103 protein-coding genes and 2 pseudogenes (2 of these 105 running past the window's edge) are annotated in these 115,343 nt (G+C 50.9%); 24 read left to right on the forward strand and 81 right to left on the reverse strand.

Annotated elements, in window-relative coordinates:
- The 4 genes from QU597_RS17855 to QU597_RS17870 form a co-directional block, all read right to left on the reverse strand.
- Positions 1–2,134, reverse strand: partial view of a diguanylate cyclase gene (locus QU597_RS17855; protein ID WP_310829204.1) — the 5' portion only. Its footprint begins 3,290 nt before the window's first position; only the first 2,134 of its 5,424 coding nucleotides appear in the window; it begins with the start codon at positions 2,132–2,134; the stop codon falls past the left edge of the window.
- A gap of 13 nt (positions 2,135–2,147) precedes the next feature.
- The gene (locus tag QU597_RS17860; RefSeq protein WP_310829205.1) at positions 2,148–3,314 is read right to left on the reverse strand and encodes a small-conductance mechanosensitive channel; all 1,167 of its coding nucleotides are present in this window, start codon (positions 3,312–3,314) and stop codon (positions 2,148–2,150) included.
- Positions 3,315–3,527: 213 nt separating this feature from the next.
- Positions 3,528–4,001, reverse strand: a complete 474-nt coding sequence (locus QU597_RS17865; RefSeq protein ID WP_310829206.1) for a heme-degrading domain-containing protein — start codon at positions 3,999–4,001, stop codon at positions 3,528–3,530.
- A gap of 31 nt (positions 4,002–4,032) precedes the next feature.
- Positions 4,033–5,130: a winged helix DNA-binding domain-containing protein gene (locus QU597_RS17870; protein WP_310829207.1), complete on the reverse strand. Its 1,098-nt coding sequence runs from the start codon at positions 5,128–5,130 to the stop codon at positions 4,033–4,035.
- A gap of 171 nt (positions 5,131–5,301) precedes the next feature.
- Between QU597_RS17870 and QU597_RS17875 the strand changes: the two genes are divergently transcribed.
- Positions 5,302–6,186, forward strand: a complete 885-nt coding sequence (locus QU597_RS17875; RefSeq protein ID WP_310829208.1) for a sugar phosphate isomerase/epimerase — start codon at positions 5,302–5,304, stop codon at positions 6,184–6,186.
- Positions 6,187–6,188: 2 nt separating this feature from the next.
- Here the strand turns inward: QU597_RS17875 and QU597_RS17880 are convergent, their stop codons facing one another.
- Positions 6,189–7,037, reverse strand: coding sequence for a hypothetical protein (locus tag QU597_RS17880; RefSeq protein WP_310829209.1), 849 nt, complete (start codon positions 7,035–7,037; stop codon positions 6,189–6,191).
- 135 nt (positions 7,038–7,172) lie between these two features.
- Between QU597_RS17880 and QU597_RS17885 the strand changes: the two genes are divergently transcribed.
- Together QU597_RS17885 and QU597_RS17890 are read left to right on the forward strand one after the other, a co-directional pair.
- Positions 7,173–7,601, forward strand: a complete 429-nt coding sequence (locus QU597_RS17885) for a VOC family protein (protein ID WP_310829210.1) — start codon at positions 7,173–7,175, stop codon at positions 7,599–7,601.
- Between the two features lie 190 nt (positions 7,602–7,791).
- Entirely contained in the window at positions 7,792–8,196 is a 405-nt protein-coding gene (locus QU597_RS17890) for a CBS domain-containing protein (RefSeq protein ID WP_310829211.1), read from the forward strand.
- 123 nt (positions 8,197–8,319) lie between these two features.
- Here QU597_RS17890 and map read toward each other — a convergent pair whose 3' ends face one another.
- On the reverse strand, positions 8,320–9,066 hold the full coding sequence (gene map / locus QU597_RS17895) for a type I methionyl aminopeptidase (protein ID WP_310829212.1): 747 nt from the start codon (positions 9,064–9,066) through the stop codon (positions 8,320–8,322).
- 297 nt (positions 9,067–9,363) lie between these two features.
- Here map and QU597_RS17900 point away from each other — a divergent pair, with 297 nt between their 5' ends.
- Positions 9,364–10,323, forward strand: coding sequence for a glycosyltransferase family protein (locus QU597_RS17900; RefSeq protein ID WP_310829213.1), 960 nt, complete (start codon positions 9,364–9,366; stop codon positions 10,321–10,323).
- Between the two features lie 57 nt (positions 10,324–10,380).
- Positions 10,381–11,460, forward strand: coding sequence for a glycosyltransferase WbsX family protein (locus QU597_RS17905; protein WP_310829214.1), 1,080 nt, complete (start codon positions 10,381–10,383; stop codon positions 11,458–11,460).
- On the opposite strand, the gene QU597_RS17910 is transcribed toward QU597_RS17905, so the two are convergent.
- The 4 genes from QU597_RS17910 to lspA form a co-directional block, all read right to left on the reverse strand.
- Positions 11,461–11,868, reverse strand: a complete 408-nt coding sequence (locus QU597_RS17910; protein ID WP_310833349.1) for a hypothetical protein — start codon at positions 11,866–11,868, stop codon at positions 11,461–11,463.
- 145 nt (positions 11,869–12,013) lie between these two features.
- Positions 12,014–13,738: an assimilatory sulfite reductase (NADPH) hemoprotein subunit gene (gene cysI, locus QU597_RS17915; protein WP_310829215.1), complete on the reverse strand. Its 1,725-nt coding sequence runs from the start codon at positions 13,736–13,738 to the stop codon at positions 12,014–12,016.
- 35 nt (positions 13,739–13,773) lie between these two features.
- Positions 13,774–15,639: an assimilatory sulfite reductase (NADPH) flavoprotein subunit gene (locus QU597_RS17920; protein ID WP_310833350.1), complete on the reverse strand. Its 1,866-nt coding sequence runs from the start codon at positions 15,637–15,639 to the stop codon at positions 13,774–13,776.
- 277 nt (positions 15,640–15,916) lie between these two features.
- Positions 15,917–16,393 (reverse strand): signal peptidase II, encoded by a 477-nt coding sequence (gene lspA / locus QU597_RS17925; RefSeq protein ID WP_310829216.1) that lies wholly within the window; start codon positions 16,391–16,393, stop codon positions 15,917–15,919.
- Between the two features lie 201 nt (positions 16,394–16,594).
- Here lspA and QU597_RS17930 point away from each other — a divergent pair, with 201 nt between their 5' ends.
- On the forward strand, positions 16,595–17,278 hold the full coding sequence (locus tag QU597_RS17930) for a DUF421 domain-containing protein (protein WP_310829217.1): 684 nt from the start codon (positions 16,595–16,597) through the stop codon (positions 17,276–17,278).
- 104 nt (positions 17,279–17,382) lie between these two features.
- Here the strand turns inward: QU597_RS17930 and QU597_RS17935 are convergent, their stop codons facing one another.
- The 5 genes from QU597_RS17935 to QU597_RS17955 all read right to left on the reverse strand — a co-directional run bounded on the left by QU597_RS17935 (position 17,383) and on the right by QU597_RS17955 (position 25,610).
- On the reverse strand, positions 17,383–18,357 hold the full coding sequence (locus QU597_RS17935) for an aldo/keto reductase (RefSeq protein ID WP_310829218.1): 975 nt from the start codon (positions 18,355–18,357) through the stop codon (positions 17,383–17,385).
- 201 nt (positions 18,358–18,558) lie between these two features.
- Positions 18,559–20,034, reverse strand: a complete 1,476-nt coding sequence (locus QU597_RS17940) for a protein adenylyltransferase SelO (RefSeq protein WP_310829219.1) — start codon at positions 20,032–20,034, stop codon at positions 18,559–18,561.
- 271 nt (positions 20,035–20,305) lie between these two features.
- Positions 20,306–23,551, reverse strand: coding sequence for an ATP-binding protein (locus tag QU597_RS17945; protein ID WP_310829220.1), 3,246 nt, complete (start codon positions 23,549–23,551; stop codon positions 20,306–20,308).
- Position 23,552: 1 nt separating this feature from the next.
- Entirely contained in the window at positions 23,553–23,933 is a 381-nt protein-coding gene (locus tag QU597_RS17950; protein WP_310829221.1) for a response regulator, read from the reverse strand.
- Between the two features lie 42 nt (positions 23,934–23,975).
- Positions 23,976–25,610: a GGDEF domain-containing response regulator gene (locus tag QU597_RS17955; protein WP_310829222.1), complete on the reverse strand. Its 1,635-nt coding sequence runs from the start codon at positions 25,608–25,610 to the stop codon at positions 23,976–23,978.
- A 220-nt stretch (positions 25,611–25,830) separates the two neighbouring features.
- Between QU597_RS17955 and QU597_RS17960 the strand changes: the two genes are divergently transcribed.
- On the forward strand, positions 25,831–26,100 hold the full coding sequence (locus tag QU597_RS17960) for an ACT domain-containing protein (RefSeq protein ID WP_054941253.1): 270 nt from the start codon (positions 25,831–25,833) through the stop codon (positions 26,098–26,100).
- 24 nt (positions 26,101–26,124) lie between these two features.
- On the forward strand, positions 26,125–27,480 hold the full coding sequence (locus QU597_RS17965; protein WP_310833351.1) for a PFL family protein: 1,356 nt from the start codon (positions 26,125–26,127) through the stop codon (positions 27,478–27,480).
- Positions 27,481–27,544: 64 nt separating this feature from the next.
- On the opposite strand, the gene QU597_RS17970 is transcribed toward QU597_RS17965, so the two are convergent.
- The 3 genes from QU597_RS17970 to QU597_RS17980 all read right to left on the reverse strand — a co-directional run bounded on the left by QU597_RS17970 (position 27,545) and on the right by QU597_RS17980 (position 30,510).
- A complete protein-coding gene (locus QU597_RS17970; protein ID WP_310829223.1) occupies positions 27,545–28,492 on the reverse strand; it encodes a sigma-70 family RNA polymerase sigma factor in 948 nt (315 codons plus the stop codon).
- A gap of 24 nt (positions 28,493–28,516) precedes the next feature.
- The gene (locus tag QU597_RS17975) at positions 28,517–28,963 is read right to left on the reverse strand and encodes a carboxymuconolactone decarboxylase family protein (RefSeq protein ID WP_310829224.1); all 447 of its coding nucleotides are present in this window, start codon (positions 28,961–28,963) and stop codon (positions 28,517–28,519) included.
- 92 nt (positions 28,964–29,055) lie between these two features.
- Complete coding sequence (locus QU597_RS17980) at positions 29,056–30,510, reverse strand: MFS transporter (protein ID WP_310829225.1); 1,455 nt, start codon at positions 30,508–30,510, stop codon at positions 29,056–29,058.
- A 158-nt stretch (positions 30,511–30,668) separates the two neighbouring features.
- Here QU597_RS17980 and QU597_RS17985 point away from each other — a divergent pair, with 158 nt between their 5' ends.
- On the forward strand, positions 30,669–31,094 hold the full coding sequence (locus QU597_RS17985; RefSeq protein WP_054941258.1) for a MarR family winged helix-turn-helix transcriptional regulator: 426 nt from the start codon (positions 30,669–30,671) through the stop codon (positions 31,092–31,094).
- 102 nt (positions 31,095–31,196) lie between these two features.
- Here the strand turns inward: QU597_RS17985 and QU597_RS17990 are convergent, their stop codons facing one another.
- A complete protein-coding gene (locus tag QU597_RS17990) occupies positions 31,197–31,727 on the reverse strand; it encodes a DUF1796 family putative cysteine peptidase (protein ID WP_310829226.1) in 531 nt (176 codons plus the stop codon).
- A gap of 206 nt (positions 31,728–31,933) precedes the next feature.
- Here QU597_RS17990 and QU597_RS17995 point away from each other — a divergent pair, with 206 nt between their 5' ends.
- Positions 31,934–32,440, forward strand: a complete 507-nt coding sequence (locus QU597_RS17995; protein ID WP_310829227.1) for a YbaK/EbsC family protein — start codon at positions 31,934–31,936, stop codon at positions 32,438–32,440.
- Between the two features lie 154 nt (positions 32,441–32,594).
- Here the strand turns inward: QU597_RS17995 and QU597_RS18000 are convergent, their stop codons facing one another.
- The 18 genes from QU597_RS18000 to QU597_RS18085 all read right to left on the reverse strand — a co-directional run bounded on the left by QU597_RS18000 (position 32,595) and on the right by QU597_RS18085 (position 54,075).
- Positions 32,595–34,268, reverse strand: coding sequence for an extracellular solute-binding protein (locus tag QU597_RS18000; protein ID WP_310829228.1), 1,674 nt, complete (start codon positions 34,266–34,268; stop codon positions 32,595–32,597).
- Positions 34,269–35,672, reverse strand: a complete 1,404-nt coding sequence (locus QU597_RS18005; RefSeq protein ID WP_310829229.1) for a response regulator transcription factor — start codon at positions 35,670–35,672, stop codon at positions 34,269–34,271.
- Positions 35,665–37,413 carry a sensor histidine kinase gene (locus QU597_RS18010; RefSeq protein WP_310829230.1) on the reverse strand — a complete coding sequence of 583 codons (1,749 nt, stop codon included), beginning with the start codon at positions 37,411–37,413 and terminating at the stop codon, positions 35,665–35,667. Before QU597_RS18010 ends, QU597_RS18005 begins: the two co-directional genes overlap by 8 nt.
- A 133-nt stretch (positions 37,414–37,546) precedes the next feature.
- Positions 37,547–39,382: a type 2 periplasmic-binding domain-containing protein gene (locus tag QU597_RS18015; protein WP_310829231.1), complete on the reverse strand. Its 1,836-nt coding sequence runs from the start codon at positions 39,380–39,382 to the stop codon at positions 37,547–37,549.
- 156 nt (positions 39,383–39,538) lie between these two features.
- Entirely contained in the window at positions 39,539–40,462 is a 924-nt protein-coding gene (locus QU597_RS18020; RefSeq protein WP_310829232.1) for a carbohydrate ABC transporter permease, read from the reverse strand.
- Positions 40,446–41,405, reverse strand: a complete 960-nt coding sequence (locus QU597_RS18025; protein ID WP_310829233.1) for an ABC transporter permease — start codon at positions 41,403–41,405, stop codon at positions 40,446–40,448. The genes QU597_RS18020 and QU597_RS18025 overlap by 17 nt, the downstream gene beginning before the upstream one ends.
- 198 nt (positions 41,406–41,603) lie before the next feature.
- On the reverse strand, positions 41,604–42,488 hold the full coding sequence (locus QU597_RS18030) for an SMP-30/gluconolactonase/LRE family protein (protein ID WP_310829234.1): 885 nt from the start codon (positions 42,486–42,488) through the stop codon (positions 41,604–41,606).
- A 95-nt stretch (positions 42,489–42,583) separates the two neighbouring features.
- Entirely contained in the window at positions 42,584–44,122 is a 1,539-nt protein-coding gene (locus tag QU597_RS18035; RefSeq protein WP_310829235.1) for an MFS transporter, read from the reverse strand.
- Positions 44,123–44,152: 30 nt separating this feature from the next.
- Positions 44,153–44,827, reverse strand: coding sequence for a hypothetical protein (locus QU597_RS18040; RefSeq protein WP_310829236.1), 675 nt, complete (start codon positions 44,825–44,827; stop codon positions 44,153–44,155).
- On the reverse strand, positions 44,820–45,506 hold the full coding sequence (locus QU597_RS18045) for a hypothetical protein (protein ID WP_310829237.1): 687 nt from the start codon (positions 45,504–45,506) through the stop codon (positions 44,820–44,822). Before QU597_RS18045 ends, QU597_RS18040 begins: the two co-directional genes overlap by 8 nt.
- A 33-nt stretch (positions 45,507–45,539) precedes the next feature.
- Entirely contained in the window at positions 45,540–46,175 is a 636-nt protein-coding gene (locus tag QU597_RS18050; protein ID WP_310829238.1) for a YhbD family protein, read from the reverse strand.
- A 282-nt stretch (positions 46,176–46,457) separates the two neighbouring features.
- Positions 46,458–47,081, reverse strand: a complete 624-nt coding sequence (locus QU597_RS18055) for a 50S ribosomal protein L25 (protein ID WP_236331454.1) — start codon at positions 47,079–47,081, stop codon at positions 46,458–46,460.
- 169 nt (positions 47,082–47,250) lie between these two features.
- Positions 47,251–48,216, reverse strand: a complete 966-nt coding sequence (locus QU597_RS18060; protein WP_310829239.1) for an ABC transporter ATP-binding protein — start codon at positions 48,214–48,216, stop codon at positions 47,251–47,253.
- Entirely contained in the window at positions 48,209–49,192 is a 984-nt protein-coding gene (locus QU597_RS18065; RefSeq protein ID WP_310829240.1) for an ABC transporter ATP-binding protein, read from the reverse strand. Before QU597_RS18065 ends, QU597_RS18060 begins: the two co-directional genes overlap by 8 nt.
- Positions 49,193–49,205: 13 nt before the next feature.
- Positions 49,206–50,129, reverse strand: coding sequence for an oligopeptide ABC transporter permease (gene opp4C / locus QU597_RS18070; RefSeq protein WP_310829241.1), 924 nt, complete (start codon positions 50,127–50,129; stop codon positions 49,206–49,208).
- A 16-nt stretch (positions 50,130–50,145) separates the two neighbouring features.
- Positions 50,146–51,099 (reverse strand): ABC transporter permease, encoded by a 954-nt coding sequence (locus QU597_RS18075; RefSeq protein ID WP_310829242.1) that lies wholly within the window; start codon positions 51,097–51,099, stop codon positions 50,146–50,148.
- 61 nt (positions 51,100–51,160) lie between these two features.
- Positions 51,161–52,924 carry an ABC transporter substrate-binding protein gene (locus QU597_RS18080; protein WP_310829243.1) on the reverse strand — a complete coding sequence of 588 codons (1,764 nt, stop codon included), beginning with the start codon at positions 52,922–52,924 and terminating at the stop codon, positions 51,161–51,163.
- A 248-nt stretch (positions 52,925–53,172) separates the two neighbouring features.
- Positions 53,173–54,075: an ArsR/SmtB family transcription factor gene (locus tag QU597_RS18085; RefSeq protein WP_370656195.1), complete on the reverse strand. Its 903-nt coding sequence runs from the start codon at positions 54,073–54,075 to the stop codon at positions 53,173–53,175.
- A gap of 211 nt (positions 54,076–54,286) precedes the next feature.
- Between QU597_RS18085 and QU597_RS18090 the strand changes: the two genes are divergently transcribed.
- The 3 genes from QU597_RS18090 to QU597_RS18100 all read left to right on the forward strand — a co-directional run bounded on the left by QU597_RS18090 (position 54,287) and on the right by QU597_RS18100 (position 56,799).
- Positions 54,287–54,580 (forward strand): GNAT family N-acetyltransferase, encoded by a 294-nt coding sequence (locus tag QU597_RS18090; RefSeq protein WP_310829245.1) that lies wholly within the window; start codon positions 54,287–54,289, stop codon positions 54,578–54,580.
- A 68-nt stretch (positions 54,581–54,648) separates the two neighbouring features.
- Positions 54,649–55,500, forward strand: coding sequence for a GNAT family N-acetyltransferase (locus tag QU597_RS18095; protein WP_310829246.1), 852 nt, complete (start codon positions 54,649–54,651; stop codon positions 55,498–55,500).
- Positions 55,501–55,728: 228 nt separating this feature from the next.
- Positions 55,729–56,799, forward strand: coding sequence for an SDR family oxidoreductase (locus QU597_RS18100; protein ID WP_310829247.1), 1,071 nt, complete (start codon positions 55,729–55,731; stop codon positions 56,797–56,799).
- 48 nt (positions 56,800–56,847) lie between these two features.
- Here QU597_RS18100 and QU597_RS18105 read toward each other — a convergent pair whose 3' ends face one another.
- The 5 genes from QU597_RS18105 to QU597_RS18125 all read right to left on the reverse strand — a co-directional run bounded on the left by QU597_RS18105 (position 56,848) and on the right by QU597_RS18125 (position 60,057).
- A complete protein-coding gene (locus tag QU597_RS18105) occupies positions 56,848–57,231 on the reverse strand; it encodes a winged helix-turn-helix transcriptional regulator (protein WP_310829248.1) in 384 nt (127 codons plus the stop codon).
- 67 nt (positions 57,232–57,298) lie between these two features.
- Complete coding sequence (locus tag QU597_RS18110) at positions 57,299–58,078, reverse strand: hypothetical protein (RefSeq protein ID WP_310829249.1); 780 nt, start codon at positions 58,076–58,078, stop codon at positions 57,299–57,301.
- A 2-nt stretch (positions 58,079–58,080) separates the two neighbouring features.
- Complete coding sequence (locus QU597_RS18115) at positions 58,081–58,533, reverse strand: flavodoxin (protein ID WP_310829250.1); 453 nt, start codon at positions 58,531–58,533, stop codon at positions 58,081–58,083.
- 195 nt (positions 58,534–58,728) lie between these two features.
- Positions 58,729–59,094, reverse strand: coding sequence for a VOC family protein (locus QU597_RS18120; RefSeq protein ID WP_310829251.1), 366 nt, complete (start codon positions 59,092–59,094; stop codon positions 58,729–58,731).
- Between the two features lie 99 nt (positions 59,095–59,193).
- Complete coding sequence (locus QU597_RS18125; protein ID WP_310833352.1) at positions 59,194–60,057, reverse strand: helix-turn-helix domain-containing protein; 864 nt, start codon at positions 60,055–60,057, stop codon at positions 59,194–59,196.
- A gap of 242 nt (positions 60,058–60,299) precedes the next feature.
- Between QU597_RS18125 and QU597_RS18130 the strand changes: the two genes are divergently transcribed.
- Positions 60,300–61,163: a class I SAM-dependent methyltransferase gene (locus QU597_RS18130; RefSeq protein ID WP_310829252.1), complete on the forward strand. Its 864-nt coding sequence runs from the start codon at positions 60,300–60,302 to the stop codon at positions 61,161–61,163.
- Positions 61,164–61,166: 3 nt separating this feature from the next.
- A complete protein-coding gene (locus QU597_RS18135) occupies positions 61,167–61,913 on the forward strand; it encodes an RluA family pseudouridine synthase (RefSeq protein WP_310829253.1) in 747 nt (248 codons plus the stop codon).
- A gap of 58 nt (positions 61,914–61,971) precedes the next feature.
- Here the strand turns inward: QU597_RS18135 and QU597_RS18140 are convergent, their stop codons facing one another.
- The 6 genes from QU597_RS18140 to QU597_RS18165 all read right to left on the reverse strand — a co-directional run bounded on the left by QU597_RS18140 (position 61,972) and on the right by QU597_RS18165 (position 70,415).
- The gene (locus QU597_RS18140; RefSeq protein ID WP_206100763.1) at positions 61,972–62,403 is read right to left on the reverse strand and encodes a MarR family winged helix-turn-helix transcriptional regulator; all 432 of its coding nucleotides are present in this window, start codon (positions 62,401–62,403) and stop codon (positions 61,972–61,974) included.
- 218 nt (positions 62,404–62,621) lie between these two features.
- A complete protein-coding gene (gene gyrA, locus QU597_RS18145) occupies positions 62,622–65,063 on the reverse strand; it encodes a DNA gyrase subunit A (RefSeq protein WP_206100764.1) in 2,442 nt (813 codons plus the stop codon).
- 339 nt (positions 65,064–65,402) lie between these two features.
- Positions 65,403–67,385, reverse strand: a complete 1,983-nt coding sequence (gene parE / locus QU597_RS18150) for a DNA topoisomerase IV subunit B (RefSeq protein ID WP_206100765.1) — start codon at positions 67,383–67,385, stop codon at positions 65,403–65,405.
- Positions 67,386–67,454: 69 nt separating this feature from the next.
- Entirely contained in the window at positions 67,455–68,444 is a 990-nt protein-coding gene (locus QU597_RS18155; RefSeq protein WP_054941281.1) for an ABC transporter permease, read from the reverse strand.
- The gene (locus QU597_RS18160; protein WP_236331490.1) at positions 68,437–69,417 is read right to left on the reverse strand and encodes an ABC transporter ATP-binding protein; all 981 of its coding nucleotides are present in this window, start codon (positions 69,415–69,417) and stop codon (positions 68,437–68,439) included. The genes QU597_RS18155 and QU597_RS18160 overlap by 8 nt, the downstream gene beginning before the upstream one ends.
- Before the next feature lie 53 nt (positions 69,418–69,470).
- The gene (locus QU597_RS18165; RefSeq protein ID WP_310829254.1) at positions 69,471–70,415 is read right to left on the reverse strand and encodes a GDSL-type esterase/lipase family protein; all 945 of its coding nucleotides are present in this window, start codon (positions 70,413–70,415) and stop codon (positions 69,471–69,473) included.
- A gap of 392 nt (positions 70,416–70,807) precedes the next feature.
- Here QU597_RS18165 and QU597_RS18170 point away from each other — a divergent pair, with 392 nt between their 5' ends.
- Positions 70,808–71,788 carry a zinc dependent phospholipase C family protein gene (locus QU597_RS18170; RefSeq protein WP_310829255.1) on the forward strand — a complete coding sequence of 327 codons (981 nt, stop codon included), beginning with the start codon at positions 70,808–70,810 and terminating at the stop codon, positions 71,786–71,788.
- 129 nt (positions 71,789–71,917) lie between these two features.
- Here QU597_RS18170 and QU597_RS18175 read toward each other — a convergent pair whose 3' ends face one another.
- A complete protein-coding gene (locus QU597_RS18175) occupies positions 71,918–72,742 on the reverse strand; it encodes a CAP domain-containing protein (protein WP_310829256.1) in 825 nt (274 codons plus the stop codon).
- Between the two features lie 286 nt (positions 72,743–73,028).
- Positions 73,029–74,990 (reverse strand): WG repeat-containing protein, encoded by a 1,962-nt coding sequence (locus QU597_RS18180; protein WP_310829257.1) that lies wholly within the window; start codon positions 74,988–74,990, stop codon positions 73,029–73,031.
- 85 nt (positions 74,991–75,075) lie between these two features.
- On the opposite strand from QU597_RS18180, the gene QU597_RS18185 reads away from it, so the two are divergent.
- Positions 75,076–75,246 carry a hypothetical protein gene (locus tag QU597_RS18185; RefSeq protein ID WP_310829258.1) on the forward strand — a complete coding sequence of 57 codons (171 nt, stop codon included), beginning with the start codon at positions 75,076–75,078 and terminating at the stop codon, positions 75,244–75,246.
- Positions 75,247–75,471: 225 nt separating this feature from the next.
- A complete protein-coding gene (locus QU597_RS18190) occupies positions 75,472–76,050 on the forward strand; it encodes a hypothetical protein (RefSeq protein WP_310829259.1) in 579 nt (192 codons plus the stop codon).
- 128 nt (positions 76,051–76,178) lie between these two features.
- Here the strand turns inward: QU597_RS18190 and QU597_RS18195 are convergent, their stop codons facing one another.
- The 6 genes and pseudogenes from QU597_RS18195 to QU597_RS18220 all read right to left on the reverse strand — a co-directional run.
- Entirely contained in the window at positions 76,179–76,949 is a 771-nt protein-coding gene (locus QU597_RS18195) for an ABC transporter permease (protein WP_310829260.1), read from the reverse strand.
- Positions 76,949–77,707, reverse strand: a complete 759-nt coding sequence (locus QU597_RS18200; protein WP_310829261.1) for an ABC transporter ATP-binding protein — start codon at positions 77,705–77,707, stop codon at positions 76,949–76,951. The genes QU597_RS18195 and QU597_RS18200 overlap by 1 nt, the downstream gene beginning before the upstream one ends.
- Positions 77,708–77,721: 14 nt before the next feature.
- A complete protein-coding gene (locus QU597_RS18205) occupies positions 77,722–78,072 on the reverse strand; it encodes a DUF1048 domain-containing protein (RefSeq protein ID WP_310829262.1) in 351 nt (116 codons plus the stop codon).
- A 13-nt stretch (positions 78,073–78,085) separates the two neighbouring features.
- Complete coding sequence (locus QU597_RS18210) at positions 78,086–78,433, reverse strand: DUF1048 domain-containing protein (protein ID WP_310829264.1); 348 nt, start codon at positions 78,431–78,433, stop codon at positions 78,086–78,088.
- Positions 78,430–78,738, reverse strand: a complete 309-nt coding sequence (locus tag QU597_RS18215; RefSeq protein ID WP_310833353.1) for a PadR family transcriptional regulator — start codon at positions 78,736–78,738, stop codon at positions 78,430–78,432. Before QU597_RS18215 ends, QU597_RS18210 begins: the two co-directional genes overlap by 4 nt.
- 144 nt (positions 78,739–78,882) lie before the next feature.
- Positions 78,883–79,035, reverse strand: a pseudogene (locus QU597_RS18220) (VOC family protein); the annotation flags it as partial.
- Between the two features lie 102 nt (positions 79,036–79,137).
- Between QU597_RS18220 and QU597_RS18225 the strand changes: the two are divergent.
- Positions 79,138–79,551 carry a VOC family protein gene (locus QU597_RS18225; RefSeq protein WP_310829265.1) on the forward strand — a complete coding sequence of 138 codons (414 nt, stop codon included), beginning with the start codon at positions 79,138–79,140 and terminating at the stop codon, positions 79,549–79,551.
- Between the two features lie 500 nt (positions 79,552–80,051).
- Here QU597_RS18225 and QU597_RS18230 read toward each other — a convergent pair whose 3' ends face one another.
- The 17 genes and pseudogenes from QU597_RS18230 to QU597_RS18310 all read right to left on the reverse strand — a co-directional run bounded on the left by QU597_RS18230 (position 80,052) and on the right by QU597_RS18310 (position 99,941).
- Complete coding sequence (locus tag QU597_RS18230) at positions 80,052–81,290, reverse strand: ATP-binding protein (RefSeq protein WP_310829266.1); 1,239 nt, start codon at positions 81,288–81,290, stop codon at positions 80,052–80,054.
- 232 nt (positions 81,291–81,522) lie between these two features.
- Positions 81,523–81,972, reverse strand: a complete 450-nt coding sequence (locus QU597_RS18235) for an SRPBCC family protein (RefSeq protein ID WP_310829267.1) — start codon at positions 81,970–81,972, stop codon at positions 81,523–81,525.
- A 52-nt stretch (positions 81,973–82,024) separates the two neighbouring features.
- Positions 82,025–82,213, reverse strand: a complete 189-nt coding sequence (locus QU597_RS18240) for a leucine-rich repeat domain-containing protein (RefSeq protein WP_310829268.1) — start codon at positions 82,211–82,213, stop codon at positions 82,025–82,027.
- 30 nt (positions 82,214–82,243) lie between these two features.
- The gene (locus QU597_RS18245; RefSeq protein ID WP_310829269.1) at positions 82,244–82,786 is read right to left on the reverse strand and encodes a leucine-rich repeat domain-containing protein; all 543 of its coding nucleotides are present in this window, start codon (positions 82,784–82,786) and stop codon (positions 82,244–82,246) included.
- 26 nt (positions 82,787–82,812) lie between these two features.
- Positions 82,813–83,472, reverse strand: coding sequence for a suppressor of fused domain protein (locus tag QU597_RS18250; RefSeq protein ID WP_310829270.1), 660 nt, complete (start codon positions 83,470–83,472; stop codon positions 82,813–82,815).
- A 114-nt stretch (positions 83,473–83,586) separates the two neighbouring features.
- Entirely contained in the window at positions 83,587–83,889 is a 303-nt protein-coding gene (locus QU597_RS18255) for a YiaA/YiaB family inner membrane protein (protein ID WP_370656274.1), read from the reverse strand.
- Positions 83,881–84,063: pseudogene (locus tag QU597_RS18260) on the reverse strand (YiaA/YiaB family inner membrane protein); the annotation flags it as partial. The gene QU597_RS18255 and the pseudogene QU597_RS18260, both read right to left, overlap by 9 nt.
- 483 nt (positions 84,064–84,546) lie before the next feature.
- The gene (locus QU597_RS18265) at positions 84,547–85,005 is read right to left on the reverse strand and encodes a GNAT family N-acetyltransferase (protein ID WP_310829271.1); all 459 of its coding nucleotides are present in this window, start codon (positions 85,003–85,005) and stop codon (positions 84,547–84,549) included.
- A gap of 683 nt (positions 85,006–85,688) precedes the next feature.
- On the reverse strand, positions 85,689–86,696 hold the full coding sequence (gene mglC, locus QU597_RS18270; RefSeq protein ID WP_206100782.1) for a galactose/methyl galactoside ABC transporter permease MglC: 1,008 nt from the start codon (positions 86,694–86,696) through the stop codon (positions 85,689–85,691).
- Between the two features lie 110 nt (positions 86,697–86,806).
- Positions 86,807–88,318: a sugar ABC transporter ATP-binding protein gene (locus QU597_RS18275; protein ID WP_206100783.1), complete on the reverse strand. Its 1,512-nt coding sequence runs from the start codon at positions 88,316–88,318 to the stop codon at positions 86,807–86,809.
- Positions 88,319–88,466: 148 nt separating this feature from the next.
- Positions 88,467–89,552 carry a galactose ABC transporter substrate-binding protein gene (locus QU597_RS18280; protein WP_370656275.1) on the reverse strand — a complete coding sequence of 362 codons (1,086 nt, stop codon included), beginning with the start codon at positions 89,550–89,552 and terminating at the stop codon, positions 88,467–88,469.
- A gap of 136 nt (positions 89,553–89,688) precedes the next feature.
- Positions 89,689–90,714 carry a substrate-binding domain-containing protein gene (locus tag QU597_RS18285; protein WP_310829272.1) on the reverse strand — a complete coding sequence of 342 codons (1,026 nt, stop codon included), beginning with the start codon at positions 90,712–90,714 and terminating at the stop codon, positions 89,689–89,691.
- Positions 90,711–92,537: a sensor histidine kinase gene (locus tag QU597_RS18290; RefSeq protein ID WP_310829273.1), complete on the reverse strand. Its 1,827-nt coding sequence runs from the start codon at positions 92,535–92,537 to the stop codon at positions 90,711–90,713. The genes QU597_RS18285 and QU597_RS18290 overlap by 4 nt, the downstream gene beginning before the upstream one ends.
- 2 nt (positions 92,538–92,539) lie before the next feature.
- Positions 92,540–94,189, reverse strand: a complete 1,650-nt coding sequence (locus tag QU597_RS18295; protein ID WP_310829274.1) for a response regulator — start codon at positions 94,187–94,189, stop codon at positions 92,540–92,542.
- 299 nt (positions 94,190–94,488) lie between these two features.
- The gene (locus tag QU597_RS18300; RefSeq protein ID WP_206100788.1) at positions 94,489–94,953 is read right to left on the reverse strand and encodes a GNAT family N-acetyltransferase; all 465 of its coding nucleotides are present in this window, start codon (positions 94,951–94,953) and stop codon (positions 94,489–94,491) included.
- Positions 94,943–96,133 (reverse strand): formate-dependent phosphoribosylglycinamide formyltransferase, encoded by a 1,191-nt coding sequence (gene purT / locus QU597_RS18305; protein ID WP_310833355.1) that lies wholly within the window; start codon positions 96,131–96,133, stop codon positions 94,943–94,945. Before purT ends, QU597_RS18300 begins: the two co-directional genes overlap by 11 nt.
- Before the next feature lie 148 nt (positions 96,134–96,281).
- Positions 96,282–99,941, reverse strand: a complete 3,660-nt coding sequence (locus tag QU597_RS18310) for a dynamin family protein (protein WP_310829275.1) — start codon at positions 99,939–99,941, stop codon at positions 96,282–96,284.
- 363 nt (positions 99,942–100,304) lie between these two features.
- Between QU597_RS18310 and QU597_RS18315 the strand changes: the two genes are divergently transcribed.
- Both QU597_RS18315 and QU597_RS18320 read left to right on the forward strand, forming a co-directional pair.
- Positions 100,305–100,658, forward strand: a complete 354-nt coding sequence (locus QU597_RS18315) for a PadR family transcriptional regulator (protein WP_310829276.1) — start codon at positions 100,305–100,307, stop codon at positions 100,656–100,658.
- Entirely contained in the window at positions 100,645–101,199 is a 555-nt protein-coding gene (locus QU597_RS18320) for a DUF2812 domain-containing protein (RefSeq protein ID WP_310829277.1), read from the forward strand. The genes QU597_RS18315 and QU597_RS18320 overlap by 14 nt, the downstream gene beginning before the upstream one ends.
- Positions 101,200–101,296: 97 nt before the next feature.
- On the opposite strand, the gene QU597_RS18325 is transcribed toward QU597_RS18320, so the two are convergent.
- The 8 genes from QU597_RS18325 to leuC form a co-directional block, all read right to left on the reverse strand.
- On the reverse strand, positions 101,297–101,563 hold the full coding sequence (locus QU597_RS18325) for a hypothetical protein (RefSeq protein WP_054941305.1): 267 nt from the start codon (positions 101,561–101,563) through the stop codon (positions 101,297–101,299).
- 2 nt (positions 101,564–101,565) lie between these two features.
- Positions 101,566–102,276 carry an endonuclease III gene (gene nth, locus QU597_RS18330; protein ID WP_310829278.1) on the reverse strand — a complete coding sequence of 237 codons (711 nt, stop codon included), beginning with the start codon at positions 102,274–102,276 and terminating at the stop codon, positions 101,566–101,568.
- A gap of 227 nt (positions 102,277–102,503) precedes the next feature.
- Positions 102,504–105,257 carry an S-layer homology domain-containing protein gene (locus QU597_RS18335; RefSeq protein WP_310829279.1) on the reverse strand — a complete coding sequence of 918 codons (2,754 nt, stop codon included), beginning with the start codon at positions 105,255–105,257 and terminating at the stop codon, positions 102,504–102,506.
- A gap of 80 nt (positions 105,258–105,337) precedes the next feature.
- Positions 105,338–105,982 carry a GerMN domain-containing protein gene (locus tag QU597_RS18340; RefSeq protein ID WP_310829280.1) on the reverse strand — a complete coding sequence of 215 codons (645 nt, stop codon included), beginning with the start codon at positions 105,980–105,982 and terminating at the stop codon, positions 105,338–105,340.
- Positions 105,983–106,089: 107 nt separating this feature from the next.
- Complete coding sequence (locus tag QU597_RS18345; RefSeq protein WP_310829281.1) at positions 106,090–107,532, reverse strand: N-acetylmuramoyl-L-alanine amidase; 1,443 nt, start codon at positions 107,530–107,532, stop codon at positions 106,090–106,092.
- Between the two features lie 165 nt (positions 107,533–107,697).
- On the reverse strand, positions 107,698–109,296 hold the full coding sequence (locus QU597_RS18350; protein ID WP_310829282.1) for an N-acetylmuramoyl-L-alanine amidase family protein: 1,599 nt from the start codon (positions 109,294–109,296) through the stop codon (positions 107,698–107,700).
- Between the two features lie 191 nt (positions 109,297–109,487).
- Positions 109,488–110,090 carry a 3-isopropylmalate dehydratase small subunit gene (leuD, locus tag QU597_RS18355; RefSeq protein ID WP_310829283.1) on the reverse strand — a complete coding sequence of 201 codons (603 nt, stop codon included), beginning with the start codon at positions 110,088–110,090 and terminating at the stop codon, positions 109,488–109,490.
- Between the two features lie 33 nt (positions 110,091–110,123).
- A complete protein-coding gene (gene leuC, locus QU597_RS18360) occupies positions 110,124–111,548 on the reverse strand; it encodes a 3-isopropylmalate dehydratase large subunit (RefSeq protein ID WP_310829284.1) in 1,425 nt (474 codons plus the stop codon).
- A gap of 239 nt (positions 111,549–111,787) precedes the next feature.
- Here leuC and QU597_RS18365 point away from each other — a divergent pair, with 239 nt between their 5' ends.
- From QU597_RS18365 to QU597_RS18375, 3 genes are all read left to right on the forward strand, one after another.
- A complete protein-coding gene (locus QU597_RS18365) occupies positions 111,788–112,699 on the forward strand; it encodes a LysR family transcriptional regulator (protein ID WP_310829285.1) in 912 nt (303 codons plus the stop codon).
- 363 nt (positions 112,700–113,062) lie between these two features.
- On the forward strand, positions 113,063–114,166 hold the full coding sequence (gene proB / locus QU597_RS18370) for a glutamate 5-kinase (protein WP_310829286.1): 1,104 nt from the start codon (positions 113,063–113,065) through the stop codon (positions 114,164–114,166).
- Positions 114,167–114,188: 22 nt separating this feature from the next.
- A protein-coding gene (locus QU597_RS18375) for a glutamate-5-semialdehyde dehydrogenase (protein WP_310829287.1) crosses the window boundary here: on the forward strand, positions 114,189–115,343 show its 5' portion. The gene runs 93 nt beyond the window's last position; 1,155 of the gene's 1,248 nt are visible here — the first part of the coding sequence; the start codon lies at positions 114,189–114,191; its stop codon lies off the right edge, out of view.

The raw sequence follows: 115,343 nt of genomic DNA on the forward strand, positions 1-115,343 counted from the left end.
GCCGGCCGATGCTAAGATGCAGTTCTTTCATTGTATCTGTGTCAATCATCTGGTAGAACGATTGCTGGATCCGGTCATGGGCAAACCGGAAAGAGACTGCCGCCTGCAGCAGAGGCTCATTATCCTTCTCGTCCAAATAACCGGAGAACAGGGCATAGCCCGAATCTGCCGGAACAATGAGCTCCTCCTCAACCGCAGCAGCAATAGCCCGGGTGACAAAGCTCTGCGGCTCTTCGCTGATCAGTTTCAGCATTCCGAAATTAAACACATTCCCGATGGCAGCGCTCAGCATCAGAATCGAACGGACCTCTTCAGGTAAACTGTTCAGCTTCATCATCAGGAACTCGACCACATTGTCATTGACCGGTAATTTTAGAATCTGGTCCAGCTGCCAGCTCCAGATCCCCTGTCTCTCGTCAAAATGTAAAAGCCCGTTACGATATAGCTCTTTGAGCAGCTCGCTTACAAAAAACGAATTGCCCTTAGTCCTTTTGTAGATGACTTCCGCAAGCATATTCACCCGCTCCGGCGGACTGTAAAGAGTATCGGCAATCAGGCTCTGCACATCATGGGTAGCCAGCGGCTCCAGAGCGATGACGCCTACATCCCGGCTTTTCTCAATTTTGGCTATGGAGGTAAACAGCGGGTGCCCCTCATGAATCTCATTTGCCCGGTAAGAACAGACAATGAACAGTCTGCACAGGTGAGGATCAAGCATTAAGCGTTCAACAAGCTGCACACTCGAGAAATCAGCCCACTGCAAATCATCCAGAAACAGGACCAGCGGACGTTCATTCAAGGTTATCCCTTCGATAAATTTGGCAAAGGTTATAAAGAACCTGTTAGTTTCCTCTGCAGGATTAAGCGGCTCCATCTCACGCTGTTTACCAATCCATCCGTCCAGCTCTGGAATCAGTCCGGCTATGACCCTTCCGTTCCCGTCCAGGGATTGCGCTAAAGATTGCCTAATCTGCTGCTTGTATTCCTTGTCAGGGGTTTCCAGCAGTTGGCTGATCAAACGGCGGAAGGCCTGAATAATCGCACTGTACGGAATATTGCGGTTATACTGGTCAAATTTCCCTTCGGCAAACAAGCCCTTTTCCTCACTGATTGACTTATGGAGCTCATGCACCAGAGCCGTTTTACCCATCCCGGCCTCACCGGTTACCAGCATGAGCTGCGACTGGCCCCGGACACTATGCCGGAAAGCATGCACGAGCCTTGTCAGCTCCTGATCACGGCCGTAGATTTTTTGCGGAATCCTGAATATATTGAGCCGGTCTTCGGCCCCGATCACAAAATCCGTATTACCATCCAGCACCTTCTTCAAATCAGCCTTGATCCCATAGGCGCTGCGGTACCTTTCTTCGGACGATTTGGCCATCAGCTTCATGATGATACCTGACAGCCCGTTGGAAACCTTGCCGCCGGTTAACTGATGGGGCGGAATTGCTTCCTTGGCAATAATGGAATAGATCTGCTCCAGCATTTCCTGCTTTACAAAGGGTCTGCTACCGGTCATGAGCTCGTAGAGAACGACGCCCAGCGAGTAATAATCGCTCCGGTAATCAATATTGCGGTTCATCCGGCCGGTCTGCTCGGGCGATATGTACTGAATGCTCCCCTCCAGCACCCCGCTATTCTGAAATTCCCGCTTCTCTTTGGGCAGCTTCACGGCCAGATCGAAATCGATCAGCCGCACTACGTCCTGCTCCCTGTTCCAGATGATATTGGAAGGTTTAATATCCTTGTGAATAACATTCTGTTCATGCACCGCACCGAGTATGTCCACTATCCGGATGGCCAGCTTCACAAGAGCTGCCTGATCCGGCGGATCCTCTTCCATAATCTGCTTGAGGGACCGCCCGTGGATATCCTCCAGCACCATAATATAATAGCCGTTTTTTTCTTCAAGCTTACGGGGTTTGATTACGCCTTCGATATGTTCACTGAGCTCCTTCAGCAGCCTGTATTCCTGCTTAAACCGCATAACCGCCTCAGGCCCGGTAAATTCGGATTTCAGTACTTTTAAAATTACCGTTTCCTCTGATATCGTATCTCCGCATCTGTATACCGATTTCGTATAATTGTCGGAAATGGTCTCCAGAATTAGATAGTTGTCTAACGTAATCATACCCATTCCACCTTTAGCGAGTGTCTCCCGTTAATTCAAAATCAGCATCAAATTTAAACACATAAGCGGCAATGAGCCACACAATCCAGCAGTTCACGCCAAAAAAGAGATATCCGTAATAGCCCAAAATCGGCATCTCCGAGAAAATATGAATTTTGTCCAGATAGGGTACAGAATATTTCCAGTAATTGGGGTTGGTGGGCAAGGAGTCATGGAACCACTCACTGCCAAAGTTCCAAAACTCCCAGAAAAATCCGTTACACAGGGTGGCTAATGCGATCAGGATAATCCTGGACCAGTCACCAATCCTGATCGGTGTAAAAGGAGTCCAGTAACCGCAAAGCGCCATCGCAGCCGAGAGCATAGGCACAAGTGCTACCCATAGCACCCAGAACAGCAGATACGGATAATAGCCCATACCAAAAGCCAGAAACATTCCAATGATAAAGTAAATAATCAGCAGCGTTCTGCTGACGTTTATTTTAGGACCGTTCCTGTACCGCTCACTAAGCGTTTTGAATGTCTTCAGCAGCAGATACCACTCAACGATCGCCGGAAGAACAGTAGTATAAGATAAGGAAAACCAGAACACATTGCCAAAGTTAGAGAAGACATTTTCATTCGGATAATACCAGTTCTCCATCACAAAAAAATTAAGGTATTCAAAGGCAAACCAGCTGAAGCAGGACACAACGGCGAGCAGCTGCATTAAATGTGGTTTACGGGAAATGATGGAGTTCCCGCCTGTCCGCTTGAAGACCAGTCCGTCCAATATCAGTATAAAGGACCACCATAGCGGGACAAAGGTATAATTCTCCAGCGGCACAAATAATCTGATCCGTGCCCACATCAAAAACCAGCTGACCGCAAGAACAGGCAGGCTCCACCAGAACCACACAGGAAAAGCTGCTCTAGCCGGCTGGGGCTGCGGCTCCTGCGGAAGCTTCCTAAAACCGAATATACGCGGAATAACGAGCACCAGCGTGATGAACACGGCGACTATACAAGCGAGTGTAAAATAAAGCAGGCTGAATCCGGGATCCGCTTCAACCTGTTGCGCAGGGAAAACACCATAACCGGGTGGAAGGCCTCCCCATTTAGTCAAACTGCCGAATAAGGGCAACAGGAAAATCAAAACAAACGTTGTGATTAAGAATAATGGCTTATGTTCTTTTTTCATGAAATCCCCTTTGATAAGTAAATTAAAAGTCGAATTTTGTTGATTCCGCTATCTATTCGATACGGCTCCAGATTATTCCTGCTTATATTTTCCTGTGTTTCTGCAAAAAAGTCCCCGCGAAGGCAAATGAAATAAGCAAAATGTCCCGGAAGCCAAAAAGAGGGCTACCGGGACACATTAAAACTTCGAGCAGAGCGATCCTGTACGTGATAATTATTCAGATTTCAAAAATTGCTCCAGCACAGCCACGATCATCTCATGGTCTTCTTCACCGGATAATCCGGAGACGGAGATTGTCCCGACCGGCCCGACATTCCGGATCAACACCGGGAAGCATCCGCCCTCTGCCGCATATTCCATCGGATCAACGAACGCGTTGTCCTGAATAGTGGTGTTCCACGATTTATACAACACATTCATATAATAAGAGCAGTGCCCGAAATGGTTGACGACGTTGATCTTGCGGGCGATCCAGCGGTCATTGTTCAGTCCTGTTTCATCCATTTTGGCATGGAACAGCACCTGCCCGTTTTTTCGGATATCCACTACAATCAGTTTCCCCAGCTTGTGTGCTCTTTCCAGAATGGCATTGCCCAGCTCTATGGCCGTCTGGTTTGTAAATTTTGTGAACTGAAAATCCTGCTCCTGCTGGAGAATCTGTTCCAATAACGAGCTGTAATCTTCCAAATTGCAGCACTCCCTTTGGTTATTTAAAGATTCATAACAAGTGAATCTCCTGATACTCAAGCTTGATTAACGGCAGCCCCAGAAATGCGGCATATGCTTCAGCAGCGGAGAGGAGCTCTGCCCGGCTGTATTCTTGCAAAGGTTCAAAAGGAATAAGCAGCAGTTCGGCGCCCTTCTTCTTAATATTCCGTTTCCAGGTGCCAACCACTTGTCCTTCTGACACAATCACAGGCAAAAACATTCCGTTGTTGCCCGGCACGATCCGCGGTGCGAGCTCCGGCTCAAGCACGGCGCTGCGGTCCTTATAGCCAAGGATATATTCATCGAAGCCGGGTAGCAGATGGACACCTGCAGGATGTCTACCGGCAGCGGACGGTATGTCCGGCATCCAGTATTCGCTGCCTCTGATCACCTCGGATGCCAGCCCAGCCCTTACCGCCTCCAGCCCGGCTCTGGCCTCCGTAACCGTGAGTCCGGCCCACCAGGCAAAATCATGCACAGTAGCAGGTCCCCGGGTGGTAAAGTAGCGCAGCGCCAGCTCAGCCAGCGATTCCTCATAGGACAATTCCCGCGACTGCGGCACCCATTCGTCCAGCAGTACAAAGGTCTGCTGCTTGCCCGCTATAGGGCCAAAACAGATTAGTCCGTTAAACGCGCTATGCCACAGGATATGATAACCACGCTGGCCTGCAGTGCTGATTCCCTGTTCCTCAAGCAGGTTTAGCAGTTCAAGCCTGGTGAGGCATTTACCGCCCTTTAATGCATGATAGATTAGTTTCCTGCAGCGGCCTAGTATTTTGTCATCCAGTTCAAGCTGCGCCAGCCGGCGTCCGGCTTGTCTAAGCAGCCGCGGTGCACTCAGCTGAATCATCCATTTCACGTCTTCCGGCGGTGCAAAATGAAGGGTTCCCCGCAGGCTCCAGGTTAGCAGAAGATGCCTGCCGGCAATCGCCTGCTCCACACCGGCCAGCCCTGCGGCAGGCGTACGCAGCCCGATGGCCCAGGCGGCCTGCATATAATCCTGCGCCTGCAACGCGCCAAGCGCGCGGACAACCTGCCCAGGCTCCAAAATGGCAGAGCTGGTAATATGCTGGTTCAACAGCCGGAGTCCGGCAATCTCCCTGTTCATTTCGGCTCCCCTCCTCTGCTGATCCCTGTAAGCTGCAATAGTTCCGCCAGCTATGATCAATGGTACTTTCCTCCAGTATATTGAACAAGTCTGCTGATTGTCTATCAGGAATCCCCATAGTATGATTTACAATATCTTACTTTAAGCGAGGTGCTTCTCCTGCAGCAGTTTATGATCGGACAATATGGAGGCTTTGATGAGAAGAAATATCTTAAAGATTTCCGGAACGGATTTTATGGTATCGAAGCATGTTTATTTGCCTCCCGGGAGGATGCCGGGCTGTTAATCGAAGCAGCCCGGAGCAGAGGGTTTCAGATTGGCGTTCATTTTCCGTTTCGGGCCAATACTGAAAGACTGCGCGATCCGCTGGTTCTCGCCGGTGATGACAAGGTGCGCTATGAAGCTTTTCAGCATATCCAGGAGGAGCTTGAATATCTTACCTCAGTTCAGCCGGAGTACGTGCTGTTCCATTACCCGAAACCTGTAATTCTGGATGAGCGGGTGAACTGGGCGGGTTGGCGGTTCGGAGACAGCCGGGAATTCATTCATGAACATGAAATTACAGCTGAGGAGTTGACCATACGCACGGCCCAGCTGTTCGAATGGCTTGACAGGCAGAGCCGCAAGTATCAATTCATGCCAGTCCTGGAGTTCGACGCCATTAGCAGATTGATCTACGAGCATGATTTCTTGGAGCAGCTATTGATTCAGTATCCACGGATCAGGTTGTGCCTGGATACCGCCCGACTGTTTCTGCAGGACAAGCTGGACCCCTTTTTTGACGCCACAAAAATACTCGGCACCTACTCGAAATATGCAACATTGATTCATTTATCCAACGTACAGATTACGGATACCGTGCAGAACAGCCATTATCCGGTGCTGCCGGAATTAAGTGTCGATCAGGGCTGGGCACCGGTTGAGGAATACTTGCGGATCATCCGTGCAGAAAACCCTAATGTCAAAATCATGTTTGAGCACCGCTCTGATCTGATTACCCCGGAGCAGCTGGAGTGCTGTTATACATGGGTTGACGGAATTCTGAATGGTCCCTGAGATCAGCCCGGCTCATTTCCCTGTTTACACATTCGTACAACCAGTCCTTCAAGCGAACGCAGCCTCCATTCCTGTTCTGTGGCAAATTCCGGCTGCGTATGCTCACCGCTCTCCAGCTTGTATTTACGGATGCAGTATGCCATCTCGATGCAGGCCATTACAGCGTCCCTGGCATGAAGATTGGCTTTTCCATGATGATCCAGCGTGGCTTTTGCCGCTTCTGCGGTAATATAAACTTCAAACCCGCTGTCTATGAGCGTCTTGAAGCTGGTATGTAACTTGTCAAAGGCCTCCGGATCGCTGCTCTTCAATTTCAGCGCTTTCCAGCCGTATCCGGGATATACCTCATACAGACGCGAGGAAGTCTCTTTATAGGGCTCGAAGGGATAGACCGAAGCAGCCCCCCGCAAATTGTACAGCAGCTTACGACCGCCGTAGAGCATCGCATGCATGGCTATGGGAGTCGAGGATACAGGGCTTTTGGCATCTACCGCGGTGTCCGTCTCCCGGAGATCCCGGCTGTTTTTACCGCTATGTATTTGACCAAACCGCTGTTTAAATTGTTCTCTTGTATCCTCATATGCCCCTTGAATGAACCTGTCCCAGGAAGAAGCATATTGGCGCTCTAAATAATACTTTGGTACAGAAAAGGGAAAATCCATCCCCCACGGGGCTCTGCTCGTTTGGATATAATGGTATAAATCGAGCCTGTCCTCGCAGCTGTACACCTGATTAACCGTGAAGCTCCCGGCGGCCAGACTGCCGGAGGCGATGAATATCTTCCCTTCCGGATTCTTCGCCCCGCTGAAATCGCAGCCGTAAACCGTCAGTGACTGCCCCTGCTCATTCATCTAATCCCTCCTGTTTAAGAAGTTTACATAATTGAATATTCTATCAAAAGAGAGAATATTTATCTTTGGACAAGGCCATGATACAATATGGAAATCAAGTGCCTTCCTTAATTTAGCATATGAGGAGTGAAGCGTGTGTCAGTTGATGTTTATATGAATTTCAATGGGAACTGCCGCGAAGCTGTTGAGTTTTATGCAAAGGTATTTGAAACTGGAGCTCCCCAAATCATGACCTTTGGCGAAGCGCCGCCGAATCCTGATTATCCGCTGCCGGAAGAAGCCAAATCTTTGGTGATGCATGCCAGACTGAACATTGACGGCAGCAATGTGATGTTCTCCGATGTATTTCCCGGAATGCCTTTTACCGTAGGTAATAATATCAGCCTTACTCTAGTCACTCCTGATGAAGCAAAAGTCAGAACCTGGTTCGATCAGCTGAAAGAAGGCGGTTCGGTTACCATGGAGCTGCAGGAGACCTTCTGGAGCAAAAGCTACGGCAGCCTGAAAGACAAATTCGGCATTGATTGGCAGATCAGCCTGGATAACGGAGAAAACGGAATGTAAGCAGCTTAGCTTGAAAACATATTTTCAAATACAGAGGATACAGCAATCTTGGCAGGGATACGATCACTGTCCAATGAATCTATATCCTCTTTTGTGCATGTTGGTATAGATTAAGTAATGCGCTTTCAGTGCGAATTGTGGTTTAATAAGTGTACACTGCTAACCAATTCCACTGTAAAGGAGACTAGTCATGGAAATATCCGCTTTCCTGCTGCCTAAAGACCAGGTCGCATTCATCACTTCCTCGATCTCTATGCTTGAGGCGATGCAGCAATTGGAACAGCATTATTATTCGGCCATTCCAATTATTGATGAAAACAATAAATACGTTGGAACCTTGGCTGAGGGAGACCTGCTATGGAAACTCAAGAATACAGAGGGGCTCAGCTTTGAGAATATGGGTCAGGTTAAAGTAAGTGACATTCAGCGCCATGTGCATAATGAGAGCGTAGAAATCAACGCTCAAATGGAGGATATGCTGACGCTCGCCGCAGACCAGAATTTCGTACCGGTCGTCGATAGCACGGGTGTCTTTCTAGGAATTATCCGCCGCAAAGATATTATTGAATATTACACACGGAATATAACGGACTAACCGCCACGATAGGAACAAGGCCCTCCCTGCAGCCAGCAGAAGGAGGGCCTTATTTGTAACTCAGAATCCGTGCTGTCCATAAAATTGCAAACTATAGAACCCAGCAGAACGCTGGATTGATATTTACAGTTCCGTCAGGATAATCGTTCCCTGCGGCGTAATTGCCAGAGTGTGTTCATACTGAGCAGAGAGACCGCCGTCAATGGTCCGGGCTGTCCACCCGTCTGCATCCACCTTTGTCCGGTAGCTGCCGGTATTCAGCATCGGCTCGATGGTGAACACCATGCCTTCTTTCAGGCGCGGACCTTTGCCTGCGGGTCCATAATGCGGCACCTCAGGCCCTTCATGCATCTCTGAACCGATGCCATGGCCGATAAAATCGCGGACCACGGAGAAACCGTTCGATTCGGCATACACCTGAATTGCATGAGCAACATCACCGATCCGGTTACCGGCGACTGCCTGCTCAATGCCCTTGAATAAGGACTCCTTGGTCGTTTCCAGCAATTTACTGGCCTGCTCACTGATTGTCCCGACAGCATAGGACCAGGCGGAATCCGCCAGCCAGCCGTTCAGGTTGACGACCATATCGATCGTTACAATATCTCCATCTTTCAGCGGCTCTTTTTTGGGGAAGCCATGACAAATTACATCATTCACAGAAGCACAGGTGGCATAGGGATACCCGTGGTATCCTTTTTGCTCCGGCGTCGCCCCATGAGACAGGATGAATTTTTCAGCGAACTCGTCAATTTCCCACGTTGTGATTCCGGGCTGTATAATTCCGGCAATCTGCCGGTGGCATTCGGCAAGAATTTTACCGGCCGCGCGCATCTTTTCAATCTCTTCCATCGTTTTCATGATGATCATTTCATTCGCCTCTTCTGTACAGAACACATTACTCACTATAATGGCTCTTGAATATGTTTTTTTGGTGCTCCTCTATATTATGTAAGAAAACTGCCGGAAATCCAAATTCATTCTGTGTTTATTATCAATTTCCCCGGTTTTGCATAAAATAAGACAGTGCAGGGATGTAAGGAGGGATTTCAGAATTTCATGACCAGGAAGAAGAAACACCGCCCCAGAAACTCCGGAATAACCGTTCGGCTGCATCCTAAAACCCGAATACTTCTTGCTAAAACGGTAGTAAGCGCGCTCCGAAAGATGAATACCACGCAGCCTGAAGCCCGCAGAGAACTTCCGTCGATTTCAGGATTCGTTGATCATAAACAAATACGGATTCTGATGGTATCCTCCCTGACCGGAGAATCCATGTGGCAGGTGGAACAAATGATTGCCGAGCAGTTCCGGCTTCTGGCGAAAGAACTAATTTCCATCAAAGCTTTTCAGAGCTTCTCTTCAGCGCTTGTCCAGCTTAACCCGGATCTGCTGCTGGTTGTAGGGAATGAAGAATCTTTCTCCGGTACAGATCTGGAGATCATCGCCAAGGCTCCTTTGAAGAAAGCGATCTGGCTCTCCGATGGAGCGTTTACCAGTGAATCCACCGCCCGGCTGGTTGCATTATTCGATTACGTCTTTACCCAGAACACCCTTCATATTCCCTTTTATCAGCATTCCGGCTGCAAGGAAGTCCGCTACCTCCCTTTTGCCGCCGACCGCAGCCTGTTCTCTCCGAGATCCGTGAATGCGGAGTACAGATCCTATTTACTTCTGCTTGGTGACGCCAGGGGAGCCGGTAAAGAATACGCGGAGAAGATAAAGCACTTGTTCGCTATAAAAAAAGTAGCTGCTGCCGGTATAGGCTGGGAGGAGTATCCAGGACTAAAGGTGCTGGCACCTGATGCTGAGCTGCAGGATTACTACAACGGTGCGGAACTCGTCATCCATTGGGGCGGTCTTACCGCTAAGGTCTTTGATATCGCTGCCTGCGGGGTTTTTCAGCTGGCTGAAGGCCATCCCAATATTTATGAAAATATGAATCCAGGTGAGGATATTGTCATCTTTCATACTGCCGATGAACTGCTGGAGAAGCTGCACTATTATTCCAATCATGCGGATGCCAAAAGAGCGATTGCCAGCCGGGCCTTATGGAAGAGCACGTATGATTACTCTTTTCTGCAAATGGCTACAAAGCTCCTTCATACCATATTTAACTATTCATAAAGCATTCCTGGGCAAGATTAGCTGGCCTGGAACTTCGCCATGCAGGAGGTATGTAAGTTGAAGCTCATCGCTTTTTTATTGCCGCAATTTCACCGCATTCCCGAGAATGACCAGTGGTGGGGTGAAGGCTTTACGGAATGGACGAATACTAAAAAGGCGGTCCCGCTTTATCCCGGCCACCTGCAGCCCAAGGAGCCGTTTGAGCAGTATTACTATGATTTGACGGATAGGGCAGCGAGGAATTGGCAGGCAGAGGTAGCGAAAGCCTATGGTATTTACGGGTTCTGCTATTATCACTACTGGTTCAAGGGTAAACCTCTGCTCGAACGTCCATTTAATCAGGTCTTAACCTCGGGTGAGCCGCAGTTTCCGTTCTGCCTGTCCTGGGCCAACGAATCCTGGACGCGTAAATGGGATGGCGGAGACAACGAACTTCTGATCAGACAGGAATACGGCGACGAAGAGGACTGGGAAATTCATTTTTACGAACTATTAAAGGCATTTCGTGATGAGCGGTATATCAGGATCGATAACAAGCCTGTGTTTATCATCTATAGACCGGGGAAAATCCCCCGGTGTGATGAAATGCTTAACCTGTGGAACCGGCTGGCAGTCAAGAATGGCCTGGACGGAATTTTTTTTGTCAGAACATTGGGAGGATTTGAAATTCCCAGCCAAAACGGGTTTGATGCGAGCGTTGAGTTTGAACCGCATTATACCTTTGCCCACGGAGACACACAACGTCTCTGGCATTACATGGATCTCGGCGGTAAAGAACATCTTGTATTTGATTATGATCAGGCATGGCTGTCGATCCTGAACCGCTCCCACCACAGAAACGGTGAAAAAATATTCCCAGGAGCCTACGTCAACTGGGATAATACACCTCGTCTCGGTGAACGGGGACAGAGCGCTATAGGAGCCTCTCCGCGCAAGTTCGGCTGGTACCTCACCAAGCAGATTGGGCGGGCGAAATCCCTCTATCAAAGCGATTATCTGTTTATCAACGCCTGGAACGAATGGGCAGAAGGCGCCTTTCTTGAGCCTGACCGCCGGTATCAGTTCCGCTATCTGGAGGAGGTCAAGAAGGCACTGGAGCAGGCAGGAGCTTTCCCTGCCGTGGATTCTGAAACTTAGTCAAGCCAGCTGGATGGCAAGACTGGGTGTGCCGCTGCTGACATCAATAAACAGCACATAATCAAGTCCATCCGTGCCTTTTAACATAAGCCCCGGCTGGGACACTGCACCAGTAGCATAGAATCTTATCTGCTGCAGGCTTGCGCCTCCGGCCGGCAGAACCGGCTGATTACTGGACCCTACACGATAGTTGGACCAGAGACTGCCTCCGGCATCTACATCTGCCCCTGTTACAAGACTATTAACGATAGTCTGATTGCCGTTAACCTGTAAATCGCCCTGTATCGTTTCACTGCCGTTAACGTTCAGGTGCTGCTGTACCGTCTCGTTTCCGTTAACTTGAAGATCCTGCTGTATTGTTTGGTTGCCAGTAACCAGTACATTGTCAAAGGTTGGCAAGGCTATCATCCCTTTCAATTGTGTTGCTATAGTATATGTATCTTCTGGAAGATGGCTATAGTACAACCATCCAAGTTTACATTTATGGGATAGGAAAAGACACAACAAAGAACCCGTCCTCCTCGTGGGAGAACAGGTTCTTTGTATTATAGGATTACTTGTGGAAATTCAGGCCTGAGGTAACAGCTTCTACGTATCCGCTGCGGATCACAAAATCCCCAAAATGCTCCCCGGTTCTGCGTTCCTTGGCATATCGCTGAATGATCGGCTCCAGCGTCTCCAGTATTTCCTGTTCACCGATATTCTCCTTATACAGCTTATTCAGCCGGTCGCCGGCAAAGCCGGCTCCCAGATACATATTGTATTTGCCCGGGGCTTTACCGATGAAGGAGATTTCACCGAGGGCCGGTCGTGCACAGCCATTCGGGCAGCCGGTCATCCGGATGACAATCTCCTCATCGCGCAGGCCTGCCTTGTCGATGATCAGCTCCAGCTTATCCAGCAGGACCGGAAGATACCGCTCTGCCTCTGCCATCGCGAGGCCGCAGGTCGGCAGGGCCACACAGGACATGGCACTGCGCCGCAGAGCAGAATGATGCGCCCCGTCCGTCAGGCCATATTGCTGCGCGAGCTCGGCAATCCTGCGTTTCTTGGCACTGCTCACACCACCGATGATCAGGTTCTGGTTCGGCGTAAGCCGGAAATCTCCGGTGTGAATCTTCGCAATCTCACGGAGCCCGGTCATCAGCGGATAACCTTCCTGATCCTGAATCCGGCCGCTCTGGATATAGAGGGTCAGATTCCATTTGCCGTCGTATCCTTTCACCCAGCCGTAACGGTCTCCGTTATGGTCGAAATGATACGCGCGTGCTGCTTCAAGCTCCCAGCCCAGCCGGTGATGCAGCTCGCCTCTGAACCAGTCCAGCCCGTGACGGTCAATTGTATATTTGAAGCGGGCATTCTTACGGACCGAGCGGTTGCCGTAGTCTCTCTGGATGGTCACGGTCTTCTCGGCCACATCAATCATCTGCTCCGGCCGGACGAAGCCGATTACCCGTCCAAGCTGAGGATATGTGTTCGTATCGCCATGTGTCATACCCATGCCTCCGCCTACGGAGACGTTGAAGCCGGCCAGCTTGCCGTCTTCCAGAATGGCGATGAAGCCCAGGTCCTGGGAGAATACATCGACATCGTTAGATGGCGGCACCGCCAGGCCAATCTTGAACTTACGGGGCAGGTAGACCGGTCCATAGATCGGCTCGACCTCTACATCTGCCTTGCTGTCCACAACCTTCTCTCCATCCAGCCAGATTTCGTGATAAGCCGGCGTCCGCGGGGCCAGGTGATCGCTAATTTTGCGGGCCCACTCATAGACCTCCGTATGAACCTCCGACTGATACGGATTGGGGGAGCTCATTACGTTACGGTTGACATCCCCGCAAGCTGCGAGTGTAGTCATGAGTGTATCGTTAATGGTCTTGATCGTTTTTTTCAGATTCCATTTCAGCACACCGTGCATTTGAAAAGCCTGTCTTGTCGTCAGACGAAGCGTCCCGTTTCCGTATTTATGAGCCAGCTCATCCATCACCAGCCATTGTGCAGCCGTTGCCACTCCGCCAGGAGCTACAACCCGCAACATAAACTGATATGCCGGCTCCAGCTTGGAACGTTCGCGTTCGCTGCGCAGGTCCCGGTCATCCTGCATGTAGCTGCCATGGAATTTCAGCAGACGGTTGTCGTCCTCCGGCAGTCCGCCTGTGATCGGATTGCGCAGGGTTGCTTCGAGCGCACCGCGCAGGTAGTTGCTCTCCTGCTTGATATGTTCAACATCGCTTGGCGGCCCGCCGATCGGCTTCACCGCTGATTCATTATTTGCCACGATTGATCGTCTCCTTCCGCTTCCATCCGCTGCCCTTAATATACATCGCGCTGATAGCGCTGTTCTTGTTGCATGTTATCCAGATAGGCTGCAGCGTCACTAGGGCTTAATCCGCCTTCTTCCTGAATAACGGTAACCAGTGCCGCGTGGACATCATGGGCCATATGCTTCTCATCACCGCATACATATACATGTGCGCCTTCCTTCAGCCAGGCATACAGCTCCTTGCTGTGCTCAAGGATACGGTGCTGCACATATACCTTCTCTTCCGTATCGCGGGAGAACGCCACATCCAGCTTGTTCAGCACGCCGTCCTTCAGCATCCGCTGCCAATCCGTCTGGTAGAGGAAGTCGGTCACGAAATGGCGGTCGCCATAGAACAGCCAAGTCTTGCCGCCAGCGCCCTGCTCTTCCCGTTCCTCCAGGAAGGAACGGAAAGGTGCAACCCCTGTTCCCGGCCCGATCATAATCACCGGAACATCGGGATTCGCCGGAAGCTTGAAATTCGGATTACTCTGAATGTACACCGGCAGTGTATCGCCAGGCTGTACCCGTTCTGCGCAGTGCACCGAGCAGACGCCGTATCGTTCACGGCCATGGGATTCATAACGTACCGCCCGAACCGCAAAATGAACCTCATCCGGATTGGCGTTAAAGCTGCTGGCAATCGAATACAGTCTTGCAGGCAGCTTGCGCAAAATGGTTACAAAGCTGCGGGCGGGAACCCCCCAAGGTGCAAAATCAACAATCAGATCAAGCAGGTCACGGCCATGGATATAGGCCTTCAGTTCTGCCGCAGCTTCCGGAACGAGCAAAGCATGCAGTCCTGCAGCAGCGGTCAGCTTCGCCGCCTGTTCCAGCAGCGGTTTCGTCAGTACGGTGATTTCGTAGTGGCGCAGCAGCGCTTCACGCAGCGTCCCCTCTTCACCTTTCTTATTTAACGGAACGGATTCGTCAGGATTCCACCCCATAGCGGCTATAATATCTGCCACCAGCTGCGGGTGGTTCTCAGGATAGACCCCAAGAGAATCGCCTGGTTCAAAGCTCAGATTGGAGCCGGCAAGCGACAGCTCGAGATGCCTTGTCTCGCGGTCGGAGCCGCGTCCGTTCAGATTCAGATTCTCCAGCACTTCTGCGTGGAAGGGATGATTGCGGGAGTATGGTGAAGCAGGTGCATCTGCTGTCTCAGCTGCCTCTACGGCTGCATCTGCGATCGCTGTCACATTCTGCGGGCCGTTCAGCGCGCTGATGACCTGCTCGAACCAGTCTGCAACCGCCTCATCATAATCCAGATCGCAATCGACACGCGGACTGAGCCGCTGGCCGCCCAGCTCTTCCAGCCGCTGATCGAAGTCTTTACCGGTCTGGCAGAAGAATTCATAGGAGGTGTCGCCCAGGGCAAGTACCGAGTAACGCAGCGATTCCAGCTGAGGCGCTCTTTTGCTGTACAGGAATTCATGGAAGGCCCGGGCATTGTCCGGCGGTTCACCTTCCCCATGGGTGCTGGCCAGGATAAGCAGATTCTCGACTTTTTTGAGTGTATTTGTTTTGAAGGCGTTCATCGCCGCCACGGTTACCTGGAAGCCTTGCTCCTCTAGCTTGCGGGACAGGCTGGACGCCAGCCGCTGGCAGTTTCCGGTCTGGGAGCCGAACAGTATGGTCACCTCACGGGATAATTGGGGTGCTACCGCTGCAGAAGCAGCTGCTGCATTCTGAGAGGCTGCCGCAAGCACCGGCTGCTCACCGGCTGCCGGGACCAGGTTTGTAGTTCCCCGCAGAGACATTGCGGATAAGTATCCGCCAAGCCAAATCTGCTGCGATTCCGTAAGTGTAGGCAGCAGCCGGTTCAGAAGTTCAACCTGGCTCTCGCTAAACGGGCTGTTCGTAACTTGTAGTTGCACCAATATCGACCTCTCCTTAGCAAAAAAATCTTCTACTCTATTAACATCATGAACTCAGGCTAACATAATTATAAGAAACCTTCAACGAGTTGCCGATTCACTAAATTATGGCATTATAGGTATTTAATGAAATAAAACGCAAAAAAGCCGCTTAAATCATAGTAAATAACTCCGATTTAAGCAGCTTCATTACATTTAATGATAACTTGCATTAGATAAAATGATATAAGAATTTTGTTGTTGACCTCTTTTTAAAGGGCACTCGCCTTGAAGGAGTTCAGTTTTGCTTGATTTGTTTTCTTTTGATCCTGCTGCTCTTCACTTGCCCGAGAATCAGATGAATGACAATCAGGATTCCACCGGCATTAATCGCCAGATCGGCCAGATTGAGAATGCCCCCGCCCTTCCCGAATACGAGAAAGTCCGTAACCTGATGAAACAATACACGGTCAATTCCGTTGCCGACAGCCCCTCCTACCAGAAAACCGCTGGCCGCTTCCAGGAGCGGACCCCGCAGCTCTCCTTTATGCCGGTAATAGAAGACCGCTGCGACAAATCCTGCGGCTACAATGGCAAAATATTGCCCGTACCCCTGAAAGGAGCTGAAGGCCGCTCCGCTGTTCTCATAATACGAAAATACCAGATGCCCTTCCCAGAAAGGAACAATCTCCCCAAGCCGCATATTCGACCGCACAATCCACTTGGCAGCCTGGTCCGCCGCAACGACCAATACGGATATCAGATAAAATAGCAAAACCAGCGCCCCCCTGTATTAAGTGCATTTAATCCTGCTGCAGACCCCTGCTTCCCCCAGCTTATCACAGACTGGTGCCCGTTAGCATCATCGTCCTATTTCAGTGCTTCTGCACTTCTGTAGAACAGTCAATATGTTACATCCAAAAGCTTACTGGTTAAACATTCTTAGATTACAAAGACCAACTGGAGGGGCTGCCGCATGGAATACGGACTTATAACAATCAAATTGATTGCAGGTTTTATCGGGCTGTGGGCGATGACACGTCTGCTCGGTAAAAAGGAAATATCCGCCCTTACGCCCTTTGACTTCATTTCGGCGGTAATTCTGGGTGATCTTGTTGGGGATACTATATATGAAAAAGAGCACTCCGTGCTGATGCTGATTTTTACGCTGGCTGTCTGGACGTTATTGTCCGTTACTTTTGAAAAAATCACCCTCCATCTTCCCAAGCTCCGCAAGCCGCTGGAGGGCGAGCCTGAAGTCTTAATCCGTGACGGGAAGATCGATCTGCGTAAGCTGCGTAAAAACAACCTGGATTTCGAACAGCTGCGGATGATGTTGCGGGCCAAGGATACGTTCTCTGTCAGCGAGGTCGCTTACGCGATTTATGAGACGAACGGCTCACTCAGCATTCTCAAAAAAGCACAGCATGAACCGGCGACCCGTGAGGATCTGCTTGTGCCGGTTCCGGAGTCCACCCTGCCGCTAAGCATTATCGAAGACGGCATTGTGCAGCGCCAGACCCTCAGTAACCTGGGTCAGGATGATGCCTGGCTGGCCGGTGAGCTGCGCAAGCAGGGCTATAACGGACCGCAGTCTGTAGCCTACGCCGAAATCACTGAAGAAGGTGAACTGGCCGTAATCTCATCTGTCTCGCACTAATATCCGGCTATTAATGGCATAAAAACAGAGCAGCGCCTCCCGTAATGGAAGGGCGCTGCTCTGCTGGTAATCATGCTTTATTCCGCCATAGCTTGCCGGGCAGATTACCAGGCGTAGGCTTCAGGAGCCGGACGGCCCGGTCCCGGGAAAATCTCGCTGAGCTTCTTCAGCGTCTCTTCGTCCAGAACAATCTCCGTTACCCGCAGCGAATCCTCGAACTGCTGCATCGTTCTCGGCCCGATAATCGGGGCCGTAACCGCCGGATTGGCCAGTACCCAGGCCAAAGCCACCTGATCCTCATGCTCGCCCAGTTCCTTGCACAGGGCAGAGAACTGCTCCAGCTGGCCGCGGTGCTGCTCCAGCTTAGCCGAGCGGGCGCTGCGCACGCCGGTCTTGGACAGCGCGTTGCGGCCCAGCAGCCCACCGGCAAGCGGACTCCATGGAATTACGCCGAGGCCCAGCTCCTGCGAAGCAGGCAGTACCTCAAGCTCCGGCGTCCGTTCAAGCAGGTTGTACAAATGCTGCTCGGAGACCAGGCCCAGGAAATGGCGGGCTTTCGCCTGTGCCTGGGCGGCAGCAATATGCCAGCCGGCAAAGTTGCTGGAACCGATATAACCCGCTTTGCCCTGAGCTACAGCAATCTCAAAAGCGCCCCACAGCTCATCCCAGGATACATTGCGGTCGACATGGTGCATTTGATAGAGCTCAACATGATCAGTCTGCAGGCGCTTTAGCGATCCCTCAAGATGACGTCTGATTTTATAAGCGGATAAGCCGGAACCGGAATTAGGCCCGTCATGCTCATCGAACATTTCGCCGTATACTTTGGTCGCAAGCACCACCTTCTCGCGCCGTCCGCCGCCCTGCTTAAACCAGCGGCCGATTATTTCTTCCGTCCAGCCGCGGCGCTCCTGGCCTCCGTAGACATTGGCTGTATCAAAAAAGTTAATTCCCGCATCCAGCGCGGCATCCATAATCCGGAAAGCTTCCTTCTCTTCGGTTTCCGGGCCAAAATTCATCGTGCCGAGACAGAGCTGGCTGACCTTGAGGCCTGATTTACCCAAATAACTGTACTTCACACTTGTTTCCTCCCTTTAATCCCTGAATGGTTGTCCGCAATTCATTTTCACTATACCCCTTAGAGTCCACTATAAGGCAAGATTTTTTTCAGGCTCACAACTGCCCGATATACGATAATCAAAAAAAAGCCGCCTCAATCGGTGATCAAGATCACCTGAGGAACGGCTGTTTTGTTCGTTTAGTTTCATCTGTTATCCAAATCAGGTACCGCAAAATGTCCGGTAAGGACTGGAGCAGCTCTCAGGCAGTGTCGAGTATTCCTCCTGTTCTGGAGTGTACGCATAAGGGTTCGAAAGAACACTAAGCAGCCGCTCCATTACACTATAGTCTTCCCGTTCTACCGCAGCCTCCAGGGCCTCTTCTACCCGGTGATTGCGCGGGATCAGTGCTGGATTGCTGCTGCGCATCAGCAGGCGGGAGGACGCTTGAGATTCTTCCTGTCTGCTCAGCCTCGCCTCCCATAACTCCTTCCACTTCGCAAAATCCTCATTCCCGAACAGGACCGTATCTTCCGGTCTGCCCAAAGTTAAGGCACGGAAAGTATTGGTGTAGTCCGCCCGGTTCTTCTGCATCATCCCGAGAAGTCCGTCAATAAGTGATTCGTCCTGCTGTTCTTCGTTAAAGATGCCCAGCTTCGCCCTCATTCCCGTGAGCCAAATCCGGAGAACCCTCTCTGTGAAATCTGAAAGGGCATCCTCGGCCAGTTTGACAGCCTGCGGCTCATTGTCATGAAGCAGCGGCAGAAGAGCCTCAGCAAATCTCGCGAGATTCCAGGCGGCAATACGTGGCTGATTGCCATAGGCATAGCGGCCCTGAAGATCAATGGAACTAAATACTGTCTCCGGATCATAGGTATCCAAAAAGGCGCATGGGCCATAATCTATGGTTTCTCCGCTGAGGGCCATGTTGTCGGTATTCATCACCCCGTGAACAAAGCCGACGAGCTGCCATCTGGCAATCAGCTCAGCCTGACGGTTAATCACTTCCTTGAGCAGGGAAAGATAACGGTCCACTCCACCCTCAGCTTCCGGGTAATGCCGTTGTAATGTGTAATCAGCCAGGGCTTGGAGATCTTGGGTATTCCCCCTTGCGGCGGCGTATTGAAAGGTACCGACACGAAGATGACTGGCAGCCACACGGGTAAGAACCGCACCTGGCTGCTCCGTTTCCCGGATGACGGATTCACCGGTTGTGACTACCGCCAAACTGCGGGTCGTCGGAATGCCAAGCGCATGCATGGCTTCGCTGATGATGTATTCGCGGAGCATCGGCCCCAGTGCCGCCCGGCCATCGCCCCTCCGGCTGTATGGTGTTCTGCCTGAGCCTTTGAGCTGAATGTCAACGCGCACACCCGGCGGCGTAATCTGTTCCCCGATCAATACTGCCCGGCCGTCACCTAACATGGTAAAATGCCCGAATTGATGCCCTGCATAAGCTTGAGCAAGAGGCACCGCACCTTCAGGAACCTCATTGCCTGCAAGAACCGCAACGCCGTCATTGCTTCGCAGTGCTGAATGGTTCAATCCCAGGGCTGCTGCTAAGTGCTCATTAAGAATGATCAGCTTCGGCAAGCGGACTGGGGTTGGCTTGAGCTTTGAAAAGAATGATTCCGGCAGGCTGGCATAACTATTGTCTAAATTCCACCCAGCATCCCTTATTTCTATTTTCTCCGTCATAAGGTCTCCTTTTTTTGCAACAGTTTTCCTTTTAGTGTATACTTCTGCTCCTGAATTATCCTCTTACCCGCTTACGGTGCCACGGGTTTGATTCATGAATGGCGTTAGTATAAGCACCTTTAATACATCCTTAACCCATAATCAACTGGTTCCAATCTCGGCTGCAGGCCACCGCGGAATCCGCCTGAAATCATTTGGATATGTTCCTATACGATAAAAAAACAAGCCCTGAAAACAGGACTTGTTAGTATAAGGCCATCGTTATTCCCCGTTATTCCTCGTTGTCCCAAGGACTGCTATCCGGAAAAAGCACTTCTCCGCTTCGCTGTCTAATTCCCACTATTTCCTGCAGAGTTCCCGTTAGCTCCCCGGGAGGATAAGGCTTGGTTAAATATTTCTGGACATTGTCCAGCATATTCTTGTCCGCCTTGTCCAGAGCAGAGGAAATAATAATCGGGACATGCTCTGTACGGACGTCATCCTTCAGCATACGGATCAGATCCCAGCCGTCCAGTTCTTCCCCCAGCATCAGGTCTACAACGATTGCCACAAAAGGCGTCTTCAGCGCCTGCTCATAGGCTTCCTGCGGATGGTAATGATGAGTTACGCGGAAGCCCTTGCCTTTCAGCTCCTCAGACAGCAGCAGTGACAGGCTGTAATCATCCTCCACAATCATTACGTTCGGTTTCTGGTCCTTGTCGGCACTTAATTTAATGGGCTCATCCTCATGCCGGTTGCCTGAAGCATTGCGAAGGGGAAGACTGAACCAGACCGTTGAGCCTTCGCCTTCTTCCGACTCAATGCCGATTGAACCTTTCTGCTTCTCAATAATCTCTTTACAGATAGCAAGTCCAAGTCCTGTTCCGCCGATCCGTTTGGAGGCGCTGTTGTCGACTCTTCTGAATTTCTGGAACAGCTGGCCGATCTGATTTTTGGGAATGCCCAGCCCGTGATCCTGAATCTCCACAACAACCCGCTCCGGTTCATTATGCAGCATTACCTTGATCTCGCTGGCGCCCGGCGAGAATTTGATCGCATTACTGAGCAGATTCGTCAGCACCTGGACGATCTTGTCTCTGTCCACGTCAACCTCGGCATTCTGCGCTTCATCTTCCAGCAGAATATGATGTGTCCCGCTAAGCTTGTATTGGTCTATCACTCCAAGGACAAGCTCACTAAGGTTAAGCGGCTCCGGATTATACTGCTGGGTTCCTGATTCCATACGCTGCAGATCAAGGAAATCATTGATCAGTTCGGTTAGTCGCTGAGCTTCCCTGTGGATGGTCTCCAGGTACTTCAGCTGCTTCTCCGGCTTCATCGTTTTGGACAGCAGCAGTTCTGTGAAGCCGAGGACGCTTGATAACGGGGTCCGCAGCTCATGGCTGACCGTGCTGACCAGATCCGATTTCATCAGATCCAGCTCATATTCGCGGGTAATATCGCGGTGGACGAACAGCGTCCCGAAGCGGGTCTCCCGCCGGTATACCGGTATAGCGTACATGTCGATATGCTTCAGCGATTCTTTGCCTAGCGAATACTTCATGGAGCTGGATTCGATGAAATGCTCGGACATTGCCTTCTGGTAGAACAGCTCAAGCTCATCCGATTCATTGGCTGTATGGATGAAATGCCCGCTCCAGCGTTCTTTTGGAATAAGATCACCTTCGGACCACTCATTATAGCCGAACATCTGGGCTAGAACCTGATTCATATGCAGCATGCTGCCGTCCATTTGCACAAATTGGATTCCTTCATTGACGTTGTTGACAATATCCTGGTTCAGTCTGCGGCCGTATTCAATTTCCTCATACATGAACAGCCTTTCTATGGCCAGCGCTACACGATTCATCATACCTTGGATTTCATTGATCTCATCTTCACTGAAGGAATGCCCAATCCGGGTGCCGCAGAATACAGCGAGGACATCATCTTGCGCATTCACAACTGTCGAGTAAAAGTCATACGAATCTGTACCTTCAGGTGCAATTCCCTGCTCTCTTAACGTAGACGGCCGCTTGGTGATATAGGATTTCTCCGTCCGCATGCGGTGCAGCATATTGCCGCTTTCACTGCCTAGATAACGCTCAACATTCTCCTGCGGCACACCTTTAACCGCGCTGATGTTGTCTTTGACAAGCAGGAAGAGACTGGAGTCAAAGGCATACTGTTTATTCATGAATTCGATGAATTTCTCGGCAAAATCCTGTTTGTCCAGCGTATATGTGATGTCATGATTCAGCTGGTTGCTGCGTTCCAGCATGATTTTGGTCTGCTCTGTATTCTTGAGCGTCTCCGCCAGCTCCTGCTGTACATTCTTCATAGAGGTAATATTGTTGGCAATCAGGATATACTGGTAAATCTCCCCGTCATCATTCAGATAAGGCATTATCGTCATGTGCAGCCAGACCGGAGTACCATTCTTCATGTTCATCCGGATTTCATCGCTCCACACCCCGCCGGTGCTCAGCTTGCGGATGATCTGCTGTGTCTGGGAGTCCGAGAGATTCTGCACATCAAACAATCGGAAGGTAGAGCCGGCCAGCTCTGCATTCTTATAGCCGGTATAGTCACTCAGGTTCTCGTTGGCATAGGTGAAGATCCCCTTCTGTGAAAGGATGGCAACTGCTGAGGACTGGTCCAGTGCCTTCATCATGTTCTCTATTTCGCTTAGCGAACGTTCAAGCTTGAACTGCTGATCCTGAAGCTCATCCTGCTGGGCATGCAGCTCTTCATTCTGCATCATCAGCTCTTCTTCTTTATCCTGTATACTATGGGTCATGTTGAGGAATGCCTCGTAGAGACGGCCGATTTCATCCTGCTTATGCAGCTTGCTCAGCAGCACAGCCTCCCCTGCGGCCAGCGAGTTCGTAGCTTGTTCCAGCTGAACGATCGGATCAATAACAATTTTGAGAATCCTCCAGATCATCAGCGTGAAAAGCAGCAGCAGCGCCATACTGAGGAGAAAAGCGAGAATCGTAAAATCATTCGCCTGTTTCAGGGATTGGTCGACCATATCGCTCAATTGCTGGTTAGAGCGTGTCTCATAATTCTTCGTATACGCCAGGAAATCATTAACGGCCTGCGTGACTCCGTCTTTGGCCAGTACGCGCAGCCCGGCATAGTCATCCTGCTCAACATAAGCGATGAATTTGGGCAGCGTCACATTCTGATACTGAACCACAAACGCTTCCAGATCTTCTCTGAAATCCGCCTCTTCCGGTGAAAGATTCAATTTGGAGTAGGCCCCGAGAACATTCTCCAGCTTATCCAGCGCTTCATAGGCCAGCTTCAGTTCATTGTCGCTTTTGAGCAGGGAATATCCTCTGACACGGAAGAATACCTCTTTCAGCGTTGCAGCCATTTCATTGATGGTTCCGGCCTTATGCTGCAGCACTTCCTGGTTATGGTTCAGCCGCTCTTGCTCTGCATTGATGTAGAAATACAAGCCGGCCCCCGTCAAGATCACCAGTATGATTAAGCCTGCAATAATACGGAAATATTTATGTTTGATACTCATATTACTGAGGCTTCTTCTTATCACTGAGAATGCCCTCCACGATCTGCAGAAGTTCCATTGGGCTAAACGGCTTCGGCATAAAATAACGGGCTCCCGCTTCTCTTGCTATGTTCCGGTCGGCATCCTGCGCTTTGGCAGTCAGCATTAAAATGGGTGTTGCAGCCTTCATCTCTTCATCCATCAAGCCCAGCACTTCAATCCCGGTCAATTCGGGCATCATGTAATCCAGTATCACCAGATCGAACTTGTACCGGGACAGCTTCGTCATCGCCTCACGCCCGTTCTCGGCGGTATGCAGCTCGACTTCCTCCAGATCCTCCAGCGTATCTTCGATCAGCATGCGTAAAACATCCTCATCATCTACAATCAACACTTTTTGCATCGTTCTCTCACCTTTCAAAATGCACCGCGGGCGCTGTATCTTTTAGAATAAAAATCTGTGTGCCAGCCGCTCAACCCTTGTCAGCATTTCCGGCAGATGAAACGGCTTTACAATATAATCATCGGCACCTAGCTGCAGCGCGTGAATAATATCCTGCTGATTATTTCGGCCGGTAAGCATAATAACGAGAATATTCACTTCCGGATACCTGCTGCGGAGCTGCTTGAGCACTTCCAGTCCATCCAGTTCAGGCATGATTCCGTCCAGGAGAATGATAAATTTATCTTCGGGTGAATACCATTCCGATTGCAGGAACTGTGCTCCGTTTTCGAAGCTGCTTACCTCCATCTTGAGATTATTTGCCGGCTCCCATTCCCTGAACTGCTGGACGACAATCCGGCGGATCAGCGCATCGTCATCGACAACGATCACTTTAAGCACCTGTTCCACTTTACCTGCCGGAAGATACTCGTTATAGAGGGTTGTCTGGTTTCTTCCGGCATGTTTGCTGGCATACAGGGCCTGATCCGCATCCTCAATCAGCTCCTCCGGATCATCCCGCCGGGCTCTGATCTCTGTGATTCCGCCTGAGAAGGTCACACGGAACTGCTGCTGCTTAGCCCAGAAATCCATGCCTGCGAACTGACTCTGGATTCGTTCTATGACAAGCAGTGCGGAAGCCGCATCCGTATTAGGCATGAATAGGGCAAACTCTTCCCCGCCATAACGGCAGAAGGTATCTTCGACACGGATGGAGCTGCGCACCAGCTCTGAAAAAGCCTGCAGCACCTCATCCCCGACCAGATGGCCGTAAGTATCATTTATATGTTTGAAATAATCCAGGTCGAGCAGCGCCAGTGAAAAAATCCGTTCGGTCCTTCTAAAATCGGATACCAGCTGCTTCATCGTCTGATTAAAGTATTTGCGGTTATAAGCACCGGTCAGCTCATCGATAATAATCGATTTCTGCCACTCCTTCTTCAGCTCAAAGCGGTTCTTGATCAGAACTAGAAACAGGTCGATGTCCACCGGCTTCGGCATGTAATCCATCACACCCAGTGAATATGCGTACAACTGGAGATCCTTGGAATGCTCGCCGCTCATGATAATAATCGGGATACGTTCTTTTTTGGCTTTTCCGATAATCTGGTGAAGGACATCAATTCCGCTCTGATCAGGCAGCAGAATGTCCAGCAGAATCAGATCCGGCCTGCTCTCATAAAACAGCTTCAGCCCGCGCTCCGCCGACATCGCGATATTCACATAATAAGATTGCTGCTCCAAAGATTCCCGCAAAAAAGCGACAAGCTCCACATCATCATCCACAAGCAGAATTTCATACTTCTGCTGCTTGGAGCCGGTAGAGAGGCTGATTTCCAGCACAGGGTCGGGCACGCTTCCGGAGGATTCTTCTCCGCTAAACAGGTCCAGTACAGGGTGTAAAACCTCGCGCCATTCCGCCTCCATCCAGACCTTATCACTATGATCCGAGAAATAGAGCAGCGTACTGCTGGCAAACCTCTCTACCCGGTCCAGGCCGACGGTTCCCGCAGTTCCTTTTAGATTATGCAGAAAACGGTAGATCTCCCTTTCCCCGACATACTGCTGGCCCGACCATTTCTCCAGAGTCTCCCTAGTCCGCTGTTCGACTAGCGCTTTATATTTTCTAGTTGTCATATTTACTCCTTAAACAAATATATCAATCTATAAGGACATCCTAATTTACACATTCAGTCAACTTATTCTAATGAATATAGGCTTGAAGATCAAATAGATAATCAGACTGACAAAAAACCTTTGGTTGCCGCCTGTGTCATCATTTGCAATAATGATTGAAACGGTTCATTCCGTTAATGCGGCGGATGAACAAAGAATAGACACATAGGAGGCTTTTTCATTGAAGGGGATTATTACTGTACTGGGAAAAGACAAAGTAGGGATTATTGCCAAAGTCTGTACATACCTTGCCGAACACAATCTGAACATACTTGATATCTCTCAGACGATTGTGCAGGACTATTTTAACATGATGATGATTGTAGATATTTCAGCGCCAAGCAAATCCTTTGAGGAGATTGTTCTGGATCTGCAGCATGTGGGCGAAGATATCGGCGTAGAAATCAAACTTCAGCATGAGGATATCTTCAATATTATGCACCGCATTTAGCAGCGAAAGGATGAGCGAACAATGATTTCACGTGGCGAAGTACAGGAAACCAATCAAATGATCTCTGAAATGAATCTGGATGTCCGCACGATAACGATGGGTATCAGTCTGATGGACTGCGCCCATACCGATCTGCGGGTGTTTAACCAGAATGTATATGATAAGATTACCCGCTCCGCCGAGAAGCTGGTGAAGACCGGTGAAGATCTGGAGCGTCAATTCGGTGTGCCGATTGTCAACAAACGGATTTCCGTCACCCCGATCTCCATTGCGGCTGGTGCCGTTCATACGGATTCTTATGTACCGGTTGCGCAAATTCTGGACAAGGCGGCGAAAGAGGTCGGTGTTAACTTTATCGGCGGATTCTCCGCACTTGTGCAGAAAGGCTGCACCAAAGGCGACCGGATTCTGATAGACAGCATCCCTGAAGCCCTGGCTGTAACCGAATGTGTATGCTCCTCTGTGAATGTCGGCTCCTCGCGCAGCGGAATTAACATGGATGCCGTGAAGCTGATGGGCGACATCATTATCCAGACTGCGGAGCGCACCAAAGACCGAGATTCCATCGGCTGCGCCAAGCTGGTTGTCTTCTGTAACGCGGTGGAGGACAACCCCTTCATGGCCGGAGCTTTTCACGGTGTAGGCGAGCGTGAACTCGTCATTAACGTCGGCGTCAGCGGTCCCGGTGTCATCAAGCGTGCGCTGGAGGAAGTGAAGGGCCAGGACTTCGAGACGCTCTGCGAGACGATCAAACGCACCGCCTTCAAAGTTACCCGGGTCGGCCAGCTGGTCGCCCAGGAAGCCTCCAAGCGGCTGGGTGTGCCATTCGGCATCATTGATCTGTCCCTCGCCCCGACTCCGCTGATCGGAGACTCGATCGCTGAGATTTTCCAGGTCATGGGCCTGGAGGAAGCCGGCGCTCCCGGCACTACTGCAGCGCTGGCCATTCTCAACGACAATGTTAAAAAAGGCGGCGTCATGGCCTCCTCCTATGTCGGCGGACTCAGCGGCGCCTTCATTCCGGTCAGCGAAGACCACGGGATGATTCAGGCGGTACAGCGCGGCGCACTGACCCTGGAGAAGCTGGAAGCAATGACCTGTGTCTGCTCGGTCGGACTCGACATGATCGCTATTCCGGGCAGCACCAGCAAAGAGACCATCTCCGGCATTATCGCAGATGAAGCTGCGATTGGTATGGTCAACAACAAAACGACTGCGGTACGCGTCATTCCGGTAATCGGCAAGGACGTCGGCGAGATGGTCGAATTCGGCGGCCTGCTCGGCTATGCGCCTGTGATGGCTGTGAATCCGTTCAACTGTGCCGGGTTCGTGAACCGCGGCGGACGGATTCCCGCACCGATCCACAGCTTCAAGAATTAAGTTTACGCAAAAGCGCCGCCCCCTGATTTCAGGCGGGCGGCGCTTTTGCGTACGTCTTAATCGGCTACCGGACGGCAGAAGGCCAGACATGACCCAGTTTCTCCGGTCCCATGATCAGGTAAACGCTCTGAATCTGCTCCCCGCTGGAGCTCAAGGCCAGGCATAGTACGGCCTTAACCTCGCCTTGATCTCTGTAGACCAGATTAGCTTCGCCATTAATGAGTTCTATCGAGGAAGTCCAGCTGCGCATCCGGACCAGTACCCTGCGCGAGGTGAGCAATGCCAGTACACCCTTGCGGCCCACCATCGGCCGGAGGATTGTATGTACTTCCTGCCCTCCTCCATCAGCAACGAGTACGGCTTGCTCTGTGAGGAGAGCGAGCATCCCGCTCACATCATGTGCGGCAAAGGCGGCGGTGAACCGCTGAAGCATTCCCGTACGAACCTGCTCCTCTGCAGGTGAAATCGCTTCGCCGGCCGGATCAGCCTGAAGAGTCCGCTTCACACGGCTGAATATTTGCCGGCAGTTGCTTTCTGTTTTGCCGACCATCCCGGCAATCGCTTCGTATTCGTATTGATAAGCTTCCCGGAGCACAAACACCGCCCGTTCGACAGGTGACAGCTTCTCCAGCAGCACGAGGAATGCCATGGAAAGGGTGTCCTTACGCTCTGCTACCGCTTCGGGTCCGTCATACAGCTCGCTCACCGGCTCGGGCAGCCATTCGCCGATATAGGTCTCCCTGCGGCTGTGCGCGGAATTCAGCAGATTCAGGCAGCGGTTAGTAATACTTTTGGCCACATAAGCCTTGATGTTATCAATACTAGTGAGGTCACGCCGCTGCAGGTCAGCAAAGCAGTCCTGAACCACATCCTCCGCGTCCGCCACTGTACCTAGCATCCGGTAAGCAATAGAGAAGGCGTACCTTCTGTAATTAAGGTATAATTCCGCAAGCTCCGCCGACTCCGCAGACTGCGCGGTTTCCGCTTTACGGTTCCGGGCATTCAACACCATGCTCCCCCTCCCTTGTACCGTTTGTTACATCGATACCCCCGGATACATGCCTGTGGAGATCGCGATCCGGTTCCAGCTGTTAATCGTATTGATGCTCATTATCCAGTCGACGAATTCCTCTTCGCTAACATATTCGCGGACATTATCAAAGACTGCCTGCGGCACCCCGCCCTGGCTGATGAGGGTTACTGACTCCGCAAGCTCAAGAAGCGCTCTTTCCTTGCCGCTGAACACCGGTGCTTCCCGCCATACGCTGACCAGCACCAGCTTATCCTGGTAATCCCCCAGCTTCAGCAGATCCTTGGCATGCATATCCAGACAAAATGCGCAGCCGTTGATCTGCGATACCCGTATTTTGACCAGCTCGGCAAGCACCTTGTCCAGTCCCCTGCCTGCATTATGCTGCTCTGCTGCCATCATTGCCCGGAACGCGGGTGCATTTACCTGTCTGTAATTAAATCTTAAACTCATTGTTGATCGCCTCCATGAATTAGGTTCAATAGTGGAGACAATGCAGGGATATCTTTTGTGACAATTATCTTTAACAAACGCCGCAGCCAGTCTTAAGCCTCTGCCCGCTTGCTCTTTCTGATCGTAATCAGACGCCAGCCTGTCAGCAGTGCCGAGACCAGACAAATGACCGAAGAAGTCATAAAGACCACGTGCATGCCCGAGAGGAAAATATCCGGACGGCCCGGAACGAGGCCGGTTACCCGGTGCCCTGCCTTGCTGCTCATCACATTGAACAGGATGGATGTGGCAATGGTGATCCCGACGACCATCCCCACATTACGGACAAGTGAATTGACACTGCCCGCAGAACCAAGCTGAGTGCGCGGGACCTTACTCATAATCAGTGAATTGTTCGGAGACTGGAACAGCCCGCTGCCGATCCCGAGCATCGCGATCCACAGTCCGACGAGAATAACGGAGCTTCCGTCATGCAGCCGGGCCAGCCCGAACTGGGCAATCACCATGACGATGAGCCCGGCGAAGGTTAAGAACTCAGAGCCGATCTTATCAGACAGAGCCCCGCTGAGCGGAGCGATGACAACCATCGAAATCGGAAAGAGCATCAGCAGAAATCCGGCATAGAACGGTGACAGGCCCAGCATATTCTGCGCATAGAAGGGCGAGATAATATTGAAGCAGAAGTTGGCCACAAATACGAGAAAGGCACACAGAATGCTAAGTGAAAATAGGGAGTTCTTAAACAGCGACAGCTGCAGCAGCGGTGCCTGACTGCGGAGTTCCACGACAATAAAAGCGATGAACGAGGCGGCGGCAGCGATAAGCGCAGCGACGATCTTGCTGTCCCCATAACCAAGCTGCTGTCCCAGCAGCAGTCCGGCAAACAGTGTAATGATAAAGAACGCAAACAGCAGACTGCCCGGCAGATCAATCCGCGATTTCACCCGGACCAGATCCTTCGGCAGAACCTTCATTCCGAGCGCGAAGGCAATCAGGCCAATCGGCACATTCACCCAGAAAATATATTCCCAGCCCAGGGTGGATACAATAATTCCGCCAAGGCTAGGTCCGGCGATACTGCCGAGAGACACGAAGGTCCCGATCAGGCCAAGCGCCTTGCCGCGTTCGGTAGCCGGAAAAATATCCGTCACAATTCCCTGGCTGTTCGCCATGGTCATCGAAGCACCAATGGCCTGAACGACACGGGAGGCAATAAGGAATGGAAGACTTGTGCTCCATCCGCAGAGCAGAGAACCGAGAATGAAAATCACTGTCCCGATTCTAAACACACGGATCTTACCGACCATATCCCCCAGCTTACCAAAAAACAGAATAACCGAACAAATCGCCATCAGATACCCTGTAGTGACCCATTCGACCTGGGCAACCGGCAGATTCAGCTGCTTCACCAGCACCGGCAAGGCAATATTGACAATACTTCCGTCCAGGGTAGACATAAAAGTAAACAAATTTAGAACAATCAGAATAATCCAGCGCTTCTTCTGAACCGCTGCATCCTCCTGATAGGTTGCACTAATCGCACTCATGGAAGAACACCCTCTTGAATCGAATTTCAGAACTAGTTGCGTGCGCAACAATCTGCATTCCCCAGTGTACAGCAAATTAGTTGCGTGCGCAACAACTTTACGGTAAGCTTTTGAAGAGAGTACTAACAGCAGCGCATGAATCTAAAGAGGTGTCCGTATTGAGAAAAGAACCGATCGGCAAGCTGGTTGCCTATCTTCACCGCCAGAACACAAAAATATTGAGCAAAGAACTTGCACCCTACGGGCTTGGCAGCGGCGGACAGCACAGTTTTCTGAAGCTGATTCTCGGCCATCCGGGCATTACGCAGGACCAGATGACGAATGAAATGAAATTCGATAAGGCGACAACAGCCCGTTCCGTGAAGCATCTGGAGCAACTGGGATATATTGAACGGCGAACCGATCCGAAAGACCGGCGTTCTTCTCTTTTGTATCCTACAGCCAAAGCCGTGGACTTTGCTCCAGTATTTCAATCCATTCTTGATGAGCATAACCGCAAGCTGACTGCCAATCTGACGGAGGAGGAAGCCGACACACTGGTGGCTTTGCTTCATAAGGTTACCCGTACTTCCGAAAGCTTATGATAGAGACTGTCTTAGAGCCGCCTTAATGTCTCCACATCAAAAAGGCCCTTACCTGTAAAGGGCCTTTTTGCGCTGCAGATATGGGTCTGTACGGAGAGCGGATCAAGCCAGACTGATGCCGTCCAGAATATAATCCCAGGTCTCCGAATCCCCCACGCGGTTCGGGATACTCAGCGAACTGATTCCCGGCAGGCCCCATGCATTGTCGGTGACTGATTCCAGCCCGTCAACCCCGTTGACGATCAGAATCAGATATTCCCCGCCGGTTAATGGTCTCAGCACCTGCTGTAGAGCAACCGCTTCATCGTAAGTACTGCCCCAGCGGATAAACAACGCCCTGCGGCTGGCAATCAGCTGATCCAGTAAACGCTGGCTGCGCATCTCGGTTTTGTTCTTAAAGCCGGGATAGACAGAACTCCACTCCTGCCCATCCAGAACCGGGAAATCATGGACTGGGATCACGTTATAATAATAATCCTTCACAAAATATGATTTGACCGGCATCACCACCTCATTCTCGACAAACACATCATTTCCTTCGATCGGCGACATATTCTGGAGATTCATATCCCCGGAAAAGCGGCTGCTAAGCAGCCGGTTCACAAGAGCTTCCCAGACTGACGATGCAGTCATACGCCCCTTTTAGTTCTGCCAATTCCATTCGACTCACCCCACTGCTGATATTTCAATATTAAATGCGCCTGACAGACAAAATGCTTGGATAATAGTTAAGGTTAACTTTGCCCAAACCACAAAAAGAGGTTAAAATATGATCCAATATGAAAACTGATTGAAACACAGCTGTAAAAAAAATGAATGTGCAGAAAGGAGCACCGGTCATGTCTATTAGCAGAGTAAAGGAACATTTCCGCGCCTACGGCAAGGAGCAAGACATTCTGGAATTTGCGGTATCTAGCGCAACAGTGGATATGGCTGCCGCCGCGATCGGTGTTATTCCGGCCCGGATCGCCAAAACGTTGTCCTTCCGGGGTTCCGGGGAGAATGCCATCCTGATCGTTGCCGCCGGAGACGCCAGAATCGACAATAAGAAATTTAGGGAAGCCCTCGGGCTCAAAGCCCGGATGCTTAGTCCGGATGAAGTGCTGGAGCAGACCGGCCATGAAATCGGCGGGGTTTGTCCGTTTGGACTGGCCCGTGAGCTGGATGTTTACCTGGATGTATCCATGAAGCGGTTCAGTACCTTGTTCCCTGCCTGCGGCAGTGCTAATTCCGCTATCGAGCTAACCTGTGAGGAGCTTGCTCTGTATTCAGGCAGCAAAGACTGGGTAGATGTATGTAAAGACTGGGCAGAAGTTATTGGAAACGGGGATGATCAAGCCTCATGAGGATAAAACCGCAGCGCTTCTGCCACCGCTGCGGCCGATGTTACTGCAGCTCCGTAATGATGGTTGTCCGGCGGGACTGGCCGGAACATAATAAGCAGGCCGGAGTCTCCTGGAGGAGACTCCGGCCTGCTTTTGCGTTGGCTTCACTGGATGTTCATTCTACGCCCTTGGTGTTGACGATCTCCGTTACCTCTTGCGTAATAAGCTCTCCCCCCCTACGCTTCCAGTCCTTCACGAAATCATCGAATTCGCTCACCGGAGTTTCTCCGACGATAATATTCAGAAAGGTCTCGCTTTCCAGTGTCTGCAGCTTAGGCCAAACGCCCGCCATACCGGGTGTACTGCCGTAAAAAACACTGCGCACCTGCTCGATTGCCGTCGTGGTTAATACAGCGACACCGTATTTGTAAGCATTGGTTGCCTTCCAGCCCTCAAGATTCTTCTTGGGCTGCTCTTCCTCAGCAAGCCAGCGGTCATAGAGCAGCCGGGTGTCCGGATCCAGCAGATCCGGATCGATTTTACCATGCAGTGCCTGCTGCACATCGGTATAATGCTGCTCAATAGCACCGCTGTAGTCAATCAGCAGGTCGAACGGGTAGTAGGCCCGCAGCTGGATGCCGGTCTCGGCCGAGAAATCATCCAGTTTATTGACCTCTGCCATATTGGGGTCCCGTCTTCTCTCCAGCCGGGTGAACATGTTCAGCAGCTTCACCACCGCTTCTGGATGCTCATAACCCTTGCGGACCACCAGGTAGCGGTCCGTCACCGGGGCCATGTGGGCAATGAATTTGCCGCTGTTATCCAGCGGAGCGGCATACGCCCGCCACTCTGCCTTGGTATCGGCGGCCACTGCCTCAGATAAGGGGTAATACGGCATCCACCAAGGACCGAAGAACATGCCGGACTGGCCGGAAATAATCGGCTCCTGGGTCTCTTTATATAGAGCAAAGCCGGGATCGATCAGCCCGCGCTTGTACCAGTCGGCCAGCTTGGCCAATGCCGCTTTTGTCTCGGGAGTAATCGAACCGTATACAGTAGCGCCGCTGCTGTCCTTTATCCAATTGGTCGGAAAAGCATGGAAGGCGCTGAAGACCGCATCAAGGCCGTTAATATGCGGCTTCGTTCCATACACGATATTTTTGTAGGCGCTAAGGCCGAAGGTATCGCGTTTGCCGTTGCCGTCAGGGTCTTGTTCGATGAATGCCTTGGCGATTCTTTCAATATCCTCGAAAGTGCTGGGGTCCGGCAGCTCCAGCCGGTCCAGCCAATCCTGGCGGACCCACAACAGCATCGGAGAATCCGCATTGATCGCCACATTCGGCAGGCCGTACAGCCGGCCGCTGCGGGAGGCATCATCCAGCGCCTCGCCTCCGGTTGAGCTGTACATCTCCTTGATCAGCGTAGAGCCGTACTGCTGGAAAGTGCCGGTCAGATCGGCGATCATATCGCTGTCGATCAGCTTCTTTAATTGATCCCGGTCGACAACCATCGCATCCGGCAGATCGTTGCTGTCAATCGCCAGTTGTGCTTTTTGTGTGTACAGCTCTTCGCCTTTGGCTTCCCAGGAATGAACAACCTTGATATTCGACAGGCTCTCCATGTAACGGGAAACCGGATTATTATCATTACTGTCACCGTTGTTGAGCCGGGAATCCGGAACCTTGAAGCCAATCCGCATCGTAACCGGCTGCTCATATTTACTGTAAGCGGCAGTTTCGGCAGCATTGCCTTGCTGGGCCCTGTTGGACTCTCCAGGAGAGTCTGTGCTGCCGCAGGCCGGCAGACTGAGCAGCGCCAGCACTGAGAGGATCACACGCCGGGTCTTCATTTATAGCTTCATCCTCTCTGCACGGTAATCACTTGGCAGCCGGCCGACCCGTTCCCGAAACAGCCTGCTGAAATACCGGTCATCCTCAAATCCCGATCTGCAGGCGATCTCATGCACCGGATAGTTAGTCTCCAGCAGCAGCGATTTGGCCAGCTCAAGCCGCATTCCGCGCAGGACTTCGCCGAAGCTCTCGCCGGCAAATCGGGCGAAGCACTGGCTGAAGTAGCCCCGGCTCATATTGATATACGCAGCGACATCCCCCTGATTGATTTTGTCCCCGGCATGCTGCTTCATATACCGGACGGCGCGGATGAGGCAAAACATCAACTCCTTGCTCAGTCCCAGCTCAACCATGCGCCGCTGAATATGAGCGGCGAACTGCCGCAGCCACTGCTTCCAGCGGCACCAGTTCACGTTACCGCCAGCCGCAGCCGCCAGCTCAACAGCTTCGTCCGCAGTAAGCAGTAGCGGACTCCAGCTCTGAAGCATAGCGTGGCCGAAGGCGGCTATTGCCTCGGGGGAAGGCTGCTGGCACAGTACATCAGCGGTGAACTCCTCCCAGTCGGCCCGTTCAATTGTCCACCTGAGATTCTGCGCAGCTTGGAGCACTGGTTCCTTCCCGCTTGCATTCCTTTCACTGGCCCAGGACAGCTTAAGCTCCGGATAATTCAGTCTGGCCGGTTCTTCCTCCCCGCTGTAATAGAACAGCGCCATCCGTGCTGCCTTAGCCAAGACTTCTTCCACCTCTTGGAGGCTCTGGCCGCGCAGCCCGCTCACCAGCGCCGTCTGCCAGCGTCCTTCCAGAACAGAGCTGAGCTCCCGCTGCAGCTCCTGTTCACTAAACCGCTGAGGGAGCGGCGACATCCACTGCTCCCTCAGGGCAATCAGCGGCTGGTTCTTCACCAGAGAGAGCTGATACAGCTCTTCTTCATTGATTGGAGCCTTTAAGGGCAGATAGAGCACAGCCCTATCCGCGGTCATCGCCATGCCCGCCCCGCGGCTAAGTGACTCCCGGGTGCTGTCCTCCCATTTGATCCGTTCCACCAGCCGAAAAATCGTTTCATCGGCATTTTCTACCTCTAGCAGCGTTTTGACAATATAATCGACTGCCCCGAGGCGAAGCGCTTCCTGCACATAGTCAAATTCATGATGACAGGTCAGCACCACGCAGCGGATGGCGGGAAACCGCTGCCTCACCTGCCGGATCAGATCAAATCCGGACATGCCCGGCATGGTAATATCAACAAACAGCAGATCCGCCTCCTGCTCCCGCAGCAGGGCCAGCGCAGCATTACCGTCTCCGGCTTCGCCGACGATGACGACACCGAAGGACGGCCAGTCAATCAGCGAGATGAAGCCTTTGCGCACCAGGCGTTCATCATCGACAACAACAGCTTTAATCATCGAAGTCCTCCTTGCTTTTACGGGGGATAATGATCGATATCGTTGTTCCTTCGCCCTCTCCGCTTTTGATCTGCAGCTCCATTTGCCCGTCGTAGTAGGTTCTCAACATACGCATCACGTATGCGAACCCGATGCCGAGCCCCCGCTTTTTAGCGCTGTCATCCGAGAGCAGCTCTTCAATCTGTGCGTCGTTCATACCAGCCCCGTTATCCTTTACACACAGCTGTACTTCAGTGCCGCCGTGCGCCTTAATAATGACATCCACTCTCCCGTTGTCGCTGAGTCCGTGATAAATCGAATTTTCCACCAGCGGCTGGAGCAGGAACCGCGGCACTGCCGCCGCAAGCACATTATCTTCCGCCTGCACATTGAACTCGAATTCATAATCATAACGGATACGCTGCAGCTCCATATAATTGCGGATCGCTTCAATTTCTTCGCCAATCGTCACAATGATGCTCTGTTTGCCAAGATTGTAATGCAGAACCTTCACCAGCAGGGTTACCAGCTTGTCAATTTCCTTCTGCCCGTTCAACCGGGCCAGCCACTGTACCGTGTTGAGTGTATTATGCAGAAAATGCGGGTTGATCTGGCTGAGCAGCTTCTCGATTTCATACTGGCTTTTCTGCTTCTCATTACGGGCAACGGCCTGAATCAGCTCATTCACCTGATCCTTCATCTGCTGGAAATTGCTCAGCACGAAATCGAACTCTTCCACATTCGTAAACGCAACCGGCGCGGTGACATTTTCGGCCATCCGGATAATCTCAACGTTGACCTTGCGCAGCGGTCCATAGATCTTCTTCCAGATCAGCCAGGCCAGAACTCCTGCGAACAGCAACGTCAAAAGGGCCAACAGAATCATTTTGTAGAACCAGGTGTAAATCTCGCTGTTGAACACTGATTTTTTAACGACGGCCACCAGCTTCCAGCCCTGCGGGCTTTCATAACGGAACAGATGATAGCCATCCAGCACTTCATGGCCCTCACCTCCGCTTGTTCCGGCGGCTTTGACAATTCTGCCGGGCACCTCGCCGTCGATCATATGGGTCTGCGTCCCGCTCTGGTTCACCAGAAGATGGTTCACTTTCATGCCATAAGCTTCCTGATTGAAAATTTTGCGCAGCAGGCTGTAATTCGTCTCCAGGTAAATATACAATTCATCCCGGCCGTTCACCCGGACAATCCGCTGCTCGGAGAAGACGACATTGTCACCGACAGCATACATCGTGCTATGCGGCCCGAAATAGTCGGCTCCGTTATAGCGCATGAAAGAGGGCAGCGTGCTAACATCGAAGCCCTGCCGGGTGCTCATGTTCGTGAACAGCACAGGGTCCTTGCTGCCGGGCATGATATAAGCTGTCAATCCGATATAGGGATTGGTGAAATTGACGAGATTAATCTTCTGGTTGATCGAATTCATAATCTGCGATTTGCGGTAAATCTGTTTCTCCTGCAGAAAAGAATTCATCTCTTCCACAATCTGCCCGTCGAGCGCGAACTGCTTAGAGGCGAAATCCAGATTGTCAATCGCATTTTCCAGGCTGAGCGCTTCCTGGCGCAGACTCGCGCTGATGCCGCTGCCGATTTTGCCGGACAGAATCGAATAAATGGAAGTATAGGATACAATTCCGACGATCAGAAGCGGCAGCAGCGTGCCGATCAGCAAATAAATGACCAGCGTAGTCCGCAAAGATTTGACTGCCGGAGCACGGCTCCTCCCTAGCTTCGTTCTGCGCATTCCGCTTGCTCTCCTCTTTTAATGAAAGCGTTTTATCATATGATATCAGAATACCAGATTCTTCCCGGGCTGAATATAATAAGGCAGCGCAGCCTTTTTGCCGCCCTGCCTTATACCTATGATTAGAGCCGTTTTATTTTACACTTTTGCGGGCTTCAAACAGCTCTTCAGCCTTTTTAACCGAGAACTCCATCACGTCGGCATAGCCGAGGCCGTTCACCTTATCGTGCATTTCTTTGTTCAGCTTATCAAATTCCGCCTGATTCTTCGCAAACACCATCTTCCAGGAAATCTGCTGGATCACGGTGCCGATCTGTTTGTTTTTCTGTTCCAGTGTTTTATCCATCGTCAGCGGCTCTTTCCCGGTGAAACCCTGAGGAGCAACGGCGAGCAGATTATTTTTCTCAAAATATTCTTTGGCCGTCAGCACGCCCATCTTCGCTCTCCAGTCACTGTCCAGCTTCGACGGATTACGTTCCAGCGTTGTCTTCCACAGGTTGTGGTCATACGGCTCGTTTGTCTCCGGATTCACCATCGCCGGAACTACAAATGAGAAGTTCATCTGATTAGAGCCGTAGTAATAGTCGCCGCCGCCGTATTCTTCCGGCACTTGTGTATTCTGCTGGTCCGTATAGGCTTTCCATCCAAAGTCAGTAACGACCGGTTGGCCGCTTGCGTCAATATCCCAGGTCAGACCCTTCGGACCATTCGGTACAGCCGTTCCGCTCCCTGCGGAGAGCATCGCGCCTTCCGGTGTATACATCCAGTTAATGAACTCCATAATCCGCGCCGGGTCCTTCGCCTTAGCGCCGATCGAAATAATGCCGTTGCCTCCGTAAACATTGAATCCGGTGGAATACATCAGCTCATCCTTAAACGGTACCAGTGCGAAGCCTTTGCCTTCAGCTGTTCTTTCCGCTGTATTGTAGTTAGCTGCGCCAAGCCACGGGAACCAGGAGAACAGCAGGCGGCCGTCCTTGTATTTCGCTACAACATCATCGAACTTTTGGGTCAGGGAATCCGGATCAAGCAGCCCCATTTGATTGGCTTCATAATACAGCTTCAGCGATTTCATGTACCAGCTGTCTTCGGAGAGGAAATCATAATATTTCTCTTCATCGGCTTTGACATAAAGCGCCGTATCCGGAATCTCATCATAGCCCAGCATGTTGGCGAACTGCTTCGCCAGCGTCATTTTGTAGTTGCCGTCCCAGTCCGACCAGAGCGAGAACGCATAGGTTTTCTTGCCCTGCTCATTCTTCGGTTCAAGCTCCTGCATCTTTTTCAGCACAGGCAGATAGTCTTCGATCGAGTTAATCGCCGGTGCTCCGATTTGCTGGTACAGATCCCAGCGCAGATCCGGTCCCCAGGTCATATCCTTACCTTCAGAAGGGCCGGAGGGGTTAGTTGCCACGCTGTTGCCGATGCCGTAGACCGCACTGCCGCCGCCAAAAGCAACTTTGGCCTTCTCTACAGCTTTCGGGAACTGCTTCGTTAGATCTGTACCGTATTTGTCGAGCAGGCCGTCCTGTGTCCAGTCCAGCAGCAGCTTGCCTTTGATCGCATTCGGGTAGTGGTTCTTGTCATCCCCGAAGATGATGATGTCGCCCAGATCACCGGAAGCCATCATTGCGGAGATTTTGGTATCCCCGCCAGTCAGGTTGGAGGCAACGATATCCAGCTCGATATTGAATTTGTCCTTAATCACTTTAGCGAACCAGCCGGTTTGCGGCCCGGCATAGTTGGCGGTCGTTGAGAAGACAGTCAGCTTGAGCGGCTTGGTATGATCCAGTGTGCCGTCATCCGGCGCCGCTGTTGCTTCCGTACTGTTCGTTGCTTCAGCCGTCGGCTTATCCGTGCTCTCCGCCGGACCGGCATTCCCGCCGTTATTGTTCCCCCCGCCGCAGGCTGCCAGCGCGAACACCATTACCGCGCACAGCAGCATCAGCGACAACCTTTTAAATCTCATCTTCATTCCCCCTAAAAGTTTTGTGGGCATCAACCTAGTTTGTGAACATATACAGCATTGAATCAGATGATGAACTCTATAAGTACAAGCTCTGCCTGCCGGCGGAGCAGCACTCCAAATCCTCAGGATTTCAGGCGTTCAGGCGGCTATACAAGATCAGCCTTTGACCGCACCGATCATAATGCCTTTCACAAAAAACCGCTGGAAAAACGGATACACAATCAGAATCGGCAGCACCACAATCATCGTCACCGTCATCCGCACGGAGGTTGGCGTCTGCATGTTCTGGACACTCGCCGCCATATCCGGGGAATTACGGATCAGGGCAGCCAGCGAGCTCGATTCGTTCAAATACCGCCAGAGCAGGAACTGCAGTGTAAAGTATTTGGTATCTGTCATCAGGAACGCGGTGTCTATGAAGGAGTTCCACTGATTGACCGCCGAAAAAATGGTAATCGTCGCCAGAATCGGCGTGGTCAGCGGCACAATAATACTCCAGAACACCCGCAGATACCCTGCCCCGTCGATGCTTGCGGATTCCTCAAGAGAAGGCGGAATTGCCTCCACAAAGGTTTTGACCAGAATGATGTTAAACGGGGTAATGATCGTCGGCAGAATATAAGCCAGATAATTGTTAGTCAGATGGAGATTGTGCATCGTGATGTACCAGGGAATCAGTCCGGCGCTGAAATACATCGTGACCACAACGCTGCGGTACCAGATCTGGCGGCCCCACATTTCCTTTTTGGTGAACAGGTAGCCGAGGAAGGCTGACGCGCCAACAGTCAGAAGGGTTCCGATAACCGTCCGGTAGACCGATACAAGCGCCGCATGGCTCAGCCCGCTGATCCGCAGTACCTTGGAGTAGTTGTCAAAATGAATTTCCCGCGGATAAAACTTGATGTACCCCGCCGCGCTTAGATCATTGGAGCTAATCGTGTTGATGAACAGATAATAAAACGGATAAATGCAGCTCAGTGTGAACAAGCCGAAGAGCACGTAGATGATTCCCTGGAACAGGGCATCGCCTGGCTTCAGTTTCTTGCGCAATGGAATCACCCCTTTAAATAATGGATTCATCCCGTACCGCCTTCGACAGGGTGTTGGCCGCGAACAGCAGCGCTACACTGACGATCGACTTCAGCATACTGACAGCTGTAGCGAACGGGAAATTGTTGGCAAAGGCGATATTGTACACATATAAATCCAGCACTTCTATCGCATCCTTGTTCATCGCATTCTGGAAGGCAAAATACTGCTCCATCCCGTTGTTGACAAAATTCCCGATGGAGAGCAGCAGCAGCACGAAGAAGGTTGGAATGATGCCGGGAACGGTAATATGCCAGATTTTGCGGAACCGGCTGGCGCCGTCCACTTCTGCCGCCTCATACAGCTCCTGGTCAATGCCGGCTATCGCGGCCAGATACAGGATAGCGCCCCAGCCGAGCGACTTCCACCAGTACCAGGCAATCATGGTCACCCAGATATGTGAGCTGGAAGCGAGAAAATTAAAACCTTCGTCCACTATACCGAGCTGTACCAGAATATTGTTCACGACTCCGTTATCCACAGAGAACAGCGAGAATGCCAGCGCATACACGAGAATCCAGCTGATAAAATTCGGAATCGTCGTCAGCGTCTGCACGAACTTGCGGTACCAGCCTGCCTTAACCTCCGTGAGCAGAATCGCGAAGATTACCGGAAATACCGAGGTGACCAGTCCAAGCGAGCTCATCGCTACCGTATTCTTCAGCACACGCAGCACTTCTCCAGTCTGCGTAGGGTTCTCCACCATCGTGCGGAACCATTTTAGACCGACATATGGCGTGTCCGATAGCGGTATGCCCGGGATGAAGTCATAAAAGGCATAAATCCAGCCGCTGATCGGCAAATAATAGAAAATAAAAGTAATCAGAAGAAACGGTAACGCCATCAGGAACAGCTTGTGTTTGTTCTGTATCCTCCTGCGGGTCGGGTGAACAGGCTTCACACTGCGCAGCAGCTTGCCAGAAGGTACTCCCATGCCTTTATCTCCTATATCCAGATTTTGTTTACGCTTTCATCCTAACAGAAAGGAAATCCGAACCGGGAGAGAGGACAGCAACCCGTTTGCGGAGAACGGTCACAGGGTTCCGGACCATTTTCACGGTACATTGAACCGTTTTCCCGGCGTATTGCAAAAAAAAGGCCCCCCGTCTGGACGAGAGGCCTGCTGCCGATTTTATTTAGCTACACCTTTGAAAATATTAGCTTCCACACCCTGCACTCCGGCTTTGAACTTGAACAGCCCGCCCGTAAGCGGCCAGCGCTGCAGCTCTTCTTCGCTCATCCCGTCCCGTGCCGTTGTAATATACAGCTCATCTAACGCATCGCCGCCGAAGGTGCAGGAGGTGACATTTTTGGCCGGAACTTCAACCTTGGCGAGCTGTTCCCCGGTGTGGGGATTCCAGCGCGATACACAGCCGCCGCCCCAGTGCGCAACCCAGAGCATGCCTTCACGGTCAATCGTCATCCCGTCCGGGTCACCGGCTCCCTCCGGAACAAGAAAGACCCTCCGGCGGTTGTCAACGGTGCCGGACTGTACATCATAATCCATGACGTCCACCCCCCGGGTTGCCGTATCAATATAATACATCCGGCCGCGCTGGTCATCCCAGGCCAGACCATTGGAGATGCTGATGCCGGTTAAGACCCGGCGCACCTGGCCATCAAGCTCCATAACATACAGGCTGCCCGCCGCCTTTGTGAAATCCATACTCATGGTGCCGAACCACAGCCTGCCGCTGCTGTCACATTTGGCATCATTCAGCCGGTTGCGCGGAAGCTCAGGTTCTACCGCAGCAATCCGCTGCTCCTGCTCATTTTCGCTGAACCGGTATAACCCGTCCTGCAGTGCAACAATCCAGCCGCCAGCAGCTGCCGGGACTACGGCACTGATCTTTTTATCGAAGGTATAGATCTTCTCGTTCTTTGTCTTTGGGTCATAGCTCCGCAGCTGCTTACCCTCTATATTCACCCAATACAGCCTGGCGGCCGCATGATCCCAATGGGGGCCCTCCCCCAGCAAAGCCTGTGCGTCTACAACCAATTCTGCTTGACCCGCCACTTTGAAATCCTCCTAACCCACTCGGTCAAATTTCACTCCCGTCTATTCTACCTGCGATTTCATGGATATTCCACTTCCAGCCAGCCGTTTACCGGCTAATGCCCCGATACAGCCGGCTCCTCAGCGGATGCATCCATCTTCTGACGGCCCATGAAGCTGGCGGCAAGCAGGGCAAGCACAGCCGGAATTACAGCCCAGGCAAAGGTTCTCACAATCGAGGAAGACAGCCCGGATGTAATAACTGACAGAATGTCAGGCGGAATTAGTGCACGCGTATCTTGGGACAGCAAAGCATGAGGATCCTTAATATCAAGAGCCGGTGCGGAGGCCGATCCTCCGCCGCTTGAGATCATGCCGGCCAGCTTAGACGAAAAATAATGACTCTGGATGATGCCAAAAGTAGTGATTCCAATCGTCATGCCCAGGGACCGCAGGAAATTGAGTGTCGCACTGGCGGATCCGCGCTGCTGCGCGGCCAGCCCATGAATAGCCGCCGTGCTGAGCACCGAGAACGAAGCCCCCACACCCAGGCCGATCATGATCATATACAGCGTCACCAGGAGCCTCGAAGAATCCGGGGTCAGTGTAGTGACAAGTGCAATGCCCAGCACCAGCAATGCGAGTGTAGGGAGCATCAGGCTGCGGTAGCTGAATTTAACCATCAGGAACCCGCCCATTGAAGCTGTTATAACGGAGCCTACCATCATCGGCAACAGCACCAGCCCTGAATTCGTAGCCGAACCGCCTAGCACCCCCTGGATAAAGATCGGAATGTACACAGAGGCTACGATAAACGCAGCTCCGCTGAACAAGGCACACAGGATGCTGAAGGCGTAGAGCCGTTTCCGGAACAGGGCAAAAGATATAATCGGCTCCTTTGCTGTTCTCTCCGCAAGCAGGAACAGCGCCGTAAGAACCACAAAGGCCGCGAACAGGCCCAGGATGACCGGAGAATTCCAGGCATACTCTTTACCGCCAAGCTCCAGTGCAAACATCAGGCTGATTACCGCCCCCAGCAGGGTTCCGGCACCCAGCCAGTCGATCGGCTGCTTCGAATGCTCCACCGACTCACGGTAAAAGCTCACTACCATAACCAAGGCGAGCAGCCCCAGCGGCAGATTAATATAAAACACCCACTGCCAGGCGATATGATCGGTAATATAAGCACCGAGCAAGGGTCCAAAGATGCTGGATAAGCCAAAGACCGCGCCGAAGGCCCCGCCCAGCTTGCCGCGCATCTCCAGCGGCACGGCATCATACATAATCGCAAAAGCGATCGGCACGAGCGCACCGCCACCGATTCCCTGAACAGCACGGTAAGCGGCTAACTGGGTAATCGTATCTGCCGTACCGCAAAGCGCCGAACCGGCCATAAACACAATAGCGCCAAAAATGAAAAACTTCTTCCTTCCGTACATATCCGAAAGCTTACCGAAGATCGGCATCCCCGCCATTTCCGCAACGAGATAAGCCGAGGTTACCCACACAAATTTATCCATTCCGCCAAGTTCTCCGACAATGTTGCCCATCGCTGTGGACACAATCGTACTGTCCATAGAGGCCATTAGAATCCCCAGCAGCAGACCTGCGATAACGATGCCCAGATTAGGCGTTTTTGCTTTGGCTGAGTTCATATGACCCGCTCCTTTTTTTCGAGTTATTATCTACTTCACATACTTCCTCTGCTCTATCACGGTTGCGCTCTTATGAATCTCCAGATAGTCGCTGTACTCCACCTGTTGAATCACACAGCCCGGGCCAATAATAACCTTCTCCCCGCGTACAGTCCCGGCATGGGTATTCTGAAGCTCCACGTCATCCCCTTCAATCAGCCCTGAAGTGAACACCATGTCCTGCCCCTGTCCCAGATGAAGCAGCGTTTTGGTCTTGCTGCGTTTGACCGAAATATTGCTGCCGCCAACCTCTGCCGCACTGCACGGTCCGTACAATGTCAGCTGCAGCGTCTCTGCACTCAGCAGACCTTTAACCTGCAGCGCACCACTCACCTGAAGCTCCTCCGCTTCGCAATCCCCGCCTACCTCCAGACTGCCGCTGAATTTCAGCTGTTCGACACTAAGGCTGCCGGCCTGAACCTCTCCATGGCCGCGCAGCATACCGCCCTCCATCCGGTCCTTTACCGAAAGCTCACCGGTCATCTTCAATTTCTCCATCCGCAGGCTGCCGGACACTGCGGTTTGCCCGGTCAAGCTGAGACTTTGGCAATCCACATCTCCGGCGAATTTGCATTCTCCGGTTACCTTTATCTCCAGAAAATATCCGCCAAGCGAAGAGGAGGTACCCAGCACCTTCAGATTACTCCGGTTTATCATCTCATTCACTGCCCTTCTCCACCTTTCCTACGCTGGCGTCAGGATGAACTGACAGCTCGGTGAGATATTCCACTCGGCCGATCCTGCAGCCTTGACCAATCTTCACAATACCGCCCCGGACAACATCTGCAGTCGTAAATTCCAGATCAAGGACATCGCCTTCAATCGACCTCGTGATTAGCTCAGTTCTGAGCTTGGGGATCAATCCGGAAGCCAGCTTGTTCCAGAGGCTTCCGCCTGCCTTACGGACCACCAGCGTCTCAACACCAATTTCACCCGCCTTAGCCTGACCCTGCAGCCGGTAATCCACATGTCCTGCACTGAGCAGGCCGCTCACCGTAAAGACTCCTTCACCGGACAGGTTCTCCAGCTCACCGTCACCTTTTATGTTAAGCATTCCATTCAGACTGCAGTTCTCCCCCCGCAGGTCCCCGTCAATGGTCATCATGCCGTCAAATTCCATGCTGCCGAACTGGAGCGTACCGCCCACTTTCAGCTTACCGTTTGCCCGCATTTCTTCTGCCGTAGCATTACCATTAAATGTTATGACTCCGTTTGCTTTAATGACTTGGGCGCGGACCGCCCCGTTCACTCTGCATACCCCTTCCAAAATCACCTGGTCATAGATGCCTCCGGCTCCTCCGGTGATTCCCGTGAGCTGTAAATCCGGCAGCGGCTGTTTATTCATCACTCATGCCTCCTAAATAGATATGCAGCATCTTTAATTCAGCTTACCATTCAGCTGTTCCACCAGATCCGTAAGGCTCAGCCGGCTGACCAGCCTTGTGCCTTCATCAAATATCAATTCTGCCGGTGCGGCAGCCAGGAGAAAGAAGCTGGCACCCATTTTGCGGATAAAAAACAGCTCCCAGCTCTTTCCCGCAAACCTTGCCGTATTGTTGGTAAGTGTGCGGAACATCCCATCCGCTTCGTCCAAATTCATGTCCCCCTTGCTGATCAGCCCGTCAACTGCGACTAGATGCACTACCTGATCAAAGGTGTACTTCTTACCGCCAGCCGTTGCATCACCGAATCTGTCCAGTGTTGCCTTCGAAACAATGTTACGTTCCAACAGCTGGGCAGCACTCAGGGATAGATGGGCATGGGCAAAAGATGTCGTATCCGCCAGCTTTTCGGCCAATTCATCAAGGGAGAGATCGCCCTTCATGTTGATTATGTTGTGGACACGCCTAAGCATTCGTTCCTTCGGAAAAAAGGTTTCCTGGCCGGTAAACGCTGATTTGCGGATAAACCAATCCTCCGGGATAAGCTGCTTCCGCTTCCAGCGGTACAGCTGCCCGTAAGAAATCCCCGTTAATTCAAGCAATTCCTTCTTGGAAATCAAATCTTCTTCCATGTTGACCACTCCTTGGCGCTATCGTAACATAACATTGTTACGTTGTGAACACCTGACTACCCCATCCTCACAACTTTCGTTTACCTTGTTCCGCTTCATGGCATTTAAGATTGTACAGCATGCCACAAAAGCAGGCCTCCGCCCCGGGGTGGATTTTCGCTCATCCGCTAAACCTACTTTTTACCAGTGTTGCTCCATATGCCGAAATGCAAAAAGGAGCAGACCGCTCCCGGCTAGGAATGGTCTGCTCCTGTCTATACTATTTTAACAATATGATGATGCTTACTCTTCTGTCTTGCCTTCATCCGTATCTGCTACGGCTGCCGGTTCGGCAGTTTCAGCAGTTTCGGCCTCAGCAGGTTCTTCCAGAGCTGCCGGTGGCGCAATGCGCAGAATCAGCGTATCCTCAGGTGTCAGCACTTCCCAGCCTTCATGCTTAGGCAGATCCGAAACCAGCAATTGATCACCGATATTAAGGCTGCTGATATCCACATCGAAGGTAGCTGTCAGCTTGTCCGGCAATGTGCGGATATCCAATTCATACAACTCTACCTGCTGGATGCCGCCGTCCTTCACACCGGCAGGGTCGCCAGTGAAGTGGAATGCAACCTTTGTAACCAGCTCCGCCTTCATGTCAATCTGATGCAGATCCACATGCAGCAGCTTGCGTGACAGTGGCTGGCGCTGTACTTCAGCAATTACCGCGTTTTTGATACCAGAGCCGGGAAGTTCTACTTTGAGAATCGCCCGGGGGTTCTTGCCGATAATTTCAGTAAGGGCCTTAGCATCTGCAGTAAAGGATTGCGTATCTGAACCTGCACCGTAGACGACAACCGGTACAAAGCCTTTTCTCCGCTGTGAAGAAGTCGAGCCGGATCTTTCAGTCAAACGAACTGTAGTATTCATGATATTCCTCCTAAAGGTTGTGAGTATTAAAAAAACAAGACCAATTAGATGTAAAGGTCTAATCAGTCTCTTATTAACCATATTTGCCTGTTGTGGAATCAGTATAGCACTGACGTAACATCAAGTCAAAAAAGGGTAATCTTCAATTATCATACATTTTTATAATAAATTATGCTAAGTGACAGGCTACAAAATGGCCGCCGCCCGCATCGCGGAAGACCGGAATTTCCGCTGCACATACGTCCACAGCAAAGGGACAGCGGGTGTGAAATTTGCAGCCCGAAGGCGGATTCGCCGGGCTTGGAATATCCCCCTTCAGTACAATCCGTTCCCGCTTCAGCTTCGGTATCGGCACCGGAACCGCAGAGAGCAGCGCCTTCGTATACGGATGCAGCGGCTGCTGGAACAGTTCGTCCCTGGCGGCTGTCTCCACCATCGAACCGAGATACATCACGCCAATCCTGGAGCACAAATGCTCGACTACACTGAGATCATGGGATATGAATAAATAAGTCAGCCCTTTGCTCTGCTGCAGTTTGCTGAACAGGTTAATGATCTGGGCCTGAATCGATACATCCAGCGCGGATACCGGCTCATCGGCGATAATCAGGTCCGGATTCAGAATAAGAGCGCGGGCGATCCCGATCCGCTGGCGTTGTCCGCCGGAGAACTCATGCGGAAAACGGTCGATATGATAGGAAGACAAACCGCAGGCCTCCAGCGCCTCCAGCACCAGTCCCCGCACCTCCGATTTCGAGCACAGCCCATGATCAAGCAGGGCTTCACCGATGGCATCCCCCACCCGGACCCGCGGATTAAGCGCACTGTAGGGATCCTGAAAGATCAGCTGCATCCGGGGACGCAGGAGCCGCATTTCGGAAGGCGACAGACTATGAATGTCAACTCCTTTGAATTTCACTTCACCCTCCGTTTTCTCGGTCAGCCGCAGGATCGTCCGTCCGACTGTACTCTTGCCGCTGCCGGATTCACCGACCAGGCCAAAGGTTTCACCCGGCGCGAGCCGGATGCTGATATCGTCCACAGCTTTAACATGTCCGGTCGTACGGCCCAGCAGGCCCTGGGTAACCGGAAAATACTTTTTCAGATGATTGACCTCAAGCAGCGCCTCAGACATGCACTTCCGCCTCCTCATACAGCCAGCAGGCTGCTTTTTGCCCACCGCTGACCTCCTTCAGCTCAGGCTGGCGGGTCCGGCAGACTGGCATGCAGTGTTCACAGCGGTCATGGAAATAGCAGGAGGGTGCAAGCTCCAGCGGATTTGGCACCTGCCCCGGAATGGAATACAGCTCGTCCCGGCGCTGCCCCATCACGGGCTTAGATTTCAGCAGGCCCCGTGTGTACGGATGCTTAGGGTTCTGGAACAGCTGGACCACTTCGCCTTCCTCTACGATTTTGCCGGAATACATCACGATAACGTAATCGGCCATCTCTGCTACCACCCCCAGATCATGGGTGATCAGCATCATGGACATCCCGGAGCTTTCCTTGAACTCACGCAGCATGTCGAGGATTTGCGCCTGGATCGTTACGTCCAGCGCCGTTGTCGGCTCATCGGCAATCAATAGCTTGGGACTGCAGGAGATCGCGATGGCGATCATAATCCGCTGCAGCATCCCGCCGCTCAGCTCGTGGGGGTAGCTGTCAGCAATCTGTTCAGCGCGGGAAATCCCCACCTGCGAGATCAGCTCGACCGCCCGCTGCCGGGCTGCTTTTTTCTTCATTTTCTGATGAACAATCAGCGGCTCCATAATCTGCTCGCCGATCTTAATGACCGGATTCAGCGAGGACATCGGCTCCTGAAAGATCATAGCAATTTCATTCCCGCGGATCGCCCGCAGCGAATTTTTGTCCAGCCGCAATAAATCCTCTCCGAGAAAATCGATGCTCCCTCCGCTAACCTTCCCGCCGGGCTCTTCAACCAGGCCCATGATCGACATGGCGGTAACACTTTTACCGCAGCCGGATTCACCGACAATACAGACCGTTTCCCCTTCGCGTACCCGGAAGCTGATATCATCGACAGCTCTCACTTTTCCTTCTTCGGTGAAGAACACGGTACTGAGACCGTCTATTTTCATGATCTCCTTCATGAGATGATGGCACCTACCTCTTCTGTTTAGGATCAAGCACGTCTCTGAGGCCGTCACCAAATATGTTAATCGCAATCACCGTAGCGAAAATCGACATCCCCGGCGGAATCCATAGCCACGGATGGTCCTGGAAATCGATCATATTGTTCGCCGCATCAATCATGTTCCCCCAGGTTGGCGTCGGCGGCATGACGCCCAGACCGAAGAAGCTGAGCACCGATTCACTAAGAATCGCCCCGCCGATATTGAGCGTAGCCATTACAATCAGGAGCGGCACAATGTTCGGCAGCAGGTGGTTAAACAGCTTGCGGCGGTCACGGAGTCCAAGTACAACGGCGGCCTGCATGAATTCGCGTTCCCTCAGGCTGAGCATCTGCCCTCTGACCATCCGCGCCAGTCCCGGCCAGTTCACAATGCTGAGCATGAGCATCACAATATACATCCGGTAATCCGTCGGGATCTTCCATTCGGACAACAGAGCGCCGAAGATGAACAGCAGCGGCAGACCCGGAATTGTCATCAGCAGATCGGCCACCCGCATGATGATCTGGTCTGCCAAACCGCGGTAATATCCGGCAATCGCTCCCAGCAGCGCACCGAGAAACACCGACAGCACCATGGAGGCCAGGCCGACCGTCAGCGAGATGCGTCCGGCCTGCATTACACGGGTCAGAATATCCCGGCCCAGCGCATCCGTTCCCAGCCAGTGTGTAAGATTCGGCGCCTTATTCATCATCGCCATATTGATCTTGTTATCCGTATAGGGTGAAAAGAACGGTCCGATAAAACAAAGTATGAACATAAATACGACTACCCCAAAACCCGAAACCGCCAGCTTGTTGTGCATCAGCTTTCTCAGCGATTGCCGGAACAATGAGGATTTCTGCAACTTAGCCTGCGGCCTTTGAAGCTTGGTTAATTTGCTGTCAGCTGCCAAAGCGGTATCCTCCTCACTATAACCGGACCCGCGGATCGGCTACCCGGTACAGAATATCCGAGAGCAGCGTTCCGATGACGGTCAGAATGGCAATAAACATCGTAAAGCCCATCAGTAAAGGATAATCCCTAAGCCCGAAGGACTTCATATACAATTGGCCGATGCCCGGCCAGTTGAAGATCTGCTCGATGATCAGCGACCCGCCGAACAACGCGGGCAGCTCGAAGCCCACCAGCGTAATCGCCGGCAGCAGCGCATTGCGCAGCGCGTGGGTGAACAGCACCTTCCGCTCCTTCAGCCCCTTTGCCCGGGCCGTGCGGATATAATCCTGCTGAAGCACATCAATCATATTGCTGCGGAAATAACGCGTCAGCGAGCCCAAACCGAGCAGTACCATGACAACTACAGGAAGCGTCATATGGCGTACCACTTCCTTGAGATAGGCAAGTCCCGTTGCATTGCTTCCGGTAGTTATCATCCCTCCCGGAGGGAGCCATTTAAGGTCCACGGCCAGTATCTTGATCAGGAACAGGCCGATAAAAAACGACGGCAGCGACATCGCGGCAAAGATCGCCACCATCACAAGCGTGTCGAACCAGGAATATTGCTTATACGCCGAAATGACGCCGACAATCACCGCGATCACCCAGGTCAGAAAGGTTGAAACGGCAGCCAGCAAAAAAGAATTCCAGATATAATCACTAAACAGCTGAAGCACCGGCTTCTGCTGGGCGAGCGAGTATCCGAAATTCCCGTGGAATGCATCCTTCATCCATAGGCCGTAACGCTCCAATACCGGTTTGTTAAGCCCGTAAATTTCCCGCAGCTCTGCTTTGCGTTCCGCTGTCAGCTTGATGTTCCCGGTAATGAAGTCCCCGGGAGTCAGCGCATACAGGCAGAAAATCAGCAGCGACGCCGCAAACAGAATAATCAGCATATACAGCAGTCTTTTTGTCAGATAAGTGCTCATGATCCGCTCCTCAAGGATTCGTCCCCTCCCCTTAAGTTCCGGGAAGGGGACGAAGTAGTCATTATTTCAGCGTCCATTCCGGCAGGCTGCCGGCGAGTCCGATGAACGGGCTGACCGAAAGGTTCTGAATGCGGCCGTTGTAGGCGTAGACTGTTTTCTTATAGCTGGTGAAGAGAATCGGCAGTTCATCATTGAAGAGCTGGTAGAGCTCTTTATAGACCGCCTTGCGCTCTTCTATATCACTTGTTGCCAGCGCTTTGTTGTACAGCTCCAGGAATTTCGGGTTCTCGTAGTCGGTAATTTCACCGTCGAAGAATTGCATGAAGCCGTCTGCCGGATCAGTCAGCATGCTGGTAGAGAAGGATACCAGATCATAATCTCCGCCTTCCACTTTGGAGACCAGCGAATTGAAGTCTGCGAACACTTCCGGCTGGAAGTCGATACCTAGTGCCGCAAAGTTCTCTTTGGCTACAGCGATGAAAATGTCAGTGTTTTTGCTCTTCGAGCCGAGATAGTGAATTGAAAAAGGCTTGCCGTCTTTTTCGCGGATACCGTTTGCTCCAACCGTCCAGCCCGCCTCATCGAGCAGCTGTTTGGCTTTTTCCGGATCGTATTTGTACGGGTTGATGCCTTCTTCCGTGTAAGCCCATGAGATTGGCGAAGCCGGAATGTTGGCGATCGAACCTGCCCCCTGCTGGGCATCCACATAGATACTTTGACGGTCGAGACCATACATAATCGCCTGTCTCACCAGCTTATCCTTAAGCTGCTCATGCTTCAGGTTGACCTGCATGTAGCCGTAAGTGCTTGGGGTATAGGGAAGGATGTTGACATAGCCGAGCGCCTTCAGCTTCTCGATATTCTCATTTGTTGCACTGAAGGAAGCATAATCGACCTCTCCGGTCTCCAGGAACTGCCACACATCGCCTTCAGAGGTTTTGTAGATGAAATGCTCTGTCTTTGGCTTGCCTTTGAAATAATTCTCATTGGCTACCAGCCGGACTTCCTGTCCGGGGATGAATTTCTCCAGCTTGTAAGGGCCGTCACCGAGCGGTTTCTCATGCAGCTTCTTAATGTACTCCAGCTGGCCGAACTTATAGTCCTTGCCGTAGTAAGCCTTAGACAGCACGTTGGAGCCGAGGACTACGAGTGCAGTCGCATTAGGCTTTTCCAGTGTGACCGAGATGGTCTGCGGATCAATCACCTTAATTCCTTCGATGCTTGTGGCTTTCCCCTCTTTATAAGCCTGGCCGCCCTTTACATTCAGCGTAGGCAGCGAGGAACCGCCGTCATAGGCTTTGTCATACTGAATCGTCCAGGTAAAAGCTACATCATCCGCCGTAAGCGGCGAACCGTCGCTGAATTTCAGCTCCTTATGCAAATGGAAAGTGTATGTAAGCTGATCTTCTGAAACATCCCAGCTCTCCGCAAGCTCAGGTGCAGGCACGCCCTTCTCATCTACCGTCACCAGTGAAGCATACAGCAGTGAGGATACGTTGCCGTCATAGCCGCTTTCCTGGAAATAAGGTGTGAATGCCCCGCTTGGATCGGTAAGGCCGACGATAATCGTGTCTGTCCGGTTCTGGGCGACTGCCGGAAGCTTCGTCAAATCAGTTGCCGTATAAGGCTCACTTAGCGCGCCTGCCGGAACCGGTGCCGGCGATGACGAAGCAGCAGAACCCGTTGCACCATCCGCCGCAGCTGTAGCTGCAGCTGAATTGTCCGTTGCCGCAGCGTTATTCGTATTGCTGTTGTTAGAGCAGGCCGTAAGCAGCAGGGAACCTACAAGTAATAACGAGGACAATAAAATCGTGCTTTTTCTCATACAATCATCTCTCTTCTCTCCGTATAATGAAATACTATAATTCCTACCCACTAAGTGTGAATAAAGACCGATAGTTCACATTATAGAAAGTAAATACTGTTCTGTAAAGAGAGAACAACAAATAATTTCTTTTTATACGGAAGTTATAATTATCTTTTATAGCAAAAAAAAGCCAGAATATTCTCCCGGTTCAGAGAAATTCTTAGCTTTATGTTACAGTTTTTTATATTATTTTGTGATATTAGCATTTATTTCAAATAATCAAACAGCAGCTCATTCATCCGGTGTATTCCTTCAAGACGCAGGCTGTAGGCGGTAACATTCTCCCCTTCGATATAGGCATGCAGCAGACCGGCACAGCGGAGGCTAAAAATATGGTCATGAACAATCCCTTTAGAGATTCCGGCCATTTTGGCGATTTCCGTGAAGGATCTGCGTTCTCCGCCGAGTGACTGGAGGATTTTCAGCCGGCTTTTTTCACCCAGACTGCGGATCGTCCTGTACATAAACGGGGAAAGTTCTTCGTCTGTAACAGAAATTCTGGCCGCATAATGGCAAATGGTAAGGGAGCCGTAGCTATAAATAATATTGGCGGGCTGAAAATGAAACTGCGGAATCAGCACCAGCCTGCGCAGCCCCTCTACCGGCAGGAAATAGAAACCGTTAGTCGTCGTATTCACAAAATTAGAGGTCTGATTTCCCTGCAGTTCCTGATTCCGCTCTCCTGCATGATGCTGCAGCCGGCTCAGAATCTCAGGGTCGCTGCTGCTGAAATACTGCCGGTTCCATTCGGTTAACAGAAACAGCGACCGGCTGCGGAATTGTTCCATGTGAACGGGAAACACGCTAACATATGCGGCAAGCGTCTCATACATATCCCCTACAGACAGGTTCTCCAGCCAGTTCAGCACACTCTCTACACTCTCTTTGGCCGGACAGCAATATATCAGCAGATTAAGCAGCTTCCAGTCATTCCCGAGCTCCGTTTCTTCCAGGGCGGACAAGAGCTCACCGCTGAGACCCTTGGCAACTTCACTGGCCCAGGCCGTTCCCAGATCGATTTTTTTATTGGATTTCTTACAGATAAACGTATGTATGCTGCTCACTAATTCATATATCGGCTTGAACTGCACTTCAACCTCATATTCCACAGACATTCCTCCTGATGCAACTTCTTTTCGCTACAGCGTTAGTGTCTTAATCTTAGGACAAAAAGCGGAGGATGCGCAAGCTATTCCATTTTCACAGTCCTTGGAGGCTAAGTTATTGCAACTTGTTGCCGGTCGCCTTATTGCGTTTTCTCGCTTTTTCCAATTCAGGGTAGTAAAATAAAGGAACTACAAGAAGGCAGGAGTGAAGAATATGGATCAAATTGAACAGGGAGAAAGCCGTTTGTATATTGCTGGTGACGGAAAAGACCTTGCTGAAATTACATACAGGCTGGAAGAGGCAACAGGAAATTGGATCGTTGACCATACCTATGTCTCTGAAGACCTGCGCGGGCAAGGTACAGGCGAGAAGCTGGTTCGGGCAGTCGTGGACAAGGCCCGTGAAGCCGGCGTCAAAATCATCCCGGAATGCCCTTATGCTGCCAAGCAGTTCCAGCGGCACAAAGAGTATGCGGATGTACTCAGCGGAGACGGAAGCTCATCTTAGGACCGCGCCCGTTTCCTTGAGGAATATGAATTTATAAGAGTTCTCTAAGGCTCAAGGAGGAAACGGATTTGACTACTGCTGATACTTTACAAGATATTGAGGAATTGCAGCAACGCTGCGAACAATACGAAGGCATATCGCTGAAGCTGAATTGGGATATGCTGCGCCACTCCCCGGAAGCCGGTGGAGCAGAGTGGCTGGTGACTTACGAAGAAGATGTGCTGGTCGGCTTCATCGGATTATACGGCTTCGGCGGCGAGATGGAAGTATGCGGGATGGTCCGCCCGGGCTACCGCCGCAGAGGTATCTTCACCTCGCTCTGGGAGCGGGCACAGACGATTATCAAGCGGAACAATATCACGACGCTGCTATTGAATGCACCAGCCGCTTCGCTGTCTGCTTCCGGCTTTCTGAAGACCTTGCCGCTCGTATTCAATCATGCCGAATACCAGATGAAATGGGATGCTTCAGCTGTGCCACAGGGTTCAGCTGAAGCAAGCTCTGCGGCCGGAACTGTCATCCTGCGCCCTGCCCGTGAAGACGAGGCTCATATTCTCATTGAGCTGGACCGCGAAGGGTTTAACATGACGCAGGAGGATGCTGCGGAAATGTTTGAACAGCAGCAGCACGAAGCACTGCAGGAGCACATTATGATTGAAATGAACGGAGAACCTGCCGGCAAAATGCGGCTGTGGACCGAGAACAACGAGACCTGGATTTACGGCTTCACCGTGGATAAGAAGCTGCGCGGGCTCGGAATCGGACGCAGCGCACTGCAGCAGACCATTGAACGGGAGCGCCGCAATTATAATGGCGTGAACCTGGAGGTGGCGCTTGATAACCCCAACGCGCTGAAGCTGTATGAAAGCTGCGGCTTCGTGATTTTGAACAAGCAGGATTACTACAGATATACCGGCTGATCCCAAAATTTTTTTTCGAAATTGAGGATTGGTTATAAAAGTCACAGCCCCTTTTCTTGGCAGTTTCCTGCTGAGCTTAGGGGCTTTTTTTTGCTGCCTTATCCATGCAATGAGCATTCCCTATGTTACTTCAAAGTACCTATATGACTTCAAAGTGCGTACTGTTCATCCTGTGTACAGAGACTCATAATGCAGAAGAAGCCAGCACACAAAGGGAGGAACAATCGTATGAATCAGCAGGAAACGGCAACGCGCAAAACAGCCCTCGTGATCGGAGCCGGCGGGGTCATTGGCAGCAATCTGATCGGGCATCTGGTTACTCTGCCGGAATGGGATATTATCGGCGTGTCACGCCGGGGTGGTGATAATACGGACCGTATCCGTTATATCTCCGCCGATCTGCTGGATGCCTTGGATACCCGGCAGAAGCTCGGGAGCCTTGTGGAGGTGACTCATATCTTCTACGCAGCCTATCAGGACCGTCCAACTTGGGCAGAGCTAGTGCCTCCGAACCTCGCCATGCTGGTCAATGTAGTAGAAGCCGTTGAACCGGCAGCACGCGGACTTCAGCACATCAGTCTGATGCAAGGCTATAAAGTATATGGCGCGCATCTGGGACCTTTCAAAACTCCGGCACGGGAAACAGACGCCAATCATATGCCGCCTGAATTCAATATAGATCAGCAGAATTTCCTTGAGCAGCGGCAGGCGGGGAAACAATGGACTTGGTCTGCGCTGCGCCCTTCCGTCGTATGTGGAGTCGCATTGGGTAATCCCATGAACCTAGCCATGGTCATTGCTGTCTATGCTTCTATGTCGAAAGAACTTGGCATCCCCTTGCGTTTCCCCGGCAAGCCTGGAGCTTATCACAGCCTGCTGGAAATGACCGACGCCGGACTGCTGGCCAAAGCAACCGTGTGGGCCGCCACCGATAAGCGCTGTGCCAATCAGGCTTTCAACATTACGAATGGCGACCTGTTCCGCTGGGACGAGCTGTGGCCAAAAATAGCCGCCTACTTTGAGCTGGAAACAGCACCGCCGCTTCAGATGTCATTGTCTGTTGTCATGGAGGATAAAGAGGCGTTGTGGGACGCAATGCTTAAAAAATACGATTTGATTCCGAATAGCTACCAGAGTGTTTCTTCCTGGGCATTCGGGGATTTTGTTTTCTCCTGGGATTACGATTTTTTTGCGGACAGCAGCAAGGCGCGCCGTGCCGGCTTCCATGAGTTCGTAGACACGGAGCTCATGTTCCAGGAAATCTTCGATCTCCTGCGTCAACGCAAAATCATCCCATAAATCCCTTCCAGTCATCCTTAGATTGCAACAAAACAGCCGGTCTCTATATTAGAGACCGGCTGTTTTGTTAATCCATTCGCGTTCAGACAATACAATAGCCTTGTCGCCATAAGTCCGTTCAATATGAGAATCTCCCCATCGGCACAGCAGGTGAAGAATGTCCCGCAGACTCCATCCGTATTCGGTCAACTCATACTCTACTCTTGGAGGAACTACATTGTAAGATATCCGGTGAATAACACCATCGGCCTCCAATTCGCGCAGCTGCTGAGTCAGCACTTTCTGTGTAACGGCTGGCATAAGGGCCATAAGCTCGCCGTTGCGCTTCTTGCCAAAGGTAAGGAAGAAAAGAATAACCGGCTTCCACTTACCTCCGATTACTTCAAGCGTTGCTTCCACCGCGGTATTAAAGGTTTTGATCGGTTCAGGCATCGGTTCCGCACCTCCTGCCACTACCTTATCTCTCCTCCGCCCTATTGGCAAGCACAAAACATCCGGATTACATCAGGCCGAATCCGCCGAAAGAAGCTTCGTTCTTCTCATTCCTGCGGTCCCCGACACTTACCTTCTGGTCCGCCGAATCCTCCTGGGTTAAGAACACGGACAGCAGCCGCACGTAATCCAGGGATTCCGCAAGCGGTACACCGGCTCCGTCAAATATATGCCTCCGTCCATCCATCAGCGAATAGATTTCAATCGTTTCAGCCGGTTCCCCATAAGCCTTGTGGCAAAATACGTTGGACATATGCAGAAATCCGGTGATCACATCCTCGTTGCCGGACACCATAAATTTCTGTATGTTCAGGCAGCGTCCGCTAACCTCTGAATTCCAGACCAGCTGAAAGATCATCGCCAGCTCAATAGCCAGCTCCGGGACCGGAATATGCCACTGCTCATAAAGCATTACCGGTATTTCCCGGATGTGATTGCATGTTGCTATCCGCATCAGTTCATCGCCCACCGCGGTCTTCACATCCCAATAATGCATCAGCGACGGAAAAGCATTCCCCTTTGGCGGCCAGCGCCGTTCAAGCAGAAATTGAATCGGCGTTTCCCGGCGCACCTCAGGCTGCAGACTGTAGAAATCGTTAAGCGTGTGGCCAATAGCATACTGCACCTGCTGTCTCCAGCGCGGGAGTGTGGTGGCTGCAGCTCCGCTGTCCGGTACTGCCGCCCCGCCCAGCATGATGTGCTCCATCCGGAAATCATTCAGCCGGGTATATTGTGTAACCGGTGCAGATGTTCTTCCCTCCGCCAAGCTTCCTGCCGCGCCGCCCATCTTTAAGAAACCGCCGCGCAGGTCTCGGTAAATTGGCGCCCGAAATTCCGGCAGGCCTCTTTTTCCGCAGCATTCGGTCCGTATTCAATCTTCAGGCTGGCCTGAACAATCTCAGCTCCGCGTTCCTTCAGCTTCTCTTCAATCTGGTCCACCGCCCCGCAATAGATCGAATATCCGGTGTCCCCGCTTCCGAAGGCAGCGGCCTTGTAGGCAGATAGATCCAGCTCATCCAGCTCTTCGTAGAAGTCGAGGAATTCATCCGGCAACTCACCGTCACCCCAAGTATATGCACCCAGCAATACAGCCTCATAGTTCTTTATCTCAACCGCGTTGCAGTCGGTCACCGATTTCAAAACGGCTTCTCCGCCCGCCTCGCGAATCCCTTCAGCAATCAGTTCAGCTATCTCTTCCGTATTACCGGTCAAGCTGGCGTATGCCACAAGCACCTTAGCCATTTATTCCGTCCTCCCCAAGATAAACATGAAGTATAGTCATGGTCCTACTTCGTAAACGAAACCATGTTTTGCTATCCCCATTCTATTTGATAATGATTCTCATTGTCAATATATAAAAAAAGCGAATAGCAGCCTGTCCTTCCAGCTGAAGTTCGCTTTTCTCCCCTAGGCCCATTGTATGGCTGATTCACAAGTTCAGTAGGCACCTTCCAGCAAGGTGATCCCGTTGCCGTCCGGATCGCGGAAATTCATTTCCTTGCCTCCATATTCCATCGTAACCGGCGGCTCGCAATCCAGCCCCCTGGCTTTAAGCTGAGCATAAGTTTCATCAAGGCTGCTGCAGGAGAACACCAGATTAACGACACCGGTTGTATGCTTGCCCCATTTGTTCTCGTCCCAGATGATCAGACCCGGTACACCGCGTTCAAAGCCGATCTTCGCCCCGTCATTATTACCGAATCCCTCAAATGGAACAGGAATCCCCAGAATCTCTGCATAAAATGCCGCAAGTGCCGCCGTATCCTTAGTGTACAGATTGATGCCTTCAAAAGCAGAAATCATAAAGTTCCCCTCTTTCTTCTCCTGTAATGTAAGCCGGACACCGGCTATTGTAGATAGTTTACCTGCTGCCGGATTCTTTGTATTGCAAAAAAACGACATTCACTGCCGTGCATAGGCCAATGCTTCCAGCGGAGTCCGGCCTGCATATCTCTTGAAGCTGTTGTTTAAATGGGACTGGTGGCTGTAACCATACGCATATACCAGATCCTGAACATTCCGGATGTGTGGTGATGGACGGCATAAATTCAGCCATACATTCTGAAACCGGACGAGATCAGCTGTTTTTTTGGGCGAGATCCCGATATACTCCCGGAACAGCCGTTCAAGCTGGCGGCTGCTCAGACCTGTACTGCTCTCCAGTCCGCTTGCCGCCACGACTCCTTTATGGTGGAGAATGGTATGTATGGCATTCATCAGCCCGTTATTGCTGGTTCGCGCCTGGTCCAGCCGGTGCAGCAGATAGTACTCAGCTGCAGCAATGCGTTCCCCCAGCGTCCGGGTTTCGGGCAGCCTGTCGCCTAATTCCCTGCGGAACGACCGGAAGTATTGCTCCACTTCACCGCTAAAGTTCAGCACATCCCTCAGATGATCATCCGCAAACAGATGCACCGCCCAGAAATGAAAACGGATGGCAAAGCGTACCTTCGGTTCCGGCATCCCCGATGCTTCAACTTCAAACGGCGTATCATTAATCCCGCAAAAAAAACCTCCGGCAGCGCCTGAAGCTGCATCCCACTCCCAAATGATGTCCATGCAGGTATCAGGTATGATCATTTCCCGCGTTGTCAGCGAACTGGGCGGCTGGTCCAGCTGAGCAGCAGGCCCCACAGTCTGACCGTCCAGCTCCCCCGTAGTGCCCCAGAAACAGCGGATATACGGCTGCAGCGCCTTGCATGGAGTGAACTCTCCGGCTCCATCCGGTCTTGCCGTTATCGGATAATATAGCTTAGCAAGGTTATACATCACGATTCCGCCTCCGCTTTCCCCCGTTATACAGCTACTCCTGATCATACACAATCCATGACGCCAGCGCCAGATTACGGGCGTTCTAAGAAATCTTCCCGGTATATTTGGAAATATTATGTACCAGACTTAGTAAGGACAGACTGACAATAGTCGCAGCTTTGCAACCTTTTTGTTTGTAGCCTCCGGGTTAAATGTTGTACAATAAAGGCTAAATGAATTTTTTGAAGGATGGATAAAAGATGTATATAGCAGGCGATTGGAAAGACTACGAAGTTATGGATACCGGAGGCGGAGAAAAGCTGGAACGCTGGGGCGATATTATCCTGCGCCGTCCGGACCCGCAGATTATCTGGCCCCTGGCAAATGAGACAGCCAAGTGGCGCGATGTGCACGGACACTATCACCGCAGCTCCGCCGGCGGCGGACAATGGGAAATGAAAAAAACGATTCCGGACGACTGGAAGATCAGCTACGGTAAGCTGAAGTTCCACCTGCGTCCGACCAACTTCAAGCATACGGGCTTATTCCCCGAACAAGCGGCTAACTGGAGCTGGATGATGGACAAGATCGCCGGAGCGAACCGTCCGATCTCTGTACTCAACCTGTTCGCTTATACCGGCGGAGCAACTGTGGCAGCAGCCAGTGCGGGAGCTTCTGTCGTGCATGTGGATGCAGCCAAAGGCATGGTGCAATGGGCCAAGGAAAATATCCAGCTGTCCGGTCTTAGCGAACGTCCGGTCCGCTTCATTACGGACGATGTATTCAAATTTGTGCAGCGCGAACAGCGCCGGGGCAGCAAATATGACGCAATCATCATGGACCCGCCTTCTTACGGCCGCGGCCCGGGAGGCGAAATGTGGAAGCTGGAATCCAGCCTCTATCCGTTCCTCGAAAGCTGTATGGAAATCATGAGTGACAGACCGCTCTTCATGCTGATCAATTCCTATACAACAGGCATTTCGCCGACCGTTCTGCGGAATATGCTCTCCATGACCATGGGCAAACGCTACGGCGGCAAGCTGACTTCCGGTGAAATCGGCCTGCCGATCACTTCCTCCGGCATGAACCTGCCTTGCGGAATTTTGGGCCGCTGGGAGGCGTAAGCCATGAATATTCAGCATGGCAGCGCTGGTGAAGAGCCGTACAGCGGACAATCCCGCTTCGAGGTATTGTTTGAAGACAATCACCTGTTAGGCATTGTAAAGCCCGTTAATATTCCCGTGCAGGAAGATGCAACCGGGGATCCCGATCTGCTGACCCTGCTCAAAGAAGATGTGAAGGAACGTTATAATAAGCCCGGCAATGTATATATGGGCCTCGTTCACCGGCTGGACCGTCCTGTAGGCGGCGCGATGATCTTCGCCAAAACCTCCAAGGCGGCTTCCCGGCTCTCCGAGAGTGTCCGTACCCACGCCTTCCGTAAGGTCTATCTGACCGTTGTCCACGGCAAGCCTTCCGCTTCCCAAGGACGCCTGGTCAATACGCTGCTGAAGGACGCCAAGAGCAACACCGTCACCATTGTCCGCAAAGGTACACCCGGCGGCAAGGAAGCGATTCTTGACTATACGGTTCTTGGCAGTGCTGAGGGCTTCAGCCTGCTGAAGATCGATCTGCTGACCGGACGCTCACATCAGATCCGGGTGCAGCTGAGCGGCATCGGCTGCCCGCTGTTCGGCGACCAGAAATACGGCTCCGCCGTGAACAGACCGGGCCAGCAAATCGCCCTCTGGTCATCACTCGTCGGCTTTCCGCATCCGGTAACCAAAGACGATATCGAACTGATTTCATTACCGCCCCAGACCCATCCCTGGAGTCTGTGGCCCCAGCAATTGCAAAAGCAGGCCATCCGCTGACGGATGACCTGCTTTTTTTATAGGAATTCATTCTGTTCAAGATTTCAGATCATTGTAATTACGGCGTAGAACCTTCGGGTGCCGGAGCAACCGCCATCTTGCCCATTAGATAAAGCAGCAGCTGCTGGTTATGAGACGAAATCGGGTCAAGCGCTTCGGCAAAAAAATCACTGCGGATCTTGAGGCCCCGTTCAGTCTCCCTCTTCCCGACCTCCGTAATACTAACCCATACGATCCGCCGGTCACCGGCATCACGTTCACGGACAATCAGTCCGTTTTTCTCCATCCGGTCTAGGAGCATAGTTACCGCTGCCGGGCTAGTTGCCAGATGCGGAGCCAGATCAGAAGGTTTCATTGAGTCACGTTCCTGAAGCAGTTCCAGTACGGTGAGCTGGGCATCCGTCAGTGTAGGGGCAAGCTTGCTGTCCATATGTAGTTTATAGTCTTTCAATATTTTATGCCAGATTTTACTGAATTCAGAGGAGTGCACACGTATTCCTTCCTTTCCCTGCGGATCTCTATCCGGTATACCTACATTTTCGAGAAAAAAATTCCATTTCCTGCAAAAGAAAAAAATAAAAATGTGTTACAGTCCTCCGTTACCAGGGAGTAGTTAGTTCTGAGTCATTTAAAACGGCGCGGCAGCCAGCTCTTAGAGAGCGGCCGCACACGCCGTTTGGGGTTTATATCTATGTGTGTTGATCCGGATTATTTAATCGCCGGGTAAAGCGTAAGGATCTCATCCTTCTTCTCCACAGGAACTAGCTGTTTGCCTGTAGAACGCCGCTCACTCAGCGGTGCAGCTTCTGAAGAGAGGGTGTGTACAAGTCCATCGCGGGTTATTGCGATAAGTTCCAGCGGTTCCTTGCAGTGGAATGCGCCTGCGATCCGGCTGCCGTTCGGCCGGACACGCTTGCCTTCCTTGAACTCGAAGGTCGGCATGCCCTTGCCTCCGCGGCTCTGTGAAGGATAATCCACCAACAGGGTACGCTTGGCGTAACCGATATCCGTGACGGCGAGAATCTCTCCCTCATCTTCACTGACCCAGAAGCAGGATACTACTTCATCGCCCTCGCGCAGCTGAATGCCTCTTACCCCGCTGGCCACACGGCCCATCGGATTCACTTCATTTTCTTTGAAACGGATGCTCATCCCTTCACGGGTTACAAGTACAATGTCCTTGTCTCCGCTGCTCAGCGCCACTGTAATGATCTCGTCACCTTCAGCGACCTTGCAGGCCGCAACGGCTCCGGAACGGCTGGTAGAGTACTCCTTGAGCTCCGTACGCTTCACCTGGCCCTTGCGGGTGACGAATACAAGACTGGCATTCGGATCTTCCAAATTCGGGGCCGGCAGTACACTGACGATGCTGTCGCCTTTAGCCAGACCAATGACGTTAACGACCGCAGTCCCCGGCTCTTTCCACTTGAATTCCGGTATCTGGTGAACCGGCAGCAGGAAGTACTGGCCCTTGCGGGTAAAGATAAGCAGGCTGTCCCGGGTATTCAGATCGAGCAGCTTGACGATATGATCGCCTTCCTTAACGCCCGAAGCATGCCGTTCGCCGCCTGATCGTGTAAAGGACAGCATGCTGGTGCGTTTGATATAACCGTCAGCTGACAGCGCCACCAGGACATCCTCTGCGTTAACCAGCACTTCGAGGCTGACTTTCAGCTCTTCGACCTCGCCTTGAATCAACGAGCGGCGGTCGATGCCGTATTTGTCGCGGATCTCAAGTAATTCCTTGCGGATAACGGCCACCAGCTTCTTGTCACTGTCGAGAATGCCGCGCAGCGTGGCAATCCGGGCCATCATTTCGTCCAATTCCTTCTGGAGCGAGTGAATCTCCAGGTTCGTCAGACGATACAGCTGCAAGGTAAGGATGGAATCAGCCTGACGTTCACTGAAGCCAAACATCCAGACCAGGTTATTCTGGGCATCCTGGCGGTTCTTGGAAGCCTTAATCGCTGCAATAACTTCATCCAGAATGTTGAGCGCCTTGACCAGCCCTTCGAGGACATGAGCACGGTCTTCTGCACGCTCCAGGTCAAACTGGGTGCGGCGGGTAACAACTTCGCGCTGGTGGGCGATATAAGCCTCCAGGATCGCTTTGAGCCCGAGCTGCTGCGGCGCCTTGTTGACGATCGCCACCATGTTGAAGTTATAAGTAACCTGCAGATCGGTTTTCTTGAGCAGGTAAGCCAGAACACCTTGAGCATCCGCTTCCTTCTTCAGTTCTACCACAATACGCAGGCCATCCCGGCCGCTCTCGTCCCGCACTTCTGCGATACCGTCGATCTTCTTCTCCAAACGGATATTCTCCATCGAGGTAACAAGACGCGATTTCACGATCTGGAACGGCACCTCGGTAATGACAATCTGCTGCTTGCCGCCGCGCAGATTCTCGATCTCGGTCTTGGAGCGCAGGTAGATCCGGCCTTTGCCGGTGCGGTAGGCATCAATGATTCCGTCACCGCCCATAATTGTCCCGCCAGTGGGGAAATCAGGGCCTTTGATAAAGGTCATGATGTCTTCCAGTTCGATGTCCGGCTTCTGCATCACGGCGATGCAGGCGTCGATAACCTCACGCAGATTATGCGGCGGAATCTCCGTAGCGAAGCCGGCAGAAATTCCGCTCGTGCCGTTAACCAGAAGATTCGGATACCGTGAAGGTACAACTACCGGCTCCTTCGCGGTGTTGTCAAAGTTGTCTTTGAACAGCACAGTCCGCTTCTCAATGTCACGCATCATCTCCAGGGCGATCGGTGACAGGCGGGCTTCTGTATACCGCATCGCTGCCGCCGGGTCATCGTCCATGGATCCCCAGTTGCCATGCCCGTCTACAAGCACATGCCCCATCTTCCAGGGCTGCGCCATACGGACCATACCGTCATAGATGGAGGAGTCCCCATGGGGATGATAATTCCCCATTACGTCCCCTACGGTTTTGGCCGATTTGCGGTACGGCTTGTCCGGGGTATTGCCGGAGTCGTACATGGCGTACAGAATCCGGCGCTGCACGGGCTTCAGCCCGTCCCGCACATCGGGGATTGCCCGGTCCTGAATGATATATTTAGAATACCGGCCAAAGCGGTCACCGACGACCTCTTCCAGAAAAGCCGGCGAAAATTGTTCTGATAAACTGCTCACTTGGCTCACCTTCTGTTCCTCAATCTATCTGATTCAAAAGCGTGTGGTGATCTGACCGTCACTCCGGAGAATGTTTGGGCTTCCGGCCGCTGTTGTCTGCAGATTTCTTGAATGTATACCGCTTTTCGCGGTGGAAATCCGCAGACAAAGGCGGTCGCTAACGCTCCTACAGTTCCAAAATTCCCCTCTGTTCCTCTAATCACCAAGCTCTTTAGAAACGGAAGTAATCGTCACTTCCGATAAAATCTGCATGCCGTATAGAATCAGCGGCATGCATTTGGCCCGCTGGGCTGTAAGCCGCCATAAGTTCAGCCAAGAGATCTAAATCCCTGCCCTGCCCTACTCCACAAATTCCGTAAAATCGACGTTCTCGACAATCCAGCGCTTGCGCGGGTCGACTTTGTCACCCATCAGGGTAGAGACACGGCGCTCCGCTTTGGCGGCATCCTCAATCTGCACTTGGAGCAGCGTGCGGGTATCGGTATTCATCGTCGTTTCCCACAGCTGATCCGGGTTCATTTCCCCGAGTCCTTTATAACGCTGCAGCTCAAAGTTTTTGCCGAATTCCTTCAGGTAATTCTGCAGCTCCTCGTCGCTCCAGGCGTAACGCACCGTTTCGAGCTTGCCTGATTTGCGCGTCAGCTTATACAGCGGAGGCTGGGCGATAAAGACCTTCCCGGCATCGATCAGCGGCTTCATGTAGCGGTAGAAGAAGGTCAGCAGCAGCACTTGAATATGCGCTCCGTCCGTATCGGCATCGGTCATAATAATAATCTTGGAATAATTGCTGTCTTCCACGGCAAAATCCGGGCCGATCCCTGCACCAATTGCTGAAATAATGGCTTTGTATTCATCGTTCTTTAGGATATCAAGCAGCTTAGCCTTTTCCGGATTCATCGGCTTGCCCTTTAGCGGCAGAATAGCCTGAATCTTGGAGTCGCGGCCCTGCTTGGCCGATCCTCCGGCGGAATCCCCTTCGACGATAAACAGTTCGGTACGCGTAACGTCCTTAGACTGTGCCGGGGACAGCTTGCCGCCGAGATTAGAGCTTTCACTGCGCTTCTTGCCGCTGCGGATTTCATCGCGGGCCTTACGGGCCGCTTCCCGCGCCTTGGAAGCCTGAATGGACTTCTTCAGCAGACTCTGCGCCACCTGGGGATTCTCCTCCAGGAACCGGGCCATATTCTCGGACACGATATAATCGACGGCGCTGCGGGCAGAGGCGCTGCCGAGCTGATCCTTCGTCTGGCCGACAAATTCCACCTCGGACATCTTCACGCTGATTACGGCCATCATGCCTTCGCGCAGGTCATTGCCTTCAAGGTTCTTGTCCTTTTCCTTCAGCAGCTGTGTCCGGCGTGCGTAGTCATTCAGCACACGAGTATACGCCGTCTTGAAACCTGTCTCATGTGTCCCACCGCTGCGGGTAGGAATAGAGTTCACGAAGGAGGCCAGCGTTTCTGTGTATCCGGCGTTATACTGCAAGGCCACTTCAACCTCGATGTCATCCTTCTCCGAACTGAAATGGATCACATCATGCAGGGTATCCTTGCCTTCATTCAGGAACTGCACGAATTGGCTGGCTCCGCCTTCATAGAAATATTCATCCTGACGGCCGCTGCGCTCATCGCTAATGTTAATACGCAGTCCCGAGTTCAGGAAGGCAATTTCCTGTACCCGCTCTGCCAGGGTGTCATAGTTCAGGGCAATGCCATTTGCAAAGACGCGAATATCCGGCTTGAAGGTAATCTTCGAACCGGTCTTATTCGTATTCCCGAGAATCTCAAGGCCGGTTACTGGCTCGCCGACATGCTCCTTGCCGGCTTTATCCACCCAGTATTCGAAGCGCTGGCGGTGGATTTTGCCGTCACGGTAAATTTCGACTTCCAGCCACTCGGACAGTGCATTGGTCACGGAAGCACCTACGCCGTGCAGACCGCCCGATTTTTTGTAGCCGGAGCCGCCGAATTTGCCGCCCGCATGCAGGATTGTAAAGACTACCTGAGGGGTTGGCACTCCTGTCTTATGCATTCCGGTCGGGATGCCCCGCCCGTTATCGATTACTGTAACTGAACCATCCTTACGCAAGGTAATATCAATTTTGGAACAAAATTTGGCCAAATGCTCATCAACGGCGTTATCCACGATTTCCCATACTAGATGGTGCAGTCCCGAGGAACTCGTACTTCCGATATACATGCCGGGCCGTTTGCGGACCGCAACCAGACCTTCGAGCACCTGAATGTCGTCAGCATCGTATCCAGTCCGGCCTGATTCGCCGTTCTTAGAGACTTTTGCAAACATATCGATCTGTTCGAGCATTCATGCTCCTCCTTCTTTGTCTCACTTACTCTGAAATGCAAACAAACGTTTTCGTTCACTTTGTACATTCTAATTCAAAATATCCCGTTTCGTAAAGACGGCGAATGAAATGATTATGGCTGCGATCCCCCAAACGCCCAAAACAGCCATGGAAAATGACAGCGTCATTCCCTCAATTGGCGCCGGCGTGCCGGCCAAATATCCCGTCAGCCCCAGATTAACCATGAACAAATATTTCGCTGTCGTCCAGGCCGCGGCCATATTGGTGAGTATGGTTCCGGCAATCAGCGCCGCCATCATTACGACAATACTCGCCGCCGTGCTGCGCACCAGAACCGACACCATAAAGGCCAAGACAGCAACAACTACACTGACGAACCAGATCAGTCCGCCCTGCATCAATAGATATTTCCACTGCGGCACTGAGTGAACGGTCGTCATGTCCACCGTATCTCCACTAAGCTGGAATCCGGTAAAAACAGGGATACTAAAGCCCTTATATCCGAAGGCGAGCCCTGATATCAGGTAGCTGATCACAAACACCGAAAGCACAATCAGGGAAACAAACATGAGCAGCGCCACCAGCTTGCTAAACAGGACCTTCCAGCGTTTGACAGGCCGGGTAAGCAGCATTTTGATTGTGCCCGTGGTCCGTTCCCCGGATACAAGATCTGAGGCGACAGCCATAATCAGCAGCGGAATGAATAAAGAGACGGAATTATCCAGGAATTCACGGGTAAACGTCACTCCGCTCGGCTCATTCGGATTCACATCATGATCCAGATAAAACTGCAGCTGCTGGACAAAAATCCGCCGGTACGACTTCCACTCCTCTGGAATACGGTCACTGCCGAGCGAGTTCTGATTATCGGTGATCTGCTGCTGAACCTCCAGCCTCCAGTCCGAATTAAACTTGTCCCGGCTGCGTTCAGCTATCCGCATTTGCGCATATGTAAACATTGGCACGAGTACAAGCAGAATCAGCAGTATAACATAGAACCGTTTCTTTTTTATAATTTTCGTACACTCATTACGGATGAGCGGAAGCAGATTAGTCAATAGATTCACCTTCCGTTAGCTTCAAGAATAGCTGTTCCAGTGTGGGGTTAATTTTATGCACGGCTCTAACTTCCACCTGAGCTGTAACCATGACAGCCACAATCTCCGGTATCAAGTCATCCTCCATAGCTGTGATCAAAGAGCCCTCGCCCATACCGGCAATAATGGAGTCGTCCAGCGTAACCTCGTCCAGCCGGAGCAGCCGGATATCCGAGCGTTCTTCCAGAATGCCTCTCGCAGTCTCAAGCGGCTCCAAATCCCAGAGCACATAAGGGGAGTTACGGGCAACAAGTTCATTTACTCCGCCGACAGCCAGGACCCGCCCTTTGCTGATGATTGCGACGCGGTCGCACAGCAGCTGAATCTCACTGAGCAAATGGCTGGACACGAATACGGCAAGGCCGCCTTCAGCCAGCTCCCGGATAAATTCGCGCAGCTCCTTGATGCCTTTGGGATCCAGCCCGTTTGTTGGTTCATCCAGAATGAGCAGCCGCGGGCGTCCCAGCAGCGCCTGGGCAATGCCGAGCCGCTGCCGCATGCCCAGCGAATAGGTGCTTACCTTATCATGGATGCGCTGATCCAGCCGGACAATCTCCACCACCTCGGCAATCCGGTCCGTACCTACTCCAGGCTGCATCCGGGCAAAGTGCTGCAGATTTTCCCACCCGGTTAAATAGGTGTACACTTCCGGGTTCTCTACGATACAGCCAACGTATTGGAGTGCCTTTTCGGGATCACGGTTGACATTGTAGCCGCAGACGGTGATGGTTCCCTCAGTAGGGCGGATCAGATCCACGAGCATCCGGATGGTGGTCGTTTTTCCGGCGCCGTTCGGACCCAGGAAACCAAAGATTTCCCCCTGCTTCACGTCAAAGGTAACATCGTCGATGATCCATTTACGGCCTATTTTTTTGCGGACCCCGTCTACGGACAATACAACGTTTCCGGTGCCTCCGCCTGTCTCTTTTGTCATATCCAACAACTCCTTGCCTGCGTTCAATTCTGCATTGAAAACCTCTAATCCTCTTATCGAACAGCTTGTATAATCCGTTCACTGATCCGCTGATAGCCGTCGCCGTTCGGGTGAAAATGATCGCCCGAGAGATACTTGTCCAAATGGCGGTTGAATAAATCAAAGGTTGGAACAAGGGTCATATTACTGTGCGTATTGATAATATCCATCGCGGCATTATTCCAGGCTGTTACCGCCTGATTCCCGGGCACAAGCAGGTCCTTAATATCTCCGAAGGGATTGTACAGCCCCACATAAAAAATTTGCGCCTGCGGATTAATCTCAGAAATCGTCTGCAGAATCTCACCCAGCCGCTTCGCGGCATCCGGCAAGGCAGCCAGCAGCGATTCCGGCGTTAACTCATCTTCACTCGGCTTAGGTGTGGAAGTAACCAGAGCGCGGTTCTTCCCGTCAATGGTTCCTGTAGCTTGGATTGAGCCTGCAGCATCCTGCTTCTCAGCGGCTGCCGATGGAGACGGGCCTGGTGTTGCCGCTCCCTGGCCTTCAGTCGCATCTCCCAGAATATCCGAGCCGCGGAACAGATCATTGCCGCCAATGGAAACCAGAATAATATTGGCCTGCCGCAGGGCGTAACGGACGCCCTCTTCCTTAAGCTTGGTTTGCAGTCCGGCCGTTGTCAGTCCGTTAATCCCCATATTGCCAAGCAGCTCGGCAGATCCTCCGTCAGCCGACAAACCGTCCAGCGTGCGCTTAACAAAGCCGCTTCCGTCGTTGTCACCCGTTCCCTTGGCAAGTGAATCACCCAGCGCGAGAATCCTCATCGAATCTCCGGCTGCCGCAGCAGGAACTGCTGTCTCTTGAGGTAAAGCGGTTGACAGAGCTTCTCCCTGCGGGTTAAGAATATCGCCTACTGCAGAAACAAATCCCACAATCAATATTATTGTTGCTGCTATGGAAATCAGGCTCACACTTCGCCAGGTCCATTTGGAATCCTTCAAAGCTATCCCTCCGTACGTTCTATTCTCCATTGTTCCACATTTTACAAACTTCTTAACTATGTAATTAAACATAATTCTTCTATAAGCATTTTGCAAATACACGTGACGCCTTCCTGCATGCGCGGATTCCTCCCGCAGGCGAGCTTGCGGCGTTACGAATAAATGCTAATATGCAAAGAATAGGAGCAGCCTATACACGCACGAAAAAGTGCCCTCCTCTAACGCAGAATTATTGAAAAAGATTAGAGTGAGGAGTACCCTAAAGAAGAAGGAAAACAGAGCACAGTTGCTCTATATTTACCGGGAATTACAATCCGCTATAGCGCGTTTCACTTTCTTTTAATATATAGCCTGTATGCTGGAGGAAACTACGATTCAGGAGGGGTGAGGAGATGCCTAATATTTGGATGCATCTGGAGTACGGTAAGCAGCTTGCGGAGGAATTCAAGAATGAGTTTCCTTTTCTGGAGGATGTGGAGACCTGTCCTGAGCTGTACCAGCTAGGCTGCCAAGGACCGGATTTTCTGCTGTATCACAGCTTTCTGCCCTGGAAAAAAGAGAACCGTGCGCTTCGGCTCGGCGATCTTATGCATACAGAGAACTGCGGCCCTGTGCTGATTGAATTCTGGAAACGGGCCATATCCCTGCCCTCTGCCGACCTGAAGAATGTGCAGCAATATTTCCTGGGCTTCCTCACCCACCATCTGCTGGACCGTAATCTTCATCCTTATATCAATTGGAAAGCAGGCTACAAGCACCGTGACCATCAGCGTTTCGAGATCGTTCTTGATACGGTGTTCATGAAGCGGCTGAAAGGGATTGATACCTGGCGGCATTCGGTCTGGAAAAAAATCAATGTCGGCTCCCATCTGCCTCTCCCAATTCACACCATTCTTCACGAAACTGCAGCTGTATGGTATCCTGACACGAAAAAACTGCCTGCTGAAATGTGGCATGAGGCCTATCTCGACATGCTCTTGGCGCATAAATGCCTGTACGATCCGAGGGGCTGGAAGAAATCGCTCCTATGGGGCAAAGCCCGCCGTCTTTTCTCACAGCAGCTGTCCCCTGCCGAGGAGAAGCTCGATTACTTGAATGAAAAACATGGCCAATGGCGTCATTCGGCGCTCTACTCGGAGGTGCGGACCGAAAGCGTCTGGGAGCTGTGGGAGGAAGCGCTGGCAGAAGGACGGACGGTACTGCGGGCGCTCGGCTCGTGGCTAAACAGTTCAGTACCGGCCGATGCCTCCCGGGCACTGGAGAAGTTCAAAGAGGTGCTGGGCGACCGCTCGTATGACACAGGTAAGGATTGCAGCAGCAAGCTGAAAAATCTGTACGCCGAACCGATCTGGGAGGCAGGAATTATCTCCTGAGCCACTCTTCTGAATTCATTAGAAGCCGCCGTATTAACAACCCGCCCAACCAAAAAGGGACTGTTCCAGCCAGCCATCTCATGGCCAACTGAACAGTCCCTTTTGGTATCTCAACTTAGTTAGTATTGCTTATTTGCCGATGAATTCCTGTACCCAGTAGTTATTGTCATAACCCACACCAATGTAGTTGAAGTTCGCGCTTAAAATGTTGGCACGGTGACCTTCACTGTTCATCCAGGCAGTCATTACCTCCTGAGGTGATTTCTGGCCCATGGCAATGTTCTCGCCTGCTGCCCGGTACGTAATACCGAAAGTCGCCATCATATCAAAAGGTGAACCGTACGTAGGTGAAGTATGGGAGAAATAATTATTAGTACGCATATCTGTTGCCTTAGCAGCTGCCACCTTATTCAGGCTGTCCAGCGCACTTACCGGAGACAATCCGGCCGCGGCACGTTCTTTGTTCACAAGGTCCACAATCTGCTTCACATACGTAGCTTGAGTGCTTACTGCTGCAGCCGGAGCTGCTGTTGCCGCTGGTTTCGCTGTCGGTGCGGGTGTTGCTACTGGTTTCGCCGTTGCTGTCGGTGCGGGTGTTGCTACTGGTTTCGCCGTTGCTGTCGGTACTGGTGTCGCTGGTTTCGCCGTTGCTGTCGGTGCTGGTGTAGCTACAGGTGCTGGTGTTGCCACTGGTTTTGCTGTTGCTGCAGGTGTCGTGGTCTTCTGAGGTATAACTACCGGTTTGAATTTAAATACCGTTACTGTCGTACCGTTAAAAGAAAATGCCTTATTGCTATATTGAGTGAAATTTTGCATGAATTGGGCAAAGCTCGTTGTTGTTCCTTCAACTGCGTTGCTGGTTGCAGCATCCGCTTGTAATGGTAGAGAAATGCTCAGCGCCATAACAGCTGCTACGCTACCACCTATCATTGCTCTTACAGTCTTGCTCTTCATTCTGCCATCTCCTTGTTCTGGTTGTTGGATTTGCTGTGATGCCAAGAGTGTTGGCGGCAAATATTACAAAGTTGTAATCTGTTCCTCAGTCATTGTAGCATAAATCCTTTTAATTGTGCGCCTCTAAGTTTTTCCATCACTAGACTCTAGGAAGTCTTGTCCAGCTAAGAGAGAACACCTATACATCTGCACATGGTTAAGAAGACTGTCCGCCCTATTCAGGAACGGCAGTCTTCTTGTCATTCAAGCTTCTTATTGTATTTATCGGCTCAGCAGCCTATTTCACTTAATGAAAAGACTGCCAGAAGTCTCCTTCAGTGGAGATCAGGCCCATAATCTCAGCATATGGAATTCGGAAGGTTGGGAATCCCGCGGCGTAGGGTGCGATTTCATAAGGTGCAAAATACAGATACAGCGCAGCTTCATCCACATAAAAAGGCTGATCCGCCGTAATTCCTTTGTACGTATCCGGGAAAACGTAGGAATACTGCGGGTCAGTAGCGATCTGCTTGCCGACAATCTCGCTGAGCTTCTCCACATATTTGCTGCCCGGCTTGAATAAGTCGCTGAGCGTATAAAACCTGCCGCTGCGCAGATTGATATGCACATAATTCCGTGTAGGCATGCCGTGTGCAGCGCCAAACGGGAAGTTATAACCGCTGAGCTCAAGCACGAGCAGATTTTTGCGGAAAAATTCTACGGCAAAATCACCCGTGTAGCTGAAATCCTGCGCCGGCCCTCCGCTTCCCACCCCCTCGGCAAGGGAAAGGCTGCGCAGCTTGTCATTAACGGCTCTGGATACTTCTGTGCTGGCAATCCCCTCTATTACCGGATAATAAACCAGATAGTCCCGGTTTGGTTTATATTTCTTCTCCAGCACGGAGTAAGGCGGTCTGAGCGGGATAACCCCATTTTGACGCCACACCTGCTTGCCCTTGCGGTCGTAATAGGCTGTCCGCTGATCAATATCTGCGCGGATCAGGCTGCCGTTGAAGGAGAGTGTGCCTGCTCCGGCAATGACGGGTGGCTGCGATGCTTTTTTGCCGCTTTTGTCGATAAAATAGGTGTCTTTAGCATCATAAACAGAGGCCAGCCCGTGCTGATAATTGTTCACCCCGAGCAGGGGATGATTGCTGAGAATTCTGCCGGTTCCGGCATCGGCAATGACATAGCGGGACCCGCGGTACGGCTGGTCTGCATAGACCGGAGTTCCCAGAGCGACCCGGTTTTCACCGAGCTGCAGCACTTCATAATAGGTGGCCGGAACAATCTGCTTGCCCTGCTTATCGATTAAACCATAGGCATTGCCGTAATCCTCCGCTGTGTTAATGACCGCTCTCCCCTCGGAAAAGGGCAACGCAGCTGTAAATTGCGGTTTGATCGCGACACTGCCGTCCAGATTGAGATACCCGTATTTACCGTTCTCCGTCTCCTGATAAGCCAGCAGTCCATCCCCCGGATAGCCGACAAAAGGATGTTTGTACGTATGCAGTACATTACCCTCAGGATCTATTAGCGCATATTCTCCTTCGCTGACTTTGACGAGTGCTGTACCGTTCATGAAATCGCCCGCATCCAGATACACCGGGGGCAGCACTTCCTTGCCCTGCGCATTCAGGTACCCGTACCTTGAATTCCCTGTTGTGCTCTGTTTAGAGAAAAGCGCCCTGCCTTCATGCAGCGAATTCAGATAGTCATACCGCGCAGAAGTTACCTCTTTACCTTTTTCATCAATGAAGGTGTAGCCCTTTGCATCCGAAACGACCGCCAGGCCTTCCGCAAACGGAGCGATAAACGAATAGACCGGTTTTACCCTCTCGCGTCCGCTGCTGTCAATCAGACCGCTGCTGTCCCTGCGCTGAACGATGGCCAGACCGTTATCCTGAAAATCCTCGGCATAATCATACCTCGGTTCAATCACCGTCCGCCCTTCGTTGTTGATGTATCCCCACAGCGTCCCTTCCTTTAGCTTAAAAGGCGCCGGATGGAGCACTTCTGCCCGCAGTCCGCTTCCTTCCCATTCCGTCAGGAGGTATAGTGGCTCCAGCGGTTTTATGGAGTAGTCTATACGGTATAATCCCTCCTCTGCGGGGATCGTGACGAACAGATCATCATCTGCACGGATGAAATCCTCTTCCTGCTGGGCAACCGCTTCGTTCCACCCGATCCCGTCCCACTTCCACACTTCCGCCTGCAGCGGGCCGCTATCCATTCCTTTTGCCAGCTCATTCAGCTTAATCCTCAGCATTCCAGTCGCTCCCTTACAAAGGCTTTTGCCTATAGAATATGAGATGGAGGGTGAAAGGGTGTTTATGTGCCTAAGGTGGTCAAAGGTGGTCAAAGAACGAGATGAGGGTATGACCGGGCCTGCGCGGATATTTGGACTTCCGGCCGCTGTTGTCTTCGGATTTCTTCAATTTGTACCGCTGGCAGCGGGTGAAATCCGAAGACAGTATTGCTTCCGAAGCGAGCTTTCCTGCGGAAAGCTTTCAGGCGGACGCTAACGCTCCTACAGTTCCAAAATCCGCTCCGTCACTTCCCCTTATCTTTGATGAACGGCTTAAGTGCAGCACAAAAACACCCTTGTGAAGGGTGTGGCCGGGTGGGTCAAGGGCTGCTGCGCTTTGCTCTTTCTAAATAGCTGATTCCTTTTTTGACAGTGGTACAAGAGGTGAAAATTAAATAATGTCGAACTACATTACTAAATACTCGATGTTGGGGCTGGAAAAATGAATAATGATAGAAACTGGACCGTTTTATTTATTGGCGGAGCATCAGGAATAGGTAAATCAAGTATTGCTTATGAAATTGCTCGATTTTATGGTGTGAATGTATTGGAAGTAGATGATGTTCACCTATCAGTAAAAACAGTTACAACAAAGAAACATTTTCCGGCAATTCATTATTGGGCTTCTGGAGTAGACTGGAAGGACATTGGAGTTGACGGCAATGTAAATTGGTTGATTGATGTAAGCAATGAAATATCCCCTGTCTTAAAAGAACTCGCAAACAGGCATATTGAGGATAAATTGCCTATTATTATTGAAGGAGATTTTATCCATCCCAAATTTACATTATCTTTCGATAACCCAGAGGTAAAATCAATATTTGTACATGAATCAGACAAAAGCCAAATATTGCAGAATTATTTATCAAGAGAAGGTGGCGAATTACAACATTTCAGAGCTGAAGTAAGTATTTCATATGGAGATTGGATAGCAGATACCTGTAAACAGAAGGGGATAGAATTAATTGAATCAAGACCTTGGAATACTGCCTTAAGCAGAGTTATAAAGTGTTTATTGTAATGTAAACCTTTGGTCTAAATTGACAACTGACTCAATGAAAAAGGGAACAGCTACCGTGATAGTCTGATCCCTGGTTATATTTTTTCCCATTACTTAATGATTTTGTTTAAAGCTAATTTCTGCAAATTTTAAGCTGCATTCCGTTTGTACGCGCGCACTGCAAATAGATAAGCGACAATCATTATCCCTAAGCACCAGGCCAAAGCAACCCATATATCATTGCCCACCGGCTGACCGGAGAGCAGCGCACGTATCGCCTCCACGATTGAGGTCACCGGCTGGTTATCAGCAAACACGCGTACGGCCTTCGGCATCGAGTCGGTCGGTACAAAGGCTGAGCTGATGAACGGCAGGAAGATCAGCGGATAGGAAAAGGCGCTTGCTCCCTCCACCGTTTTTGCAGACAGTCCGGCAATGGCCGCGATCCAAGTCAAAGCCAGTGTAAACAGCACTAGTATACCTGCTACGGCAAGCCAGGACAGTACCCCGGCCGAGGAGCGAAAGCCCATAAGGAGCGCTACGAGAATGATGACGGCAACAGAAATGACGTTGGACACCACTGAGGTCAGTACATGCCCCCACAGCACCGTGGAACGCGCAATCGGCATGGAGTGGAACCGCTCCATAATGCCCCGTTGCTTATCCAAAAACAGACGGTATGCCACGTAAGCCACCCCGCTGGCAATAGCCATAAGCAGTATGCCCGGCAACAGATAGTTCACATAATTATCCGTGCCGGATTGGATGGCGCCGCCAAACACATAGACGAACAGCAGCATCATAGCAATCGGAGTGACGCAGACCGTGAAGATGGTGTCCATACTCCGGAAAATATGGCGCATAGAACGTCCGAGCATCACTCTCAAGTCGCTGATAAAATATTTTTTTGCAGCTTCCATTAGATGGCCTCCTTGTTACCAATGATCGCGAGGAATATTTCCTCGAGTGTCGGCTGTTTTTCAACATACTCTACCTTTGCGGCCGGAAACAGCTTTTTCAGCTCCGCGAGCGTGCCGCCAGCGATAATCCTGCCCTCATGCAGAATGGCAATTCGGTCGGCAAGCTGCTCAGCTTCCTCTAAATACTGAGTGGTCAGGAATACCGTCGTGCCGCTGCCAGACAGCTCCTTTACAATCTTCCAAACCTCGATACGTGCCTCGGGGTCAAGCCCGGTGGTTGGCTCATCAAGAAATATGACCTGCGGTTTTCCCACAAGGCTCAATGCGATATCGAGCCTGCGGCGCATACCGCCCGAGTAAGTAGATGGTTTACGGTCGGCTGCCTCGGTTAAGCCAAAACGTTTCAGCAAATCGTCAGCAACTTGACGCGGTTGATCCAGATGCCGCAGCTTGGCAATCATGATCAGATTTTCCCGCCCGGTCAAAATCTCATCCACCGCCGCAAATTGCCCGGTTAGACTAATTGATTGCCGGACGAGATCTGGCTTTGAGGCAATATCGAATCCATTAACGGTGAGAGTTCCGCTGTCCGGTTTAAGCAGCGTGCTGAGGATTCGGACAATCGTTGTCTTACCCGCGCCGTTGGAGCCAAGCAGGGCGAAAATCTCACCCCGTTTCACATCAAAATCTACACCCTTTAAGACTTCTGTGTTCTTGAAGGATTTTCGCAGACCTTTCACTTGGATTGCTTTTTCCATCCGATATTCCCCCTTTACTTTGTTTTATCCGTAGCCTTTTTGATGGCCTTGTTCACTTCTTGGTTAACAGATTCCTGATAGATATCAGCGTAAGTCTTGGAGTCTTTGATCAGATCGTCGCAGAAAGCCGCTACGTCACTTCCGGTTACTTCAAGCACGCCTCTTCCCAAGGCCGCGCCCTCTTCAAACAGATCAATAATTCCCGATAGCAAACCCGTTCCCTCCGTTAGTTCAACAGGACCGACTTTAAACAGATATTTTTGAATCTCTTTATAGACAATCTGATAATCCTGCGGGAGCGCTTTGACACGCGCCACGTGCGCCCGCCACTCTTTTTTGCCTTCAATGATGTCCCGTATTCTCATTTTTACCGTCCTCCTATTTACCTAATTTTTTGGTGATATTATGGTTGAGTTGCTCGCGCCACTTGTCACGATAGGATTTTGCCCCTTCTTCGCCGGCGAGCGCGGAGCAGAATCCTTTGATATCCTCACCCAAAACCTCCTCTACACCCTGACCGTCTGCCGCCGTTTCTTCCAGCAGGCCAAGCACACCGTCAAGAATGGGCATGAGGTTGCGGCCGGTGAAATCTGAGTGCGTCCAAAGATTGGCTTTAACTTCTTCCCATGCCGCTTGATAATCTGCCGGCAGTTTTTTGGCTCGTGATTCAAAAGCTTTAAATTCTTTAGTCATGTCGCTGCCGGTGATTTTTTCCCAAAAGTTCATGATCTCTTCTCCTTTAACTCGCTAATTTTTGATGATACGAACTCCCACTTTTCCCAGAATCTTTGCAGCTCGGCAAGTCCTGCGTCATTGATTGCAAAAAACTTTCGCGGCGGTCCGATGTCGGACGGCTTTTTGGTGATCTCCACCAGTTTGTTTTTTTCAAGCCGGATCAGAATGGTGTATACAGTTCCTTCTACAACATCTGTGAAGCCGAGAGCGTTCAGCTGCCGCGTGATTTCGTAACCATAGGTTTCTTTGCGGCTGATTATTTCAAGTACACTTCCCTCGAGCACGCCTTTGAGCATTTCTGTTATGTTTTCCAATACAATCACCCTTCGCTATTCTGTATGACTGGTATGAAGTATTACTTACTACTACTACAAAGTAACACGTAGTAGCTGGTTAGTCAATAGCATTTGCCTATACACGGATTATTTTTTTCTTACGGTTCAGGCCGCCGGATCCGCGAAGGCAGCTGTTCGTACTCCCCATGGTCGGTTCAATGGGCCATTCAGCAGCTCCACTCCGCTTTTCGCCAGCTCATTAATCTCAGCGTCTACATCCTCTACCCGGATTGTAAACTGAAACCGTGATCCGGCCTCCGGGTCATGCAAACAGATTATTGATATTTTGAACAGGACATACTGTTGTCATTTTTAGCGTGTTATGATAAATAAAAAACATGATTACTGGAGGAAAAGTTTATGAAGGGTATGAATGTTAATGTCGGTGTAGGTCTTTTGGTTCAAGATATCGGAAAGATGGTTTCGTTTTATAGAAACATCATGGAATTTGAGACCGACTGGGACGGTGGATTATTTGCTGAGTTTAAAACAAACAGTGGTCCTTTATCATTATTTATGTATGATCGAAAAGCTTTTGCAGAAGCTGTAGGCGAGTCCTATTACCCGCCGAAGGGAATTAACCTGACAATGGAAATTGGCCTTTGGCTTCCAAAATTTTCTGATGTTGACAGAGAATACGAGCGATTAATGACACTTGGAGTAAACTCATTTACAGGTGAACCTGTAACGTATCCATTTGGTATACGAAATTTTTATGTTGCGGATCCTGAAGGTAATTTGCTTGAGATTGGAAGTAGAGGGCATGAGGAATAAATTTAAGGTGTAGGCAAAATTGGCTTAATATACTGCGTGGTTATAAGCATAATTCTCAGTAAAATTCTTACACAATATTTTTTTATTGAACGTTGAAAATCTAGGAGCTCCGTAGTTCCCCATTTTCCCAATAGTAGTTGCAGCTGCTGCAGTTGCGTATTACGTACCAAACAGAAATACTCTGATCAATGGTCCATTCTTCGGTTTTCTCTCTACATAAACATTTTGTTTTAATCATAAAACTCCTGATCGCCTCCGTGAAGTTGATGATACCACTTATGGAAACACTATGCCGTAGTATAGAAATGTAGTTCAATTGGGAATTTCGTTAATGTTACATTCTCGCAGGAAGCCAGTTCCAAAAAAAACAGAGCAGTGGTCCTCCAAATTAAAGGAGAACTACCGCTCTGCTTGGTATTCCTACTTGGCTTATAGTTATTTCCAGGTCTCTATGGCAAATCCGGTTCAGATCGACGTATGCTTCGCTTCCTCGATCCGACTCAGGTAGGAATCGTGATCCGGAAGGTTGTACCCTTGCCTTTCTCGCTCTCCACCTCTATATTCCCTTTTACCTTATCGATAGCGCTGTAAGCCATAAGCATACCCAGGCCTGTTCCTTCTTCCTTGGTCGAATAATACGGCTTGCCGAGGCGCGAGATTTCTTCCTTAGTCATACCAATTCCCGTGTCGCGGATCGTGATCACGATGTCCTGCTTCTTTTCCGAGAAATGAATCGTGAGGATCCCTCCGCCTTTATCTTTCATGGCCTCAATCCCGTTTTTGTAAAGATTAATCAGGCCTTGCTGAATTTGATTCTTGTCGTAGCTTTTATTCAGCGTATTGCTGAAACTGAAATGGACCTCTACTTTGTGGGTAGTTGCGAAGGGCTTGATGATGTTCATGGTATACTCTGCTTCTGCTTTCATATTAGAGAAGACCATGTTGTCGGACTGCGGCTTGGCAAAAGAAAGATAATCACTGATGATCTTCTCCGCACGGTTCAGTTCCAGCAATGAAAACTCCACATACCTTTTTTCCTCGGGCGTGATGGTCTTGGATTTGTTTAACAGCTGCAGAAAGCCGCTGGTCACCGTGAGCGGATTCCTCATTTCATGTGACACACTTGCCGCCAGCTCACTAACGACGTTCAGACGCTCTGATTGCAGTACCCGGTCCCGGTTCTTAATATTGGTGATGATCTGCTCTATTAGAATCATAATAATACTCATCACAACCGCATGTGTCGTTAAGGCATACACGGTAAGGGTCCAGAATTGATCATCCAGTGTACCTTTCATCATCCCAAGGACGATCAGATAAACCCCCATCGTTATCATGGCCAGGATAGTTGCCCACGAGATCCGGCGCCTCGCGCTTAGCTTGATGAACCATTTGCTCAAGAACGGCACCAGCAGCAGCACAGCCGTTGAGAACAGGAAGGATGGAATAGTCCCGGGCCCACCAACATAGAAGCGGGTCATATTTAATAGTACATACAACAGAAGTACATTCTTATATCCGCCAAAGAGAGCCACAAGAATGAACGGAATATACCGGAGATCGTAAATGTACCCCATTTCCAGCTTGATGGGCTTGGCCATGCATAGAACCATGGTAACGGCGGACATGAGTACAAGGAGTTTTTGATTATAGCGGTTTGCTCTATTTTCGAAGAAAATCACAACAATTAAGACCGGAAATAATAGAAACAGAAAATTCAAAAGTAATGTTTCAAACAAAAGTTAACTTCCTCTCAGCTTGTGCTACTATGGATGTTCCTAATTCTAAGGAAGCATAAACAATTCCATACTACAACCAAACGTTATACTATCCTGCTATGTTATATGATTATATAAAATTTCCTGCAATTACACATCACTTTTTACAAGTTCGATACGTATTTGAGTATAAAAAAAGCTCCATTTCCACCGGATCGTGAAAATGGAGATCATTTTGTACTACCCCAATTTGTTATTTAATACTTAACTCTGCAAGCAGATCATTCAGCCGGTCGAAATTCTGTTCATTGGCCTCAAGCAAAAACGTCCTGGCTTGCTCCACTACATCCGGTTTCTTAAACACTTGACGAAAAATCAGGGTTGTCTTGCCGTCTGATTGTTCAAAAGTGGCTGTAGCCTCAAACTCGGGAGCGTTCAGATGACGGATGACGATGCGCTCATGCGGTACGATCTCCACAAACTCACTGTGATTGGGATAGTCCTTGCCATCCGGTCCATGCATGACAAACCGCCACTGGCCTCCCGGCCTTAAGTCGAATTCGTGAAACGTATTGGTGAAACCCTTCGGCCCCCACCAGCGCGCGAGCTGCTCCGGGGTTGTCCAAGCTGCAAAGACCCGCTCAAGCGGATAATCGAACTGCCGTGAGTTTACTACCTCATTGTTCCCTGCGATTCCAGTCATATCGTTGCCCCCTCAGAGTATTTTTCCTAAATTATCAAGAATGAATTTGAAGCTATTCAGACTGCGAATCGCCGTTATTTTCCCATTCTACTATAACGCCGTTGTCCTCTAGATGCTGAATAACCTGCTCCGCCTGCTCACCCAGCGGGTTATTCGACAACGAGACTTCCTGCAGATTTGGTATCGTTTCGAGCACTTCAATATCACGGATGAGGTTATCTTCCAGAAAGAGATACTCCAAGGTCGGATGATTCTTTAACGGCGTCAGATCTTAAATTTTATTGCCGCCCAGAAAAAGCCATTCTAGCTTCAAATTCTGAACGGGATTTAGATCTTCCACCTGATTCTTGCTGGCCAGAAGAGAAGTCAGCTTATTCAGATTTTTTAGCGGAACCAGACTTTTAATCTGGTTACCTTCCAATGTCAGAGTCGTTAGCGAGTTTAACCCTGCAACCGGTGAAAGATCGGTAAGCTGATTTCCTTCTAACGCCAGAAACGTTAGCTTTTTCAGCTTGCTCAAGGGTCTAATCGACTTTATTTTTTGATTCGGCAGAAACAGGCTCTGCAGGTTCACAGCATATTCGAGACCTTGTACACTGGTAATTTTAGAACTGGACTCCTGGGGATATAGAGATTTCAGCTTCTGCAGATCAGCTGCCTTCAGCTCCTTTTTCGCCGGCAGCTTCAATTCCGTCCGGATGGCTTTCGCCAATACCGGGTCCGTAATCACGGAAGCGGCCCAAACCGCCGTGGCAGGTAGTAATAAAACAACTAACGAAAACGAGATAAAACGTTTACTTAGCCTGGTAGACATAAGATTCTCCTTTTAGATGAATAGATTCATAGGTAAGATATAGTCCGGTTCATATCCGTGATCAAATAGGGATTGTCCTGCTTCATATTCGCCACTAAACGTTCAGCCTGACTGCTGTCGTCCTTCAACACTTCCAATTCACGCTGAGTGATCCCAACGAGCTGGATAAAATCCACCCTTCCATGGATCGTATCTATCCCGCCAGCTTCTGTATCCTTTACTGCCAGTAGCGCAGTTATCGCGGATTGGGCGCCGATATGAATGGATTGTCCATTCCCGGCAATAAATTGATAAGGCTCAAATATTCTTTGCTGAGTGTAGGTGTACCTTGCCAGATTGGACAGCATATTAATTGCCCATATACAGTCCTCGGCCTTCTCCTCGGTTAATTTGAGGGTCATTTCATATCCCCAGCCGCTCCATTCTCCGCCAAATGCTTCTTCATTAACGTAGAGCTCGGTCATGCCATAGGTCAGTACATGTTTATAACCATTCGGAGACTGATAAATGCTATAACCATCCAAATACTCATCCCCGCCAAAAATAGCACGCTTGTGAATCTCAGTCCCATAATGCGATGGGGTTTGACCCGGATATAGCTTATCAAATACTTGATCAATCGCATCCCAGCCAGGTGCCCAATCATCCTCTTCCGCCGCCCGCGCTTTATATTCGTCCAGTGTCATCTGCCTTTCTCCTCCTTGTGTACATCCCATAATTAAAAAAGGCCATCGAGAGATGACCTCTTCATTATCAAATGATGCAGCAGTCCAGAACAAATTCACATTATGTCCATCCTCTTAGCCCTGGTAATCTCTTTTGGATTCCAGCTCGGCAAGAATATCTTTGTCTTCTGCGTTATCCCTGGTCACTTTCTGAACGCCAATAGCGCTATACGAAATTAACAGAATAACAGCTATGTAATATCCCTTCACGTTTAATTGAAACGGAGCATTGTAAAGACCAATAAAGAACATCGCATACCCGATAACTAACCCGGCGATAGCCATACCAGTGAAAGCTGATGTATTCCTCATCCTGTGTTTGGGGTTTTCCAGACGGATTTCTCTATCTTCCGTATTGTCCCGCACAACCTTCTGCATCACGATGCAGCTAATCGTAATTAAGACCATACAGAGCAGATAATACCCCTTCACATTCAGTTCCCATGTGTCGTTGTATACCCCCAGACAGAATAAGAACAGACCTGCAGCCAGAGCAAAATATGATGCCAATGTGAATGCAGTGGTATTACGCTTGCGATAATGTTGATTCAAAAATGTTCCTCCCCCAGTGCAAAGTTGAATGGCATTCTTCCTTCTCCACTATACCGTGAAATCCCGGTAAAATTCTACCATAAAGTACTTTTTCATGACAAATAATGGCGAGCTTGCAGTATGAGTGGATTTTGGATTAACTAGCCCGTCTTAGAACACTATAACGTTGTCACCTGTCCAGCCATTTTCCAGACCATATACTATGAAATCTCTAATGGCTCTTGGATAATGAAGAATATACTTTTCTGTAATGTTGTTTTTTTATTGTTCAAATCAACACCTACTAATAGCGGGCTACCCAAAATAAGATCATCCCATGTGCAAAACTGAAAGGTACACGTCAAATTTCTAGAGTCCCGTAAAGATACCTTTAGAGAAATTTTACTTGTGTGCTCCTTATACGCATGATTAATAACATATATATGCCGTCCCGCCTACACTAATATTCCTTGTTTTTCGCTTCATCATCGCAACCTATTGATTTTATTTTATTGAATCATGTTCATATATCTTGGTGGGCCGTCCCCATTCGAAGTTGTCCAGCCCTATTTCCCGGAATCCGTACTTCTCATAAAAAAGGATATGGTCGGTTGTCAAATAAACCTTTTCATATCCCAATTGTCCAGCGGTTTTTCTGGCATGCTCCAGCAATAACGAACCAAGTGCATTCCCCCGCTCATTCCGGTCAATAAACAAGGGCGAAATCCAAGGCGACAGATCCTTCCGGGTTACATACTCCTGTTCAATCAGCTGATAGAATCCGATTAACACACCATGTTTCAACAGCAGAAATGTCAGCGGCAATCCGTCTTTTGAGGTGATGATACTCTCTTGAATAACGGGAAGTACTACATTTTGTACTTTTGGCCATTGTTCTCTGACATATTCAGCTAGCTCATTTTGACGGTTAGGACACTCTTTTAGGGATTGAATATCTGGCATTGGACCGTCCTTTCTGCAATCAATTCATAGGTAATAAGAAACCTGCATTGTATATTTTTACACATTTTAGGGGGAATAGAAAACTAAATCTTGGTTGTAGTTAAAATATATAGGTGGATGCCGATTGGAACATTGGCTGATAGGTGATTGTACGCATTCATAGATGAGACGAGCGCAGCAGCGGGATTTACTCCCACTAAATTCTCTTTGTGCGGATTGTGAAAGCCGCTAGTGGGATTTCCTCCCTCTAATTCCTCCGACATAGCCCAAAAACAGTGTTTTCCGGGAAATTAGAGGGACTTTTTCCATCTATAATCCAATTTCCGCCAAAAACGATTATGTTAGATGGAACTTTTCCCTCTATAATCTAATTCTGAGACATCTCCTTATGCTTATTATATGGCTAATGACCCGAATATTGGTTTTGGTGTAGGTTAGTTTCGGAGCGCAGCAATCGAAATAACAAAAGAAGCGTTTGCTGTATTAGCAAACGCTTCTTTCTGCCTTACCCCACCTTGGCGAGGTGATGGGCGTAACGGAGGGAAAGTTTGGAGCTGGAGGAGCGTTAGCGTCCGCCTTTATGTTTGGATTTCTACCGCGATCAGCGGTTTAATCAGGAAATCGAAACATAACAGCGGCCGGAAGCCCAAACCTTTCCCGTAGTTACACCCGGTCACCGAGCCCTATTTTTTCGACGAATATTTCCGCATATCAAACGATACAGCCGCGATGATGATGAGGCCTTTGATGATCAATTGATAGTAAGGGCTGATACCGATAAAGGTCAAACCGTAGTTAATGAGGGTGAAGATGATTACACCGACGAGAACGCCCGGAACCGTACCGATACCGCCTGTAGTGGATACGCCGCCGACTACGCAAGCCGCGATGGCGTCAAGCTCGTACATGTTACCATAGTTGTTGGTAGCGCCGCCTGTTCTAGCTGCTTCAAGCACACCAGCCAGACCGTAAAGGGCACCAGCGATAGCGTAGATGTAGATCAGGTTCTTGGAAACGTTGATACCGGAAACCTTGGCAGCCTGCATGTTACCGCCGATGGCGTACATGTTTTTGCCGAGCTTGGTTTTATTGAACAGTACCCAGACAATTGCCGCGACGACTATCGCTATAATGACAATGTACGGTATGGAATATTGGCCGCTGCCGATAAAGCCGGAGCCGATTTTGGTGAAGTCCTCACGAAGTCCGCCGATAGGCTGCGATTGGTTTGGATCCATATCGAAGTATAGGGAGTTCACACCGTATACGATGAGCATTGTGCCCAGAGTGGCAATGAACGGAGGTACATTAAGCTTGGAGACAATGATACCGTTGACTAATCCGCAGAGGAGACCGGCCACGATTGCGATAGCAATTGGAAGCAGGACATGCACTTGCGGAAGATCCGGGAAGAAACGGCGGGAATAATCCGGAATTTGCAGCATCGATGCAGAGATAACTGCGGTGAAGCCGACCACGCGGCCTGCCGACAAGTCTGTACCTGCTGTAATGAGGATGAAAGCAACCCCCAGGGCAATAATGACGCGTGTTGAAGATTGAATCAGAACGTCACGCAAAGTGTTAATCGACATAAAGCTTGGTTCGTATACGATAATCCCCATTATGAGAATTACAAGTACAATGTAGATAGCGTTTTGGGTCACAAAGGATTGAGCTTTTTTAACGTTCATGAGTAGTGTTCCTCCTTAAGTGTTACGCGAAGTTTATCGTCTCTTTCGTGAGTTGAACCAGCTTTGCGGAATGCAAAACTGTCTTCGCCGGTCTTTGTGTTACTCCTATCCTAATGCTGTGCGGCGAGACGCATAACTTCGGTTTCCGTAGCCTGGTCGCCTTCTAATATTCCTGTAAGCCGTCCTTCGGACATAACCATTACCCGGTCAGACATGCCCAGCAGCTCCGGCATTTCGGAAGAGATCATGATGATACTCTTGCCCTGCTTCGCCAAGTCGGCAATGATTGAATAAATCTCAAACTTTGCGCCGACATCAATCCCGCGGGTAGGTTCATCTAGCAGGAGAATTTCAGGCTCAGTCAGCAGCCATCTGGCGAGCAGCACCTTCTGCTGGTTACCGCCGGAGAGATTCATGATCTGGACCTTAGTCGTTGGTGTCTTTGTACGGAGCTTTTCGATCATTTTATCGACTTCTGTTTTCTTCTTCTTGCCGTCAAGCAGGAAATAAGGCTTCTGATAACGGTCCAGATTGGCAATTGCACCATTCTCATGAACAGATAATACCGGGAAGATACCCGTTACACGGCGTTCTTCGGTCAGAAGAGCCAGCCCGTGCTTTTTGGCGTCCTGCGGTGAATTGATATTTACTTTCTTGCCGTCAATGGAGATGCTGCCCGACTTAATTGCCCGCAGACCGAATAATGCTTCAATAACTTCAGTCCGCTGTGCACCTACGAGACCGCCGATCCCGAGAATTTCACCCCGACGGAGATTAAAGGACACATCCTTAAAGGATCTTGGCTCCGGAGAAGTCAGTCCTTCTACCTTCAGATACACCTCGCCAGGAACATTGGTGCGCTCCGGGAAACGGTTCGTCAGATCGCGTCCAACCATTCTGGAGATAATCAGGTCCGTCGTCAGTTCAGCAGACGGCCAGGTACCGATTTTTTTACCGTCACGCATGATTGTTACTTCATCAGAGATTTCGAGAATTTCTTCCATTTTATGGGATATATAGATAATAGCTACGCCTCTTTTTTGCAGATCCCGGATAATCCGGAATAAATGCTCTACTTCCACGCTTGTCAGGGAAGAGGTCGGCTCATCCATTACAATTACGCGGGAATGAAAAGAAACTGCCTTCGCGATTTCAATGGATTGGATTTTTGACACGGACAGCTTGCCTACCAAGGTTTCAGGATTCAGATCGATATCCAGATCCTTGAACAGACTTTCCGTATCCGCATACATTTTTTTGTGGTCAATAAATTGAATCGGCCCGATTCCTCTGGTCGGAAAACGTCCTAGCCAGATATTCTCCATCACGCTCCGGAAAGGTACCGGATGCAGCTCCTGATGGATCATCGATATTCCATGCCCGAGGGCATCATTGGAATTGGTAATGGTGGCCTTCTCGCCATCCAGAAAAATCTCACCGGCATCCGGTGAATAAATTCCAAAGAGACATTTCATTAAAGTCGATTTCCCTGCCCCGTTTTCGCCCATCAGTGCATGAACCGAACCCGGTCTAACCTTGAGGCTTACTCCGTCCAGCGCCTTAACGCCGGGGAATTCTTTAGTAATATTGTTCATTTCCAGCAAAAACTCAGCATTAGCCATGTTGTTACGCCCCCTACGCTTTTTTCTTTTTCCATGAGAGGCACAGCGGTTCCATCCTGTTCCCTACCCGAAAGGAATTCCGGGGAGCGATTTCACCCGCTCCCCGGTCATTATATTTATTTAGCAAACCTAGTGAATGTGTACACGATTATTGAGCGTCAGCTACGTTGTCTTTAGTGATCTTTTTGTAGGAAATCCATACATATTGGTTGTCAGTGATATCAAAGCCAACATTTTCTTTGGTTGGAGTTTCACCTTTAGCCAGCAGGGATGCCAGTACGATTGCCGCTTTACCTTGGTTGTTGGCATCGTTCAGTACAGTTCCGAGCATGGTTCCGTCTTGCAGCGCTTGAACAGCTGGTGCAGTAGCGTCAACACCTACAACCGGCATGTATTTGTCACCAGTGAAGTAGCCTTGTGCTTTCAGTGCTTCAATTGCACCGAGTGCCATGTCGTCGTTGTTAGCCAGAACAGCTTCGATCTTGTCGCCATGGGATCCAAGGAATGCAGCCATTTTTTCCTGTCCTTTTACGCGGTCCCACATTGCAGTATCTTCAGCCAATTTCTCAACCTTGATGCCGGCATCTTCAATGGCTTGGATGGAGTAAGTTGTGCGAAGCTCAGCATCCTGGTGTCCAGGCTCGCCTTTAAGCATTACATATTGGAGCACGCCGTCGCCGTTTTTATCAGCTTCAGGGTGAGCTTTCCAGTAGTCAACGATCAGCTGGCCGGACATGGTGCCGGACTCTTCGGCTTTAGCGCCTACATAGTAAACTTTATCCCATTTCTTCATATCTTCTGGAAGCGGTTCGCGGTTCAGGAAGACAACTGGAATGTCAGCAGCTTTTGCTTTGTCAATGATAACGCCTGCAGCTGTACGGTCAACCGGGTTGATCAGCATGCCGTCGTATTTTTTAGTAACAAACAGGTCAACCTTGTCATTCTGTGTAGGCTGTGAGTTTTGGCTGTCTACGATATCTACTGTTGCAATTCCCTTAGCTGCAGCATCGATAGCGTTACGAACGCCTGTCATGAAGGTATCATCAAATTTGTAAATGGCTACACCGACTTTTGGAGTTTCGGTACTGCCGGAGTTTGCTGTGTTTGTTGCCGCGTTGCCGGCTGGAGCATTCGTTGCTGTATTTTCAGCATTGTTGTTATTGCCACCGCAGCCTGCCAAAGCAGCACCGAGTAATGCACTAGCAAGTAAAACGGAAGTGAGTTTTTTCATTATTAAATGACCTCCTGGTGATGTTTCTTTTTTTATTGTGCACCGTGTCTCAGGTACATCCTTATTATGCCCCAGATGAAAACGGTTGCGAATACAAAATACTACTCTCTTTTATGAAAATTCTAATGTTATAAAAATTCTATCTTACGAAGGGAAACAGCAGCTTCTGGTTCTCCGGGTACAGCATATTGTCGAGATCGATCAGCTTTGTCCCCGTATCTACACGTTCCGGCACTTCGATTCCCTCCAGCGCTTCCACCGCATATTTTACCGCCAGATAGCCGTTGCTGAACGGATTCTGAATGACTGTGGCCTGTACGGTGCCGTCCTGCAGCAGCTCCAGCATCGACGGAGAGCTGTCAAAGGCGACCATCTTAATTAGATTGTTAAGCCCCAGACTTTGTATCACTTTTCCCGCTCCCTGTGACGCTGTCTCATTCAATGTAGCGATACCCCGCAGATCAGGGTGATTCTCCAGCATTTGCCGGGTCAGCTCTTCAGCCTCAGTTGTGCTGGAAGAGGTATAGGAGATCTGCACGACATGAATATTCGGATAACGGGCCGCATAATTCAGAAACCCTTTCTCCCGTTCGTCCGCATCCCGTGCCCCGTAATCAATAGAAGCACTGTTAGACCGCTGATCCTGTAAAGAGGCGCTGGTAAAATTGAGAATACCGATCTCACCCGATCCGTTCAGCAGATTAATCAGCCGTTCAGCGGATTTCTGCCCGGCCTCATAGCTGTTCGATCCGACATAGGTCCGCACCCGCGCAGAACCGACCTCTGCATCGACGGAGATCACAGGAATTTTATAATAGGCGGCCTGATCCACAACCTGAGCCAGTCCCATATAGCTGCTGGCAGCGAGGATGATGGCATCCGCACGCAGGTTAATCGAATCCTCCACCATAGAGATCTGCTCATCAATGTCGCTTTCCGAATCCGGCGCTTTGAAGGTCAGCTTCACATTGAATTCCTTTGCGGCAGCTTCAGCCCCCAGCTTCACCGTATTCCAGTAATCGCCCTTGTTCATCTTCACAATCATGTGGATATTGCGTGTTTTGTTCGTAGTGATATAAACAGGTGCTCTGTTGAAGCAGGAGGTGACCGTCAGCCAGACCAGAGCGCACATCAATACTGTCAGCACTAACCGTTTTGTCTTCATGACGTTTCCCCTCCCGCGGTATTCTCTTGACCTTCATTCTGTCCAATGGCCGGGAAGATGATCGTAACCGTTGTCCCTTCCTCCAGTTCACTTTCAAAAGCAAGGCCGAATTCCCGCCCGTAATACAGACCGATCCGTTCATTCACATTGCGTACTCCGACGCCGGAACCGCCGGCACTTTTACTACCGCCGTTCAGGATATTATGAAGTGTTTCTTTGGACATCCCGATGCCATTGTCGCTGATCCGGATCACGATCAGGTTGTCCTGCAGCTCTGCACTGATAAGGATGAGTCCTTCATCAGGCGACATTTCGATACCATGATAAAGGGCATTTTCCACAATGGGCTGCAGAATCAGCTTAATCGTCTGGAACGGAAGTACTTCATCCTGCGCTTTAATCTCAAAGCGGAATTTGTTTTTGAAACGGAAGCTCTGGATCACCAGGTAATGGCGGATATGATCCAATTCTTCCTGGACTGTAATGATATTATTCCCCTTGCTCAGACTAATCCGGAAAAACTTAGAGAGGGACTGGATCATCGTGATTACCTCTTCATTTTTCCCCCGCTCGGCAAGCCGGACGACAGAATTCAGCGTATTATACAAAAAGTGGGGGTTGATCTGTGACTGCAGCACTTCCAGCTCACCTTTGCGCTTCGTCTCCTGCTCATAGATAATCTGATCCATCAGCTGACGGATCCGCTGCAGCATCAGATTAAAGCGTCTCGACAGCTGCTCGACCTCATAAGCGCCGCTGACATTGATCGGGGTATTAAGATCCCCTTCGCCCACCTGCTTAACGGTCCGCTCCAGCTTGCGGATGGGACTTGCAATCAGCCAGGACAGGAATACGGAAACGGCAATGGCGCAGAGAATGACAGCCGCCAGAAACCAGAACAGAAACTGGTTCAGATCGCGCTTGGTCGTTACAATCTCATCGTAATAGGCAACGCCAACGATTTTCCAGCCGGTTTCTTCCAGGGTTCGCACAGTAATAAAGCGCTTTTCACCCGTTGATTCATCCAGATAGCTGCGGAAGGAATAGGCAAGCACCGGCTCGACATTCTCATATTTCAGGCCGGCATAAATCAGCTGCTGCTGCGGATGATATACGATATTCCCCAGTGAATCGAGGATGTAAGCGTAACCTCTTTTCCCGAGTTTAACCTGGCGGCTGAGCTGGTCGATGGTGCGGAAGTTAAAATCTATCAGCAGAATCCCTCGCTTCAGCTCCCCGTTCTCCTTGTACTCTATCATCTTACTGATAGAAACCACCCAGTTGTACCGCCCTTTGAACAAATTCTGAATATGCGGTGCAGAATAGGAAATGTCCGAGGACTTTAGGGCGTTGGTAAACCAGCTTTGACTCTCCAGCTGTGTATTTACGCGCATGTTCTGGCCCGGTGTGCCGGCAACATACTTCCCTTGCGGGGTAAACACAGCTATGGAAACAAGGTCTTCCCGGCTGCTCATCAGCGTATCCATCCGTTCATAGAGCAGCGGAGAGTCAATGGAAGGGCTTGTCGTAACCTGCTCCTCTGCCGTTTCAAAAATATTGCTCATGCCCTTCACATACAGCTCCAGATTATAATTGACCTGTTCAATAATCTGCTGCATATTCAGGTTGGCGTTCTCCTCCGCGGTTTTAGCAAATTTGTTGTACAGCATGGAGCTGACGATTACTGCAACAAGTACGGCTACTGCCGTGAAAGAGAGAGTAATAATCAGCTGAATGCTGCGCAGCTTAGCGGACAGGCGGATTCTGCCGCGTGTACCGGGCTGCGGGCGCAGCGGAAAGAAATACCCCTTGGATTTGGTCATGGCTATCCTCCCCGGGCGCTGTTCTTATATTCTTTAGGCGATTGGCCGTATTTCTTGCGGAAACAGAAGCTGAAGTAATTCGGATCGGCAAACCCGATTTTTTCGGCGATTTCGAAAGCCTTGAGCTCCGTGGAGCGCAGCAGCTCCTTAGCCGCCTCTAGACGGATCTGCAGCAGATAGCTGACAAAGGTCATTTTCATCTCTTTTTTGAAAATACTGCTAAAATATCCTGTGCTGATATGCAGATGCTGGCAGACCCTGCCGATGGATATATCTGATTCCTCGTAATGGCTGCGGATATATTCCTTAGCCTGATCAATGAGCTGCTTATAGCTGGACTGCCGCCCAGAAGCAATGGAGTCCATCAGTCCGGTACATACATTAATAATCCACTGTTTGGCTTCGCCCATATTGTTGAATTTATTCATGTCCGTAAGTGTAGCCATGTTAGGGATCATAAAATCAGCGGTCTCGCTGCCTGACTCCTTGGCTACACGCAGAATAGAGGTAATGATTTCCAGCAGAAAAATCTGATAATCATGTGTAGAGACATGGGCCGTATCAAGTCCTCCGAACAGCTCGTCCATAACCTCCTTCAGCTCCTGTACCGTCCCCAGCTTAATCGTACGGATCAGCGATTGCTGTGTCAGCTCATCGAAGACCAGCATCTGATTGGATCTGGATTCGACATCTTCAATCCAGATCACTCTATTGTTGCCCAGAATAAGCCTGTAATCCAGCGCCTGCATTGCATCAGAAAAGGAGTTGAACAGCATGGATGCAGACTGGCATACCGTCCCGGCCCCCGCTGTCACCGTCAGCTTCAGAAAATGCTGTACATTCTGGCGGATCTCTTCAAGGATGGCGAAGGTATGGCCGGTAATTTCCGTTTCGTCCGGTTCTTTGCTAACCGAGAGGAGTACAACTTCATCCCGGTGGATGAATACTCTGCCGGTGCCATGCTTCTGGCAGATCTCTTCGGCAATATTGAGGATAGCGAACAGCTGCAAATTATGGTCGCCGGTATCACGCAACGATACGGGCCGCCCTGCAGCAGCCTCCCGGCTCTGCCCCGCACGGATATAGTCAATGCTGATCACGGAAGCCTGAAATTGCTTCCCGTCAAGGTTGATGCCGTATTCCGCGCTCTTGTCAGTGATCTCCTGGAACGGCAGCCGGCGGGACACTAATGAGGAGAGGAACTGCTCCCGCAGCACAGGCAGGCTCTTACGGTAATGCTCGCTAAGCACATACACATTTTCCTTCTCGGCGATTTCCGCCTCAATGGTTGCCTTTACCTTAAGCAGAACATCGATCAGCTCCTGTGATGAGAACGGTTTCAGGATATACTCATCGATCTGCAGCTTTATCGCCTTCTGGGCATATTCGAATTCATCATAACCGGTCAGAATAATGATCTTCGTGTTAGGATGACGGCTGCGGATCCATTCCGCCAGCTGAAGCCCGTTCATAAACGGCATCTGAATATCAGTTACAACCACATCCGGCAGCAGGCGGTCAATGGCTTCTGTCGCCTCACGCCCGTTTTCGGCCGAGTCCACCACTTCAAAGCCATACTTCGCCCAATCAATCTGGGCAATAATCCCTTCCCTTACATCTTCTTCATCTTCGGCAAGAATTAATTTATACATGCTTCATCCCTCTTCGGATAATGTTTTGGATATACTAAAACCATTCTAGCACCCTGCAAGCCTTATTAGATGGATTAACAGCGGTTTCCCGGTAATATGCGCCGGCTGATTCACAGCCCTCTATGGCTGTTTAAATAAGTATGTCTGCTAAAACAGCGGGCATTTCACTATAATATTAGTCTGCCCGTTTGGCAAGGGTCAACTTTAAGAATGCACATAAACGCTCAATCCATTACATAGTTGAACATAAAAAAAACCATCCCGTAAGAGCGGGATGGGGATGATTGCACGTATAAGATTTACAGCAGGGCTTTGCTGAAGCGGTAGCCTGCGCTTTTCTCGAATCCGATATGACGGTAAAAAGCATGTGCCGGCGCGCGTTCTACGCGGTTGCCGCTTCTTAGGAACAGCTGGCAGCAGCCATTCTGGCGGGCCCAATCTTCTGCTGCGGAGACCAATCTTTTGCCAAGGCCGTTCCCTCTAAGTTCCTCTGATACGATCAGCGCGGTAATTTCCGTAATACAGTCTGCTTGCTTGTAATAGGATTTCACCTGCCGAAGATCAATCATTCCCACAACTTCGTTGTCCAGTTCTGCAACCAGTGTGCAATGGAACGGATCATGCTCCATGCCTTCCATTCTCTCTTTCATCACGCTAAGCGTTGTCGGATAGCCGAATTCCCGCAACAGGGCTGTAACTCTCTCCAGATCACTTGCGCCCCATTTGCGAATTTGCAGTACTTGCTCCTGAGTACTACTGTTCATCCTCATATACCTCCACTTTTAGCATAGACGCTGCCTGTTTGGCTGCCGTCCGCGCGATTTGTACATCTTCCGCGGCACTTAGAGTCACTGCCATCCGCCGTCCCGGGCGAATTTCAGGTTTACCGAATACCCTTACCTGCGTACGTGGAAACGCCAGCGCTTCACTGATGCCGGTGATGGCAAAAGCTTGTCCGGCCTCTTCCGCTTTCAGGGTAGCCGATGCTCCCGGTGTCAAAAGCTGCACCGAATCCAGCGGAAATCCAAGAATGGCTCTGACATGCAGAGCAAATTCCGATAAATCCTGTGTGATCATGGTCACCATACCGGTATCATGAGGTCTCGGCGATACCTCGCTGAACAATACACCCTGATCCGTAAGAAACAGTTCGACTCCGAAAATACCGAGTCCCCCAAGCTGATCCGTCACGGCTCTGGCGATGGACTGGGCTTCGGCCAGCTGCGCCTCACTCATGTGATGCGGCTGCCACGACTCCACATAATCGCCGTCCTTCTGGATATGGCCAATGGGAGGACAGAATACCGTACCGCTTACCGAACGGACCGTAAGCAGTGTAATCTCACTCTCAAAGGTTACGAATCCTTCAACAATAACACGGGTTCCTTTGGCGCGGGCGCCTTCAAGCGCGGTATTCCAGCAGTCTTCCGCATCCTCAGGCTTCCGGCAAATGCTCTGGCCTTTACCGGAGGAACTCATAATCGGCTTAATCACACAAGGTGTGCCGAGTTCTTCCACAGCAAGGCGCAGCTCTTCCAGACTGTCAGCGAACCGGTAAGCCGCCGTTGGTAATCCAAGCTCTTCGGCAGCAAGCCGCCGGATGCCTTCGCGGTCCATGGTCAGCCGGGCTGCACGGGCAGTAGGAACGACAACGAATCCTTCCGCCTCCAATTCAAGGAGTGCATGTGTGGCAATCGCCTCAATCTCCGGCACAATGAGGTCCGGCTTCTCGGCGCGGATAAGCGTCTTAAGTGCTTCCGCGTCAAGCATATCGATAACATAGGAACGATGAGCCACGCCCATCGCAGGTGCATCTTGATAACGATCCACAGCTACGGTCTCTACGCCAAGGCGCTGAGCTTCGATAATGACTTCCTTACCCAATTCGCCGCTGCCCAGGAGCAGCAGCTTACGGCTTTGGGCTGAAAAAGGAGCTCCCCACATTGTCGATTCCAACCTCTTTCGCAAATTTGACTGCTGTATTTTCTTTGTTTCTGTAAACGCAGCAGTTTCATTGTAAATTTCCAGGCTTCTTTATTTTCTTCCATTAACGGCTAATTTGCAAGTGTTCTTCGACATTTTCCTACAAACTTCACAGATCATTGTCCACGATATCGTCGAATGAATGTTCAAGACGGTGCAATTGCAAAGCAACTTCGCTCCAATGCTCCGCAGAATCACCTCCTCTCAGCAGTTCTGACATGACCTCTTCCCGCTCGTTCAACTCTTCGCGCAGTCGGTCTGCTGCCCGTCCTAATGCCTTCTCCAGAGCATGCGCATAGAAATCCAGCAGCAGCTTCTCCTGCACTTCAGCCGCCCCGGCGACAGCCTCTTTCAGCAGCGGCTCGGCTTTAGCGCGCAGCTCAGACCGGCCAGGCCCCTCGAAGAAATAGCGGGGGGATTTGAAACAGCTCCAGAGTGACTGCCAGTCAAGCGGATGCCATGAAGCTTCCAGTTTATCCGGGGACGGCCACTCATCCTTCTCATTCTCCAGAAACTGAAGTTCCTGCGGAGAAATGGACAGCTCTTCTGCTGCTGACTGAGCAGCCGATTGGACTAACCGGTGTCCCGCTGCTTCGAGCCGCAGCGTGGTTGCCCACAATTCCTGCTCCAGTTCCCGCTGCAGGGTACGCTCCAGCTCTCTGCCGCAGGCCGTGAAGATGTCTTTCAAGTTACGGGCATCTTCACGCAGCAGCGATGGATGGAAGGATTCCTGGAAGAACCGTCCCAATGCAAAGCCGATCCGCTGCCGGACATGATACAGCAGCTCCTCCCCTTCACGCCGCAGATCACGGACAGGTCTTGGTTCTGCTGCGAGCAGCATGAGCCGCTTCCCGGCTTCCGCTTTAAGCTCCTGCAGCTCCTGCATGCCTGCTTCCCGCCGCCCTGCCTCCATCGCAGCGAGCTCCTGCCATTCCGTTGCCCTCAGACGGACAGCGGTTATGCTCTCCCTCGCGGCGGCCAGCGACAGCTGCGGCAGTTCCCCGCCGGCGAACTGTGCCAGCGCGTCCTCGAAACTCCGGAAACGGGAGGCTTCATATCTCTCCCGATCCCTCCCTGTCTTGCCCTCAAGAGCCAGCAGACTCGACAGGGCATAAATGCGCGGCGAGGTCAGCCCGCCGGCACGCAGGTTCTGCGCGACATGCCCCTTGACCTCCTCCAGCTCCTCTTCATCACTTGCCAGATCTGAGGCATTGATGATGAAGAACATTTTATCCAGCGCAAAGCTGTCCTTGATTCTGCCCAGCTGGGCCAGCAGACCGCGGTCCGCCTTGGAGAAGGCATGGTTGTAATAGGTCACGAAACAAATGGCATCGGCATTCTTCATGTAGCCAAACGTTACGCCAGTATGCCGCGCATGCAGGGAATCTGCTCCCGGCGTATCGACGAGTACAATACCGCTAGCGGTAAGCGGACAGTCATAATACAGGTCCGTCCCCTGGATAAAGCAAGCCTGTGTCTCATCAGCGACAAGACTGCGGTACTCCTGCAGATCGACCGTGCGCACCGTACCCAGCAGGCCCTCCGCCTTCTTCCACCCTGCCGCTGCGGCCCGCAGGAATCCGACATGCGGCAGAGCCGATGGATGCAGTCCGCTGACCTGCAGGCCTGCGGCAGCCGCAGTCCAGGAATGCCGCTGCGGCGGCGCCAGCTGCAGCACACCAAAGGAATGGAGAATATCTTCCCAGAATTCATCGGCAGATTTCATCGTCACCACGGCCGTAGCATGGCGGAACCCGCCTTCCGGCGCAAGAATCCGCCCCACGGCGGCCGTGGCGGGATGCGGAGACACGGGCAGCACGTCTTCGCCAAGCAGCGCATTGGCGAACGAGGATTTGCCGGCGCTGAACGCTCCGAACAGCGCCATCGTAAAGCGGCCGCCCGCAAGATCCGCCGCCCGTCCCGCCAGGCTGCGCGCCGCCGAAGCCATCGCCGGCTCGCCGCGCAGCAGCTCTGCCGCAGCGTTCAGCACCGCTGCGGCCTCCCCCAGCCTGCGGCGTCCGCCCGCAGGCGTTGCCCCCGCCGCCCAGCCTTCGGCGGCGGGGCCTTGGGTGCCAGCCGCGGCGCGCTGCAGCGGCTGGGCTTCGCGCGGCGCTGCGCTAGGCGCGGCCGCGGTTGCCCTCACCCCCGGCAGGGTGCCGGGGGTGAGGGTGCGGCGCGGCGGCAGCAGCGCCGCAAGCCGGGCCGCGCGGGCGTCCGCCGCGCGGCTAAGCGCAGCCAGCGCGGCGAAGGCGCCCGCCTGCCGCTGCAGGGCTGCTTCGCGGCGCGCGAGCCCGGCGCGCCGCTCCTCGAGCAGCGGCGGCAGCTTCGCCAGCAGCTCATCGCCGAGAGCCAATGCGGCGCGGCGGTACTGTGCTTTGATTTCAGCCGCCAGGGTGCGGCAGAAATTAAGCAGCGCCTCGCCGCCCGTCCCCGTTCCCGGCTTCACTGCAGCCGCCAGCCACTCCCGGCTCACCGCCGGGAAGCTGTCCTTCAGCCGGGTTTCCGCCCCCTCTTCCCACAGGCCGAGGGCCTCTGCCCATTCCCTGACCAGCTGCAGCATATGCCAGTCCAGCTGGCCCGAAATCTCCCGGCTCTGCAGCGCGTGCCAGGAGGCAAGCCGATTCGCCTGCTCCTTCTCCCGCTTGGCGGCGGTGAACAGGAGACCGCGCCGGAAGCCGGGCGCACAGCTCTCAATATAAGCCCCGGCAGCCTCTCTAATATCTGCAGGCATCAGATTGCTGTTGCCCAGCAGAGAATCAAGTCCGCTGCGAAGGCTTCCCCTGGCCTGGCCGGGCAGCTCGGCCAGTTCATCCCTTTCTGTAGCGCAGGCAGCTATTTCCCGCTGCACCGAAGCTTCGTTTGCCCCCCCTGCTTCTTCAAGCAGCGGCTCCCGTTCTTCCCGCTGTTCTTCATGATAAGCAGCCATCAGCGTATCTGCGATATGATGTGCAGATCGGGATAAGCTGTATTCCAGCAGTTCCTCCCGCTGCTCCAGCAGCCGGGTAATCAGGCTTAATAATTCATCCCACTGGTTCAGCGGATGCGCCTGCACCTTAAGCGAAGTGAACAGCAGTCCCGCTGCCTCAATCCCCCATGAATCGAAAGCGCTTTCCAATTGCTGCCGGTAGGCATCGATTGTAATTTCCCGTTCACGGTGCTTGTCGATCTGATTGACAATAAGATACAGCGGTTTTCCCCAATCACTGAGATTTTTGGCGAAAGCCAGATTATTCTCTGACTGTACATGATTGTAGTCCATCACATAGAACACCACATCTGCCAGATGCAGCGCCGAACGTGTCGCCGCCTGATGCCCGTCATCCGTGGAATCGACACCCGGAGTATCCATCAGCACGCCATGAGCTCCAAGCAATGGAACCGTTTCCCATACCTCAATTGCTGAATACTCATTTCCGCTGCGGCAATATTCCTGCAGCCGGTCAGGAGTCGTCTCCCAGGGAACCTGCTTATCTGTGACAGGATACAGCAATACACGCGGTGCTCCGCTGCGGATGGATACCACATTAGCGCTTGTGGGTATAGGCCCGGAAGGAAGCACTTCACTGCCGCAAAGCCTGTTGATCATACTCGATTTACCTGCAGAGAAATGCCCGCAAAAGGCAAGCGTCAGCTCATGCCTTTGTTCCTTAACCTGCAAATCAGCAATCACCCGGGCCGTTTCCCGTTCGCCCCACTGATCCATCAGTGATTGAAGCGATGACAGCCCTGATTCCTTTACCTGCTCCAGCTTCGCTGGTTCTGCTCGCACAAACGTCCACCTCCGCCGTCTCCCATAATGTCTTTACTCCTATGTCTATGTACTTCTCCGCTGATATGGCCGCTAAATTCGGGACTATTTTACATTTTCTTCCTCATTAATATTTAAAAAACGTTATCTTAAAATTTAAAGTGTACAAGAATATCTTCATTCTATCACCTGTTTGTCATAAATCAAATAATCACAGATTACAAAAACAGCTATAATCCCTTACAAAATTCACTTGATGTTAAATTTCCGGGGATACTCTTGACAATGTAATTTAATGGAATTATGATATCCATATCAGATATATCCATAATGGATATATCCAAACAAGATACATTCCAATGGGAAAAGAAAGGGGGTGTACGAGTGTCGCGAAATAATTCACTGCAGATTGAACAGCTGACCGATTCGGCGTACTACATTCTGCTGGCCTTATATTCTCCTAAACACGGTTACGCGATAATGAAGTATATCGAAGAGCTTACAGACGGAGAGGTCAAGATTGGACCGGCAACGCTTTATACCTTAATCAAGAAGATGCAAAAAACCAATTATATATTACTGAATGAGGACGAGGATGAGCGGAGAAAAACCTACCAGCTGACAGCTAAGGGAGAGCAGATTATTGCCGCTGAGATTGAGCGGAGATTAAGAATGGCACGGCACGGGCATGCCGCAATCCAAACTGCGAAGGAGGAAGGATTATATGAAGAGCGGTGATAAGCAGACAAGATATGTCATTTCGAAGGGTCTGGCATTTGCCGAGGAATCGGAAATGAAGAAGTTAAGTGCATTGTCTGAAGAAGGCTGGTTTCTGGATCATTTTTCACTATTCGGCTTTATAGCCCGCAAGGGACTTCCGCACAAGCTGATTTATTGTCTCGATATCAGGCAGCTGCAGAAGGAGGAAGAACAGGAGTACAAGGATATTTTCGCTGACAGCGGCTGGCATCATGTGTGTTCTTCCGGGGATCTGCATATCTTCTCAGCAGAACCGGGAACAGTTCCCCTGCATACCGACCGCGAAACCTCATACGTGAAATACTCCAGAGTTGTCCGGATCAGCAGGACTACGGCTCTCCTTACACTGATGCTGACCGTTGCAAGCTTTTTATTAAGGTATGCTTCAACTACGATCTGGAATCAACAGCTGCTGCAGAATTTTTCCTTTGTGGCCATTATGCTGTGCGTCATGGTACTGGTACCTTCCCTAATGGTCTATATTGCTTATTCTTTAAGGTTAAGATCCTTGTCGTCATAGCACTCAAGTTAGAGAGAATAATCATCCTTTCCACTAGCATTTTGCACCGCAAAAAAGAGCCGCCCCCTAACGGGACGGCTCTTTGAGTATAATAGTATTAAGCTGTTTCCAATACTGGAAGCAGAATTTCAAATACTTTGCCATGCTGGAGAATCGTCAAGCCGCGGGACTTGTCCTTCATTACGACAACCTCTGGCTTCTGGGACATACGCTCCAGGTAATGCTCAGGCACATCGCCGGAGTGGCTGATGGTGATGCCTTCTACTTCCTGCTCTTCGTTTTCTTCAAGCGGACTTTCCACTACACGGTCAAAAATATCAGAAAACGCCTCAAAATTATCAGTATACACAGAAATGCACTTCATCTCTATCCCATCCTCTTCTTCATCTCTAACTTTTTACTTGCTCCCGCTGTAATCTTATCTTTCCTGATTACGGCGGTTTTCATACGCTTCTTGCCTTCACGGCACACATCGAGCAGCGGACAAATCTGGCATGCGGGATTCTGCGCCTTGCAGTGATATCGTCCAAAAAAGATCAGCCGGTGATGCGTGAGCGTCCACTCCTCACGGGGTACCACCTTCATCAGTTTCTTCTCCACTTCCAGCACAGAATCCTTCCAGCCTGCTAGTGCCAGCCGTTTAGCAACACGTTCCACATGAGTGTCTACGGCAATGGCCGGAACACCAAATGCGTTGGAAACTACAACATTAGCCGTTTTGCGCCCGACACCCGGTAAGGTTACCAGTAAATCATGCGCCTGCGGCACTTCACCGCCGTATTGTTCAATCAGAATCATACAGAGGTTGTGAATATGCTTGGCTTTGTTGCGAAACAACCCGATGCGCCGGATGTCATTCTCCAGCTCCTCCAGGGGGACAGAAACATAATCCAGTGGAGTTTTGTACTTTTGAAACAGGTCCTCGGTCACTTTGTTTACTGTTGCGTCCGTACATTGGGCTGACAGCAATACCGCAATCGTTAACTCGAAGGCGTTCTTGTGGTTCAGTTCACAATGCGCATCAGGAAACAAGTCTCCAATACTATCCAGAATGTGGCGGACCTCTGCAGCTTTCATAGCGTCCCCTCCACGGAGTATTTACACTCGAACCAAGCAGAAACGGCTGTCCTGTCCACAAAAGAAGGAATCCGTTTCAATTGCGAGCGTATCTTCTCATTGTTTACCGAAATATAAGGATACATAATGGTGAGCAGTCTATCTATTCTTATATTTCAAAAAAAACGTCTTGACGCAGTATTTCCTCTGCGTCAAGACGGTGTTTCACCCGGAAATCCACCATAACATTATTGTTTCACAATTTCAACGATAACATCATTATTGAAATACATTATAATATTATCATTTTCTTTGAGAGATTGCACGGATAAAGTCGTGTCACCTTGATGAATATATACATTGGATGCAAATGTGTAGCGGTAAGGATCGTTCAGATTAGTGCGTTTGACCTGCAGCTCATTACTACTGCTATCCGCACGTGAGAATGCCCGGCTCAGCTGGGTCAATACGCGGATAATGATTGCTCCATCAGCATCCTTGCGCACCTCCACACGGTCTGCAGTTGTAATATTTCCAAGCGCTGTTGTCGTTACTCCGTCCCGGATTATCTTTACCCCGCCGGCGGCCGAATATGTCTGGGTGGCTCCAGTGTAATCCTTCACCGTTAGAGTGCTTGCTGTAGTGTCAAGTGCAGCAACCTGTCCAAGGCTTACTTTTACTGCCTGGATGGAGAGCGCCGCACTTCCTTCGAACTTCACATTCACAAAATCTCCGGCTTTCAAATCACTTACAGTAATTTTCTGTCCGGCTTCATTTGTCATCGGAATAGTTAACGTGTACAGCTCACTCGTACCGCCTGACCATTTCACACCCAGCTTGTTCGTAGTACTGTTTACTGAGGTTACTTCAAGCTGTGCCGATGATTGAACCCGGAGAACAGAGATGACATCCTGGCTTCCGGAGAGCACCGCTGTGACTTGACTGTTAAGAGAGACATCAGTAATTGTAGCTGAAGTCTTGCCAAAGTAATCCACAGACAAAGGATAAGGCAGTGTCAGGAGCTGGCCGTTGCTAAGCTTAAGTACTATCGTTTTGGTTGAGGTACTCACTGAAGCCAGCGTTCCGCTGTATTTGGTTGTACTTTCTACAGACAGCGCACGCTCATTTATCGAAACCACATCAACTTTACGGTTTTCAGTCAATCTTGTCGCCATGTTGATCAGCGAAGTGGTCGGCGCACCATCATAGGCAAGCTTCGTATTAGCATCAATCTGAACCACATGTGCCTTGTTATTATTGTCCATAAAGGTAAGCAGCTGAGATTTCGTATTATAGGCAATAACCGTTGATCCGCTATATTGCTCAATCTGCCGGCTGGTCACTTCAATTTTGGTAACCTGATCGCTGCTGTTCAGTGTAAGCTGAACATTGTCCCCCCCGGTAGCGTCGGCGATAAGATCCCCGGCAACCGGTGCTGCTATATTAGGAATTATAATGGTTGGGGAGGTTGCGAGCAGCCTAACTTCACGTGTACCATCTGCTTTTTTATACACAATAGTTGAGCCTGTCATTTCAACAATCGAACCCTGCACCGTTCGTTCCGTTCCTGATGTCACTTCAACAGCTGCAATAACATTATTCTTAATTGTATATTTCACGGCTGCATTGACCTTCAGGTCGGCTGGCTGCAGTACAGCGTTTTGTGAGCTGAATAGTGTAGCCCCCTCTTCCCAGTTGAAGGTTTCCACCGTTCCGGCAGCATTTTTGAAGGTTATGCTTTTGGCCGCCAGGTTAATGCTTTGAAGTGTTCCCGTGGTTGTCTTGTTTACAATCCCCGAGGTTACCTGGAGCTTAACCACTTTGTGTGAACCGCTGTATGTTTCACGCACAAGCTTAATCTTACTGCCCGCAGTAATAGACGAAGCCGTGATTACAGCGTCATTCACATCCACAAAGACTGTATTGGCATCATAGCTGTACTGGTCATACCCGGTTGCCGAATCCACCCAGATAATTCCCTGCGTAATTTTGGCGAAGGTACCTTCAACAGTCTCTATCTGCGGAGTAGCATCAGTCAACTCTACATAGGCCGCATTATAAGTAGCTCCGATGACAGTTACCTTTGTATAGGGCTGAATATCACTCAGATTGATTCTTGTATCGGAAGTGCTGGTAAAGTAGGCTGTGTTCGGACTCAGGTTATAGACAGAGGAAGCGCCGTTGCTGTAAACCGTCATTTTTCCGTCTTTTAACGCGCTGATGCTGCCGGATACCGTATTGTCGTATTGCATGGTATTATGCGCTTCTGCCCGGCTGAAAAAAGTCGCCAGCTGCGCACGGGTTACCGCACCTTGCGGATCAAACCGGTTGCCGTCCAAACCGTTAGCCAGTCCCAGATCTACCGCAGTATTGATATAGCCGCGTTTATTCGCCGAAACCTTAGCATCATCGGCAAAACCGGTTGGCTCACTAGCTACCGATGCTGCCTGCGAGCTTTTGCCCAAGGCTCTTATCAGCAATTCAGCAATCCACTCACGGGAAGCTTTGCGCTCACCCCAGGAGGTTTTGAGATTATCCGCTGCCATCTCTACCGTCTTATCCAGCAATCCTGACTGGAAAGCTAGCACAACATACGGCTTATAATAATTCGAAACCTGGAAATTGGTTGGAAGCACTACATCCGTTGTACTGCTAATATTGCCTTGCAGCTTCATGAAGCGGAGTGCCATCAGTACAGCTTCCTGCTGAGTGACCGAATCTCCAGGACGGAACAAGCCGTTATTGCCGACTACGATCCCCTGCGAAGCTAGCTTATAGATATGTTTCTCGGCCCAGAAGCCTGTTTTCACATCGCTGAAAATACCCGCAGATACCACAGCAGCTTGAGTCGTTGCAGCTGCAGAAGTAGTAGCCGGGGTAACTGCAGTATCTGCAAAAGCAGCCCCGGCTCCGCCGAATGCCATAGCACCGGCCAGAACAGCTGATGCCGCTTTGGTTGAATAGGCCTTAATCGAATGTTTTGATCTTTTTTGACCGGACAATAGGTTATTCCCCTCTCAATGATCCATGTAAATGTTCAATTCATTATTCGCGGATTCATGCTCCGAATCCTGCACAGAATTTAGAGGCCGCTGTTTTCTCTGGTCAACGGATGCTCCAGATCCACATGCCCCATCAGACTTTCCACTTGCTCACCATCGACCAAAAGCTCGACTGATTTCACTTCTTCAAACTGGAAGAAGGTCTTGGCCAGCGCACTTATCGCCAGAGACTCGCCGCCTGCGCCAAGCTGGGCTTCATCCGGTTTGTGAATGTCCATCACAATCTGCCCGTCTTTGAAGTCCAGTGATTTAAGCTCAATGCCGCTCCAGAGCGGAACTTGCTCCGTATTGCTGCTGCTCTGAAGCGTTTTGAACGCCTCACGGTATTTCTCGGTTTCACTCGCAAAACTGATCGTTCCTTTAGCTGCAATCAAATCCATTTGCTGCGGATCCGTATAATAAACTTCAATATCCTGAGACTGTTTGGCCGGTTCGGTTGGCTTAGCGGTCGCTGTAGGAGCAGGGGTTGCCTCTGCCGGCGGAGCAATGGAAGGTGTAACCACCTCGCCTCCGCTGTTGGCCGAATTCCCTCCAGCCGCGCTTACAACCGAATTATTACCTTGATCTGCATTTGCATCCGGAGAGGCTGCCGGCTTTTCTCCGCATCCGGCAATTACCATCAGAAGAACTGCTGAGACCGCTGTATACGTTAATTTCTTGTTCATCAACATTACCCCCTCTAGATGAATACGGGCAGACAGAACTGCAAAGCCTGTTCAGCCTGCTATGCTGGCCTTACCACGCTTTACGGCTCTTATCTGCCGCTTGGCTCTTATTTTAAACCCAGATATTCTTTGATCCCGCTCACGATCCCAGCTGCTACTCTATTCTGAAGCGCTTCTGAGAACAGCAATGATTCATCGCCTTTATTACTTAAATAACCAACTTCAAGAAGAACGGCAGGCATAGTCGTTTCACGGATAACGTGGAAATTCCCGTACCGTACGCCGCGATCGCTGAGTCCGGTTGCCTGCACAAGATACTTATGCATCACACTTGCCAGAGCCTTGCTGGCAGCACGCTGATAGTAGGTTTCTGACCCTGTTGCAGCCGATGATGCACTGCTGTTCGCATGAACGGAAATAAAGAGATCCGCATGCAGATTGTTAGCCATTGCAGCACGGTCCTTCAGTTCAAGGAAGGTATCATCACTGCGGGTCAGCACCACGTCAATGTTACTTTCTTTTTTCAGCAGCTCAGCTGCTTTAAGAACAACGGCTAAATTAAAGTTTTTTTCATATTTCCCTGTAACACCTACTGCTCCTGAGTCCTTGGCTCCGTGTCCGGCATCCAGCACAATCAGCTTCCGCCCGCTGTTACCGGGCTGGGTTGCTGTATCACCTGTACTAACGGCATTCAGATCAATGACAACCAGCTTGGAGGTATCTCCAGAAATATCAACGCTATAGTTCTTCGGAGTTTTTAAATCAATGACAAAACGGACGGTATACGGATTAGTGCTATACAGGGAGTAGCGCACTCCGGATACATCGGGATAATCCGTTACACTAAGACTGCCGTTAAGGTTAGGATCCAGCACCTGCCCGGTTCCGAACAAATCGGAGAAAGTAGCATTTGGCAGATCGACCACAATCCGGTCCGGACCGCTCATCTTCGATACCTTCGGAACGGCATTGCCTTCCATCGCGATGGTCAGCCGGTTCTCATTAAAGCTGATGCCATTCACCATGGTCAGGTTATTCGTCGTTTCAGCCGGCGGCACGACAACGCTTGTTCCGCCGTCAGTAGCTCCACCCTCTGAACCAGTGTTATTACCGCCGGTTTCGGGGGTAATAAGGTTTACAATCTTTTGTGTGTTGTCCCAGCTGACAGTCAGCCCGAACTGCTCGCTGATGAAGCGGATCGGTACCAGGGTAGTCCCGCTCCTGTTAAGAGGAGCATTGGTAAGTATGACCGTTTTGTCATCTACAGAAGCTGTCGTCTGATCTACGATCAGCTTAACGGTCTTGCCCTGCTGTTCAATCGTAACTGTCTTGCTTGTCTGATTCCAGCCGACCTTGTAGCCAAGGTTCTCAGCAATCATTCTTAGCGGTACCATAATGGAGCTGTTCACATTCTCAACAGGAACCTCTTGACCTGCTGTCAGTTCCTTTCCATCGAGAAAAATCTGGTTGTTTCCGGCAGCAGCCTGTCCATGCTCCGGTAAAATCAATACAAAGAGCATTAGCAACAGCATAAAAGCAAATTTCTTCATTCTTCACCTCTAAGAATCTAGTATTCCGCCAGAAAACCGGCGTTCATGATGACCTGGCCATAGACAACCTTCGACATTGTTTAGACGCCGCTTCAGTTTAAAAGTTGCGAATTAATTCCAACCGGCGTCTAAGTTTCCTTATAATCTATCAGCATTCTACTGCATTTACAGCCCAAGATATTCATATATTCCGGCAACAATTTCCCTCGCCAGATTATTTTGCAGCTGTTCGCTGAGCATGGCGGATTCATTCGCTGCAGAGCTCATATACCCTACTTCCAGCAGCACAGCTGGCATGCTAGTCTCCCTTGTAACATGCAGGCTTTTTGTTCTGATTCCGTTATCCTTAAAGCTGGTGCCCGCTACCAGATGCTTATGCATAATTTGAGCCAGCGGCAGACTCTCAGTCCGCGAGTAATAGGTTTCACTGCCGTTAATTTTCTCCCGGTTAGGATAAGCTTCCGGAAGAGAATTGCCGTGTACTGAAATGAACAGATTCGCATTGGCCGCCTCGGCGATATTTACACGGTCCTGCAAGCCTAGCGTTATATCATTGGTTCGGGTGAACACAACGTCAACCCGGCCATCCTGTATTAGCAGCGCTCCCACTTTATTGACGATCGCTAAATTAATGTCCTTCTCCAGCTTTCCCGTGAGACTGACAGCCCCGGATTGCTTGCCGCCGTGACCGGCATCAAGTACTACAACCGGTTTCCCTGTAGAAGCTGTATTTCCACCAGCACTTCCGCTGTTGCTTAATGCATTTAAATCAATTGTGACAAGTCCTGTACTATTATCGGTACTCAGCTGATAAGGCTGGTTACTGACCGTTTGAATAACAAATCTGACGGTTGAGGGGCTTGTACTAAACAGGGCATACCGCACTTCGGATACAAGCGGGTATCCGGCAACGTCCAGCTTGCCTTGCGGAGTACCGTTCGCAGCAACACTTGGCAGACTGCCAACGAAATCCGGCGCAAAGGCAGCTCCGGGAAAATCGATCACAATCCGCTCCGGATTGCTGATCTTCGTAACCGTTGGCTTAGCGCCTCCTGCTACCGCAACGATGAGACGATTCTCACTGAATACGGCACCCATAACCTGCGGTGTAGTCACTACTGTACCGGCACTGCCCGGAATCGGTGTAGCTGTTGGCCCAAGACTTCCTGTCCCCAGATCATCGTCAGCCCCTGGCGTTATTACTGGAGCTGATGTCGCACTAGGACTTGGACTTGGAGTTGAAGTTGCCGCCGCAGGCTGCGGAGTCGGACTGAGAGACGGCAGCGGATCCACGGAGGTCTCAGAACCGCTGGTCTGGCCGCCGCTGAGGTAAACCGTTTTGTCATCGTTATCCCAGCCGACCTTCAGGCCAAATTGCTCACTGACAAAGCGGATCGGCACAAGCACTGTTCCGCCATTCTGCTTGGGAGCCGCATTCAAGGCGAGCGTAACTCCATCGGCTTCAGCAATTTTGCTGCCAACCGCAAGCTGAACCGTTTTGCCATCCTGCTGAACGGTTACCTTTTTCGATTTCTGCTCCCATTGCACCTGAAATCCCAAGTTCTCCACGACTACGCGGATAGGAATCATAACGCTTCCATCTACGTTTTCAAGCTTGATTCCCTGTGGTAATGCCAGCTCCTTGTTGTCCATAATAATCCTGCCTGCGCCGTTTCCGGCAGCGGCGGCTTCACGGCCGGCGAATGATAGCAATAGCAGTGGCAGCAGCAATAGAAATAACACCCGTTGTCCGGCTCTTCTCATCCCTTACTCTCCTTTTGGCAAATAATAGATACAAATACATACACAGATAAGGTTTAGACGACAGAACTCTCCAAAAGTTGCCTCTATAGGCAATGAATATATCGATTATAGCAAAAAAACTTCTATTTCCGACACCCGGAAATAGAAGTTTTGTGTAAAATTTGTAAAGTTTGCGGATATCTGTGTCTTAATTAAGAGAACAGCTTCGCCGCATGACGCTCTTCATAAGCTGCGATTTCATCCGCATGCTTCAGTGTCAGGCCGATATCATCAAGCCCCTGCAGCAGGAACTGGCGGCGGTGCTCATCCAGCTCAAAGCTGATGGTAAGTCCATACTCATCACTGAGTTTATTGTTCTCCAGATCCACTGTCAGGCTGTACCCTTCATGCTCAGCAGTACGGTTGAACAGCTCATCCACCTGTGACTCCGACAGTTTGATCGGCAGGATGCCGTTCTTAAAGCAGTTGTTATAAAAAATATCGGCATAGGATGGTGCAATCACCACTCTGAAGCCATAGTCCATAATTGCCCATGGCGCATGCTCCCGGGATGACCCGCAGCCAAAGTTAGCCCGCGAGATCAGTACGGATGCCCCCTGATAACGCGGTTTGTTCATTTCAAAAGCGTCATTGTCATTGCCGGCTTCGTCAAAACGCCATTCATAGAACAGAAATTGTCCGAACCCGGTCCGTTCAATCCGTTTCAAAAACTGTTTTGGAATAATAGCATCTGTATCCACATTTACCCGGTCGACCGGGGCAACGATTCCCGTTAATTTTTTGAAAGCTTCCATATTGTTATTTCCTCCCGCTCTCTCTCAAAGTTTCTATGCGTTGACGGCTTCCGTCTTATAATTCCAGTCACGTACGTCAGTGAACCGTCCTTTGATTGCCGCCGCAGCCGCCATCGCCGGAGAAACAAGGTGCGTACGTCCGCCGCGTCCCTGGCGTCCTTCAAAGTTGCGGTTCGACGTCGAAGCGCAGCGCTGTCCAGGCTGCAGAACATCAGGGTTCATCGCCAGACACATACTGCAGCCTGCTTCACGCCATTCGAAGCCCGCTTCGGTGAATATTTTGTCGAGGCCTTCTTTCTCCGCCTGCATCTTCACACGCCCGGAGCCGGGAACAACAATTGCCGTAACTTTATCAGACACCTTGTGGCCTCTTGCCACCTGAGCGGCAGCCCGCAGGTCTTCGATCCGTCCGTTGGTGCAGGAGCCGATAAAGACATAATCGATGCCGATTTCAGAGATCGGCGTACCTGGTGCCAAATCCATATATTCAAGTGCTTTTTCAGCAGCTTTACGTTCATTTTCGGTGGTGAAATCTGCAGGGTTAGGCACACTCGAAGTGATGTCCGTACCCATACCCGGACTAGTACCCCAGGTTACCTGCGGAATCAGTGTTTCCACGTCGAATTCTACAACAGTATCGTACTGGGCACCTTCATCACTAACCAGACTTCTCCAAGAAGCAACAGCAGCATCGTAGGCTTCGCCTTGCGGCACATACTCACGTCCGCGCAGATATTCAAAAGTTGTCTCATCCGGTGCAATCAGGCCAGCTCTCGCTCCGCCTTCAATCGACATGTTGCAGACGGTCATCCGCTCTTCCATCGACAGCTCACGAATCGCTTCGCCGGTATATTCAATAACATAACCGGTAGCAAAATCAGTACCGTATTTAGCAATGACGCCGAGAATCATATCCTTGGCAGTTACTCCCTTGTTGCGTTTGCCGGTAAAGCGGACTTCCATTGTTTTGGCTTTGGACTGCTGCAGACACTGGGTAGCCAGTACATGCTCAACTTCACTTGTTCCAATGCCGAAGGCCAGTGCGCCGAATGCCCCGTGTGTGGAGGTATGGCTGTCGCCGCAGACAATCGTTTTGCCGGGATGGGTCAAGCCGATTTCCGGTCCCATAACGTGTACGACACCCTGGTCGATATCGTTCAGGTCAAACAGTCTGACTCCGAAATCGCGGCAGTTCTGCGACAATGTGTCAATCTGCTGCTTGGAGATCGGGTCCGTAATATTGAAACGGTCCTTAGTTGGAACATTGTGGTCCATCGTTGCAAAGGTCAGCTCCGGGCGGCGGACCTTGCGGCCGCTTAAGCGGAGCCCTTCAAAAGCCTGCGGAGAAGTAACCTCATGCACCAAATGCAGGTCAATATAGATGATGCTAGGTTTGCCTTCCTCTTGATGAATTACGTGATTATCCCAAATTTTCTCAAACATTGTCTTGTTGCCCATGGTTTCACCTCATATAGTAGAATCGTTCATTTGGAAGAGAGCGTGGAGTCTCTCTTGAATGATCTAAATATAACATCGTGTTGTTTATAATTCCAAGATATGATTTCTATAAAAGCAATAGGTTTAACCTATAAGCCAACTCTTAATATGAAAGAGCAGATGTTACATAGTAGACTATATTAAAACAGGTTTCTATAGGCTATACTTATAAGTAATCTATATCAATCGAGGAGTAAAATATGGAACTTAGACAATTGCAGTATGCGCTGCAAATTGCAGCGGAGCGGAATTTCTCACGTGCTGCGGACAAGCTGCATGTAGCCCAGCCGTCACTCAGCCAGCAGCTGTCCAAGCTGGAGAAGGAGCTTGGCGTTATGCTGTTTCAGCGCAATACCAGCTCAGTAGAGCTGACCCACGCCGGAGAGAAATTTGTTGAGCAGGCTGAAGCAATAATCGGTGCTGTAGAGCTGCTGCGCCAGGAAATGTCTGATATTTCACAGCTGCGCACCGGCCGTGTTGTGGTCGGAAGCATGCCGATTACCGGAGCACATCTGCTGCCCCATGTACTGCCTGTGTTCAAACGGAAATATGCGGAGCTTGAGATTTCACTGCTTGAGGACTCTTCTATGAATCTTGAAAAGCTTACTGCCAGCGGCCAGACGGATTTAAGCCTGCTCTCCCTCCCCCTGGAGATTCCAACGCTGGCCTATGAAGTGCTTGGAGAGGAACGGATCGACCTGGCGGTACCGCCAGAACACCCGCTGGCATCCCGCAGTGCCCAAGGGATCCGGACAGCTCTGGAAGAACTGAAGGACGAGCCGTTTATCGTGCTGAAAGAAGGGCAGGGCTTCCGCAAAATGACGGTAGAGCTATGCCGTGAAGCCGGGTTCGAACCGCGGATCGTCTTCGAGAGTAACAATATGGAGACAGTGCAGTCGCTCGTCGCCACAGGGATGGGAGTTACACTCGTCCCCCATTTCATCGCCCGTGCACCGCGCAGTGAATTCGTGCCTGTCTACTTGCCGCTGGCCGAGCCTGTACCCAGCCGTACACTGGTTATCGCCTACCGCCGAGGCCGCTATTTGTCCAAGGCCGCTGAGGTTTTTATTGAAACCTTCAAAACAACCGTAGCCGGCCTGACGGACGTGTAACGAGCCCAAAAATATTCCAGTATACACCCTTTGCAAACGACACACTGCCATGGTATTCTAAATGTCAAATAGTGAAACGTGCAGACGGGACCAGTAAGAAATGTCTCTATCCGTGAGCAGAGAGTAAATTCCGGAAGGCTGAGAGAATTTACCACGGTTGTTATTTCTGAATCCTACCCCCGAGCGGCCTGCCTTCTGCAGGACGGAAACTCCCGTTATGAGAATGAAGTCGGATGATCCCTCATCAATGAAGGTGGTACCGCGGAAGTTAATCAAGCTTTCGTCCTTTGCTAAGTCTTAGGATGGGGGCTTTTTGTCGTTTTCAGGTTTATGTTTTTTATTCTGAAAGGGAAGTGAAGACAATTGACGACACGTATAGTAGTCAAAATAGGCAGCAGTTCGCTCACCGGCCCTGAAGGCGGATTAAACCGCGAGGCAGTGGCCTTCTTCGCCGCAGAGATTGCTGCACTAAAGAAGGATGGCTGTGAGGTGCTGCTGGTAACCTCCGGAGCGGTAGCCGCCGGCTTCCGTGGTATCGGCTATCCGTCCCGTCCGAAGCTCCTGCACGAGAAGCAGGCCGCAGCCGCAGTCGGACAGGTTATGCTGATGCAGGCCTATCAGGAGGCTTTCGGACAGCATGGCCTGCCGACCGCCCAGATTCTGCTGACCCGCACCGACTTCTGCAGCCGGCGGGCGATGAACAACGCTATGATGACGGTCGAGGAGCTGCTCCGGCAAGGCGCTGTTCCCGTATTCAATGAGAACGACACTGTATCGGTCGATGAGCTGAAGTTCGGGGACAATGATACGTTGTCGGCGCTGGTCGCGAACCTCCTGAAAGCCTCCCGGCTCCTGGTGCTTACGGACATGGACGGATTATATAGCGGCGATCCCCGCAAGAATCCCGATGCCGTCCGCTACAGTCACGTGAAGGAGATCACTCCTGAAATCTATGCCTTCGCAGGCGGAGCTGGCTCCAGCGTGGGAACTGGCGGCATGCGCTCCAAAATTGATGCTGCCAAAATCGCCACCAGAGGCGGAGTGCCCGTGTTTATCGGCAGAGCCACTGAACCCGGAGATTTACGGCTGGCTGCAGCAGGAACGGGAAAAGGGACGTATTTTGATACCACTCTCTCCTCATTGCCCGTCAAAAAGCAGTGGCTCGGTTTCATGTCGACTCCGCTCGGCTCTTTATATGTGGATGAAGGAGCCGTTGAAGCGCTGCTCCACGGCGGCCATAGCCTCCTACCGGTCGGTGTTAGACGGATCGAAGGCAGCTTTCATTCCGGAGATGTGGTTGAAGTACTCGGTCCCGATGCTACCTTGCTTGGCCGGGGCATCGTAAACTATGATGACACCCAGCTGCGCAGCATTCAGGGTCTGCCCAGCCGCGAGATCGTCCCGAAGCTCGGTGAAGTCCACCGTCTCGAGGTGATTCACCGCGATGAATGGATTACGCTACGATAAACAATTTACAGGAGGGAAAGATATGAGTGAAGTCGTTACTAAAGCCTCATTGGCGAAAGAGACCACAGGGATACTTGCAAGCCTAACCACTGGCCAGAAAAATGAAGCACTGCTTGTCATGGCTGCAGCATTGCGGCGCGAAGCCTCCGCTATTATTGCCGCCAATCTGGAAGACCTGGAACGCGGGCGTCTCGCCGGCACTCCGGAATCGATGCTTGACCGTCTGGCACTGGATGTCAGCCGGATAGACGCAATTTCGGAGGGATTGCAGCAAATCGCTGTCTTACCTGACCCTATCGGCGACACCCTCGAAACGATTGAACGTCCGAACGGTCTATCGATCGAGAAAATCCGCGTCCCGCTTGGTGTTATCGGCATCATCTATGAAGCTCGCCCTAATGTAACAGTAGATGCAGCCGGGCTGTGCCTCAAGACCGGGAATGCCGTGGTCCTGCGCGGCGGCTCTTCCGCCCTTTCGTCCAACCGAAAAATTGTCGAAGTCCTGCATAATGCTCTGGCTGAAACGTCAATCCCTGCCGCAGCCCTGCAACTGATTGAAGATCCAAACCGTTCCTCTGTGGATGAGATGCTCAAGCTGAATGGCCTCCTCGATGTCATTATCCCGCGCGGGGGCAGCTCTCTGATTCAGAATGTTGTCCTCAATGCTACCGTTCCGGTGATTGAAACAGGAGCAGGCATATGCCATACTTATCTGGATGCAGACAGTGACCCGGTAATGGCTGAACGGATCAGCCTTAACGCCAAAGCCCAGCGTCCGTCTGTATGTAATTCAATGGAAACGCTGCTTGTCCACCGCGACTATGCCGCTGAACATATGTTTTCGCTTGCCGAAGCCTTCCGCAAGGCAAATGTAGAATTGCGCGGCTGTCCAGAAACTGTTGCTCTGATTCCCTGGGCAGTGCCGGTAACCGCAGAGGATTATGCAACCGAGTATAATGACTATATTCTAAATATCCGGATTGTCGGCGGACTGGATGAAGCCTTACGCCATATTGCCGAATTCAGCACCAAACATTCCGAATGCATCGTAACTGAAAATGCTGAACATGCTGCACGTTTCTTGCAGGAAGTAGACGCTGCTGCCGTTTATCATAATGCCTCTACACGTTTCACGGACGGCTTTGAATTCGGCTTCGGCGCCGAAATCGGAATCAGC

Source organism: Paenibacillus pedocola (genome assembly GCF_031599675.1).
Lineage (GTDB): Bacteria > Bacillota > Bacilli > Paenibacillales > Paenibacillaceae > Paenibacillus_AQ > Paenibacillus_AQ pedocola.

Excerpts from the sequence above, each read along its gene's own strand:
- QU597_RS17860 (WP_310829205.1), bottom strand. The coding sequence starts at position 3,314 with ATGAAAAAAGAACATAAGCCATTATTCTTAATCACAACGTTTGTTTTG.
- QU597_RS17870 (WP_310829207.1), bottom strand. The coding sequence starts at position 5,130 with ATGAACAGGGAGATTGCCGGACTCCGGCTGTTGAACCAGCATATTACC.
- QU597_RS17875 (WP_310829208.1), top strand. The coding sequence starts at position 5,302 with ATGATCGGACAATATGGAGGCTTTGATGAGAAGAAATATCTTAAAGAT.
- QU597_RS17880 (WP_310829209.1), bottom strand. The coding sequence starts at position 7,037 with ATGAATGAGCAGGGGCAGTCACTGACGGTTTACGGCTGCGATTTCAGC.
- QU597_RS17890 (WP_310829211.1), top strand. The coding sequence starts at position 7,792 with ATGGAAATATCCGCTTTCCTGCTGCCTAAAGACCAGGTCGCATTCATC.
- map (WP_310829212.1), bottom strand. The coding sequence starts at position 9,066 with ATGATCATCATGAAAACGATGGAAGAGATTGAAAAGATGCGCGCGGCC.
- QU597_RS17900 (WP_310829213.1), top strand. The coding sequence starts at position 9,364 with ATGAATACCACGCAGCCTGAAGCCCGCAGAGAACTTCCGTCGATTTCA.
- QU597_RS17910 (WP_310833349.1), bottom strand. The coding sequence starts at position 11,868 with ATGATAGCCTTGCCAACCTTTGACAATGTACTGGTTACTGGCAACCAA.
- QU597_RS17930 (WP_310829217.1), top strand. The coding sequence starts at position 16,595 with ATGGAATACGGACTTATAACAATCAAATTGATTGCAGGTTTTATCGGG.
- QU597_RS17940 (WP_310829219.1), bottom strand. The coding sequence starts at position 20,034 with ATGACGGAGAAAATAGAAATAAGGGATGCTGGGTGGAATTTAGACAAT.
- QU597_RS17945 (WP_310829220.1), bottom strand. The coding sequence starts at position 23,551 with ATGAGTATCAAACATAAATATTTCCGTATTATTGCAGGCTTAATCATA.
- QU597_RS17950 (WP_310829221.1), bottom strand. The coding sequence starts at position 23,933 with ATGCAAAAAGTGTTGATTGTAGATGATGAGGATGTTTTACGCATGCTG.
- QU597_RS17955 (WP_310829222.1), bottom strand. The coding sequence starts at position 25,610 with ATGACAACTAGAAAATATAAAGCGCTAGTCGAACAGCGGACTAGGGAG.
- QU597_RS17970 (WP_310829223.1), bottom strand. The coding sequence starts at position 28,492 with ATGGTGTTGAATGCCCGGAACCGTAAAGCGGAAACCGCGCAGTCTGCG.
- QU597_RS17975 (WP_310829224.1), bottom strand. The coding sequence starts at position 28,963 with ATGAGTTTAAGATTTAATTACAGACAGGTAAATGCACCCGCGTTCCGG.
- QU597_RS17980 (WP_310829225.1), bottom strand. The coding sequence starts at position 30,510 with ATGAGTGCGATTAGTGCAACCTATCAGGAGGATGCAGCGGTTCAGAAG.
- QU597_RS17990 (WP_310829226.1), bottom strand. The coding sequence starts at position 31,727 with ATGACTGCATCGTCAGTCTGGGAAGCTCTTGTGAACCGGCTGCTTAGC.
- QU597_RS17995 (WP_310829227.1), top strand. The coding sequence starts at position 31,934 with ATGTCTATTAGCAGAGTAAAGGAACATTTCCGCGCCTACGGCAAGGAG.
- QU597_RS18000 (WP_310829228.1), bottom strand. The coding sequence starts at position 34,268 with ATGAAGACCCGGCGTGTGATCCTCTCAGTGCTGGCGCTGCTCAGTCTG.
- QU597_RS18005 (WP_310829229.1), bottom strand. The coding sequence starts at position 35,672 with ATGATTAAAGCTGTTGTTGTCGATGATGAACGCCTGGTGCGCAAAGGC.
- QU597_RS18010 (WP_310829230.1), bottom strand. The coding sequence starts at position 37,413 with ATGCGCAGAACGAAGCTAGGGAGGAGCCGTGCTCCGGCAGTCAAATCT.
- QU597_RS18015 (WP_310829231.1), bottom strand. The coding sequence starts at position 39,382 with ATGAGATTTAAAAGGTTGTCGCTGATGCTGCTGTGCGCGGTAATGGTG.
- QU597_RS18020 (WP_310829232.1), bottom strand. The coding sequence starts at position 40,462 with ATGAATCCATTATTTAAAGGGGTGATTCCATTGCGCAAGAAACTGAAG.
- QU597_RS18025 (WP_310829233.1), bottom strand. The coding sequence starts at position 41,405 with ATGGGAGTACCTTCTGGCAAGCTGCTGCGCAGTGTGAAGCCTGTTCAC.
- QU597_RS18035 (WP_310829235.1), bottom strand. The coding sequence starts at position 44,122 with ATGAACTCAGCCAAAGCAAAAACGCCTAATCTGGGCATCGTTATCGCA.
- QU597_RS18045 (WP_310829237.1), bottom strand. The coding sequence starts at position 45,506 with ATGAATAAACAGCCGCTGCCGGATTTACAGCTCACGGGAATCACCGGA.
- QU597_RS18050 (WP_310829238.1), bottom strand. The coding sequence starts at position 46,175 with ATGGAAGAAGATTTGATTTCCAAGAAGGAATTGCTTGAATTAACGGGG.
- QU597_RS18055 (WP_236331454.1), bottom strand. The coding sequence starts at position 47,081 with ATGAATACTACAGTTCGTTTGACTGAAAGATCCGGCTCGACTTCTTCA.
- QU597_RS18060 (WP_310829239.1), bottom strand. The coding sequence starts at position 48,216 with ATGTCTGAGGCGCTGCTTGAGGTCAATCATCTGAAAAAGTATTTTCCG.
- QU597_RS18065 (WP_310829240.1), bottom strand. The coding sequence starts at position 49,192 with ATGAAGGAGATCATGAAAATAGACGGTCTCAGTACCGTGTTCTTCACC.
- QU597_RS18075 (WP_310829242.1), bottom strand. The coding sequence starts at position 51,099 with ATGAGCACTTATCTGACAAAAAGACTGCTGTATATGCTGATTATTCTG.
- QU597_RS18080 (WP_310829243.1), bottom strand. The coding sequence starts at position 52,924 with ATGAGAAAAAGCACGATTTTATTGTCCTCGTTATTACTTGTAGGTTCC.
- QU597_RS18090 (WP_310829245.1), top strand. The coding sequence starts at position 54,287 with ATGGATCAAATTGAACAGGGAGAAAGCCGTTTGTATATTGCTGGTGAC.
- QU597_RS18100 (WP_310829247.1), top strand. The coding sequence starts at position 55,729 with ATGAATCAGCAGGAAACGGCAACGCGCAAAACAGCCCTCGTGATCGGA.
- QU597_RS18105 (WP_310829248.1), bottom strand. The coding sequence starts at position 57,231 with ATGCCTGAACCGATCAAAACCTTTAATACCGCGGTGGAAGCAACGCTT.
- QU597_RS18110 (WP_310829249.1), bottom strand. The coding sequence starts at position 58,078 with ATGGGCGGCGCGGCAGGAAGCTTGGCGGAGGGAAGAACATCTGCACCG.
- QU597_RS18115 (WP_310829250.1), bottom strand. The coding sequence starts at position 58,533 with ATGGCTAAGGTGCTTGTGGCATACGCCAGCTTGACCGGTAATACGGAA.
- QU597_RS18120 (WP_310829251.1), bottom strand. The coding sequence starts at position 59,094 with ATGATTTCTGCTTTTGAAGGCATCAATCTGTACACTAAGGATACGGCG.
- QU597_RS18125 (WP_310833352.1), bottom strand. The coding sequence starts at position 60,057 with ATGTATAACCTTGCTAAGCTATATTATCCGATAACGGCAAGACCGGAT.
- QU597_RS18130 (WP_310829252.1), top strand. The coding sequence starts at position 60,300 with ATGTATATAGCAGGCGATTGGAAAGACTACGAAGTTATGGATACCGGA.
- QU597_RS18135 (WP_310829253.1), top strand. The coding sequence starts at position 61,167 with ATGAATATTCAGCATGGCAGCGCTGGTGAAGAGCCGTACAGCGGACAA.
- parE (WP_206100765.1), bottom strand. The coding sequence starts at position 67,385 with ATGCTCGAACAGATCGATATGTTTGCAAAAGTCTCTAAGAACGGCGAA.
- QU597_RS18160 (WP_236331490.1), bottom strand. The coding sequence starts at position 69,417 with ATGACAAAAGAGACAGGCGGAGGCACCGGAAACGTTGTATTGTCCGTA.
- QU597_RS18170 (WP_310829255.1), top strand. The coding sequence starts at position 70,808 with ATGCCTAATATTTGGATGCATCTGGAGTACGGTAAGCAGCTTGCGGAG.
- QU597_RS18175 (WP_310829256.1), bottom strand. The coding sequence starts at position 72,742 with ATGAAGAGCAAGACTGTAAGAGCAATGATAGGTGGTAGCGTAGCAGCT.
- QU597_RS18180 (WP_310829257.1), bottom strand. The coding sequence starts at position 74,990 with ATGCTGAGGATTAAGCTGAATGAGCTGGCAAAAGGAATGGATAGCGGC.
- QU597_RS18190 (WP_310829259.1), top strand. The coding sequence starts at position 75,472 with ATGAATAATGATAGAAACTGGACCGTTTTATTTATTGGCGGAGCATCA.
- QU597_RS18195 (WP_310829260.1), bottom strand. The coding sequence starts at position 76,949 with ATGGAAGCTGCAAAAAAATATTTTATCAGCGACTTGAGAGTGATGCTC.
- QU597_RS18200 (WP_310829261.1), bottom strand. The coding sequence starts at position 77,707 with ATGGAAAAAGCAATCCAAGTGAAAGGTCTGCGAAAATCCTTCAAGAAC.
- QU597_RS18205 (WP_310829262.1), bottom strand. The coding sequence starts at position 78,072 with ATGAGAATACGGGACATCATTGAAGGCAAAAAAGAGTGGCGGGCGCAC.
- QU597_RS18210 (WP_310829264.1), bottom strand. The coding sequence starts at position 78,433 with ATGAACTTTTGGGAAAAAATCACCGGCAGCGACATGACTAAAGAATTT.
- QU597_RS18215 (WP_310833353.1), bottom strand. The coding sequence starts at position 78,738 with ATGCTCAAAGGCGTGCTCGAGGGAAGTGTACTTGAAATAATCAGCCGC.
- QU597_RS18225 (WP_310829265.1), top strand. The coding sequence starts at position 79,138 with ATGAAGGGTATGAATGTTAATGTCGGTGTAGGTCTTTTGGTTCAAGAT.
- QU597_RS18235 (WP_310829267.1), bottom strand. The coding sequence starts at position 81,972 with ATGACTGGAATCGCAGGGAACAATGAGGTAGTAAACTCACGGCAGTTC.
- QU597_RS18245 (WP_310829269.1), bottom strand. The coding sequence starts at position 82,786 with ATGTCTACCAGGCTAAGTAAACGTTTTATCTCGTTTTCGTTAGTTGTT.
- QU597_RS18250 (WP_310829270.1), bottom strand. The coding sequence starts at position 83,472 with ATGACACTGGACGAATATAAAGCGCGGGCGGCGGAAGAGGATGATTGG.
- QU597_RS18255 (WP_370656274.1), bottom strand. The coding sequence starts at position 83,889 with ATGCAGAAGGTTGTGCGGGACAATACGGAAGATAGAGAAATCCGTCTG.
- QU597_RS18265 (WP_310829271.1), bottom strand. The coding sequence starts at position 85,005 with ATGCCAGATATTCAATCCCTAAAAGAGTGTCCTAACCGTCAAAATGAG.
- mglC (WP_206100782.1), bottom strand. The coding sequence starts at position 86,696 with ATGAACGTTAAAAAAGCTCAATCCTTTGTGACCCAAAACGCTATCTAC.
- QU597_RS18275 (WP_206100783.1), bottom strand. The coding sequence starts at position 88,318 with ATGGCTAATGCTGAGTTTTTGCTGGAAATGAACAATATTACTAAAGAA.
- QU597_RS18285 (WP_310829272.1), bottom strand. The coding sequence starts at position 90,714 with ATGAAGACAAAACGGTTAGTGCTGACAGTATTGATGTGCGCTCTGGTC.
- QU597_RS18290 (WP_310829273.1), bottom strand. The coding sequence starts at position 92,537 with ATGACCAAATCCAAGGGGTATTTCTTTCCGCTGCGCCCGCAGCCCGGT.
- QU597_RS18295 (WP_310829274.1), bottom strand. The coding sequence starts at position 94,189 with ATGTATAAATTAATTCTTGCCGAAGATGAAGAAGATGTAAGGGAAGGG.
- QU597_RS18300 (WP_206100788.1), bottom strand. The coding sequence starts at position 94,953 with ATGAACAGTAGTACTCAGGAGCAAGTACTGCAAATTCGCAAATGGGGC.
- purT (WP_310833355.1), bottom strand. The coding sequence starts at position 96,133 with ATGTGGGGAGCTCCTTTTTCAGCCCAAAGCCGTAAGCTGCTGCTCCTG.
- QU597_RS18320 (WP_310829277.1), top strand. The coding sequence starts at position 100,645 with ATGAAGAGCGGTGATAAGCAGACAAGATATGTCATTTCGAAGGGTCTG.
- QU597_RS18325 (WP_054941305.1), bottom strand. The coding sequence starts at position 101,563 with ATGAAGTGCATTTCTGTGTATACTGATAATTTTGAGGCGTTTTCTGAT.
- nth (WP_310829278.1), bottom strand. The coding sequence starts at position 102,276 with ATGAAAGCTGCAGAGGTCCGCCACATTCTGGATAGTATTGGAGACTTG.
- QU597_RS18340 (WP_310829280.1), bottom strand. The coding sequence starts at position 105,982 with ATGAACAAGAAATTAACGTATACAGCGGTCTCAGCAGTTCTTCTGATG.
- QU597_RS18345 (WP_310829281.1), bottom strand. The coding sequence starts at position 107,532 with ATGAAGAAATTTGCTTTTATGCTGTTGCTAATGCTCTTTGTATTGATT.
- QU597_RS18350 (WP_310829282.1), bottom strand. The coding sequence starts at position 109,296 with ATGAGAAGAGCCGGACAACGGGTGTTATTTCTATTGCTGCTGCCACTG.
- leuD (WP_310829283.1), bottom strand. The coding sequence starts at position 110,090 with ATGGAAGCTTTCAAAAAATTAACGGGAATCGTTGCCCCGGTCGACCGG.
- leuC (WP_310829284.1), bottom strand. The coding sequence starts at position 111,548 with ATGGGCAACAAGACAATGTTTGAGAAAATTTGGGATAATCACGTAATT.
- QU597_RS18365 (WP_310829285.1), top strand. The coding sequence starts at position 111,788 with ATGGAACTTAGACAATTGCAGTATGCGCTGCAAATTGCAGCGGAGCGG.